Source organism: Chryseobacterium sp. SN22 (assembly GCF_008329705.1).
Taxonomy (GTDB): domain Bacteria; phylum Bacteroidota; class Bacteroidia; order Flavobacteriales; family Weeksellaceae; genus Chryseobacterium.
The window spans coordinates 57,672-173,014 of sequence record NZ_VTSX01000001.1 but is presented as its reverse complement, the minus strand read 5'-3'; the positions used below and the strand labels follow the sequence as shown (position 1 = coordinate 173,014).

At 41.8% G+C, this 115,343-nt stretch carries 110 protein-coding genes and 1 riboswitch (2 of these 111 cut by a window edge); of the genes, 53 read left to right on the top strand and 57 right to left on the bottom strand.

Annotation, left to right across the window (positions count from 1 at the left end; genetic code table 11):
• The 12 genes from FY557_RS00785 to gldG all read left to right on the top strand — a co-directional run.
• Window positions 1-309 carry the end of a copper homeostasis protein CutC gene (locus FY557_RS00785; protein ID WP_149245392.1) on the top strand. 354 nt of this gene lie to the left of the window's left edge, so only the last 309 of its 663 coding nucleotides appear in the window; its start codon lies off the left edge, out of view; the stop codon is at window positions 307-309.
• 506 nt (window positions 310-815) lie between these two features.
• Window positions 816-3,287, top strand: a complete 2,472-nt coding sequence (locus tag FY557_RS00780) for a beta-mannosidase (protein WP_149245391.1) — start codon at window positions 816-818, stop codon at window positions 3,285-3,287.
• Window positions 3,288-3,300: 13 nt separating this feature from the next.
• The gene (locus FY557_RS00775; protein ID WP_149245390.1) at window positions 3,301-3,915 is read left to right on the top strand and encodes a hypothetical protein; all 615 of its coding nucleotides are present in this window, start codon (window positions 3,301-3,303) and stop codon (window positions 3,913-3,915) included.
• Between the two features lie 44 nt (window positions 3,916-3,959).
• Window positions 3,960-4,868, top strand: coding sequence for an AEC family transporter (locus FY557_RS00770; protein WP_149245389.1), 909 nt, complete (start codon window positions 3,960-3,962; stop codon window positions 4,866-4,868).
• A gap of 445 nt (window positions 4,869-5,313) precedes the next feature.
• A complete protein-coding gene (priA, locus tag FY557_RS00765) occupies window positions 5,314-7,761 on the top strand; it encodes a primosomal protein N' (RefSeq protein ID WP_149245388.1) in 2,448 nt (815 codons plus the stop codon).
• A 161-nt stretch (window positions 7,762-7,922) separates the two neighbouring features.
• Window positions 7,923-9,395, top strand: a complete 1,473-nt coding sequence (dacB, locus tag FY557_RS00760; protein ID WP_149245387.1) for a D-alanyl-D-alanine carboxypeptidase/D-alanyl-D-alanine-endopeptidase — start codon at window positions 7,923-7,925, stop codon at window positions 9,393-9,395.
• A gap of 84 nt (window positions 9,396-9,479) precedes the next feature.
• On the top strand, window positions 9,480-11,402 hold the full coding sequence (locus tag FY557_RS00755; protein WP_149245386.1) for a M1 family aminopeptidase: 1,923 nt from the start codon (window positions 9,480-9,482) through the stop codon (window positions 11,400-11,402).
• A gap of 86 nt (window positions 11,403-11,488) precedes the next feature.
• The gene (gene kbl / locus FY557_RS00750; protein WP_149245385.1) at window positions 11,489-12,685 is read left to right on the top strand and encodes a glycine C-acetyltransferase; all 1,197 of its coding nucleotides are present in this window, start codon (window positions 11,489-11,491) and stop codon (window positions 12,683-12,685) included.
• A gap of 68 nt (window positions 12,686-12,753) precedes the next feature.
• On the top strand, window positions 12,754-13,191 hold the full coding sequence (locus tag FY557_RS00745; protein ID WP_149245384.1) for a hypothetical protein: 438 nt from the start codon (window positions 12,754-12,756) through the stop codon (window positions 13,189-13,191).
• Between the two features lie 216 nt (window positions 13,192-13,407).
• Window positions 13,408-13,968, top strand: a complete 561-nt coding sequence (locus tag FY557_RS00740; protein WP_149245383.1) for a CopD family protein — start codon at window positions 13,408-13,410, stop codon at window positions 13,966-13,968.
• A gap of 54 nt (window positions 13,969-14,022) precedes the next feature.
• The gene (locus FY557_RS00735; protein ID WP_149245382.1) at window positions 14,023-14,751 is read left to right on the top strand and encodes an ABC transporter permease subunit; all 729 of its coding nucleotides are present in this window, start codon (window positions 14,023-14,025) and stop codon (window positions 14,749-14,751) included.
• Window positions 14,752-14,755: 4 nt separating this feature from the next.
• Window positions 14,756-16,426 carry a gliding motility-associated ABC transporter substrate-binding protein GldG gene (gene gldG / locus FY557_RS00730; protein WP_149245381.1) on the top strand — a complete coding sequence of 557 codons (1,671 nt, stop codon included), beginning with the start codon at window positions 14,756-14,758 and terminating at the stop codon, window positions 16,424-16,426.
• Window positions 16,427-16,756: 330 nt separating this feature from the next.
• Here the strand turns inward: gldG and FY557_RS00725 are convergent, their stop codons facing one another.
• The 9 genes from FY557_RS00725 to FY557_RS00685 form a co-directional block, all read right to left on the bottom strand.
• Window positions 16,757-17,677, bottom strand: coding sequence for a helix-turn-helix domain-containing protein (locus FY557_RS00725; protein WP_149245380.1), 921 nt, complete (start codon window positions 17,675-17,677; stop codon window positions 16,757-16,759).
• A gap of 319 nt (window positions 17,678-17,996) precedes the next feature.
• Window positions 17,997-18,965: an NAD(P)H-quinone oxidoreductase gene (locus tag FY557_RS00720; protein ID WP_149245379.1), complete on the bottom strand. Its 969-nt coding sequence runs from the start codon at window positions 18,963-18,965 to the stop codon at window positions 17,997-17,999.
• A gap of 248 nt (window positions 18,966-19,213) precedes the next feature.
• Window positions 19,214-20,053 carry an SDR family NAD(P)-dependent oxidoreductase gene (locus tag FY557_RS00715; RefSeq protein ID WP_149245378.1) on the bottom strand — a complete coding sequence of 280 codons (840 nt, stop codon included), beginning with the start codon at window positions 20,051-20,053 and terminating at the stop codon, window positions 19,214-19,216.
• Between the two features lie 172 nt (window positions 20,054-20,225).
• Complete coding sequence (locus FY557_RS00710) at window positions 20,226-20,528, bottom strand: hypothetical protein (protein ID WP_149245377.1); 303 nt, start codon at window positions 20,526-20,528, stop codon at window positions 20,226-20,228.
• 377 nt (window positions 20,529-20,905) lie between these two features.
• On the bottom strand, window positions 20,906-21,643 hold the full coding sequence (locus tag FY557_RS00705) for an SDR family NAD(P)-dependent oxidoreductase (protein ID WP_149245376.1): 738 nt from the start codon (window positions 21,641-21,643) through the stop codon (window positions 20,906-20,908).
• A gap of 207 nt (window positions 21,644-21,850) precedes the next feature.
• Window positions 21,851-22,423: a Crp/Fnr family transcriptional regulator gene (locus FY557_RS00700; protein ID WP_149245375.1), complete on the bottom strand. Its 573-nt coding sequence runs from the start codon at window positions 22,421-22,423 to the stop codon at window positions 21,851-21,853.
• Between the two features lie 233 nt (window positions 22,424-22,656).
• Entirely contained in the window at window positions 22,657-24,150 is a 1,494-nt protein-coding gene (locus tag FY557_RS00695) for a hypothetical protein (RefSeq protein WP_228451658.1), read from the bottom strand.
• Window positions 24,151-24,477: 327 nt separating this feature from the next.
• The gene (locus tag FY557_RS00690; protein ID WP_149245374.1) at window positions 24,478-25,299 is read right to left on the bottom strand and encodes a DUF2314 domain-containing protein; all 822 of its coding nucleotides are present in this window, start codon (window positions 25,297-25,299) and stop codon (window positions 24,478-24,480) included.
• 121 nt (window positions 25,300-25,420) lie between these two features.
• Entirely contained in the window at window positions 25,421-25,849 is a 429-nt protein-coding gene (locus FY557_RS00685) for a DUF4268 domain-containing protein (RefSeq protein ID WP_149245373.1), read from the bottom strand.
• A gap of 416 nt (window positions 25,850-26,265) precedes the next feature.
• Here FY557_RS00685 and FY557_RS00680 point away from each other — a divergent pair, with 416 nt between their 5' ends.
• The 6 genes from FY557_RS00680 (at window position 26,266) to FY557_RS00655 (ending at window position 31,074) form a co-directional block, all read left to right on the top strand.
• Window positions 26,266-26,673, top strand: coding sequence for an RrF2 family transcriptional regulator (locus FY557_RS00680; RefSeq protein WP_149245372.1), 408 nt, complete (start codon window positions 26,266-26,268; stop codon window positions 26,671-26,673).
• A gap of 88 nt (window positions 26,674-26,761) precedes the next feature.
• Window positions 26,762-27,454, top strand: coding sequence for a phosphoadenylyl-sulfate reductase (locus tag FY557_RS00675; RefSeq protein ID WP_149245371.1), 693 nt, complete (start codon window positions 26,762-26,764; stop codon window positions 27,452-27,454).
• A 29-nt stretch (window positions 27,455-27,483) separates the two neighbouring features.
• The gene (gene cysD, locus FY557_RS00670) at window positions 27,484-28,392 is read left to right on the top strand and encodes a sulfate adenylyltransferase subunit CysD (protein WP_149245370.1); all 909 of its coding nucleotides are present in this window, start codon (window positions 27,484-27,486) and stop codon (window positions 28,390-28,392) included.
• Window positions 28,393-28,554: 162 nt separating this feature from the next.
• A complete protein-coding gene (locus tag FY557_RS00665) occupies window positions 28,555-29,796 on the top strand; it encodes a sulfate adenylyltransferase subunit 1 (RefSeq protein WP_149245369.1) in 1,242 nt (413 codons plus the stop codon).
• Window positions 29,797-29,806: 10 nt separating this feature from the next.
• Complete coding sequence (locus tag FY557_RS00660; RefSeq protein ID WP_149245368.1) at window positions 29,807-30,691, top strand: sulfite exporter TauE/SafE family protein; 885 nt, start codon at window positions 29,807-29,809, stop codon at window positions 30,689-30,691.
• Between the two features lie 92 nt (window positions 30,692-30,783).
• Window positions 30,784-31,074, top strand: a complete 291-nt coding sequence (locus FY557_RS00655) for a putative quinol monooxygenase (RefSeq protein ID WP_146943837.1) — start codon at window positions 30,784-30,786, stop codon at window positions 31,072-31,074.
• A 118-nt stretch (window positions 31,075-31,192) separates the two neighbouring features.
• On the opposite strand, the gene FY557_RS00650 is transcribed toward FY557_RS00655, so the two are convergent.
• Window positions 31,193-32,503, bottom strand: a complete 1,311-nt coding sequence (locus FY557_RS00650; RefSeq protein WP_149245367.1) for a T9SS type A sorting domain-containing protein — start codon at window positions 32,501-32,503, stop codon at window positions 31,193-31,195.
• Between the two features lie 262 nt (window positions 32,504-32,765).
• A complete protein-coding gene (locus FY557_RS00645; protein WP_149245366.1) occupies window positions 32,766-33,593 on the bottom strand; it encodes a T9SS type A sorting domain-containing protein in 828 nt (275 codons plus the stop codon).
• A gap of 96 nt (window positions 33,594-33,689) precedes the next feature.
• Between FY557_RS00645 and FY557_RS00640 the strand changes: the two genes are divergently transcribed.
• The 9 genes from FY557_RS00640 to FY557_RS00600 all read left to right on the top strand — a co-directional run bounded on the left by FY557_RS00640 (window position 33,690) and on the right by FY557_RS00600 (window position 43,654).
• A complete protein-coding gene (locus tag FY557_RS00640; protein ID WP_149245365.1) occupies window positions 33,690-35,825 on the top strand; it encodes a TonB-dependent receptor plug domain-containing protein in 2,136 nt (711 codons plus the stop codon).
• A gap of 10 nt (window positions 35,826-35,835) precedes the next feature.
• Window positions 35,836-36,924, top strand: coding sequence for an HmuY family protein (locus FY557_RS00635; RefSeq protein ID WP_228451657.1), 1,089 nt, complete (start codon window positions 35,836-35,838; stop codon window positions 36,922-36,924).
• A gap of 24 nt (window positions 36,925-36,948) precedes the next feature.
• Window positions 36,949-37,827: a hemin ABC transporter substrate-binding protein gene (locus FY557_RS00630; protein WP_149245363.1), complete on the top strand. Its 879-nt coding sequence runs from the start codon at window positions 36,949-36,951 to the stop codon at window positions 37,825-37,827.
• Entirely contained in the window at window positions 37,811-38,854 is a 1,044-nt protein-coding gene (locus FY557_RS00625; protein WP_149245362.1) for a FecCD family ABC transporter permease, read from the top strand. The genes FY557_RS00630 and FY557_RS00625 overlap by 17 nt, the downstream gene beginning before the upstream one ends.
• Window positions 38,851-39,621, top strand: a complete 771-nt coding sequence (locus FY557_RS00620) for a heme ABC transporter ATP-binding protein (RefSeq protein ID WP_149245361.1) — start codon at window positions 38,851-38,853, stop codon at window positions 39,619-39,621. The genes FY557_RS00625 and FY557_RS00620 overlap by 4 nt, the downstream gene beginning before the upstream one ends.
• Complete coding sequence (locus tag FY557_RS00615) at window positions 39,621-40,271, top strand: class I SAM-dependent methyltransferase (protein WP_149245360.1); 651 nt, start codon at window positions 39,621-39,623, stop codon at window positions 40,269-40,271. The genes FY557_RS00620 and FY557_RS00615 overlap by 1 nt, the downstream gene beginning before the upstream one ends.
• Before the next feature lie 4 nt (window positions 40,272-40,275).
• Window positions 40,276-41,304 carry a hemin-degrading factor gene (locus FY557_RS00610; RefSeq protein WP_149245359.1) on the top strand — a complete coding sequence of 343 codons (1,029 nt, stop codon included), beginning with the start codon at window positions 40,276-40,278 and terminating at the stop codon, window positions 41,302-41,304.
• Between the two features lie 317 nt (window positions 41,305-41,621).
• Window positions 41,622-42,494 carry a ChaN family lipoprotein gene (locus FY557_RS00605; protein ID WP_149245358.1) on the top strand — a complete coding sequence of 291 codons (873 nt, stop codon included), beginning with the start codon at window positions 41,622-41,624 and terminating at the stop codon, window positions 42,492-42,494.
• A gap of 539 nt (window positions 42,495-43,033) precedes the next feature.
• Complete coding sequence (locus FY557_RS00600; protein WP_149245357.1) at window positions 43,034-43,654, top strand: peptide deformylase; 621 nt, start codon at window positions 43,034-43,036, stop codon at window positions 43,652-43,654.
• Window positions 43,655-43,705: 51 nt separating this feature from the next.
• Here FY557_RS00600 and FY557_RS00595 read toward each other — a convergent pair whose 3' ends face one another.
• The 17 genes from FY557_RS00595 to FY557_RS00520 all read right to left on the bottom strand — a co-directional run bounded on the left by FY557_RS00595 (window position 43,706) and on the right by FY557_RS00520 (window position 57,790).
• On the bottom strand, window positions 43,706-44,191 hold the full coding sequence (locus tag FY557_RS00595) for a hypothetical protein (RefSeq protein WP_149245356.1): 486 nt from the start codon (window positions 44,189-44,191) through the stop codon (window positions 43,706-43,708).
• 147 nt (window positions 44,192-44,338) lie between these two features.
• The gene (locus tag FY557_RS00590) at window positions 44,339-45,460 is read right to left on the bottom strand and encodes a lactonase family protein (RefSeq protein ID WP_228451656.1); all 1,122 of its coding nucleotides are present in this window, start codon (window positions 45,458-45,460) and stop codon (window positions 44,339-44,341) included.
• Between the two features lie 164 nt (window positions 45,461-45,624).
• The gene (locus FY557_RS00585) at window positions 45,625-46,047 is read right to left on the bottom strand and encodes an organic hydroperoxide resistance protein (RefSeq protein WP_149245354.1); all 423 of its coding nucleotides are present in this window, start codon (window positions 46,045-46,047) and stop codon (window positions 45,625-45,627) included.
• The gene (locus FY557_RS00580; RefSeq protein WP_149245353.1) at window positions 46,048-46,482 is read right to left on the bottom strand and encodes a MarR family winged helix-turn-helix transcriptional regulator; all 435 of its coding nucleotides are present in this window, start codon (window positions 46,480-46,482) and stop codon (window positions 46,048-46,050) included.
• A 27-nt stretch (window positions 46,483-46,509) separates the two neighbouring features.
• Complete coding sequence (locus FY557_RS00575) at window positions 46,510-47,142, bottom strand: NAD(P)H-dependent oxidoreductase (RefSeq protein WP_149245352.1); 633 nt, start codon at window positions 47,140-47,142, stop codon at window positions 46,510-46,512.
• Window positions 47,143-47,467: 325 nt separating this feature from the next.
• Window positions 47,468-48,421, bottom strand: coding sequence for a protein-glutamine glutaminase (locus FY557_RS00570; protein ID WP_149245351.1), 954 nt, complete (start codon window positions 48,419-48,421; stop codon window positions 47,468-47,470).
• A 228-nt stretch (window positions 48,422-48,649) separates the two neighbouring features.
• Complete coding sequence (locus FY557_RS20260; RefSeq protein ID WP_228451655.1) at window positions 48,650-48,808, bottom strand: hypothetical protein; 159 nt, start codon at window positions 48,806-48,808, stop codon at window positions 48,650-48,652.
• A gap of 38 nt (window positions 48,809-48,846) precedes the next feature.
• The gene (locus FY557_RS00565; protein ID WP_228451654.1) at window positions 48,847-49,680 is read right to left on the bottom strand and encodes a serine hydrolase domain-containing protein; all 834 of its coding nucleotides are present in this window, start codon (window positions 49,678-49,680) and stop codon (window positions 48,847-48,849) included.
• A 161-nt stretch (window positions 49,681-49,841) separates the two neighbouring features.
• The gene (gene lipB / locus FY557_RS00560) at window positions 49,842-50,576 is read right to left on the bottom strand and encodes a lipoyl(octanoyl) transferase LipB (protein ID WP_149245444.1); all 735 of its coding nucleotides are present in this window, start codon (window positions 50,574-50,576) and stop codon (window positions 49,842-49,844) included.
• Window positions 50,577-50,598: 22 nt separating this feature from the next.
• Entirely contained in the window at window positions 50,599-51,387 is a 789-nt protein-coding gene (gene trpA, locus FY557_RS00555) for a tryptophan synthase subunit alpha (protein WP_149245350.1), read from the bottom strand.
• 41 nt (window positions 51,388-51,428) lie between these two features.
• Window positions 51,429-52,634 carry a tryptophan synthase subunit beta gene (trpB, locus tag FY557_RS00550; RefSeq protein ID WP_149245349.1) on the bottom strand — a complete coding sequence of 402 codons (1,206 nt, stop codon included), beginning with the start codon at window positions 52,632-52,634 and terminating at the stop codon, window positions 51,429-51,431.
• On the bottom strand, window positions 52,624-53,187 hold the full coding sequence (locus FY557_RS00545) for a hypothetical protein (RefSeq protein ID WP_149245348.1): 564 nt from the start codon (window positions 53,185-53,187) through the stop codon (window positions 52,624-52,626). Before FY557_RS00545 ends, trpB begins: the two co-directional genes overlap by 11 nt.
• Window positions 53,188-53,269: 82 nt before the next feature.
• Window positions 53,270-53,914 (bottom strand): phosphoribosylanthranilate isomerase, encoded by a 645-nt coding sequence (locus FY557_RS00540; RefSeq protein ID WP_149245443.1) that lies wholly within the window; start codon window positions 53,912-53,914, stop codon window positions 53,270-53,272.
• Between the two features lie 21 nt (window positions 53,915-53,935).
• On the bottom strand, window positions 53,936-54,715 hold the full coding sequence (gene trpC, locus FY557_RS00535; protein WP_149245347.1) for an indole-3-glycerol phosphate synthase TrpC: 780 nt from the start codon (window positions 54,713-54,715) through the stop codon (window positions 53,936-53,938).
• Window positions 54,716-54,725: 10 nt separating this feature from the next.
• Window positions 54,726-55,715, bottom strand: a complete 990-nt coding sequence (gene trpD / locus FY557_RS00530) for an anthranilate phosphoribosyltransferase (protein ID WP_149245346.1) — start codon at window positions 55,713-55,715, stop codon at window positions 54,726-54,728.
• Between the two features lie 10 nt (window positions 55,716-55,725).
• Window positions 55,726-56,355 (bottom strand): anthranilate synthase component II, encoded by a 630-nt coding sequence (locus FY557_RS00525; protein ID WP_149245345.1) that lies wholly within the window; start codon window positions 56,353-56,355, stop codon window positions 55,726-55,728.
• 10 nt (window positions 56,356-56,365) lie between these two features.
• Window positions 56,366-57,790, bottom strand: coding sequence for an anthranilate synthase component I family protein (locus FY557_RS00520; protein ID WP_149245344.1), 1,425 nt, complete (start codon window positions 57,788-57,790; stop codon window positions 56,366-56,368).
• Window positions 57,791-58,801: 1,011 nt separating this feature from the next.
• Between FY557_RS00520 and FY557_RS00510 the strand changes: the two genes are divergently transcribed.
• From FY557_RS00510 to FY557_RS00485, 6 genes are all read left to right on the top strand, one after another.
• Window positions 58,802-59,029, top strand: a complete 228-nt coding sequence (locus FY557_RS00510; RefSeq protein ID WP_149245343.1) for a hypothetical protein — start codon at window positions 58,802-58,804, stop codon at window positions 59,027-59,029.
• A gap of 11 nt (window positions 59,030-59,040) precedes the next feature.
• The gene (locus FY557_RS00505) at window positions 59,041-59,412 is read left to right on the top strand and encodes a c-type cytochrome (RefSeq protein ID WP_149245342.1); all 372 of its coding nucleotides are present in this window, start codon (window positions 59,041-59,043) and stop codon (window positions 59,410-59,412) included.
• Between the two features lie 3 nt (window positions 59,413-59,415).
• On the top strand, window positions 59,416-60,348 hold the full coding sequence (rlmF, locus tag FY557_RS00500) for a 23S rRNA (adenine(1618)-N(6))-methyltransferase RlmF (protein ID WP_149245341.1): 933 nt from the start codon (window positions 59,416-59,418) through the stop codon (window positions 60,346-60,348).
• A gap of 407 nt (window positions 60,349-60,755) precedes the next feature.
• Entirely contained in the window at window positions 60,756-62,456 is a 1,701-nt protein-coding gene (gene lysS / locus FY557_RS00495; RefSeq protein ID WP_149245340.1) for a lysine--tRNA ligase, read from the top strand.
• A gap of 108 nt (window positions 62,457-62,564) precedes the next feature.
• Window positions 62,565-63,983, top strand: a complete 1,419-nt coding sequence (locus FY557_RS00490) for a T9SS type A sorting domain-containing protein (RefSeq protein WP_149245339.1) — start codon at window positions 62,565-62,567, stop codon at window positions 63,981-63,983.
• 317 nt (window positions 63,984-64,300) lie between these two features.
• Entirely contained in the window at window positions 64,301-65,119 is an 819-nt protein-coding gene (locus FY557_RS00485; protein WP_149245338.1) for an OmpA family protein, read from the top strand.
• 352 nt (window positions 65,120-65,471) lie between these two features.
• Here the strand turns inward: FY557_RS00485 and FY557_RS00480 are convergent, their stop codons facing one another.
• Both FY557_RS00480 and FY557_RS00475 read right to left on the bottom strand, forming a co-directional pair.
• On the bottom strand, window positions 65,472-66,518 hold the full coding sequence (locus FY557_RS00480; protein ID WP_149245337.1) for a cytochrome d ubiquinol oxidase subunit II: 1,047 nt from the start codon (window positions 66,516-66,518) through the stop codon (window positions 65,472-65,474).
• On the bottom strand, window positions 66,515-67,858 hold the full coding sequence (locus tag FY557_RS00475; RefSeq protein ID WP_149245336.1) for a cytochrome ubiquinol oxidase subunit I: 1,344 nt from the start codon (window positions 67,856-67,858) through the stop codon (window positions 66,515-66,517). The genes FY557_RS00480 and FY557_RS00475 overlap by 4 nt, the downstream gene beginning before the upstream one ends.
• 230 nt (window positions 67,859-68,088) lie before the next feature.
• On the opposite strand from FY557_RS00475, the gene gyrB reads away from it, so the two are divergent.
• The 5 genes from gyrB to FY557_RS00450 all read left to right on the top strand — a co-directional run bounded on the left by gyrB (window position 68,089) and on the right by FY557_RS00450 (window position 75,787).
• Window positions 68,089-70,023, top strand: coding sequence for a DNA topoisomerase (ATP-hydrolyzing) subunit B (gene gyrB / locus FY557_RS00470; RefSeq protein ID WP_149245335.1), 1,935 nt, complete (start codon window positions 68,089-68,091; stop codon window positions 70,021-70,023).
• A gap of 133 nt (window positions 70,024-70,156) precedes the next feature.
• A complete protein-coding gene (locus FY557_RS00465; protein WP_149245334.1) occupies window positions 70,157-72,049 on the top strand; it encodes a DUF3857 domain-containing protein in 1,893 nt (630 codons plus the stop codon).
• Window position 72,050: 1 nt separating this feature from the next.
• Window positions 72,051-73,985 carry a transglutaminase-like domain-containing protein gene (locus FY557_RS00460; RefSeq protein ID WP_149245333.1) on the top strand — a complete coding sequence of 645 codons (1,935 nt, stop codon included), beginning with the start codon at window positions 72,051-72,053 and terminating at the stop codon, window positions 73,983-73,985.
• A 78-nt stretch (window positions 73,986-74,063) separates the two neighbouring features.
• Window positions 74,064-74,891 (top strand): RsiV family protein, encoded by an 828-nt coding sequence (locus tag FY557_RS00455; protein WP_149245332.1) that lies wholly within the window; start codon window positions 74,064-74,066, stop codon window positions 74,889-74,891.
• A gap of 44 nt (window positions 74,892-74,935) precedes the next feature.
• Window positions 74,936-75,787, top strand: a complete 852-nt coding sequence (locus FY557_RS00450; RefSeq protein WP_149245331.1) for a diacylglycerol/lipid kinase family protein — start codon at window positions 74,936-74,938, stop codon at window positions 75,785-75,787.
• A gap of 2 nt (window positions 75,788-75,789) precedes the next feature.
• Here FY557_RS00450 and FY557_RS00445 read toward each other — a convergent pair whose 3' ends face one another.
• The 3 genes from FY557_RS00445 to ggt form a co-directional block, all read right to left on the bottom strand.
• Window positions 75,790-76,167: a VOC family protein gene (locus FY557_RS00445; RefSeq protein ID WP_149245330.1), complete on the bottom strand. Its 378-nt coding sequence runs from the start codon at window positions 76,165-76,167 to the stop codon at window positions 75,790-75,792.
• Window positions 76,168-76,259: 92 nt separating this feature from the next.
• The gene (locus FY557_RS00440) at window positions 76,260-77,540 is read right to left on the bottom strand and encodes a dicarboxylate/amino acid:cation symporter (protein ID WP_149245329.1); all 1,281 of its coding nucleotides are present in this window, start codon (window positions 77,538-77,540) and stop codon (window positions 76,260-76,262) included.
• 221 nt (window positions 77,541-77,761) lie between these two features.
• Window positions 77,762-79,447, bottom strand: a complete 1,686-nt coding sequence (gene ggt / locus FY557_RS00435; RefSeq protein ID WP_149245328.1) for a gamma-glutamyltransferase — start codon at window positions 79,445-79,447, stop codon at window positions 77,762-77,764.
• A 90-nt stretch (window positions 79,448-79,537) separates the two neighbouring features.
• On the opposite strand from ggt, the gene FY557_RS00430 reads away from it, so the two are divergent.
• Complete coding sequence (locus FY557_RS00430; RefSeq protein WP_149245327.1) at window positions 79,538-80,503, top strand: NAD-dependent epimerase/dehydratase family protein; 966 nt, start codon at window positions 79,538-79,540, stop codon at window positions 80,501-80,503.
• Window positions 80,504-80,587: 84 nt separating this feature from the next.
• Entirely contained in the window at window positions 80,588-81,340 is a 753-nt protein-coding gene (locus FY557_RS00425) for a polysaccharide deacetylase family protein (RefSeq protein ID WP_149245326.1), read from the top strand.
• Window positions 81,341-81,422: 82 nt separating this feature from the next.
• Here the strand turns inward: FY557_RS00425 and FY557_RS00420 are convergent, their stop codons facing one another.
• Together FY557_RS00420 and FY557_RS00415 are read right to left on the bottom strand one after the other, a co-directional pair.
• Window positions 81,423-82,628, bottom strand: a complete 1,206-nt coding sequence (locus FY557_RS00420; protein ID WP_149245325.1) for a metallophosphoesterase — start codon at window positions 82,626-82,628, stop codon at window positions 81,423-81,425.
• 69 nt (window positions 82,629-82,697) lie between these two features.
• Window positions 82,698-83,765, bottom strand: a complete 1,068-nt coding sequence (locus FY557_RS00415) for a 3-oxoacyl-ACP synthase III family protein (RefSeq protein ID WP_149245324.1) — start codon at window positions 83,763-83,765, stop codon at window positions 82,698-82,700.
• A 101-nt stretch (window positions 83,766-83,866) separates the two neighbouring features.
• On the opposite strand from FY557_RS00415, the gene FY557_RS00410 reads away from it, so the two are divergent.
• The 6 genes from FY557_RS00410 to rny all read left to right on the top strand — a co-directional run bounded on the left by FY557_RS00410 (window position 83,867) and on the right by rny (window position 88,485).
• The gene (locus tag FY557_RS00410) at window positions 83,867-84,436 is read left to right on the top strand and encodes a hypothetical protein (protein WP_149245323.1); all 570 of its coding nucleotides are present in this window, start codon (window positions 83,867-83,869) and stop codon (window positions 84,434-84,436) included.
• A 3-nt stretch (window positions 84,437-84,439) separates the two neighbouring features.
• Complete coding sequence (gene ubiE, locus FY557_RS00405) at window positions 84,440-85,171, top strand: bifunctional demethylmenaquinone methyltransferase/2-methoxy-6-polyprenyl-1,4-benzoquinol methylase UbiE (protein WP_149245322.1); 732 nt, start codon at window positions 84,440-84,442, stop codon at window positions 85,169-85,171.
• A gap of 4 nt (window positions 85,172-85,175) precedes the next feature.
• Window positions 85,176-85,958 (top strand): porin family protein, encoded by a 783-nt coding sequence (locus FY557_RS00400; RefSeq protein WP_149245321.1) that lies wholly within the window; start codon window positions 85,176-85,178, stop codon window positions 85,956-85,958.
• Window positions 85,959-86,097: 139 nt separating this feature from the next.
• Entirely contained in the window at window positions 86,098-86,400 is a 303-nt protein-coding gene (locus FY557_RS00395) for a V-type ATPase 116kDa subunit family protein (protein WP_149245320.1), read from the top strand.
• On the top strand, window positions 86,400-86,687 hold the full coding sequence (locus FY557_RS00390) for a cell division protein ZapA (protein ID WP_149245319.1): 288 nt from the start codon (window positions 86,400-86,402) through the stop codon (window positions 86,685-86,687). Before FY557_RS00395 ends, FY557_RS00390 begins: the two co-directional genes overlap by 1 nt.
• A 226-nt stretch (window positions 86,688-86,913) precedes the next feature.
• The gene (rny, locus tag FY557_RS00385) at window positions 86,914-88,485 is read left to right on the top strand and encodes a ribonuclease Y (protein ID WP_149245318.1); all 1,572 of its coding nucleotides are present in this window, start codon (window positions 86,914-86,916) and stop codon (window positions 88,483-88,485) included.
• Window positions 88,486-88,955: 470 nt separating this feature from the next.
• Here rny and FY557_RS00380 read toward each other — a convergent pair whose 3' ends face one another.
• The 6 genes from FY557_RS00380 to FY557_RS00355 are packed head-to-tail and all read right to left on the bottom strand — an operon-like array spanning window position 88,956 to window position 92,774.
• The gene (locus tag FY557_RS00380; protein ID WP_149245317.1) at window positions 88,956-89,780 is read right to left on the bottom strand and encodes a GLPGLI family protein; all 825 of its coding nucleotides are present in this window, start codon (window positions 89,778-89,780) and stop codon (window positions 88,956-88,958) included.
• Window positions 89,758-90,849, bottom strand: coding sequence for a grasp-with-spasm system SPASM domain peptide maturase (gene gwsS / locus FY557_RS00375; RefSeq protein ID WP_149245316.1), 1,092 nt, complete (start codon window positions 90,847-90,849; stop codon window positions 89,758-89,760). Before gwsS ends, FY557_RS00380 begins: the two co-directional genes overlap by 23 nt.
• Window positions 90,850-90,863: 14 nt before the next feature.
• Window positions 90,864-91,052 carry a hypothetical protein gene (locus tag FY557_RS00370; RefSeq protein WP_149245315.1) on the bottom strand — a complete coding sequence of 63 codons (189 nt, stop codon included), beginning with the start codon at window positions 91,050-91,052 and terminating at the stop codon, window positions 90,864-90,866.
• Window positions 91,045-92,043, bottom strand: coding sequence for a grasp-with-spasm system ATP-grasp peptide maturase (gwsG, locus tag FY557_RS00365; protein WP_149245314.1), 999 nt, complete (start codon window positions 92,041-92,043; stop codon window positions 91,045-91,047). The genes FY557_RS00370 and gwsG overlap by 8 nt, the downstream gene beginning before the upstream one ends.
• Entirely contained in the window at window positions 92,040-92,579 is a 540-nt protein-coding gene (locus tag FY557_RS00360) for a hypothetical protein (RefSeq protein ID WP_149245313.1), read from the bottom strand. The genes gwsG and FY557_RS00360 overlap by 4 nt, the downstream gene beginning before the upstream one ends.
• 3 nt (window positions 92,580-92,582) lie before the next feature.
• Window positions 92,583-92,774, bottom strand: coding sequence for a hypothetical protein (locus FY557_RS00355; RefSeq protein WP_149245312.1), 192 nt, complete (start codon window positions 92,772-92,774; stop codon window positions 92,583-92,585).
• A gap of 484 nt (window positions 92,775-93,258) precedes the next feature.
• Here FY557_RS00355 and FY557_RS00350 point away from each other — a divergent pair, with 484 nt between their 5' ends.
• Window positions 93,259-94,500: an MFS transporter gene (locus FY557_RS00350; RefSeq protein WP_149245311.1), complete on the top strand. Its 1,242-nt coding sequence runs from the start codon at window positions 93,259-93,261 to the stop codon at window positions 94,498-94,500.
• Between the two features lie 164 nt (window positions 94,501-94,664).
• Window positions 94,665-94,853, top strand: coding sequence for a hypothetical protein (locus FY557_RS00345; protein ID WP_149245310.1), 189 nt, complete (start codon window positions 94,665-94,667; stop codon window positions 94,851-94,853).
• 401 nt (window positions 94,854-95,254) lie between these two features.
• On the opposite strand, the gene FY557_RS00340 is transcribed toward FY557_RS00345, so the two are convergent.
• The 4 genes from FY557_RS00340 to FY557_RS00325 all read right to left on the bottom strand — a co-directional run bounded on the left by FY557_RS00340 (window position 95,255) and on the right by FY557_RS00325 (window position 98,880).
• Window positions 95,255-96,559 (bottom strand): voltage-gated chloride channel family protein, encoded by a 1,305-nt coding sequence (locus FY557_RS00340; RefSeq protein ID WP_149245309.1) that lies wholly within the window; start codon window positions 96,557-96,559, stop codon window positions 95,255-95,257.
• 31 nt (window positions 96,560-96,590) lie between these two features.
• Window positions 96,591-96,663: riboswitch (Fluoride riboswitch) on the bottom strand.
• A 19-nt stretch (window positions 96,664-96,682) separates the two neighbouring features.
• Complete coding sequence (locus FY557_RS00335) at window positions 96,683-97,519, bottom strand: GLPGLI family protein (protein WP_149245308.1); 837 nt, start codon at window positions 97,517-97,519, stop codon at window positions 96,683-96,685.
• A 22-nt stretch (window positions 97,520-97,541) separates the two neighbouring features.
• On the bottom strand, window positions 97,542-98,411 hold the full coding sequence (locus FY557_RS00330) for a sugar phosphate isomerase/epimerase family protein (protein ID WP_149245307.1): 870 nt from the start codon (window positions 98,409-98,411) through the stop codon (window positions 97,542-97,544).
• A gap of 1 nt (window position 98,412) precedes the next feature.
• On the bottom strand, window positions 98,413-98,880 hold the full coding sequence (locus FY557_RS00325; protein ID WP_149245306.1) for an acyl-CoA thioesterase: 468 nt from the start codon (window positions 98,878-98,880) through the stop codon (window positions 98,413-98,415).
• Between the two features lie 98 nt (window positions 98,881-98,978).
• Between FY557_RS00325 and FY557_RS00320 the strand changes: the two genes are divergently transcribed.
• Window positions 98,979-99,341, top strand: coding sequence for an arsenate reductase family protein (locus tag FY557_RS00320; protein ID WP_149245305.1), 363 nt, complete (start codon window positions 98,979-98,981; stop codon window positions 99,339-99,341).
• A 584-nt stretch (window positions 99,342-99,925) separates the two neighbouring features.
• On the opposite strand, the gene FY557_RS00315 is transcribed toward FY557_RS00320, so the two are convergent.
• The 5 genes from FY557_RS00315 to FY557_RS19985 form a co-directional block, all read right to left on the bottom strand.
• Window positions 99,926-100,294, bottom strand: a complete 369-nt coding sequence (locus tag FY557_RS00315; RefSeq protein ID WP_149245304.1) for a DUF3060 domain-containing protein — start codon at window positions 100,292-100,294, stop codon at window positions 99,926-99,928.
• Between the two features lie 108 nt (window positions 100,295-100,402).
• Complete coding sequence (gcvT, locus tag FY557_RS00310) at window positions 100,403-101,479, bottom strand: glycine cleavage system aminomethyltransferase GcvT (RefSeq protein ID WP_149245303.1); 1,077 nt, start codon at window positions 101,477-101,479, stop codon at window positions 100,403-100,405.
• A gap of 14 nt (window positions 101,480-101,493) precedes the next feature.
• Window positions 101,494-101,970 (bottom strand): hypothetical protein, encoded by a 477-nt coding sequence (locus tag FY557_RS00305; protein WP_149245302.1) that lies wholly within the window; start codon window positions 101,968-101,970, stop codon window positions 101,494-101,496.
• Window positions 101,967-102,485, bottom strand: coding sequence for an isopentenyl-diphosphate Delta-isomerase (idi, locus tag FY557_RS00300; RefSeq protein WP_149245301.1), 519 nt, complete (start codon window positions 102,483-102,485; stop codon window positions 101,967-101,969). Before idi ends, FY557_RS00305 begins: the two co-directional genes overlap by 4 nt.
• 232 nt (window positions 102,486-102,717) lie before the next feature.
• Window positions 102,718-102,882: a hypothetical protein gene (locus FY557_RS19985; RefSeq protein WP_185151618.1), complete on the bottom strand. Its 165-nt coding sequence runs from the start codon at window positions 102,880-102,882 to the stop codon at window positions 102,718-102,720.
• A 616-nt stretch (window positions 102,883-103,498) separates the two neighbouring features.
• On the opposite strand from FY557_RS19985, the gene FY557_RS00295 reads away from it, so the two are divergent.
• A complete protein-coding gene (locus FY557_RS00295; RefSeq protein ID WP_146941924.1) occupies window positions 103,499-103,909 on the top strand; it encodes a phosphoheptose isomerase in 411 nt (136 codons plus the stop codon).
• A gap of 88 nt (window positions 103,910-103,997) precedes the next feature.
• Window positions 103,998-104,957 carry a D-2-hydroxyacid dehydrogenase gene (locus FY557_RS00290; RefSeq protein ID WP_149245300.1) on the top strand — a complete coding sequence of 320 codons (960 nt, stop codon included), beginning with the start codon at window positions 103,998-104,000 and terminating at the stop codon, window positions 104,955-104,957.
• 265 nt (window positions 104,958-105,222) lie between these two features.
• Here FY557_RS00290 and mscL read toward each other — a convergent pair whose 3' ends face one another.
• Window positions 105,223-105,612: a large conductance mechanosensitive channel protein MscL gene (gene mscL, locus FY557_RS00285; protein ID WP_149245299.1), complete on the bottom strand. Its 390-nt coding sequence runs from the start codon at window positions 105,610-105,612 to the stop codon at window positions 105,223-105,225.
• A 186-nt stretch (window positions 105,613-105,798) separates the two neighbouring features.
• On the opposite strand from mscL, the gene FY557_RS00280 reads away from it, so the two are divergent.
• A complete protein-coding gene (locus tag FY557_RS00280; RefSeq protein WP_149245298.1) occupies window positions 105,799-107,313 on the top strand; it encodes an NAD(P)H-hydrate dehydratase in 1,515 nt (504 codons plus the stop codon).
• Window positions 107,314-107,443: 130 nt separating this feature from the next.
• Here FY557_RS00280 and lgt read toward each other — a convergent pair whose 3' ends face one another.
• Complete coding sequence (lgt, locus tag FY557_RS00275) at window positions 107,444-108,310, bottom strand: prolipoprotein diacylglyceryl transferase (RefSeq protein ID WP_228451663.1); 867 nt, start codon at window positions 108,308-108,310, stop codon at window positions 107,444-107,446.
• A 436-nt stretch (window positions 108,311-108,746) separates the two neighbouring features.
• Complete coding sequence (gene yidD / locus FY557_RS00270) at window positions 108,747-108,989, bottom strand: membrane protein insertion efficiency factor YidD (protein ID WP_149245297.1); 243 nt, start codon at window positions 108,987-108,989, stop codon at window positions 108,747-108,749.
• Window positions 108,990-109,177: 188 nt separating this feature from the next.
• Here yidD and FY557_RS00265 point away from each other — a divergent pair, with 188 nt between their 5' ends.
• Entirely contained in the window at window positions 109,178-110,455 is a 1,278-nt protein-coding gene (locus tag FY557_RS00265) for a replication-associated recombination protein A (RefSeq protein WP_149245296.1), read from the top strand.
• A gap of 45 nt (window positions 110,456-110,500) precedes the next feature.
• On the opposite strand, the gene FY557_RS00260 is transcribed toward FY557_RS00265, so the two are convergent.
• The 4 genes from FY557_RS00260 to pheA all read right to left on the bottom strand — a co-directional run.
• Complete coding sequence (locus FY557_RS00260; RefSeq protein ID WP_149245295.1) at window positions 110,501-110,938, bottom strand: hypothetical protein; 438 nt, start codon at window positions 110,936-110,938, stop codon at window positions 110,501-110,503.
• A gap of 118 nt (window positions 110,939-111,056) precedes the next feature.
• Entirely contained in the window at window positions 111,057-113,285 is a 2,229-nt protein-coding gene (locus FY557_RS00255) for a DUF2339 domain-containing protein (RefSeq protein ID WP_228451653.1), read from the bottom strand.
• A gap of 133 nt (window positions 113,286-113,418) precedes the next feature.
• On the bottom strand, window positions 113,419-114,162 hold the full coding sequence (locus FY557_RS00250; RefSeq protein ID WP_149245294.1) for a hypothetical protein: 744 nt from the start codon (window positions 114,160-114,162) through the stop codon (window positions 113,419-113,421).
• Window positions 114,163-114,501: 339 nt separating this feature from the next.
• Window positions 114,502-115,343, bottom strand: the 3' portion of a protein-coding gene (gene pheA / locus FY557_RS00245; RefSeq protein ID WP_149245293.1) for a prephenate dehydratase. 7 nt of this gene lie beyond the right edge of the window; 842 of the gene's 849 nt are visible here — the last part of the coding sequence; its start codon lies off the right edge, out of view; its stop codon occupies window positions 114,502-114,504.

Sequence of the window (115,343 nt, the reverse complement as noted above, 5' to 3'; positions counted from 1 at the left end):
ACTTTCCACCGGGCTTTCGACCGGGCCAAAGACCTTGGACAGTCATTGGAAAAGGTCATCGGCTGCGGATTCACCACCATCCTTACTTCCGGTCAGAAACCCAATGTCTCCGAAGGCAGAGAAAACCTGGAAAAGCTGGTGGAACTGTCCGCCGGGAGAATTGAAATCCTGGTCGGCGGTGGCCTGCGCTCAACGAATATTGAAGAAATCAGGGAATTTACCAAAGCAGAGTATTTCCATTCGTCTGCTATTACGGATGGCAGTGCTTTTGCCAGTGCAGAAGAAGTTGTGGCTTTGAAAACTAAGTGAACTTAAATTTATCTGATTAACGGTTTACAAAAGCTTTTTAACACATGAGCCACATAAAATTAGAGTTTTCCTGCTTTGAAAGTATTTTAAAACACAGAAGAAAAGTCAAAAGATTTTTTTGCATTATGCTTAACTGCTGTTCGGTGGCTGAGCGCTCGAAACTATGTTTTTAACCATAAGATCATGAAAAATGTTTACAGCCAATCATCAATAGATGTGTGATTTTAAAGACTTCTCTGGTATTTCTGTTTTCAAAAATTTATCTTTATTCCTAATGTATTAAAAAAGCTTTGTGATAAATATTTCTCACATAATGCGTGGCTTCGGCTCCGCTCAGCCACCGGCACCATAACATTATTGAAATCTTTGATTTTCTTCTTTAATGCTCTAAAATATGCGTAAAAATTTATCTTTACATCTTATGTTTCTCATGTATTAACAGCTTTTGTGATTAAGAAATCCACATAAGCCCTGCAACTTATAATAGAGTCATTAAAAAAATTATAATGAACAAAATTTTACTTTTTTCTTCCTTTTTTATTCAGTTTTTGGTAAATGCCCAGATCAAAGAACGTTCTCTGTCTTCTCAGGATTGGCAGTTTAAAAATACAAAAGACAGTAAGTGGCTTTCGGCTAAAGTTCCGGGGACGGTTCATCTGGACCTGATGAACAATAACGTCATTCCCGATCCATACAAAGACGAAAACGAAAAAAAAGCACAGTGGGTGGAAAATGAAGACTGGGATTATCAGACTCAGTTTATCGTTTCTGATGCAGAGCTAAAGAACCAGCATATTGATCTGGTATTTGACGGACTGGATACTTTCGCTGAAATTTATCTGAACGGAAAACTGCTGAAAAAAACGGACAATATGTTCAGAACATGGGCCATTCCGGCCAAGTCCTATTTAAAGCAGGGTGAAAATAGGCTTCAGGTGAAATTCAGATCTGCTGTAAGGGTTGGAAAAGAATTGGCCCAAAAAATTCCTTTTACCCTACCGGAATCGCCGAGAAGTTTTGTGAGGAAGGCACAATATCAATTCGGGTGGGACTGGGGCCCGAGGTTAGTGACGGCGGGAATCTGGAAAGACGTCAGCCTCAGGTTCTGGAATGAGGCTCAACTTGAAACCGTAAAGATCGAACAGGTAAGACTCACACCACAGAAAGCAGATCTGTCCGTTCATGCAGAAATCTTTGCACAGAATGCCGGAAAATATACCCTTTCCATCAATAATCAGATTCAGGATATTGCTTTAAAATCCGGGATCAACATCATTTCATTGCCGTATCAGATCCGGAACCCAAAATTCTGGCAGCCGAATGGGTGGGGACAACCAACACTGTATGACATTAAAATCACCCTACAGAAAGATTCAAAGATCATCACTGAAAAAAAAGAGCGGATCGGACTGAGAATAATAGAATTAATTCAGGAAAAAGATGCCAAAGGAAAATCGTTTTACTTTAAAGTAAACGGCCAGCCGATGTTTGCCAAAGGAACGAACTGGATTCCAGGGGACAGCTTTTCTCCCCGCATGACCAAAGAAAGATATCAGAAGCTGATCAGAGACTGTAAAGAGGCCCATATGAACATGATCCGCGTATGGGGCGGCGGCATTTACGAAGACGATGAATTTTACAAGGCCTGTGACGAAAACGGGATTTTGGTCTGGCAGGATTTTATGTTTGCCGGAAGCTTTTATCCGGCTGATGAAAATTTCCGGGAAAATCTGGAAGCGGAAGTGAAAGACCAGATCGAAAGGCTTCAGAACCATCCTTCGCTGGCTATATGGTGCGGAAACAATGAGATCAATGAAGCCATCGTCAATTGGGGCTACCAAAAGCAATTAAGCTATTCAAAAGAGGATTCGGTACAGGTCTGGAAAGATTACAAAACCATCTTTCATGAGGTAATCCCTGACGCCATCAAAAAATACGCAACGGCCGATAAACAAATTTACTGGCCGAGTTCTCCGTCCATCGGCTGGGGACACAAAGAAAGCCTGACGGAAGGCGATTCCCATTACTGGGGCGTCTGGTGGGGCGAACAGCCGTTTGAAATTTTTAATGAAAAGGTACCGCGTTTTGCTTCGGAATATGGCTTCCAGGGAATGCCGACGCTGGAAACCACAAAATCAATGTTCTCAGGAAAACCGGATTTAAGCTTACAGAACGGAACCATCAAAGCCCACGAAAAGCATTCGAGAGGCTGGGAAATCATCAACAACTATATGAAACGCGATTATGTAGTGCCGGAAGATTTTGTGAAATACAACTACATTTCCCAGTTGCTTCAGGCACGCGGCATGCAGATTGCCATTGAAGCCCACCGCCGCGCCAGGCCTTACAACATGGGAACCCTGTACTGGCAGCTCAACGATTGCTGGCCGGTCGTTTCGTGGTCGTCCATTGATTATCTGGGCAACTGGAAAGCCCTGCATTACCAGGTGAAAAGAAGTTTTGAAGAGGTTGCCATCTTAGTGGAGGAAAAAGAAAAAGCGTATGATATTTACCTGTTAAATGACGCATTAACTGACTTCGATGGAGGTTTACAGGTAGAACTTTTAAGTTTTGAGGGACAGCCATTATGGGTTTTGGATGCTGCCGATCACTTACCTGCCAATTCATCGGGTAAGCATCTGACAATAGAAAAATCTGAATTTGCTGAATTTGATTTATCCCGTTCGGTTTTAAGGCTTGCTTTTAACGGGTCTGCCGGAAAAGCGGAAAAACTGTTTTATTTCAGCCGTCCGAAAGACCTCAAACTTTCCAGGCCGGCCATTCAGATCAAAAAGATCTCCACTACCGAAATCGAAATCTCCACCGATGTCCTGGCAAGAGATGTTTATCTCATCGGAAATACCCACTTCAGCGATAACTTCTTCGATTTGCTTCCGAATACATCCAAAAGGATTATCCTATCAGAACCTTTGGAAAGAATTGAGGTAATGAGCCTTTGGGATACGATGAATGAATAATATGGATTCGTATATGAAAATAATAAAGAAAATCTCCGATTTCGTGTTTTTTATATTCTTCTTGATATTCATACCAAAAGCTATTATAACATGGACCGATTTTAAAATAAAAACCGAACTGCCAATTAATGATTTTGCCGGATTCGTTGTTGATAGCCATGAGAATATCTATATAGGTGATGATTTCTATTCGATTATTCAAAAATACGACAGAGCAGGAAACTTTATAGAATCTTTCAGGGTAAAAGATACATCGGGAAAACCGTTTCACCTGGGCATTGATACCCGCAATAACATCATCGTAACAAGGCAGACGGGTAGGAAAGTTACGGTATATCCTTCTTCCGAACGAAAAGAAAGTTTTAGTTTCTACGATGACGGGACAGCGAAAATAAAGAAAGTCAATACATTTTTTATTACCCGCAACCACGAAAAATATGGAAATCTGGGTACCCGCTTTCCTGCAATCTGGAAATTATCCGGCACAAAGGAAAAAATCGTCGAGCAGAGCTTTTTCCTCCGGTTGCTCAGTTTTCCGTCAATGATATTGGTTGTTTTAACAGCGGTTATTTTGAAATTCATGGTATTTATCGCAGAAAAATGGAGGAAACTTCGCTCCAAAATTTAAAGAAATAGAATTTTCAGCCGTACCTTTGCCGCAGATTCTGAAGTATGGTCAATTTTGTTCTGATTGCAGTATGCATCATCGCGGGAATGGTGTTCAAGGCAACAAAATCCATCCACCCCGATGCACATAAAGGCATCAACACCTGGATCCTCTATCTGGCGCTTCCTGCCGTTTCGTTCAAATACCTTCCGAAAGTGCAGTGGACGGCTGAAATGCTCTTTCCCATCGTCGCTACCTTCCTCATCTCGGTCTTCTGTTTTTTCTTTATGAAGTTTTACAGCCGTTACAAAGGCTACTCCGGGCGTTCTCAAAGTACGCTGGAACTCATCAGTGGGTACAGCAATACTTCGTTTATCGGCTTCCCGCTGGTGGCCGCATTTTACGGTGAAAACCTTTTAAGCATTGCCGTGATCTGTGACCAGACCATGTTTCTGGCCCTTTCGACACTGGGCATCATCGCTGCTGTAAAAGGAGGAGGCCGATCCGGAGAAGTAAGTACAAAGTTTATCCTGAAAAGGCTCATTACCTTTCCGCCGCTCATCGGTTGCATTGCGGCCCTGGTTCTGTCAAGGTTTATCGATTTCTCATCGGCAGAACCTTTTTTTGACAAGCTTGCGGCAACCGTAAGCCCGCTGGCTCTATTTTCTGTAGGGCTTCAGCTGAAATTCAACGGCTGGAAAAAATTCATTCCCCAGATGTCTGTTTCCATGTTCTACAAGCTGATTCTGGCTCCGACATTGGTTTTAGGCCTTGCTTTAATTGCCGGCATCAAAGGCAATGTGGCAAAAATCACCGTATTTGAAGCCGCAATGCCGACGGTTCTTACCGCAAGCATCATCGCAGAACCATTCAGATTGAATACAAAACTCACCAATTTAACAATAGGTTTCAGCATCATCGCCGGCCTTTTCACCTCTGCCATCTGGTACCGATTGACGGAATTCTTCTTTTAATCCAAAATAACCCTAACCTTCAAACTTGCAAACTCTCTAACTCTCAAACCTTCTGCTTGTAAGGAGCTTAATCCGGCTATCCACTGTATCTTTTTTGTTTTTCAGTATTTTAGGACCATAATGGATATAGCCAGCAAAAAAACAAAAAAGGATGCCGTTCCTATCCGGGCTAGGACAGTCTGCCTCAGCTTCATATTTACGCAGAATTTAACAGAAACAAACTTACCGGTTCTGCTCCATTTGCTGAGTAAAATCGAAGATTCGGCGCAGTTAAACGCCTTTGCGAACGAAAAATGGGCATATCAATATCAAATGAATTCTTTACAAACCCGCGTTTAAAAATAAATCAGTCTTCCCCGGAAAAATAGAAAATACTCCCATTTACCTCCCTTAAAAATTGCACTTCTCTCAGGAAAATTTTAATTTTACATTTTAAATATTTCCCTTGAATTACGCCCAGATTATTTTACCGTTGAACCTGAAAGGATCTTTTACCTATAAAGTTCCTGAAGAATTAATAGCCGGAATCCAGATCGGAATGCGGGTTTTGGTTCCGTTCGGCGGAAAGAAAATTTATACGGGAATTGTGTTTGAGCTTCACGACAATGCGCCCGAAACGTTTATTGCAAAAGAAGTCATCAGTCTGCTGGATGATCAGCCGATCGTTCCTGAAGAGCAGATCCGGTTCTGGAACTGGCTGTCCGAGTACTACCTGTGCGGGCTGGGTGAGATCTACCGTTTTGCATTCCCTTCTTCCCTGAAGCTGGAAAGCGAAACCTACCTGAAGCTGAAACCGAACGTTACCGTCGATTTTGAAAACCTGGATGTCAACGAAATGTACCTTATTCAGGCTTTGGAAGTCCGCCAGCTCATCAACCTTACCGATATCGAAGCGTTTATTCCGAAAAAAGACATCATCAAAACCGTTAATTCATTAATTGATCTGCAATACATTGAAATCGACGAAAAGATTGCGGAAAAATACAAGGCGAAAGAAGTTGCCTACGTAAAGATCAAGGATAGCGTCCTGCAGAATCAGAACCTGACGGAGATTCTTTTGAAGCTGAACAAAGCCAAAAAGCAGAAAGACCTTTTCCTCCACATCCTGGAAAAGCAGACCGAAAACCCGGATTCTCACCTCAAAAAAGCAGACCTTTTCGAAGACGGATATTTCGGAAGTTCGCATTTTAGAGCTTTAACCAATAAAAATCTGGTGGAGGAATATTATATGCAGAAAGACCGGCTGGAAAGCTATGAAGGTGAAATAGAGGAACTTGAAGAACTTTCCGAAGCCCAGGAATCGGCAAGAACAGAAATTGATGAAGCCTTTGAAGAAGGGAAAAACGTTCTGCTTCATGGAGTTACTTCATCGGGAAAGACACATCTGTATTTAGAGAAAATCGAAGAATGCATTAACGAAGGGAAAAATGTCCTGTTCCTGCTTCCTGAAATATCCCTGACCAAACAAATCACCCAGCGGCTGGAAAAGAAATACGGCCGTCAGCTCGGTTTTTACCACCAGAAACTTACCGATTTTGAAAGGGTGGAAGTGTGGCGCCGAATCCGGCAGAACGACATCAGGATCCTTATCGGAACCCGGAATTCCCTGTTTCTGCCGTTCAAAAATTTAGGCCTGATTGTCGTGGATGAAGAACATGATTCTGCCTACAGGCCAAGGGAAGTTTCCCCTTATTTCAATGCGAAAGATGCGGCTTTGGTGCTGGGGAATTTTTACCGTGCAAATGTGATTTTAGGTTCGGCAACGCCTTCTGTCGAGAGCTATTACAACGCCCGCAAAGATAAAATGAAATATATTTCCCTGGAAGAACGCTTCGGCAAGGTCAGTCTCCCGGAATACGAAATCATCAATTTCAAAGAAGCCCAGGATTCCAAAAAAGTATCCGGAAATTTTTCGCTGCACCTGATCGATGAGATAAAAAAGGTACTGGAAGAACGGAATCAGACCATTGTGCTTCACAACCGCCGGGGTTATGCCAATGTGGTGGAATGCGAGACATGCGGATATGTGAATTACTGCTCCAACTGTGATGTGGTGATGACTTATCATAAGGCAGCCAATGAAATGAAATGCCATTATTGCGGCCAGCGGGCTTCCAAACCGAAAACCTGCCCGAAATGCCACTCCGAAAACCTTAATGAAAGAGGAGTAGGCGTGGAACAAATCCATGAAGAGGTTTCCAAGCTGTTTCCGGACAATGAAGTGGACCGCATGGACGTGGATTCGATGCGGAAAAAATTTGCCTACGAAAAGCTGTACGAAAAAATCGAAGCCCGGGAAACGGATATTCTGGTCGGAACCCAGATGATTTCCAAAGGCCTCGATTTCGATCATATTGAGCTGGTGGCCATTCCCAAAGCGGATTCTTTATTATACGTACAGGATTTCCGGGCGGAAGAAAGAGCCTATCAGCTGATTACCCAGGTTTCCGGAAGAGCGGGAAGGGTTTCCGGAAAAGGTAAAATCCTGATCCAGACCTTCAATCCCGAACATTCTGTTTTTCAGCTGATCAAAATGCACAATCCCGCCAGGATTTACAAATATATCCTGACGGAACGCCAGAAGTTCCATTATCCGCCTTTTACAAAGCTAATCATGATCGAACTGAAGCACCGGCGCGAAGACAAAGCCAACCGCGCTTCCCAGTTTTTGGGTTCCGTCCTCAGGAAATACCTGCCGGAAGACTGTATTTTGGGTCCGGAAAAAGCCCAGATTGCCAGGCTGAATAACCTCTACCAGTTTCAGATTATGCTCAAACTTCCGAAAGGCAAAAAGTATGAGGAATATAAAAAACTTGTGCTGGCCAGCATCAAAGAATTTGAGGAAATCCCTGCCTATCAAAGCATTAAAAAGGACATTTTTGTGGACTTTTAACAGTTTTTAACAAAATTTATAGACTTTTTATAATAGTCTACTGAACTGCCATACAACAATATTTTCTACATTTGGCCGTTGATTATATGTTTGGAGTTTAACTTTCAATTTAACCCATTGCCTGTTATCCGATCCAAAATGTAACAAAAATTGAAAGATAGATGGTAAATTTCAGAAAATATATTTCAGGTGTTGCGGTGTTGGCCTCAGGGTTCTTCCTGTCACAGTCTACCGTTTCTACCGTTCTTTATTCTCAGGCTTACGAAAATCAGAAGAGCAGCTTAAACTTACCTTCCCCCATCACTTCCATGGTGGAGAAAACGATTTTGTCGGCCAAAGAACTTGTAGACATTAATGTAAACACAATGATGGCCGATCCGGTGTTGAAAAATGCAACCTGGGGATTCGTTGTGTACGACCCGAAAACGAAGAAGGTGATTTCTTCGTATAATGAAAATACACCGCTGGTTCCGGCTTCTACAACCAAACTGCTGACAACGGAAACCGCCATGAGCATGCTGGGAGAAAACTACCGTTGGAATACCCAACTGGAATATTCTGGAAGTGTAGACGAAAACGGCGTACTGAACGGAAATCTGTACATTGTAGGCAGCGGCGACCCCTCGTTGGGAACCAATAAAGGCGGAGCCTGGGCATACCGGGATATCGTAACGGATTTCAAGGAGGGACTTTCCCGTGAAGGAATCAGGAAAGTAAATGGTGATATTATTATCCAGACAGCGCTTTTCAAAGGCAATATTTCCAGGCTTCCGGAAAATGTTGTTTGGTTGGAAAACAACAATTACTACTTACCGGCAGGAACCACACGCGAAATCAACCCGGCCAATGAAAAACTGATCGTAAAAAAAGCAGCCGGCCTTTCCGCGGAGAAAAAATTCTTCTACGTTTCTCCGTACAACAACCAGATGGTATATGCCGACAAATACGAAGGTAATGGAGTTTTAACCACCAAATTGCCTGATGCGCCGGCTTACCTGGCCAATACCTTCAGAACAACGCTGGTGAAAAGCGGGATTCCCGTTACCGGAAAAGTAATTCCTAAAATGACGGATGCCAATCCTGAAGCCAGAAAAATGGTTTCGGTATACAAATCGCCTACCTTAGCAGATATTATTTATTATACCAACCAGCACAGCGACAACGGACTGGCTGAGGCTTTACTGAAAACAGTAGGTTTCCAGAGTCTGGGAGACCAGACCACCGAGTCCGGCAGAAAAGTGGTAACGGAGCATCTTAAAAATGACGGCTTTGATATGATGGGCCTTAATTATATCGACGGAAGCGGACTTTCCAGAAGCAATAATGTAACTCCGATTGCACAGGCCAAATTCCTGACTTCTCTAATGGATGAAAAATTTTATAAAACGTATCTGAATTCATTGCCGGTAGGAGGGCAGTCCGGAACTTTGAAAAGAATGTTCAACGGTCTTGGAAACGGACAGGTTTTTGCCAAAACGGGAACTCTGAATAAAGTGAAAACCCTGGCCGGATATATGAAAACAAACACCGGGAAAACACTCGTTTTCTCCCTGATGGTAAACAATTATGCAGGGTCGGTGGATATGGTGAAGAAAAGAATGGAAAAAATTCTGGAGCCTGCACTGGATTTGTAGATCAATCAAAACTTAATTAATATAAAAGCCTTTTAATCAATGATTGAAAGGTTTTTTTATATCTTTGATACAATTAATTAAAGAATGAGAAAAATTTACTTTTTGGTGCTGAGCGTTTTCGTTTTACAGCAGTTTTATGCTCAGAATGAAAATATTGAACGGAAAGCCATGATGGCGAAAGAGATAAAATCTTTTGCACACAAAATGGCTGCAGGGAATACCAACCCGAATACACTGAATTACGACCTTCAGTATCAAAGGCTCGATCTCACCATAAATCCGGCAGTCTATAATGTTTCAGGTTCGGTGACTTCCCATTTCAAACCGAATCAGAGCATAAGCAATATCTATTTTGACCTTGACAATCAGCTGACGGTTTCGCAGGTTCAGTACCACGGGAATACATTGGCTTTCCAGCAGCTTCCTACCAAAGAAGTAAAAATTGATTTCCAGTCGGCACTGGCGGCCAATGTCCTGGATTCCCTTACCATCACTTATTCCGGAGCGCCTCCCACAGCTAACAATGCTTTCTTTAACGGAACCCAGGGCGGAACCGCCGTACTTTCCACTTTAAGCGAGCCCTACGGAGCGCAGGACTGGTTCCCGACCAAACAGAGCTTAAATGATAAAATCGAAAGAATAGACGTTAAAATAACGACGCCTTCCCAATACAGCGTGGCATCAAACGGAAAGCTGATGTCGGAAACGGCTTTAGGAAACGGGCAAAAACGTACATTCTGGCGTACCCAATATCCTACAGCCGCCTATCTGATTGCCTTTTCCGTAACCAACTTTGTGAAATTAACGGATACCATGGGGAATCCTCCTTTTCCGTTTATCAATTATGTCTTTCCGTCCACTTCCACGAATGCGACCAACATGAGCAACATCGAGTGGACGAAAACGGTGATGAACACTTTTGAAACCTATTTCGGGCCTTATCCTTTCAGAAACGAAAAGTACGGGCACATGGAATTCCAGCCGAGTGCCGGAATGGAACATCAGACCATGTCTTCCATGGGCGGATGGAACAGGGGACTGATCGCACATGAGCTGGCCCACCAATGGTTCGGAGATAAAGTAACCTGCGGGGCATGGAACGACATCTGGCTGAATGAAGGTTTTGCCACTTACGGGGAACACCTGGCTAATGAAAAACTGCTGATGTCCAATACCGAGTTTTTAAGTTATTTATTAAATCAGAAAAACTTTATTACCAGTTCCACAGGCGGAAGCGTGTATGTAGAAGATGCCAATTTAGCCAATGTAGGGGTGATCTTTAGTGGTAGATTGTCTTATTCCAAAGGAGGCTATGTTTTGAGGATGATCAAATGGATTTTAGGGGATACCGCATTTTATCAGGCGGTTCAGGAATATCATTCAAGACCGGCACTGGCTTACAATTATGTAAAAACCCAGGATTTCAATGCTTCGCTACTAACGTCTACCGGAAAGGATTTTACCGAATTCTTCAACGACTGGATCTACGGCCAGGGTTATCCGACGTATGACATCCGCTGGAAGCAGGTTGGAAACACCGTGACATTCAGGGCAGCCCAGACGCAAAGCAGCAATACGGTAAGCTTCTTCGAAATGCCTTTGCCGGTAAAAGTGAACGGTACCGGAGGACAGGTGGCTTATTTTGCTTTAAACAATACCTTTAACAACCAGTATTTTACACAAACGGTAAATTTCCCGGTGGCCAGCGTGGAATTTAACTATGAATATCAGATCTTGGAAAAGAATTCTACCGTAACACAGGACAATACATTGTCTGTTTCACAAGCGGTTAAAGATCAGTTCGCCTTATATCCGAATCCTGCAAAAAATGAGCTTAATCTGAAAGGAATCAATCAGCCGACGGATTTCACGATTTATTTTATTGACGGGAAGCTGGTGCGAAAAGGAACTTATCAGCCTGAAAAGCCGGTTAATATTTCGGAATTGGTTCCGGGGACCTATATTTTCAGGATTAATGATAAGAACGTTAAGTTTTTAAAGAAATAAATCTTCAGAATGGAAATAACAGAGCCGTTTCATAAGTGCGAAACGGCTTTTTTTATTAAATTAGCACATCATAAAAATTACTAGAAATGATCTCTGAAAAGTATCTTGAAAATTTACGGAACGAACTACAGAATATTGAAAATGACGGGCTTTACAAAAAAGAACGGATCATCACTTCTCAGCAGAGTGCGGAAATCGAAGCCAACGGAAAGAAGCTTCTGAACTTCTGTGCCAACAATTATCTGGGATTATCCAACAACCCGGAAGTAATGAAAGCTTCTCAGGATATGATCGAATCCCACGGCTACGGAATGTCTTCGGTGCGTTTTATCTGCGGAACCCAGGATATCCACAAGCAGCTGGAACAGAAAATCGCCGATTTTTTAGGTCTTGAGGATACGATTCTGTATGCTGCCTGTTTTGATGCAAACGGCGGGGTTTTCGAACCTTTGTTTACGGAAGCAGATGCCATCATTTCGGATGAGCTGAACCATGCATCAATTATCGATGGGGTTCGTCTTTGTAAAGCGGCAAGATACCGTTACAAAAACAACAACATGGAGGATCTGGAAGCACAATTAATCGCCGCTTCCGAAAAAAATCACCGTTTTAAAATTATCGTAACAGACGGCGTGTTCTCAATGGACGGAATTGTAGCCGACCTTAAAGGTGTTTGTGACCTGGCCGATAAATACGATGCTCTGGTGATGGTCGACGATTCCCATGCTACCGGATTTATCGGAAAGACGGGCCGCGGGACCCATGAAGCCAATGAAGTAATGGGAAGGGTGGATATCATTACCTCGACCTTAGGAAAAGCTTTGGGCGGTGCGCTTGGCGGATTTACTTCCGGTAAAAAAGAGATTATCGATATGCTGAGGCAGCGTTCCAGACCATACCTGTTTTCCAATTCCCTGGCTCCCGGAATCGTAGGAGCGGCACTGAAAGTACTGGATATGATTTCCGAAGATACTTCCCTCCGCGATAAAGTAATGGAAAATGCCGAATATTTCAGAACGGAAATGAAAGCCAAAGGCTTTGATATTCCGGACGGTGATGCTGCGATTGTTCCGGTAATGCTTTACGATGCGCCTTTAGCCCAGAAAATGGCGGAGAAGCTGATGGATGAAGGAATTTACGTGATCGGGTTCTTCTATCCTGTGGTGCCGAAAGGAAAAGCAAGAATCAGGGTTCAGCTTTCTGCAGCCCATACAAGGGAACATCTGGATAAAGCCATTGCCGCTTTTGAGAAAGTGGGAAAAGAACTGAATGTGATTTCTTAAAAATAAGTAACTCTACATTTGTAGAATAAAAACAGGGTTTCCTATATTTGCGGAAATCCTTTTTTTTTATGAATAAACTTTATATCACTGTTTTAATGATAATGTCTCTTACTTCCTGTAAGACAAAACTTAATCAATATGTTCAGGACGAACGGAAAGTTAACAGGCGGAATGGAAAGTGGGTGGAAGAGTATTCGGCGGACGAAGGGGCGCTCGTAGCTACCGGAAGATATAGGAATGGGGAAAAAGTAAGAACCTGGAAGACTTCTTTTAATGGAAGGAAATATCAGAAGGATGTGATCAGGAAAGAGGTAACCAAAACCAAAAAGTATTTTCCCAATGGCAACATCATGGAAAAAGGCCAGTCCAGGCTGGAAATTTCAGACCGTGAGCGGCACTGGTTTTATTTCGGTCCGTGGAAATATTATGGTGAAAACGGAAAGCTGCTCTACGTAAAAGTATACCGGCAGGGCCAGAAAACGGACAGTATCTCAATGGTACAGTAGTAAATTTACCCTGGATTATTTATGGTTTTCCGGTATCATAAAAGCCATCTTGCTCACCGGCTAATAATTATAAATAACACAACGAAGTTTTTTCCTTCCGGATATTCTGCATTATGTTTTTAAGTTGATATTGGTTACCCTTATTTTACCGTCATTTTTTCGTATTAACCCTTCTTTTTTTGTGAAATAACTTATCTTTGCAAACAAATTTTTAAGATGCTTTATACCATCATCAAAGCGCTTCATATTATATTCATGGTCAGTTATTTTGCAGGGATTTTTTATCTGGTAAGAATCTTTGTGTATTATAAAGACACTGATGCATTTACAGAAGATAAAAAGAGGATCTTGAGGGAGCAGTACATCTTCATGGCCCGCCGGCTGTGGAATATCATTACGGTTCCGGCAGGAGTGATCATGGCGGTTTGCGGTTTGGTCATGGTTTTTCTGAATACCGGGCTGATGAAGACCCCCTGGTTTCATCTGAAGCTTACATTCCTTGTCGGATTGGCTATCTACCATTACTGGTGCTGGAAAAAAGTATTGAAATTAAAAGAATTAAACGGCAGTACCCTTGAAACCGCCAACATTAAACTGCGGCAGGCCAATGAAATCGCAACTTTCATTTTATTCCTGGTCGTTTTCACAGTGATCCTGAAATCGCAGGTTATTGAATACTGGTGGCAATTAATTGCCGGATTTTTCGTTCTGGTATTTTTAATCATGATGACCGTAAAGCTGGTGAATAAAAACAAGAAAAGTAATAAACAACAGTGAATGGTGAACCGTCGATGATGAATGTTCATCTTTTCTAAACCCCTGATAAAAACTATGATTGCAATTTTAAAAAAGGAACTTTGGAGCTACTTCGGGAACTGGAGCGCGTGGATCATCATCGCAGCTTTCAGTCTGATCGCGACGCTGTTTCTGTTTTTTTTCGAAAACGATTCCAATATTTTTGAGATCGGGATGGCCTCCTTACAGAGCTATTTCGTTTTGGTTCCGTGGTTGCTGATGTTCATCATTCCGGCGCTTTCCATGAAGACCTTTGCGGAAGAGCAGCAGACCGGAACCCTGAACTGGCTGTTTTCCCAGCCTTTGAAAGTTTCGGATCTCGTATTCGGAAAGTTCCTTTCGGTATGGATCGTCGGGATTCTCTGCCTGATTCCTTCGCTGATTTACTTATACACCGTTTACGTATTAGGTGTTCCGGAAGGGAACATCGATCTTGGCATGACGTTCGGAAGCTACGTAGGATTAATGATTCTTATCGCGGCATTTTCCGGAGTGGGAATTCTGGCTTCTTCGCTTTCCCAGAATCAGATCATGGCTTACCTGCTGGGTGTTTTTATGTGCTTTATCCTGTATTTCGGAATCGAGCAGCTGGCAAGTTACAAACTGTTGGGCAGTGCCGATTTTATTTTACAGAGCATAGGCTTTTACCAGCACTTCTTAGGATTTACGAGAGGGCTTATCGATTTTAAGGATGTCGCTTATTTCGTTTTCATCATTGGAGTTGCCTTGGTATTGTCCAATCATTTTATCAATAAAAAAAAGTAGAATTATGAAGAAGATATCATTTAAGTCTCCGTTAGGAATTTTACTTTTTGTAGTCCTGCCTTTGGTAGTTATTCTTGCCATTTCCGGTATCAGGCTGGATCTGACCAAAGAAAAAAGATACACGCTTTCTGACAACACCGTTAAAGTATTGGAATCGGTCAATAAGCCTTTGGTGGTGGATGTTTACCTGGAAGGGGATTTCCCGGCAAGCTTTAAGCAGCTGCAGGGGGAAACAAAGTTTATGCTGGAAGAATTCAGGAAAATCAACCCGAAGATCGATTTTAAATTCATTGATCCGATCAAAACCAAAATGTCGAAAGATACCCTGATGGCAATGGGCATGCAGCCTTCCATGCTTCCGGATATCAAAGACGGAAAGGTTTCCCAGATCATGCTTTTCCCGTATGCCGTAGTAAAATACGACAATAAAGGAGTTTCCATTCCATTAGTGGTTCAGCAGACAGGGATCGATGCTGATCAGCAGCTGACGAAATCCATTGAGAACCTGGAATACAACCTGGTTTCCAATATTAAAAACATTGCCGCTAACAAAAGAAAGAAAATCGGGATCCTGGTTAACCAGGATGAACTGAACCCGAGGGAATTCCAGGGATTTATGCAGCTGGCTACCGAAAGTTACGATGCCGGCCCGGTTATTCCTAAAAACCAGACCGAGCTGACGTTTGCGGATATTCCTACCTTAAAACAGATGAACGCGCTGGTCATTGCAAAACCGAGAAAAGCTTTTACCGACGGCGAAAAGGTCATCCTGGACCAGTACATCATGAACGGCGGAAAAACCCTCTGGATGATCGATGCCGTAAATGCCGAAATGGATACGCTGATGCGCTCCCAAAAAGTGATGCCTTTCCCGGTTGACATCAACATGACCGACTTTTTCTTCAATTACGGCGTCAGGATCAATCCGGCTCTGGTGAAAGATGTAAAAAAGTTTGCTTTGCTGAGGCTGGTGACCGGGGAAGTAAGTGGAAACCCGCAGTACACGAGCCTTCCATGGCCGTATTTCCCGCTGGGAATTGCGGAAAAGGACAATCCTATTACCAAAAACATCAACCCGGTAAAGTTTGAATTCCCGACGTCCATCGATACTTTGGGCGGAAGAAAGAATATCAGAACCCGTGTCCTTTTTGAATCCAGCGAACGGACCTTGCTGAAACAGGTGCCGAATTATGTAGACCTGAAAGAAATCTCCAGCGTCGACAGTCTCGGACAGATGGAAAAACCGAGCACCCCGAAAATTTATGCGGTATCCCTGGAAGGAAAGTTCAGCTCGGCGTATGCTTCAAGAATTGAAAGGAAATCATATCCCGGTTTTAAAACCAGCAGTCCTGAAAATAAAATGATCATCATCGCCGACGGAGATGTGGGCCGGAACAAGGTCCTGAAGGGCGAACCGCTTCCTTTAGGGGTCGATCTGCTGACCAACGAACAGTTCGGAAACGAGCAGTTCCTGAGAAATGCCTTAGACTACCTTCTGGACGACAGCAACCTGATGGAACTCAGAAACCGCAACATCGAAGAACGGCTTCTGGACCGTCAACGGATTACCGAAGAGAAAACAAACTGGCAATGGTTCAACCTGCTGCTGCCGTTAGCCATCATCGGAATCCTGGGAGGATTGTTTTTCTGGGTGAGGAAGAAGAAGTTTGAATAAATTATATTGAAAAGAGAAGCTTTTGCTTCTCTTTTTTATTTTTAAACTAGATTTTCCAAATTTTCTTTAGCCCTAAATCCTCCGTTTTTTAAATCATCTTCGGATCGTTCAATGCTGTTAACTAATGTTTCAGCATTAAAAGGAGTGGGCTCAGAATGATCTTTTTTCTCCAATCCGGATAAAATATACTCTTCAATTTCTCCAAAGAGATGCTCATCCTGTCATTGAGCAAGATAAGTGATTAACTTTGATTTTCTTGTCTGAAGATCCATAACTGAAGTATTTAAATCAAAATGAAAATTAATTTTAAATAATATAAACCGGATTATCTTAATTAAATGCTCTCCTAAACTCCCCCGGCGACTGCTTCACCTTCTGCTTAAACAACTTACTGAACGACTGCGGATGCTCAAACCCCAGTTCGTAGGCAATTTCGCTGACGGACAGGGTGGTGGTGCTCAGGCGTTCCTTGGCGTAATCGATCAGCTTGTTCTGGATATGCTGCTGTGTATTGTATTGGGTATGAATGCGCAGTAAAGTGCTAAGGTAATTGGGCGAAATGCTCAGCTGTTCGGCAATGGTGCTTACGGAAGGAATCCCGTTTTCCATAAGGCTCCCGTTTTCAAAATAACCGGTAAGCACTTCCTCAAACTTGTCGAGCAGCTCATGGCTGGACTTTTTCCGGGTAAGGAATTGGCGTTCATAGAAGCGTTCGGAATAGATCAGGAATAATTCCAGCTGGGCGACAATCAGTTCCTGGGTAAATTTATCGATGTTGTTCTGGTATTCCTTTTCAATGTTTTTAAATAATCCGACAATAATATTCTCTTCTTTCTCCGACAGGAACAGGGCTTCGTTGATCCGGTAGCTGAAAAATTCATAGGATTTCATCTTTTTGATGAGGAAAGTCCCCCAGAGAAAATCGGGATGGATCAGCAACAGATAGCCGCTGGGTTTTACTTCCACGTCGGGCTTCATCTCAATCCGCAGAAATTGCAGCGGGGAAACAAAACAGAGCACGCCGGAATCGAAATCGTATTCCTGCTGACCGTAATTGAACCGCGCATTCACATTCCTTTTCAGTCCGATCGAATAATAATTCTGAATCCATTTCATTTCGTCATCATTCACCGGATACTGAACCTTGCTGTAGTCGATCAGGCTGATCAGCGGATGTTCAGGTTTCGGCAGGCCGCAGAACGTATGGAAATCAGAAATGGAATTAAAACGGAAGGTTTCTGTTTGTTTCATGATACTAAATTATTAATTTAAAATAAACGCAGCCCAGGAAGCTGAACTTTAACCACAAAATTCACAAAAGCTTTTAGCATATAAGCTATTAGATTTAGATGCCCTCTTTCCATCCGGTGGTTAAGCTTCTCAAAACCCGGTGGCTGAGCGGAGTTAAAACCATACCGTCACCGGTACGGATCTGTGGTTTTATATCTCACAAAAGACATATAAGATTTTAGTTTGAAGCCTTATGTGTATTTTTAGATCACATACTGTTGACACCAGAAACTCCCGGCATCCAGCTTTTCTCATCCAGCCTATTACCTGGTTTTCACGATTATCTTACCAGAATAATTTTACCGGTATGAGTCCCGTTTTCCAGTAATCTGTGTGCTTCAGAAGCTTCGGAAAAAGGAAACGTCCGGAAGATCACAGGCTTGAATTGTTTGGATTCGATCAACGGCCAGACGTATTTCTGAACTTCTTTTGCCAGTTGTTTTTTGAATTCGTATTCTCTGCTCCGGAGTGTGCTTCCTGTGATCGTTAAACGTTTTGTCATCACTTTCTTTATATCGAGACGGGTAGGGCTTCCGTCCACTGCATTGATATGGACAAGTCTTCCGTTCGTTTTTAAAATATTTATATTTTTGGCTAAATATTCACCGCCAATCATATCCAGAATCACATCCACCCCTTCATTTTGCAGTTCTTCTTCAAAATTCTGAGTTTTATAATTAATGAATGAATCTGCTCCAAGGTTGAGGCAGGTTTTACCTTTTTCTTCGGAGCCGACGGTAACAATTACTTTCGAGCCTAAAGCACGGGCGATCTGAATTCCGGTAATACCGATGCCGCTGTTTCCGCCGTGAAGCAGAAGCGTTTCTCCGGGCTGAAGATTTGCCCTCTGAAAAATATTAGACCAGACGGTAAATACGGTTTCGGGTAAACTTGCCGCTTCTGCAAAACTAAGCCCTTCTGGAACCGGGAGGCACTGACCTTCACGAACACTGACCAATTCCGCATAACCGCCGCCCTCTAAAAGAGCGCAGACTTTATCACCGGTTTTAAAATCAGTTACATCCGGTCCGCATTTGACCACCGTTCCGGCGACTTCCAAACCTAAAATATCGTTGGAAACACCAGGCGGAGCCGGATAATTTCCTTCACGCTGAAAAATATCCAGACGGTTAAGTCCTGCTGCTTTTACTTCTATCAGTACCTGATCTCCTGATATTTCAGGCGTTGGATATTCTTGTAATGCTAAAACCTCCGGTCCTCCGGGTTTTGTAATCACTAATGCTTTCATTTTTTTTACGAAGTTTCATTTTAAACTTTTTTCCAGGTCAGTTTGAATGGCCGATCGGTCCAGTCTTCCTGCCGGAAATTACTTCGTTTAGACTTCATAATTTGTGCCGATACCTGTTGGAAGTATAAATAATGGAGAAGCGGTCTGAATTAAAGTAAACAAAGTATTCCCTTTTGTCTTTATTTAAAAATAATTCAGACCGCTTCAACTTTCAGGTGACAGGTCCTGAATTTTTGTTTTGATAAAAATTAAATCGCCGTCGATTCCGTTAGGCTTTTCCAGTTCTCTGCATCTTTTGTAAGTGCTTCAATCTTGTTGTTGAGGAACTCATGGGTTTCAATTCCCAGCAGAAAATGAACCGGTGGCTGCTGGGCCCTGCTAAGCTCGACCAGGGCTTCGGCCGCCTTTACCGGATCATTCGGTTGGCTTCCGTTGATGTCGTTGAGGTGGGCCTGTTCTGAATTTCTGGCCGATTCATAGGCTTCGATGGTGTGGGCCGGCGTTTTCGCTGATTCCTTACTTAAAAAATCCGTGCGGAAATAGCCGGGGTAAACAACCGTTGCATGAATCCCGAAAGCTTTGGCTTCTTCTGCCAGGGCTTCCGTGAATCCGGCCACGGCAAATTTGGTGGAACAGTAAATGCCCCAGCCCGGAAAATTCCCGGCATAACCGCCAATGGAGGAGATGTTGAAAATGTTTCCTGATTTTTGTTCCCTCAGATAAGGCATCGCGTTGCGGATTACATTCAGGCTTCCGAAAACATTCACATCAAAGTTTGCTCTTGCTTCCTCGTCCGTCAGTTCCTCAAGCGTTCCGATTTGGCCATATCCTGCATTGTTTACGATCACGTCAACATTTCCAAAATGTTCAACGGTTCTGGAAACAGCCCATTTTACGTTGTCATTTTCGGCAATATTCATTTCCAGCGGAAGAAAATTTTCCGAAGCTTTCCCGAAAGAAGCAACCAGCGATTCGGCGGTGCGGCTGGTGGCCGCTACCCGGAATCCTTCCAATAATAATTTTTTCACCAGTTCAAATCCCAATCCTTTGGAGGCTCCTGTAACGAACCATACTTTTTTTGTTTCCATTTCTAAATATTTGTTTTAATTGATGGTACAAAGATGGGAAGTTAGCTGACGAAAAAAGTAACCGGATCCGCGAAGGATGTATCCGGATCGTGAGTGGGTCTTAATTATTAGATAAAATAAATTTAAAAATAAAATAGACTGTTCAGAGAAGCCATTTTTACGTACAGTTTCTCTAAAATACTCCGGTAATCGTGCCGTGTCCTATCGGTTTGTCACCCTCGAAAAAATCGAAATCCATTCCTTCATACAGGCTTCCGGTCAGCTTTTCCGGATGAAGCAGGGTGATTTCCGCCGTAATGCTGTCGCCTGGAAATACCAGGTCTTCGCCGTCGAACTTCTGGATGCCGGTAAAAAGATTTTCATCGAACGGAAACTTGATGATAGGCCGGTAGCCTGAGGAAACCGGAGCGGTCAGCCCTCCTGCTTCGGTAGAATCGTAAGTCAGCAGAGCGGTAAAATGGGGTTTTGTTTTCATAGAATGGATTTTCAGTAAATTCAGCGCAACATTTGTGCCTGTTTCGGGTATTATTTACAGGAAACTTTTTCAAGCATTTCATTATAGACTGCTTTTGAGGCATCTTTATAAATCAGATGGCCATCATTTTAAGGATCAATCAGTTCTCCTGTTTTAATGTACAGTTTGTTGTTTTCGATTTTCATCATTTCTGTTTCTGTCTCCTGGTTGCCTTCTATGCTGTAATCGTATAAGAGCTAGCATGATGAAAAGGAAGGCTGGCAGGAAAGAAACTTTTTTCATAAAATCCGATTTTGATCAGATCAAATATGCTGAATTGTCTTTAAATAAAAAAGAGAAACCCGAAAGTTTCTCCTGAATTGTAATTTGCGGTCCGGTTACCACGGGCTGATTCCGGTTTCGTCTTCAATATCGTTGCTGAAAAATTGTCCGGTCGGTCCGTTTTCACCGGTTAGGGTATGCTTAATGATAAATGATGCGGCACTTTCTGTGGAACCCGGTCCGCTGTGATGGTTGAAATCCGTGGCCGTATAGCCGGGATCAATGACATTGACTTTAAAAGGAAGTTCCTTTAGTTCATAAGCCAGTACAATAGTATATGCATTTAAAGCAGATTTTGAAGGGCCATAGGCTGCACTTTTCACGTGGTAATATTTCCATTCCGGATCGCTGTGCAATGTGAGCGAACCTAATCCGGAGGTAATATTGCTGATTCTCGGACGGTCCGATTTTTTAAGCAGTTCGAGAAAAATCTGCGTAACAGTGATAATCCCGAAGAAGTTGGTTTCGAAAACTTCCCGGATGTTTTCAACGGCTGTTGCTTCTGCTGTCTGCGGCTGTATCCCTAAGATCCCGGCATTGTTGATCAGGATATCCAGTTTCCCCTGTTCTTTATCAATAATTTCCTTTGCTTTTAAAACAGATTCCGGGCTGGTCACATCAATTTCAATGGCTCTGATGTTTTTAAATCCTTTTCCGGTAAGGTCTTTCACCACCGCTTCACCTTTGGCAAGGTCGCGGCTGCCTAAATAAATGAATAACCCTTTTTCGGAAAGCTGTTTGGCCGTTTCCAGTCCGATGCTTCTGTTGGCTCCTGTAATAAGTACGGTTTGCATATTGTTTTTTATTTTAATGAATTACTGAAGCAAAATTCCGCCAATTTACCGGACCTGCATTTGCCATTTGACAAAAAGAGGGTAGATGCTGGATGCCGTGGCAGTTTAAGATTCTGTTTTAGCTTTATTATTTAGCATTTTCCTGTAACAGATATTAAAGTCAAAACTGGTGAGGCATTAAATTTCCTGCACCCAGCACCCAGTCTTTCACAACTTCACATTCTTCCTGATCCTGCTCAGCGACGACTGGGTTACTCCAAGATAGGACGCCACATAGGAAAGCGGAATCCGGTTGACGGCAGAAGGATAGATCTCCATGAATTTCAGGTAACGTGTGGTGGCATCTTCCGAAACAAGCGGGCTTCGCCGCTCTACCTTCTGTATCAGGGCCCTGGAAATAATTTTATGTACAATGGCATCAAAGCCTACGATCGTCTGCAACAGTTCCAGCCAGTCTTTCCTTTCAAAAACAATAAGCTTACAATCGGTTACCGCCTGCACATAAGCACTCGAGCAGATCTGGTTATCGAAACTTTCTAAATCTACGACCAGGCTGTTTTCATCGATAAAATATTTGGTGATCTCTTCGCTTTTATTGTTGTAATAGCAAACCCTGAGAATGCCTTCGGTGATAAATCCTACCTGCCTGGCTATTTTACCTGCTTCAGAAAAATATTCTTCTTTAGGAATGGTGATTTCCCGGGCCTTTGCCGTAATAAAATCCATCTGTTGCGGGTTGAGGTTCCCGAATGTCAGGATAAAATCAAATAATGCTTTCATAAAGGCAATTTAGGTAAACTTTAGCGTTCACCATTTGTCATTTGGCAAATTTTCTCAGACTCTGTCATTAAATGCTTTTAAATAAAAACGGTAAAGCCATCATAAGACGGCTTTACCGGATATCAATTAATTCCTGAAAATCAATAGATTTGATAAAATGTTTTAGGTAGGGTAATTTTACAGAGCTGTAGTCTTGATAAAAAAACTTCCAGCTTACAATAATCTGATTTGTATTATTTAATCGTAATACTCATATTGGGAACCACAATATCACCGGTAGATCCGGTATACCGCTGAGCGAATATTTCTATGTAATCATTTGTATTCAGCTCGGTCGTTCCATTAATAGGAAGTACAACGATATCGTTGGTGGCGGATCCCCGGCCGTAAACTTTATATTGCGTAAGGGCCGTACCGTTTTTAGCAATATAAATGATATATGTTCCTGCTGCCGGTACCTGGAAGGAAACTGATCCCGATACCTGGAAAATCCTTTTCTTCTTACCCAGGTATCTTAACCGGTTCGGGACGCCGTCTGTTGAAAACCTGAATAAATTGGATGAAGTAGAAACGGAAGTGGCCGTTCCTATTTTTACGATATTACTGGGATTTGAAGTGTTGAAAGTTACTCCGATTCCGCTGCCTACAGCATAATCTACCGTAAAATCTCCTACGGCATTGGCGTCCGATTCCGTAGGTATTCCGGCAGCCCTCACATTCCAGCTGTTATTGAAATTGTAGCCGGCATAGGTTCCGGTGGTATAAGGCCTTACATAGCCTGCCGTATTGGTTCCTGTAAAGACTACCGATTCCAGCACCGCATCACCGGTAATCGTAAGCCCCGAAGCAGAAACATCAAATCCTATGGCTGTACCGTTCACCTGGCTGAATCCGCCCTGTTTCTCCACAAGGGTAAAAGTACCGGTCAGCCGTTCATAAGTCCCGCTGTTGTTCCCGAACCAACCCATATTGCTGAGCAGCAGCTGCGTAATATTGTTGTAGGTAATCCCGTTTGTATTCCCTGAAAACTGGATGATGCTTGCGAAAACAAGACCGAATCCCGAAATGGTACCTACATTTCCGGATTCTCTGATAATACAATCCCTGACAACCAAATTCTGGGCAGGCGTAGCATTAAGATTGAAAACCGTACCTCCGGGAGCCGTAAGCGTCAAGCTTCTGATACTGCCTCCGGTAGCTCCATCGAAAATGTTGCCGGAAGTCCGGGATATAATATCGTTTTCAGAGTCCAGCCCGGAAATATAGGCATTGTTGATATCGATCGGCAGATCAAAATTAACCTGGCCGTTAATTTCATACAGGGTATTGGAATTCATAACGTATTTGGTCCCGTTTCCGGCAGAACGTTCAGCCGCCAATACCGTCGAGAGCACATCCGTCGATTTGATACGCTTAAAATTCAGTCTCCCGGATACACTGCTGGCAATGGAGGACCATGAAGCAGGATTGCTTGTGTAATAATAGAACAGTTTTGCAGTCGTATCGTACACCATAAGTCCGTCTGCAGGAGATACAATGGCATTCCGTTGCGTGGTGGTCATTCTTGGTGCCAGCATTCCCCGCGTCGTAGAGTTCAGATCCAGAACAGAGCTTGCGTCAGGAGTAGTTGTACCTATGCCCACTTGCGCCTTGCCCGTCAGAAATATCAGTAAAAGAACCAGAGATAAAGAAATCCTGGAATTCTTGGGAGTATAAAAATTCATCATAAAAGGTAATTAAATAATTTAAGCATTAAGATCTTACTGCTGCAGATAAATCGGAATTTAATCCTAATAATCAGAGCAATACCTGATTCTCGGTCAAAAATAATAATTCTCTGTATTATGATTTATGATTATAATCACAAAAATTGAGAACAGGAAATGAATTGATAGTTTGCGATGAATAAACCTTATCAACAAAAGTTTTCTCAGATAAAAATAAAATAGTTATTAAAGATTTGCCCAGTATGCAATATAGCAAAAGCCGAAAAACTTCTATCGTCAGATTTCCGTTTTTCAGCCTTTTTCCGTTCAACATCTATCGGCCGCCAATTAATCTTCCAGAACCGGAATGAGATGTTCCCAGTTCAGTTGCCTGGCAAAATCAAGAGCTGTTTTTCCTGAGTTCGTTTTTAAACTTTTATCGGCTCCTGCTTTCAGGATCACTTCCACAGAGCTTAGGTTTCCGGCAATGGTTTCGGTGTGGAGGAGGGTATAGCCGTTACGGTCCTGACCTGTAATTTCAGCAGGATTTTCATTGATAAATTTTACAAGTTCGTCCTTCATGTTTCTGCTCATCGGGTGTTCGACAAGGTTTTCAGGATGTTCTTTCTGTTCGTAAACAATTTCAATATCATTAAAATCTCCGAAATCCATCTGCCATGCCTCATCATGGGCACGTCTTTCGGCAGGGGACATATCCGAACGCATTTTCTGGATGGTAAACCCTCCGTAAGCTTTAGGAAGCGGCGATTTTGAAGAAGATGAAAATAATTTTGAAAGCCCGGTCGCTTTTTTTGCCCTTTGAGGCATGGCGAAAAGCCAGTCACTGATTTCGTTCAGGGGAATTTCCACATAATCTCCGACCGCAACATTGGTCAGCGTATTCGGATTGTTGATAAGGTATCCTTTAATAAAATCACCGTCGAAATTGATATTGTTGATCCACATATGTTCAACAGCAGGAGTGTCGGAAGACGGATCCTCCTGGGAGAAAGCCACTTTCACACAGGAAACCGACAGTCCGGGAATAATCCTCCGGTATTCCCAGGATTGCTCCCGCCAGAAATATTTGAACGTTTCCTGCGCTTTTCTGTACGCTTCAAGCATTTTCGGGTCTGTACCGTCTGCGAAAAAGATGGGATTGTTTTCCATTGTACTTAATAGGTTTGTGATTTAATTTTGGTAAATATAGATAAGCTTTGCCGAAAATATGAGTAAGAATTCCTTACCTTTACTGTATTATTGAAATAGATCATTGATCTTTTGGTCAGGCTCAAACATCCTTTATAAAATCTTCGTATTCATAATAGAACCTTTCGAAGCCGTCCATTTTTTCTACAAAAAATTCAAAGACTTCCTGCCAGGTATTTTTATTGAAGATAGAAACCTGGTGCTTTTCCACCCAGATTCTGGCCATTACTTTTCCGTTTTCAAGGGTATAATATTCGTCTTTGTGGAAATCCCCGATAAAATCTTTCAGGGTGTCCTCCAGAGACCAGATCTTTTCGTAATAGGCATTCCGGAAAATTTCGTCCTTCATTTCGATATCCAGGGAAACTTCCGCTTTTTTATTGTCTGCGTAAAATTTAAACGACATGTCCTTGATCTTGGTATCGTACAAAATCCATTTCCTCGGGAAAGACTTTCCGAAAGCCGTCCAAAACTCCTTTTTTAACTGCTGTGCTTCCTGTTTGCTGAACATAATACAAAGGTAGGGAAAAAGTGGGAAGAGCCAGGTTGAAGGAGCCAAGTAAAATGCATTTTAAACCATTAAGAGATATGAAGGTTTAAAGTTGATTAGAAAAATCAAAGATTTTATTCAGCACTCCGTTTAAAGCAGAGCTCATCTTAATGTTCCTAATACCTTATCAGATCTTAATAGTTTTCAATTCGGGAAGAACAAGGTAAAATGCAGTTTAAACCATTAAAAGATATGAATGTTTTAAGGTTTATTTAGAAATCAAAGATTTTTATTCAGCACTACGCTTAAAGCGAGGCTCATCTTAATTTTCCTAAATATCTTATTCCATCTTAATGGTTTTTCTCATCTGTTTTTTTGCCTTTTTCCCTGGCTCTTTTTCCCTGACTCTTAATTATTTTTTTCTTATTTTTGTGGTAATGCTTTCTAAAAAATCCCAATATGCTTTTAAGGCACTGTCATACCTGGTAGAGAAAAGGAATGACGGCCCGGTTCTTATTTCCGAAATTGCAGACCGTAAGAAGATTCCTTTAAAGTTTTTGGAAAATATCCTGCTTGAACTTAAAAAAGCGGACATCCTCGACAGTAAAAAAGGGAAGGGCGGCGGATATTTTTTCAAGGAAAACCCTGAAAACGTAAAGCTTGCCAAAATTATCCGTCTGGTAAACGGCCCGATTGCGCTTCTGCCGTGCGTCAGCCTGAATTTTTACGAAAAATGTGATGACTGCAGCGAAGACCACTGTGGTCTCCATGACGTACTGATCGAAGTACGGGATGCCTCGCTGAATATTCTTGAGCAAAGAACTTTAATGGATCTGGTGAATTAACCGGATCTTTTTTTTGCAATAATTAGTCTACTCATTTGGTAGGATAGTTATTTTGTCGGATATTTGTTATACTTCAAATGGATAAATTATGATTTCACAAGAAGAGGCAGATATTCTGAAAAGGCTTTCAGCAGAGGAAGGATTAAAATTGCTCTCGTCAAAATTTCCGCAGGGAGCCGTTTTCTCTACATCGCTTGGTCAGGAAGATCAGGTAATTACCGACATCATTTTCAGAAACCAACTCCCGATCAAAGTATTTACCCTGGATACGGGAAGGCTTTTTCCGGAACACTACGAATTACTGGCTCAAAACAATGCCCGGTACAAAAGAAAAACGGAAGTCTATTTCCCGGAAAGTTCCGATGTGGAACAATACGTAAATGAAAAAGGGATCAATGCCTTTTACCATTCCGTTGAAAACCGTAAGGAGTGCTGCTTTATCAGAAAGGTTAAACCTTTAAATCGGGCCCTTGAACACGCTGAAGTCTGGATTACGGGATTACGGGCTGAACAGTCGGAAAACCGTGAACATATGCAGGTAATCGAATGGGATGAAGAAAGGCGGCTCTACAAATACAATCCGCTGATGCATTGGAGCTACCCGCAGGTGCTGGATTACCTGGCCGAATACAAAGTCCAGGAATTGTCATTGCACCAAAAAGGATTCATCAGTGTCGGTTGCCAGCCCTGTAGCCGGGCGATTGCAGAAGGAGAAAATCCCCGTGCCGGACGCTGGTGGTGGGAAAGCTCACAAAAAGAATGCGGCCTGCATACCCACTAATTCTAATTCAAAAAAAATTAAACGAAGAAATGAACACCTATCAACCAGATTATCTGGAACAGCTGGAAGCCGAAAGTATTTACATCATGCGTGAAGTGGCGGCTCAGTTTGAAAAACCGGCCCTGCTTTTCAGCGGCGGAAAAGATTCCATCACTTTGGTCCATCTAGCCATAAAAGCATTTGCCCCGATGAAAATTCCCTTTCCGCTGGTCCATGTCGATACCGGGCACAACTTTCCGGAAGCCCTTCGGTTCAGGGACGAGCTGGCTGAAAGTATCGGTGCTGAACTGATTGTAAGAAAAGTGGAAGATACCATTAAAGCTAAAAGTTTAGCCGAGCCGAAAGGGAAATTCGCTTCCCGGAACTGGCTTCAGACCCACACCCTGCTGGATACGATCGAGGAATTTCAGTTTGATGCCTGTATCGGCGGAGCCAGGAGGGATGAAGAGAAGGCCAGGGCAAAAGAACGGTTTTTTTCGGTACGCGATGAATTCGGACAATGGGATCCGAAACTGCAGCGCCCTGAATTGTGGAACATTTACAACGGAAGGATCAGCAAAGGGGAGAATGTTAGGGTTTTCCCGATTTCGAACTGGACCGAGCTTGATGTGTGGAATTATATCAAAAGGGAAAATATTGCATTACCGCCGATTTATTTTGCCCACGACCGCGACGTCATCGAGCATGAAGGGCAGTGGATCGCAGTCTCGGATTTCATCAGGATCGATGAAAGTGATACGGTTGTCAATAAAAAAGTCCGCTACCGGACCGTAGGCGATATGACCTGTACCGCTGCCGTAGAGAGCCATGCCGAAACACTGGATGAGGTTGTTACCGAAATTACAGCCTCAAGAATCTCAGAACGCGGTGAAACCCGGATTGACGACAGAGTAACGGAAGCAGCGATGGAAGACCGGAAAAAAGGAGGCTATTTTTGATTAGTAATGAGCAATAAGTAATAGGTAATATCAGATACTTATTGAATCATATGAAATTCATTCAGATAGATTAAAAAATTTAAACTAAAAAATTAATGAGAAATTGATATGAGTGATATTAAAAATTACTCATTATCCATTACCCATTACCCATAAATAAACATGGATATATTAAGATTCATCACTGCCGGAAGTGTGGACGACGGGAAAAGTACCCTGATCGGAAGACTTCTGTACGACAGCAAAAATATACTGATCGACCAGCTCGAGGCGCTGGAAAAACAATCGAAAAATAAAAATGAAAACGGAATCGATCTTGCCATTTTGACGGACGGGTTGAGAGCTGAAAGGGAGCAGGGTATTACGATTGACGTAGCCTATCGTTATTTCTCAACTCCGAAAAGGAAATTTATTATTGCCGATGCGCCAGGGCACATCCAGTATACAAGAAATATGATTACGGGTGCTTCCAATTCCCAGCTGATCGTCATTCTCGTTGATGCCAGACAGGGGGTAATCGAACAGACAAGAAGGCATTCGATTATTGCTTCCCTTCTGAAAATAAAAAATGTGGTGGTAGCGATCAATAAAATGGATTTGGTGGATTATTCCGAGGATATTTTTAACGACATCAAAGCCCAATATGAGCGGGTGGCCACGAAGCTGGAGCTGGAAAATGTAAATTATTTCCCGATTTCCGCTTTTCACGGGGACAATATTGTCGGAAAATCGGAAAATCTGCCTTGGTATGAAGGTCCTGCGCTGCTGGATTTTCTTGAAACCGTCGAAATCAGTTCATCCCAAAATTTTGACAGCCCGAGATTCCAGGTGCAGTATGTGATCCGTCCGCAGACCGATGAGCTTCATGATTACCGGGGGTACGCCGGAGAAGTGATTTCAGGAGTTTATAAAAAAGGGGATGAAATTACTGTTCTGCCCCAAGAGATTCAGACCCGGATCTCAAAAATTGAAACCGGTGGAAAAGAGGTAGAAGCTGTTTATGCCCATCAGCCTGCCGTACTGCATACGGAAGACGATATCGACATCAGCCGCGGTGATTTTCTGGTAAAAACAGAAAGTCTTCCAAAAGTGGAAAGTGAAGTTGAAGCCGTGGTATGCTGGCTGGACAAAAAAAAACTGCAGGAAGGCAATAAATATTTCATTCAGCATAAAAGCAGGGTCGTAAGAGCCATTGTTAAAGAAATCGATTATAAAATCGATGTCAATACCCTGGAGAAAATCCCCGTTTCAGAAAGCATAAAACTGAACGAAGTCGTAAAAATACGGCTGAAGACGGCTTCGCCTTTGGTGTATGACCGTTTTGAAGACAGCAATGCAACAGGAAACGCCATTCTGATTGACGAGACAAGCAACTCCACTGTAGGAGCAATAATGATTTTATAAATTGAATCGGATGGTCATCTCAAGAAAAGTGCAGCTCAGGCTCAACGTTTTTTTCATTACGGTTGCGGCAGTGGCCCTCATTGTTTTTTCCATGTACGAAATGGGCTATTTCAATGAACTGTTAAACGTTCTGGCTAAGGACAATTACATTTTTTACTGGATGCTCCTGGTGGGGTTTCTGGCGGAAATTGTAGCCGGCTCTATGGGAATGGGTTACGGCGTTATCTGTACGACAACCCTTCTATTTCTGGGAATTCCGCCGCACGCGGTAAGTGCCAGCATCCATTCGGCAGAAAGCTTTACCACGGCCGCAGGAAGCATCAGTCATATCAAACTGAAAAACGTAAGCAAAAACCTGGTGAAAAGATTAGCTGTTCCTGCCGTTATTGGTGCGGTTATCGGTGCTGTTTCACTTACTTATCTCGGAGAGTATTATTCCAAAGTCACGAAAAGCATCATCTCTTTTTATACGCTTTATCTCGGCATCCGGATTTTATTGAATGCTTTTAAGGGAAAACAGGATAAAAAACTTAAAAAGAAAACCCATTTAACCAAGCTCGGGCTCATCGGCGGATTTATTGATTCTTTTGCCGGCGGCGGCTGGGGACCTTTGGTTACAGGAACCTTGATAAAAAATTCTTTTACCCCGAGATTTGCCGTAGGAAGTTCTACGGTGGCTAAATTTATTCTGACCTTAACGGCTGCCATTACTTTTATTTTTACACTCGGCATCCAGCACTGGAATATTATTCTGGGACTGCTGATCGGCGGTATTGTCACGGCCCCCTTTTCAGCCATGCTTACAGCGAAACTTCCGGTAAAAAGCATGTTTACAGTCATAGGGACTCTGGTCATCGTTATGAGCTGCATTACCATTTACAAATCAGTTTTTTAGCGGCTAATGCTGTTATATATTGAAAATAAATCCGTGAAATATCTTTTCAGGCTTTAAAATATTCTACATTTACACCGCTAAAAAAATTAACAATGAATATACATGTAGTTGCGCTTTTTAAATTTAATGAAAATTACCTTATGGAAGCGGTGGAACTTTTTCAGACGCTGGTGCGGGAAACCAGAAAGGAAGAAGGATGTCTTCAGTACGACCTCATCGAGGATAAAGACAACAAAGGAACTTTTTTCATGGTGGAATTATGGGAAAGCGAGGAGCATCTGAACCGTCACAACGGGCAGGATCACCTGCTGGATTTCAGAAGAAACGTTTCAAAAATGCTGGAAAGCTCAACAATGGTGCACAAAGGATTTAAAACGTTATAATTCCGGTCATTATGTAAAAAACTAAAAGGCTGTTCACCTGGATGAGCAGCCTTTTATTAGAAAAAATAGAAAGTATTATTTAAATGAATAGTCAATGGTCAATTAAAACCATCGTTGACTATTTGATGATCAGCTTTTTCGTTTCGGTGCTTCCGCCGAAGGAGATTTTCACCAGGTAGTTTCCGGAAGACAGGTGGGAAAGATTCAGGTCCTGCTTGTAGAAACCGGTTTGGTTCGTCAGTTCAGCCGAATACACTTTTTTGCCCGACAGGTCATAAACTTCTACCTGGCCTCTGGTGTTTACCTTTTCTTTAATATCAAACAAAACCGTCACTTGTTTGTCTGCCGTTGTCGGATTCGGGTAAATTCCGAAAGTTGCTTTTTTGGCAGCGATGTCGGTGGTTCCTAAAGTTGAAGTAATGTTTTTGTATTTGAAATACATATTTCCGGTGGAAGATCCGTCATTGGAAGTAAAATACATCCGGTAATATTCCGAGCCCTGCTTCACATAATAGACGATATCGGAATAAGGTGCGCCCATGGCCGGTTTCCAGGAATGCCCGACGGCCGTTATATTATTTGAGAAGGCGGTTGAGGCAGGCAGGGTAGAGGTGGAGGTGGTCTGGGTTTCAGGCTGTACTTTGGCTACGGTAATGTTCGTATTCTGGATAACGCCCGCCATTCGGTATTTCATGGTAGCGGGTTGTCCCGTGTTGGGATCGGTGTACGGATAATCGGTCCAGTATCTTGTGAACATCAAGTCCCAGCCTGATTTTGAAGGCTCAAGACCCGGCACCTTATCTCCGGTTGCGAAGGAGAAATAATTGAAGTAAGCATCATCACTTCCGTTGGCAATGGTTTTGGAAGTGGTGGCATCCCAGGAAGAATTGGCTGCATTCCATTTGGCATATTTAAAAGTATAACCGCCGAAATAATCATCGATCATAAACTTATAATACGTGTTGGTGGAAGCATATTTCAGGATAAAGATCACTTTGCCTTCAACATGGTGGTTTCCCGGGTTGTATTCTCCCCAGCCGTAGGTTGCCGTTCCCTGTTCGAAAGCACCTTTCTGAATTGTTGTTGTATTGTCAAGATTATACAACGGCGATCCGTAGGAAGCGACACTGTTTGTGGTAATGCTGTTCCAGTCGTTCGGGTTGCTGGAGGCCTGATACACTTCAATATTCTGGGCATCATTGATCCTGGTTCCGAAATTCATGCTTGCGTTCCTGTAAAAAGCGATATCCCAGGTATTCGCAGGCTGGGACACCATCGTATTGGCACTCAGGTCAAAAAATACCCGGTTCTGGTAGCTTGCGCCCATGGACATATTTACCGTCGTATATCCGTTCGCATCAACTTGAGCCGGCGTGGTTTGCTGTACTCCCAAAGCCAGCATGGCCGTAAAAAATAATTTTGTCTTCATAATATGGTTCTTTTTATTCTACAAAACTAAATATTTATTTTTAATTATTCTAAATAAAAATATGATTTTTGTCGTGTTTTAAAATTTATTTTATTTAAAATATTTATTAAAATTCTGTTTTAAAGATTGTTAAATTTATTTATTGAATATTTTAATTCTTATTTTATTTAAAAGTTAATTAATGAAATTTAAATTTTAATAAGCTAAAAACTGATCTATGAAAGCATAAATCAGTTTAATTATAAAAACGGTCTGATAAATCTTATTTCTTAACGAATTTTGATTTCACTGCTGCACCTTCCGCGGTTTCGATAAGAAGGTAGTAAACACCTGTCTGAAGGGTGCTGATGTCAAAAGATCTTCCGGATAATGTTCCGGCAGCAACCTTCCGGCCGCCAGCTGAATAAACCTGGATATTCTTAGGGTTTTTCTTGGCGATAAATTCCAGTGCAGTATTATCGGCATTCACTGCAAACCTGATCTCGTCTTTTGGTTTTGCCTGGTCGGAAGTACTCAATATAGATGAATTATTATATTTTACGTTATCAACGGCTAGTGCAGAATGTGAAGATCCCGGAAATGTGGCTAAAGGATTTCTGAACCTGAATACAATATACTGTTTTGTTGATGCAGGCACGGTAATAGGGGAAACTGTGGTTTCAGCAGCTGTTTCTGTAAATGTAAATGATTGCAATAATTGATACGATGCAGGTACACCACTTCCTGCTATAAGATTAGACGGATCATCAATTAGTCCGACCTCAAGTGTGGATCCGCCCGTAGGAGTAACGGTAAAAGTTATTTTTTTTGAACCGTCAGGAGCTATAATCTGTGGTGAAACAAGAAATACGTCTGTACTCAATGAGCCTGCTGCATAAAACTGAGCATATTGGTTATTGGTTGTCGTATTTTTATCAACATAAATATTGTGGTTAACGGTTGTTTTTTTTATCCAGCCATTAACAAGGTTATTGTAGTTTACGGGAGATGATACAATCGCACTCTCAAAATTTTCATCAATCATAGCTACCTGTGCATGTACTGCCGCAGCCGTAAACATTAAACTTCCTAAAAGTAGTCTTAATTTCATACTGTTATTTTTATTTAGAATTATTCTACAAAAATATGTATTTATTTTTAACTATTCTAAATAAAGCATTATATTTGTCGAAAATTTTTTGAGTTTATGAAGAAGAAAGTGCTTTCCATTCTCTCTTTGTCCACTGTTTTATGGATGAGTGCACAGGAAAATGATTCTGTAAAACAGAAGCAGATCGAAGAGGTGGTGGTTACCGGCCAGTACACCCAGCAATCCATCAACAAGTCTATTTATAAAGTGGAGGTCATTGATGCATTGCAGATTAAAAATATGGCGGTAACCAATGTTGCGGAAGTACTTAATCAGAATCTCAATATTTTAATAGAACCCAGCAAAGGCTCCGGGAATTCCAATGCCAGCATTATGGGATTGAGCGGTAAATATACCAAAATCCTCATCGATAACATTCCGGTAGTAAGTGACGAAGGAATGGGGAATATCGTAGACCTTACCAAAATTAATGTGAATAATGTTGAAAGAATAGAAGTCGTAAAAGGTTCCATGGGGGTTGAATACGGAAACAATGCGGTCGCCGGTGTCATCAATATCATTACCAAAAAAACGTATGCCAAAAAATTTACAGCCCTGGCTTCTTTGCAAGAAGAAACGGTAAGAAATGACTACGATTGGTTTAAAAAAGGAAACGGCCGGCATATCCAGTCGTTGAATCTCGGATACAGGATCAACAACAACTGGTCTGTTTCCGCCGATATCAATCATAATGATTTCCAGGGATACAGAGGAGTCCTTAACGGTTATAAATATTTCAGCGAAAGCAACGACGGACAGCGGGGCTACGACTGGCAACCGAAAGATCAGCTGACCACGAACGGGACCATCCGTTACAGCAAAAACAACACGAGCTTTTTCTACAAGCTTAATTTTCTTACCGAAAAAATAAACTATTATAATCCCATCGTTAATGAGCTTTATCTCGGAGGAGGCAACAGGACGTATACGGCAAATGATAAAGATTACCATACCAACCGGTGGATCCATCAGTTTAACATCCAGAGCAAAATGGGAAGGATCAATTATGTAGGAGACTTCTCTTATCAGAGCCAGGAAAGAAAATCGCAGCAATATACCTATGACATTCCCAACCGGAAAGAACTTTCGAGAGATGCTGAAATTACATTTTACAAATCGGATGTACTCTACTCGAGGGGAATGTTCAGTAATTTCCTCGACAGCGAAAAAGTGAATTTCCAGATCGGGTATGAACTGGACAGAACTAAAGGCTTTGCCGATGCCACCACCTTTGAAAGCAATAACAACGGCAGGAGCATCGAACGTTCGGTCTTCAATTACGCCAATTTCCTTTCGGCAGAATGGAACATCAACAGCTGGCTTTCATTCCGTCCCGGGGTAAGGCTGGCTTTAAGCGATAAATTCAATTCCCAATACAATTATTCCGGAACCTTACGGTTTAAAACTTCGGAAAGTTCGGATATCCGTACGGTCTTCGGATCTGCAAACCGGTTCCCGACGTATGATGAACTGTATACTTATGTTGTCGACAACAACCACGACATCAGGGGAAATGAAAACCTGAAGCCTGAGACCGGATACTCGGCTGCCGCATTCTGGGATTATGCACTAACCAATACCAGCAGCTGGAAATTCAATTTCAGCCTTTCGGGAATGTATTTGGATGTACAGAACAGAATTGAAGATGTGATCATCAACAACAGTCCGTTACAGATTACCTACCTGAACGTAGATAATTACAAATCCTTATTATTCGGAGGCGGAGTAAATCTCAGAAAAGGAGCTTTGTCATTGAATGCCGGTGTTTCGGTGATGGGAATTTCCCAGGCTTTAAGCACTGGAAAACTCACCTCGCCTGATGACTACAATTATTACGCGGAGGCCAACCTGGCGGCCAACTACACCTTACCGTCTGCCGGGACGCTGTTTGCCCTTTATTATAAATACACCGGAATACAGCGGAGATACACCCATGTCGGGGACAGAAATGCACCTACCGATCCCGGACAGTATATTCTGGGTGAAATCGGAGATTTCAATATGCTGAATTTTACGGTGAGCCAGCCCTTCTTTAAAAACCATTTTGAAATAAGTGCAGGAATAAAAAATATTTTCGACGTAACCAGCGTGAGAAATACCATCCAATCCGGTGACAGCCATAATGCAGCTGCAGGTCAGCAGAATCTCTTCTACGGCAGAAGCTATTTTGCCCGCTTAAATTATAATTTTTAAATCCATAAAAATGAAAAAAATACTATTTTGCTTACTTGTAGGAGCTTCCTTTATTTCCCAATCGTGTATTAATGATAACGAAGACCCTGTGGCAATAGCGCCTTCCGATGGGGCAAGAGTGGATCCTAATGTGGGCGGTGCAACACAGCCGAACCAGGTTTGGTTCGATCTGGGGACCAATTCGCAGATGCTTACCAAGAGGACGGATTGGGATCTTGCTTTTTATTCGGGAAGCGCGTTTAAAGTAGTATTAAACTCATCCATTATGATGGCTGCGGGCAAAATCCCGAATGCTACGAATATTGATGCCGTTACCGAAGCGAGTGTTGCCTCTTTACAGCCGCAGGTTCAGGTTGCCAATTTCAATCCTTCCAATGTAACCTATATTGATGATGTAAAAGGAAATTTCCCTTCAGGATATACCGCTATCGAGGAAATTAAATCAAATGATTCCGAAAACGCTGTTTATCTTATTAATATGGGAAAAGAAATTTTCACAGGTTCTGTTCCTGTAGGTTCTGTGGCAACCGGCGGAGACAGCAGAGGCTGGATGAAAGTCCAGATTACCCGAACCGCAACCGGTGGCTACAAAGTGAAATATGCACCACTGGCTTCTTCTTCCCATGAAGAACTGGTTATTAATAAAAACACGGCTTATAATTACAGTTTCGTCAGTTTAAAAAACAAAAAAGAGGTGGTCATTCAGCCTGAAAAGAAAAAATGGGACCTTTGCTTCACCGTATTTACCAATACCATTACCGGAGCGGGAAGCTATATTTTTGCGGATTTTGTAACGATCAACAATGTAGGCGGGGCAGGGGCTTATGAAGTGGTGGTTCCGGCACCGGCATCAGGAGTGGAAGCCTATAGCAACTTTAAAACATCCGATATCGATCCGTCCAAATTCATATATAACGATCAACGGGTGATCGGATCCAACTGGAGAAACCCGGTGGGTGCAAACGGCCTGGAAGTATATGGCGACCGTTTCTATATCGTCAGGGATGCCGAAGGCTATTATTTTAAATTAAGATTTACCAGGATTACAAATACCTCAGGAGAAAGAGGTTTCCCTCAGTTCGAATACAAACCCCTATAGTAAAAATCAAATAATAAGTAGATTATGAAAAAATTCATTCTTGCCGCTTCTGTGTTGGTTGCCGTTTACTCATGTAAAAAAGAGGAGAGTGCCAAAACAGGAAATGCTACGGAAGTAAACGCGGAAACCCCGAAATCCAACAATAAGATCGTTACGCTGAATGGCGGAATCACGGAAATCATAGCGGCTTTAGGCCATGAAAAAGAAATCGTAGGAACCGATGTGACCAGCACTTATCCGGCATCGTTGAAAAGCACGGCTGTTGATTTGGGCCATGTGCGGTCCATGACCATTGAGCCGATTATGGCAGTTTCCCCGACCCTGATTTTAGCTTCCGATAAAGACATCAATCCGGCATTGATGGGAAAAATCAAATCGTCCGGAATAAAAACCGAGGTTTTCAAACAGGAATTTACGGTTGACGGAACCAAAAAACTAATCGCTGATGTAGCCAAAACCATCGGAAGCAGCGATTACCAGAAACTGAACGATAAAATCGATGCCGATCTGAAACAGATCCGGCCGATTGCCAAGAAGCCGAAAGTCCTTTTCATCTATGCCAGAGGAAACATGCTGATGGTGGCCGGAAAAAATACACCGATGGCTTCTTTAATTGAAATTGCCGGCGGAGAAAATGCCGTAAATGATTTCGAAGATTTCAAACCGTTAACCCCGGAAGCGGTGGTAAAAGCGAACCCAGATGTGTTATTCTTTTTTACCAGCGGACTGCAGGGCGCAGGAGGAAACGAAGGGGCTCTGAAAATGCCGGGTGTTTCCCAAACCAATGCCGGGAAAAACAAAAAGATCATCGCCATGGACGGAGGCCTGGTTTCAGGTTTCGGGCCGAGACTAGGAGAAGCTGCTGTAGGATTAAACAAACTGTTAATTGAGAACACCAAGTAAATTATACGTTTACGTCAGCATAAGTGCCATACTGCTTGCTTTAATAGCAGTATGGTCTCTTAATACCGGAGTTTACGATTTCGGAGGGAAATCTGCCTTTGAAATTTTAGGTAAAATGATAACAGAGGATCCGGGTTTAGCTTTAAGCGACCGGTATGTCGTGTGGGACGTAAGGGCTTCAAGAATTGTAATGGCGATCCTGATCGGAAGCATGCTGGCTGTTTCAGGGACAAGCCTACAGGGATTGTTTAAAAATCCTCTGGCCACGGGAGATCTAATAGGACTGACCTCGGGAGCAACGCTGCTTGCCGCCATTACCATCGTTTTAGGAGGACACTTCAAGCAGTATCTTCCTGAAGCGGTACAGTTTTCACTGGTAGGCATCGCCGCTTTCATCGGTTCTTTTTTATCCATGCTGCTGGTCTACAGGATTTCAACCAGCGGAGGAAAAACCAATGTGGTCATGATGCTGCTGAGCGGGGTGGCCATTACGGCTATAGGCTTTTCCGTTACCGGCTTCCTGATCTATATTTCAAAGGACGATCAGCTGAGGGATTTAACGTTCTGGAACCTGGGAAGCCTTGCGGCAGCCACCTGGACAAAGAATATTATTTTAGCCGTTGTTTTAATCGTTTCCTACCTCATCCTGCTGCCGAAGGGCAAAGCGTTGAATGCCATGATGCTGGGGGAAAAAGATGCGCAGCATCTGGGAATTAATGTGGAAAGGTTAAAGAAACAGATTATCCTTCTAACGGCACTGATGATCGGAAGCTGCGTGGCATTTTCCGGGACGATCGGATTTGTGGGCCTTATTGTGCCTTACATTTTACGGCTGCTGTTTAAATCCGATTATGCTTTCATTCTGCCGTTATCGGGGATTTGCGGAAGTATTTTATTGCTGACCGCCGATACATTCAGCAGAAGCATTGTGGAACCTTCGGAACTGCCGATTGGGATTCTCACCGCTCTGATGGGAGGTCCGATCTTTATTGCGATTCTGGTTAAATTCAAAAAATCACTGTTATGATCAGGGCCCATCAGATTACTTATAAACATAAAGATTTCCACATTCTGGATGCGGTGGATGTTCATCTGGAATACGGTGAATTTCTGGCAATTGTGGGGCCGAACGGAGCCGGAAAATCCAGTCTGCTGAGTATGCTGGCGAATGAAGTAAAATGCAAACAGCAGATTTTATTTAAAGATAGGTCTATCAGTGACTGGCCTGTGCAGGAATTGTCCAGGCATAAGGCTAAATTTTCCCAGCACAACAGCAATGATATCCCGCTTGATGTGAAAGATGTGGTGATGATGGGACGGTATCCGTATTTTGATGCCCAGCCCCAGAAGGAAGATCTGGAAGCCATGAACAACATGATGTATGAAACCGATGTTTTCCATTTAAAAGACCGGGAATACAATACATTATCGGGTGGAGAGAAACAAAGGGTGCATCTTTCAAGGGTAATGGCCCAGCTTCAGAATGAGATTGTCCACAAGCTCCTTTTCCTGGACGAACCTTTGAATAACCTGGATGTGAAGCATCAGTATAAAGCATTGGAGACCATTAAGAATTTTACCCGAAAGACCAACTCTGCAGTCGTTGTGCTTCATGATCTGAATCTCGCGGCGCAGTACGCTGATAAAATATTATTAATGAAATCGGGAAGAGCAGCTGCCTATGGAACACCGGAAGAAGTTTTTACGGCTGAAAATATCAGCAATGCTTATAATTTCCCGTGCACGATCTGCGAGCATCCGATAACCCATAACCCTATGATCATTTTTGGATAATGGACCAGGAAAAACTAAAAATATTAGCACAGAACCTCGCAAATCCCGAGGGTGAAAAAGGCATCGAGATCGGCGAGATGATGAACGCTACCAATATCGGAATGACGCTTGAAAGCATCCAGGCACTCCTGATCGAAGACAACGAGCATATTCTTGAGATCGGTCACGGAAACGCAGGCCATGTGAAGAGCATCCTGAACAGGGCGCGAAACATCAGGTACACGGGAATCGATATTTCCGAAACCATGCATCGGGAAGCCATGAAACTGAATGAAGCCTTTAAAGACCAGGCGGATTTTGTATTGTACGAAGGTGAAAAACTTCCTTTCGGAGATAAAACGTTTGATAAAATATTTACCGTAAATACTGTCTATTTCTGGAAGCAGCCGGTAGATTATTTAAATGAAATATATAGGGTCCTGAAAAAAACAGGAACGTTTGTCCTGACGTTCGGGCAAAGGGATTTCATGGAGAAGCTGCCGTTCACCCGATTCGGTTTTACCCTGTACAATACCGATGAAATGGAGGAAACGGTTTCTAAAAGCTATTTCAGCAGAATGGCAGTTTCCGAAAGGGAAGAAGAAGTAAAAAGCAAAACAGGAGATGAAACCATAACAAGAAATTACACGATTTTAACCATAAAAAAATAAAATAATGAGCACATTAGTACACGATCTGAAAGAAAAATGGGAAGCTCTGAAAGCGGAAAATCCGCACGTAAGAATAAGAAACGCAGCGGCGGAACTTGGCGTAAGCGAAGCGGAATTGCTGGCAACCGGTGTTGGAGAAGGCGTAACCGTGCTGAAACCGGAATTTCAGAATATTTTAACGGAAGCTGAGCAGTTGGGAAAAGTAATGGCGCTTACCCGTAACGAAGAATGCGTTCACGAAAGAAAAGGAACTTATCTGAACGGTGATTTCAGCAGTCCGCACGCCCAGCTTTTTGTAGGGGAAGATATTGATTTAAGGATTTTCCTGAACCACTGGAAATTTGCTTTTGCCGTGGCAGAAGGGGACCGGAAGAGTCTTCAGTTCTTCGGAAAAGACGGATTAGCGCTTCATAAAATTTACCTTACCAAAGACAGTAACGAAGCCGCATTTGATGCGTTGGTTGAAAAATTCAGGGCTGATGAACAGGGTACGTCTTTTGAATCTGAAGCGGTGGCTCCTAAAGCTGAAGAAAAACCGGATGCCGAAATCGACGTGAAGGGTTTCCAAAACGCATGGACGTCGTTGAAAGATACCCACGATTTCTTTATGATGACCCGGAAATTCGGGGTAAGCAGAACCCAGGCCCTGAGGCTGGCTCCGGAAGGCTTTACCCAAAAGATCGACAGCTCGAAAGTGGTAAACGTACTGGAAGACGCTTCGGAAAAAGAGCTTCCGATCATGATCTTTGTAGGGAACAGGGGGATTATCCAGATCCACACCGGAAATGTAAAGAAAACCTTATGGCACCAGCAGTGGTTCAACGTAATGGATCCTGATTTCAATCTTCATCTTGACGTTACAAAAATAGCAGAAGCCTGGATTGTAAAAAAGCCGACGGAAGACGGCGAAGTGACGGCGATTGAGGTATTCAACAAAGAAGGGGACTTTATCGTTCAGTTCTTCGGGAAAAGAAAACCGGGAATTCCTGAGCTGCAGGAATGGAAAGACCTTGTAGCAGGGCTGGAAAAATAAATAGTTAGATTGTTTTTAAGGCCGTCCTGTTCTTTGCAGGGCGGCTTTTTCTTCAGCTTAAACACAAATGTCACAAATAGTTTCACAAATGACACGGCTGATGTTTGTCTGAAATTAAGTTTGACCCTTATGCCTGCTTAATTGTTTTTTATATTCACGCAGATGTGGCAGATTCCGCAGATTTATTTGCTTGATAAATGTAAATATATTATTAAGTTAAATTTAAACAGGTTTTAAAAATTCAGAAGTTATCTTTAAAATTATATTGTGATCTTTGTGATTCTTATTGTTGTCATTTGCATTAAAAATTATTCAGTATGAAAAATATTCTTATCTCTATATTGTTGGTTGCTTTCTGTTCGCTTTACGCACAGGATTTTAAATCCTATCAGTTTTATGATAAAAAGGGGAATAAAGTGCAAACGGAAGAACTGGTGAATGAACTGGCCGGTTATGACATCGTACTCTTCGGCGAAAACCACAACAATTCCATCAACCACTGGCTGCAGCTGAAAGTGACCGAAGCTTTGTATCAGAAAAAAAAGGGGCAGCTGATCTTAGGCGCGGAAATGTTTGAACGAGACAATCAGCCCCAATTAAATAAATACTTAAGCGGAACCTTCGATGCCAAAACCTTAAAGGATTCGGCAAGGCTCTGGAACAATTTTGCTACTGATTACCAGCCGCTGGTTGATTTTGCGAAAGATAAAAAATTACCGTTTATCGCCACCAATGTTCCCAGAAGATATGCTTCCCAAATATCAAAAGAAGGGCTGGAATCTCTGAACAGTCTGCCCGCGAAAGATAAAGCATACATTGCCCAACTGCCCATTAAGGTAACTTTGGAAACGCCTGGTTATCCCGAAATGAAAAAAATGATGGGCGACCATGCGGAAGAAATGAAAGTGATGAATTTTATTTCGGCCCAGGCGATCAAGGATGCGACCATGGCAGAATCGATCCTGAAAAGTCTTCAGTCCGGAAAAACGTTTATCCATTATAACGGCAATTACCACAGCAAGGAATTCGGCGGTATCTACTGGTATCTCAAAAAGAAAAATCCGAACCTGAAAATGACGGTGATCTCCGTCTTTGAATCCGAATATCCCGAACTGAAAGTGCCGGAAAAAGACTATATCCCGACAGATTTTAACCTGTTGATCCCGACGGATATGACGAAAACTTATTAAGAGCCAGGGGAAAAGTAAAAGGAGCCAGGTTTTTTAAGTGGGAAGATTATTTTCTAATTTAACATGAATTCGATGATGTTTATTGTTTTCAGTTATTAAAATAAAAAACACAGGAAATGGTCTGGAATTTTAATTAGAGTTTTTCTTTAAGGAGTGCAGACACTTTAGACTGTTATCGATATGGTGATCGAATAAACTTCCTGCCTCCAGCTTCTTTTCTTCAAGCCTTTAAACTCAGTCTTTACTTCGAGTTCACATTAATTTAGCTTCTGCGAATCTTTTCGGGCTGCTCTCTAATACTATGTTTGGATCCCTGCGGGATGAAAAACGGAGTATTTTTGGCTGCGAATAGTATGATTGATTTTTAATAAAGATCATCGATGAATTTTTCCACACTTTTGTCATTCCGGTAGGAATCTCAACCCGAATCTTTCCGTATTGCTTTTCAGTATTACATTTACACAGGGCATCTGAAAAATCGTGTCTTGTTTGTCAAAACTTAAAAAACATCATCTACCTTTGCCCTACATTCCATTAATATGAGAAAACTTTCTTTGCTATTGATCTTTTTTATCGGCTTCATCAATGCGCAGAAGCTTACTGCTGATGAAATTTCCCTGATTAATAAAGGGGATATCCGGACGGCTTTGCCGATTTACCAGACGACCGATGAACATCAGCACAATACTTTGCTCGGGCTTTCCTCGGAAATCGATCCGCTGGATAAAAACACAGCGGTTTTGGTGAGTAGGATGAAGGAATCTTTGCGGTCCACGGACGGTGGAGTAGGCATTGCCGCACCGCAGGTCGGGATCAACCGGAAAGTGATCTGGGTCCAACGTTTCGACAAACCGGGAGAACCGCTGGAATATTTTATCAATCCCTTGATTACCTGGGAATCCGAAATCCAGAACCTCGGTCCGGAAGGCGACCTTTCCATTCCCGATTTCCGGGACCAGTTTTACCGCAGTCTGGTTATTCAATTGGAATATGTTGATCTCAAAGGACAGAAATATTCGGAAATTGTCGAAGGATTTACTGCCGTCATCTTCCAGCATGAAATCGACCACCTTTCCGGTATTCTGATTATCAATAAAAAGGAGAGGGGATCCAATGATCACTATCAGAAGGTGGATGCTTTTAAGAAAGTGATGTTGTGATTTGATGTTCAATAGGTTAACGTAAATTCAATTTCTTTAACCTTATTTGGATCATTTACTGAACCATGCTGTCAGCCTGCCTAAAAGAGATTTTTTATACTTGTTTTTTAATCTGAATTTTTCTCCCTCTTTATGGCCGTAAGGAAGAGTAGGGCTTTTGACCCCAAATGGAGATACAATATCATAATGGTTATAATAACAGTCTTCGCTTTTATCAGAAAAACGTCCTGCACACAGAAGCTCGATGACGGTTGTATGCCTGTGAACACATTCTACGGAAATGTCGATCCAAACCGGTATTTTGCCTTTCCGGTACAGAAGCTCTGCAACATCCGTATCCTTTATCATTTCAAGTCTGCGGTCATGATCTTCAGGGTAAATATCAAATCCTTTAAGTTGAGGATCATCATAGGAAACGTTGAGCGAAACGCAATAGATAAAACGTTCGGGAAGATCATCAGCAACATAATTTTTTGCAAATTTGTAACACTCTGTTGTTGATTCCCGTAAAAGATCCAGAAACTCAGTTTTAGTCATGAGGATAATTATTTATTTTAATGATTATTTATGTTTTTTATAACATGCAGTGATGGGCAGCTATAACGGGAACCGGTTTATCCGGACATGATCCGGGATAATAATGTACATCTTCATATTAAACGTTTAGAAGGAATAAAGACAGGATTAATATTTCCTGATCTCCACGCACGAAACACTTTTAATCTTAATCTTTCTGCCCACTTTTTTCAGCAGTCCTGTGTCCGGGTTTCTTCTGAATACGACAACCGTACCGGTTCCGGCGTTGGTGGCAATTAAAAATTTGCCTTCCGGATCCAGATTGAAAACCCGCGGATGTTTTCCTTTGGTGGATTGGTAACCGACCGTTTTTAAAGTTCCGTCATCACGAATTGAAAAAATGGCAATGTTGTTTTCGTTCCCACGGTTGGAGGCATACAGGAATCTGCCGTCCGGCGAAACGTGTACATCCGAACTTTCAAAATCTTCCCTGTACTTTTCAGAATGGGTATCGATGCGTTGGAGGTAGTCCAGCTTTCCGTTATCATACGAATAAACACTTACCGCTCCGCCCATCTCTTCAATGCAGTAGGCAAATTTTCCGTTGGGATGAAAGGTGAAATGTCTTGGTCCGCTTCCGGGAACCGTTGCCGTAAAGGGAATTGTTGCAGGTTGTAACGGCTGCTCCTCCTCACTTTTAAACCGGTACGTCCTGATCTTATCCGCTCCCAGATCCGGTAAAAAAATGTAATTGAGATCAGGAGAAAAAACGGTGGAATGGATATGGGCCCGTGCCTGCCTGTTTGGGTCTATGCTTCCTTCCGTAAACTGAAAATTCTGGACATACGGTTGAATCTGCCCGTTTTCAGAAACAGGATATACCGAAATGCTGCCTTCCGTGTAATTTCCGTTCACCAGCCATTTTCCGTTTTGATGAACGGTGAGATAAACGGGATTTTCTCCCCCGCTTTTCTGTTTGCTGATCAGCGTGAGCGACTTTCTTTCAGGATCAAAAGCAAAGCTGCTGACACTTCCTCCGTTTTTCGTCTTGCTTTCCGTGCAGGCAAAAACGTATTTTCCATTGGGAGAAACCGTAAGGAAAGAAGGATTGAGGATTCCTTTAATTGAAGTAACTTTTGAAAGTTTTCCGCTGAGGGCATCCAGTTCGTAGACATACAGGCCTTCCGTATCTTTATCCCGGTTAAAAGAACCGAAGAAAGCATAGGTGTGCTGGGCATGGATTTTAAAAAGGCAGGAGAAAATAATGATTAAAGAAAGGATATTTTTCAAGGATATGATTTAATGCATTGAAACTTTTGAGTGGCAAACATACGGATAATTTTTAACGAATTATCGGATCTTTGAATTATAGAAACCACATCCGCTATATATATTTATCAAATAAAAAAATCTGCTTCCGGAAAGCAGATTTCATACTATATAAGAAGTAAATCTTAATTGTTCGTTACCAAAAGCTTCACTTCGATATTGTTGCGGGTGGCGTTAGAGTACGGGCAGATCTCATGGGCTTTTTCCGTTAAAGACTGAGCCTCTTCCTGAGAAACGCCGGGAATGTTGACATCCAGCTGAACCGCCAGTCCGAAGCCTCCGTTTTCAAGTTGCCCGATGCTTACTTCCGCAGTTACGGTAGTTTCTCCGGTTTGCGTTTTAGACAGGGAAATTACTCTGTTTAAAGCACTGTCGAAACAGGCAGCGTATCCGGCTGCAAAAAGCATTTCGGGATTGGTGAATTCGTCATTGGCTCCTCCTAACGCTTTAGGCATTTTTACTTCAAGATCAAGGATTCCGTTTTCGCTTTTTACGTGGCCGTTTCTTCCCCCGGTTGCCGTAACTTTTGTGGTGTATAAGGTTTTCATTTATTTTTCTATTTTATTTAATATTTTCTGAACACTTTCTTTAAGGTGGATCCAGTCTTCGGGAGCAGCATCAATTTTCTGCAGAAGCTTCCCGGGGATTTCACAGGCTTTCAGTTGCAGGGCTTTCCCGGATTCCGTAATGAATACTTCAACCACCCGTTCGTCCTCTTTTTTCCGTTTCCGGGAAATAAATCCTTTTGCTTCCAGTCTTTTCAGCAGGGGCGTGAGGGTACCGCTGTCCAGATAGAGCTTTTCGCCGATACTGTTTACCGGAAGGCCGTCATGTTCCCAAAGGATCATCATCACAAGGTATTGCGGATACGTAATGTCGAGCTCATCCAGAAACGGACGGTAAAGCCCCGTAATCTCTTTGGCAATCACGTACAACGGAAAGCAGAGCTGATTATCGAGTTTTAAGCATTCGGGATTTTCCATAACTTCTGAAACTGAAAGTTGAATTTTTTACATTTTAATGATAAATTCCTCCATAGGAATTCTCACTTTTTTCATGTGGGAAAGCCAGTCGTTTTTCTCGTCCCGGTATCCGATGTACAGTAAACTGACGCTTTTCAATCCCAGATTTCTTAATCCTAAGATCTCATCTACCACTGCATTGCTGAAACCTTCTGCCGGAGTAGTATCAATTTTCAGTTCGGCAGCCTGTGCCATCGCCAATCCAAGGGCAATATAGGTTTGTCTGGCCGTATGGGCAAAATGCTCTTCAGGCGTCTGGGCTCCGTAAAGCTCCTTTATTTTGTCGGTGTAGCTGGAAAAACGGCCTCTCGGCAGATTTCTTACATCGGTATGATGATCATACACCTTGTCGATTTTTTCGTCGGAATAGCTGTCCCAGGCGGCAAAAACCAATACATGGGAAGAATCCCTCATTACTTCCGGATTCAACGCGCCCTGAACCATTTTTTCTTTTAATTCCTGATTTTCTACTACGATAACACGGAAAGGCTGCAGTCCGGATGAAGTAGGGGCAAGCCTTGCCGACTCCAGAATTTTATTCAAATCTTCCTCCGATACTTTTTTGGCCGGATCATAAGCTTTTACCGCATGTCTCCAGTTTAAATCTTCTATTAATGACATTTTGTTAAATTTTTATTAAATTCTATACTGCAAAGATATTGCCAAATTGAATTGTGTGCAATTTAATTTCGTCATATTTATCTAAATGAATTATTTCCTTAGTCTATTGACCATACATTAATTCCGACTTCGAATTTCCCAAGATGCTCCGAATCTTATGTGATATTTATAATAAAAGAATGATTATACTACGTTAGATCGTGTGAACCGGAATTACCGCAATAGCAGATAATTGTTATGATTAAAACAATAATATTAATAAAGATTTTCATAGTTATGATAAATTAAAAGCTCCTGCAAAATGCAGGAGCTATATGGCTTTCGGTTAAAATCCACAACTTGCTACACTTGGTGCAGGGCTGGGGGAACAGCCGGAAAGAGAAGCGAAAGTGGTCAGTACACAATTGGTATTTACATAATTGTTATCGTAAAGTAAAGAGCCGGACGGACTTCTGTAGTAGACAGTTCCGGCGGTGTTCGCATAAGAAGAGGCCGATGCAGACCCGCAGCTGGTATTCACACAGGCATTTCTCCAGGCCGTATCCGTTACCGGTCCGCTGGTGAACAGGGAAGGATCGATGATTCTTTTCTCAACCGTTCCCGAAGAATTTCTAAAGCTTACCAATATCGCCACATGGTATCCCCATGATACGCAGCAGGTGCCGGTGGAAGCCCGCAGGTTTCCGTAAACAAACTGTTTTTCGCAGTCATATCCTGCATTAAGGAGAATCTGTCTCATCTTGTGAGCCCGGGCATAGCATCCGTCAACTGCATATCTGAAGGTTATGCAGGGAGAAGATGCGGTGGATGTTCCGCAGGACTGGTTCTTAATTTGGGTGAAAAGGCTGTTTAGCGTAGCCTGGTTCGGAATCACACTTACGGCTTTCTGGGTTTCCGTACGTGTTTCTTTCGTAAGCAGCGATTTAAAATAACGGATATCTTCTTCCGTCGGTGGGTCTACTCTTACAATTTCATTAGTATTGGCTCTCAGAAAAACATGGATCGGCGTTTCATTTTTCACAGCTTCCCCAATCATGGAAATGTAGGCTGCATTTTCTCTGCTGTCCTGGATTTCAAAATTCTGGGCGGTGATGATAAAATTCACCCGGTATTTACCGTTTTCTTTTTCCATGGTTACCGGGACGGTTCTTCCGAAGTTTTGGGTATTTTCGTTGAATTCCTTTGCAAGCGCAGGATCCTGGCCGGCATTTGAATCTGCACAGGCATTAAAGGACGCAATGGTCACAAATGCCATCATGGATAACAGAAGCTGTTTCATAGTTTTATTTTGTTTGGTTAATATTTAGCAAACTTGTTGTTTAGTTCACTGTTTTGTGATATTAAATGTAATAAAAAAATAAATGCAAAAAATATTTTTATTAAAAAAATAAGCGGATACTTAATATTTATCGGAATACAGGTAAATTACTGTCATTTAAAAAGATAACAAGAGATGTAGAAGCCGGAAAATTTTATGGGACGCCGGTTTTTAAAAGGTGCGAACAAATTATTCTTTCACCAGATTGCTGCTTAAAATGATGTTTTTGATTTCTTTTTCAAAGTAATAATACAGATCACTGTTTTCATTCATCTGGTTTTCCAGAATAATAAGGCTTACTTTACTTTTAGGAAAGTAAACATTGAGCGAAGTAAAACCGTCACCCAAACCCGTATGCCCGAAATATGGAATTTCCTGATCGTTTACTATTCTGATATTATAACCATAGCCTGCTTTTTCTTTTCCGAAACATCATGCTGGGACATTGCTGACGGAGTGGTCATGAACCGGTACATTTCAGGAGTCAGGATTTTTCCTTCGTGAAGGGCATCATTCCATATTGAAAGGCCTTTTGCGGTCGTGACGATGCCGTCTGCCGGCAGGTTCTCGTCCGTAATAAAAGATTCTTCAACCGTGCTGAAAATATTACGGTCGGCCCTATGTCCGGTTACCCGTTTTCTTTGCTCTTCTTTCAGGTAGCAAAAAGTATCATTCATGCCCAATTTCCGGAATAGATTTTCTGCCGCAGATTTATAAGACTGTCCCGATACTTTTTCGATGATTTTTCCTAAAAGAATATTGGAAAGATTGCCGTATTTAAAATCCGATCCGGGTTTAAATGCCAGAGGTTTATTAAGATCCGTAATTCCATGGGTATGGTTCAGCAGCTGATGGACGGTAACGGAATCTGCCCACGGTTCGGTAAGGTCATCCAGGTACCTGCTGATAGGAGCCTGAAGATCGACTTTTCCTTTTTCTGCTTCCTGCAACAGCAGAACGGCTGTGATCTGTTTGGTGTTCGACATGATTTCGAACCGGTCATCCATTTGCAGCGAAACCGGATCGTAGATATCCCTGATCCCGTAAGCCCTTGAGTATTGTACTTTCCCTTTTTTGGTAATCAGGATAACGCCGTTGAAATTTCTGGGATTTTTGATATGGATCAGGCTGTCGATCTCAAAAATATATTGGTCCTGTGCAAGGGAGCTGGTGAAGGATAAAAAGAAGAGAAGGCAGATGCATTTGAAAGTCCGTGTCATTAAGTTTCTTTATTTAAACCGTCAAAAATAAAATTAATAATTCAATACTGTCCTAAAAATACTGAACACGGTAAAAATTATCCCGTCATACAGATGACGGGATAAAAGTATGGATGAAATCAGAGAGGTTTAAAAAACACCTGATGTTGTTGCTGTTATTGTTACAAGCTATTGAATTGCAGTTCCGCTTCAAAAACTTCTTCAAAATGCTTCCGGATCTTTGCTTTGATCTCTTCCATTTCCTCAGGGGTCAGTTCCCGCTCCAGTTCCCTTTTCAGAGAAGTTACCTGCTTGTCTTTGATCCCGCACGGAATAATATATTCGAAATACCGCATATCGGTGTTTACATTCAAGGCGAAACCGTGCAGGGTTACCCAGCGGGAAGCTTTTACGCCCATCGCACAGATCTTCCGGGCGTATGGTTTTCCGACATCCAGCCAGACGCCCGTTTCACCCGGCGAACGTTCACCATTCAGACCATATTCGGCGATGGTACGGATGATCACTTCCTCCAGGTTCCGCATGTATTTGTGGATATCGGTAAAGAAATTTTCAAGGTCCAGGATCGGATAACCGACAATCTGTCCGTAGCCGTGATAGGTAATATCGCCACCGCGGTTGACTTTTACAAAAGTGGCATCGATTTCCTTCAGCTTATCGATTCCGGCAAGCATATTTTCTTCGTGGCCGCTTTTCCCCAGCGTATACACATGAGGGTGTTCCACCAGTAAAAAATGGTTGGGTGTTGCCAGATGCTGCTCGGCAGGAAGATCCCGGTTTCTGATTTTAAGATCGATGATGTTCTTCATCAGCGATTCCTGGTAATCCCAGGCCGACTGGTAATCGCGGGTTCCCAAATCTTCAAATGCGACGGTTTTATTCTGAATGGTATTCATATCCTTTTTTGACTGTACAAATTTAGTGATTTTTACCGTTAATGGAACGGATGAAATCAGCGGCTTTGTTGTTCCAGTCTTCATGCTGTAAAAGAATGTTGACAAATGCGGTTCCGATAATTCCGCCGTCCGCTTTTTCAGTGACATTTTCAAAATCTTCCCTGGATTTGATCCCAAAACCGATCATTACCGGATTTTTCAGCGGGAGTGCCGCCAGTCTTGAAAGGTAGTCTTCATTTTTCAGAACCGTATTTTTATTTCCTGTGGTGGACGAAGAGCTGACGGCATACAGAAATCCGGAGCTTAAAGAATCCAGGTATGAAATCCGTTCATCCGAAGTCTCCGGAGTGACCAAAAAGGTGAAGTTCAGCTGGTATTGTTTTAAAACATCACGGTATTTTTTTTCAAATTCGATCGGCGGTAAATCGGGAATAATCAGTCCTGAAACCCCGCTTTCCGAACATTCCCGGCAGAAATTCTCGAAACCGAAGCTTAGAACAGGATTGATATATCCCATTAAAATTACAGGAATTCGGATCTCGTCTTTAACGGATTTCAGTTGGGCAAACAGCTTTTCAATGGTCATCCCGTTTCGCAGTGCCTGTTCATGGGCCTGCTGAATGACCGGTCCGTCCGCCACCGGATCCGAATACGGCATCCCGATTTCCATCATGTCGGCTCCCGAATCCTGGATCAGTCTTATAATTTCGGCAGTATTTTCCAGTTGGGGAATTCCTGCGGTGAAGTAGATGTTTAGTTTTTTTTGAGGCTGGAAGCCGGAAGCTGGGTGCTGGATGTTATTATCGTTCATAAAGTTAGTTTAAATTTAAATTGATTTATTTTTATAATGCGTTAAGCTTCCATCTTCCCGCTTCCCTCATCCAGCCTTTTCAAATACGTCTCCATATCCTTATCACCGCGGCCGCTCAGGCAGATGACCACAATATCGTTTTCGTTAAATTCTTTTTTATCTAAAACAGCCAGAGCATGGGCACTTTCCAGAGCCGGAATGATGCCTTCCAGCTTGGTGAGTTCAAAGGCCGACTGTAATGCTTCCTTATCCGTAATGCTGAAAAATTCCGCACGTTTTTCCATGAACAGATTGGCGTGGAAAGGTCCGATCCCGGGATAATCCAGTCCTGCGGAAATGGAATGGGGCTCGATTACCTGTCCGTCAGCGGTCTGCATTACCAGGCTTTTGCTGCCATGTAAAACCCCTAACGTTCCCAGGAAAGTTGTAGCTGCCGACTTCCCGGAATCCACGCCGAAACCTCCGGCTTCGGCAGCGATGATTTTGACGTCTTCCTCGTTCACGAAATGGTAGAAGGTTCCCGCAGCGTTGCTTCCGCCTCCCACACAGGCGATTACATAATCCGGGTTTTCACGGCCGGCCTGTTCCAGAAGCTGTTCCTTGATTTCCTTTGAAATGATGCTCTGGAATCTTGCCACCAGATCCGGGAAAGGATGCGGACCAACCACACTTCCGATCACATAATGCGTGGTTACGGGATTGTTGATCCAGTCGCGTAAGGCTTCATTCACCGCATCTTTCAGGGTTTTGGAACCTGAAGTGGCGGGAACGACTTTGGCTCCCAGCATTTTCATCCGCGCTACATTCGGCGCCTGCCGCTGAATATCCACTTCTCCCATGTAGACAATACATTCCAGTCCCAGCAGCGCGCAGGCTGTTGCGGTGGCTACGCCATGCTGCCCGGCACCGGTCTCTGCAATGATCCTGTTTTTGCCAAGCCGCCTGGCCAGTAAAACCTGTCCCAAAGCATTATTGATCTTATGGGCTCCGGTATGGTTGAGGTCCTCCCGTTTCAGGTATATTTTGGTGTTATACTTCTGACTTAAATTCCTGGAAAAATACAGAGGTGTGGCGCGGCCCACATAATTTTTCAGCAGCTCCTGGTATTCCCTCTGAAAATCTTCCGATTCAATAATGCCGATATAGCTTTTCTGCAATTCTTCTACATTCGGATACAGCATTTCTGGGATAAATGCCCCGCCGAATTCTCCGTAATATCCGTTTTCATCCGGGTTTTTATAATTCATTTTGTAATTTTTTTATTAATAAAAGGGTATAATCAAATTGTTGCTTTCCGATCCGTTGATGGTTATATAATAATTGCACTTTGGCCGTAAGGTCGATAAGCAGTATAATATCCGGTTTGGAATTATACGTATTAATTGCTATTTCAAGATTGTCAATCAAATAATATGAATCAAATTTTTCATATTGGCAGAAAATTCTGCAGTACACTGTTCCGAAATCATACTTCACACTTTCCTTGACATGATTGTCGAGCAGCTTGTCAGCGATCACCACCATATGATAACTGTCCCACAGGTTAATGGTTTCAAAGAAATAACTGATGTCTTCCGGAGTGAAGTCTTTAATGATTCCGATAAAATTACCCAGCAAACCTTCCGGGTACCAATACTCTATGTTGACATCGTTTTTTGAGACAAAATCATGCAGCAATTGTATTTTTTCATTTTTAAATTTGCGGGGAAATAAAATCCGGTACACTTTTCTTTCTATGCCGTTAAAATAAGGTTTTCTGAATTTTAAAAGCTTCAGCTTCCTTGAATAATGTTTTTTCATTGTTGTTTTTGTGTTTTAAAATAATTGGTTAAATCAGATTTATCCGATTCTATTGTAAGCTGTCCCCTCAGAACTTTTTTATCTAGATTTTATTTTTAAAATTTCTTATTTTGTCTATTTCTTTAATACCCGGTTCAATTTCAAATTTAGAATTGATATCCAGAGCAAAGGGCTTTTGACGCAGCATTCCTACGCAGCCAATATTTTTTTCCGAAATCCCGCCGCTTAAAAAGTAGGGTAGAGGAATTTCGATGTTGTTCAGCAGATTCCAGTCGAATGTTTTGCCGGTTCCGCCGAATGCTTTGGAATCGGTGTCAAAGAGCAGGTAATTGACCATTGACCCATTATTGTCGATTATTTTCTGTAATTCATCCGGGTCCTGATTACCTATTCTGATGGCTTTAATAATTCCGGTTTTGGGACTGATTAATTTTCTTAGTTCAACAATAAAATATTCATCCTCATCGCCGTGCAGCTGAATAAAATCCAGTTTTGCCTTATTTGCTGTTTCTGCAAGTTTTTCCAGGCTTTCGTTCACAAAGATCCCGACTTTTGCCTGATGGCCGATCGTTGAAATTTCTTCCAAAGTCAGATGATTCAGTGCATAACGGGGCGATTTTTCGTAGAAAATGAAACCAAGGAAATCAGTTTCCATCAAAATCAGTTCCTGAATCTGTTCAATCCGAGTCAATCCGCAAACTTTAAGTTTCACTTGCTGGCTTTCCATCATTGTTGTATTGATAAACCGTTATATTGTTACATTTGAAACAAATTCAGAGAATTTATTTCCCGGATTTTCGTCTTTCATAAAATATTCACCCATTAAAAATCCGTCGAAGCCTGTTTCTTTTAAGTATTTAAAATCTTCCTCGCTGTAAATACCGCTTTCGGCTACGGATAGAATTCCTTCGGGCAGCCTGTTTTTAAGATCAACGGAATGCTGGAGGTCCACTTTGAAATCTTTCAGGTTCCTGTTGTTGATGCCGGCAAAATCAATATCCGGGTTAATATGTTTTAATTCTTCCTCCGAGTGGATTTCAAGCAACACTTCCAATCCAAGTTCATGGGAAAGTGCCGTGAACTCCTGAACCTGCTGAGGGGAAAGGCAGGCTGCGATCAGCAAAACGACATCGGCGCCAATGGATTTCGCTTCGTAAAACTGGTATTCGTCCACCATAAAATCCTTTCTCAGAACAGGAATCCGGATATGGTTCCTGATGCTTAAGATATCATCGGAACTTCCGCCGAAAAAATCCCGGTCCGTCAGAACCGAAACTGCGCTGGCTCCGGAATGTTCATAAGCAGAAACCACTTCCAGCGGTGAAGCTTTGTCGTTGATGATCCCTTTAGACGGAGATTGTCTTTTAAATTCAGCAATGATTCCGCTTTTCGTTTTTAACGTTTCTTTTAAAGAAAGCCCTTTCCTTCCGAAAAATTCCGAATCTTTAAGCTGCTGAACGGAAATTTGTGATTTCGAGAACGCCAGTTCTTCTTGCTTTCTTTGGACGATTTTATCTAAAATATTCATGCCTTTTCATTTATTCATTCAACAATATTTTCAGGCTCTGCATGGCCTTTCCGCCATACAGGCTCTCTTTCGCCATGGAAAGGCAGTCTTCATAGCTTCCGAATTTACCGGTGTAAAATAAGGCAACCGCTGCATTAGCAATTACCACGGAATTCTGTTCGTCTGTTCCTTTTCCTTCAAGGATATTTCTGAACATCTCTGCCGTTTCCTCCGGTGTCGCGCCGGCCTGAATGCTTTCCGGAGTGACGGCTGTAAAACCTAAATCCTCTGTCGTGTACACCGCTTCCCCTTTTTTACTGATGATCTTGCTGTCACCCGTTAAACTGATTTCATCATAACCATCCATTCCATGGACCAGGGTAAACTGGCGGCTGTCTTTTTGTAGGAGATATTGGTAGATCCGTGCGATTTCAAGGTTATAAACACCGATCACCGAAAACTGCGGCTTCACAGGATTCACCAGCGGGCCGAGAAGATTGAAAAAAGTTCTCAGTCCCAATGATTTTCTTAGCGCTCCGACGGATTGCAGGGCCGGATGAAAATAAGGGGCATGCAAAAAGCAGATGTTAGCTTTATCCAGTTCTTCCTGAAGCTGTTGCGAATTGTTTTTAAATTCATAACCCAATGCTTCCAGTACGTTGGATGATCCCGTGATGGTGGAAGCACCATAATTTCCGTGTTTTGTTACTTTCTGTCCCGCACCCGCCACTACAAAGCTAGCGAGGGTAGAGATATTGATCGTATTCTTGCCGTCGCCGCCGGTTCCTACAATATCGATGGCGTCTTCTGCATCAATATTTACGGGAACGGCCATCTGCAGGAGGGCATCGCGGAAACCTTCCAGTTCCGGCAGGGTAATATTCCGCATTAGAAAAACGGTAACAAAGGCCGTTACTTCCGTAGGGTTGAATTTATTTTGAGCAATTTCAATCATGATCGCCTTCGCCTGCGATTTGGAAAGCGTATGATGGTTGAAAAGGTATTGAAGAATTTCTTTCATAAATGTTTTTTTAAGCTAACAGAAAATTTCGGATAATTACTTCCCCTTCCGGTGTCAGGATGCTTTCAGGATGAAACTGCACCCCGTGTACATCATAAGTTTTATGTTGCAGAGCCATGATCATACCGTCTTTATCTACGGCGGTAATTTCCAGTTCTCCGGGTAAATCCTCGCGGTTTACCACCCAGCTGTGGTACCTTCCGACTTCAATCCCGCTGGAAAGGTTACTGAAAATTTTCGTATCATCCTTTACCACCTCTGCCGGTGTTGCAACCCCATGATAAATTTCGGTAAGATTGATCAGGCTTCCGCCGAAAGCTTCCGCAATCGCCTGTTGGCCGAGACATACGCCCAGGATACTTTTGGTAGGCGCATAGACTCTGATCACGTCCAGCAAAATTCCCGCTTCTTCGGGAATTCCCGGGCCGGGAGAAAGCACGATTTTATCATATTGATCGATTTCAGCCAGAGGAATCTGGTCATTTTTTACCACATCCACTTTGGTATCCAGAATTCTTTCGATCATCTGAACGAGGTTATACGTAAAACTGTCGTAATTATCGAATACCAGGACCTTAAGTGATGATTGCTGATCGATGGTTGACGGTTGGTGGTTGGTGGTTAGTTCGGTATGTGTCATTTTCTTTTTACTATTTTTCTACCAGTTTTTCTGCTTTTTCCACTGCTTTTTTCAGTGCATTCAGCTTATTGTTTACTTCCTGGAGTTCGCTTTCGGGGTTGGATTTCGCTACCAATCCGGCACCGGCCTGGTAATACAGGGTGTTGTTTTTGCTTAAAAAAGTACGGATCATAATGGCCTGGTTGCATTCGCCGTCTAAACCGATCATTCCGATACATCCGCCGTAATAGCCACGGGAATCTTTTTCATATTTGTCGATTAACTGTAAAGCTTTATGTTTCGGGGCTCCGCTTAAAGTTCCCTGAGGGAAAGTGGTTGCCACCATTTCGAAAGGATTGGTCTGTTCCGCCAGATCGGCCGTTACTTCGCTGACCATGTGGATGACGTGGGAAAAAAGCTGGATTTCCTTTAATTTCGTTACCGTAACATTTTTCCCGAGTTTTCCCAGATCGTTTCTGGCCAGATCCACCAGCATCGTGTGTTCTGCATTCTCCTTCTCATCATTTTTCAGGGCTTCGATAGACTGAAGATCGGTTTCAAGATGCCCGGTTCTTTTAAAAGTCCCGGCAATCGGATGAATGATGGCTTTATTATTTTTGATGATCAGCTGACTTTCCGGACTGGATCCGAAGAGTTTATAACTTCCGTAATCGAAGAAGAAAAGGTAAGGCGAAGGGTTGATGTTCCTTAAAGCCCGGTATACATTGAATTCATCCCCCTTGAATTTCTGTTCAAACCTCCTGCTCAAAACCAACTGGAAGACATCGCCCCGCATACAGTGCTTCTGTGCCGTCTGTACCAGATCGATATATTCTTCATCGGTGATATTTGATGTTTCCCCGCCGTTTTTTTCAAAAGGGTAAATAACGGAATTATGGTTTTTAATCAAGCTTTCCAATACGTAAAGCTCTGGTTTTGCGCCTTCCATCTGGTTTTCGATGATGTGCATTTCATCACTGTAATGGTTGATGGCGATTACATACTGATACAGCCTATACCTTAAAATAGGGATTTCCACCTCAGGGCTCTGGGATTTGAAATTCAGGTTCTCAAAAAACTGTACCGCTTCAAAACTGGTGTATCCGAACAGGCTCTGTGCCGTTTTTTCAATCGGATCACTTGTGCTTTCACATTCGAATACATGAGCGAATTCCTGTAGGATTTCAGTAATCTTCTGTCCGCCAATGGATTGTTTCACCGGCTCCTGGCCAGGCAGTTTCACCTCAAAATCCGTTAAAGTTTTAATCTCGATTCCCGCGATGGCATTAATGGCGATAAATGAAAAGTTATTGTCGATATTTTTGGAATCGGAACTTTCCAGCAGGATGGTATCCCTGAACTGATCACGAATCTGAAGGTAAATGGTCATCGGGGTCCGGAGATCACCCAGGGTTTTTCTTGAAACGGTTTTTACTTTTATTTTTTTACTGAACATCTGCAGTTTATTTTAATGGGGATTAAATAAAAAAGACTTCAACGGTATCCGTCAAAGTCTCTTTGTATATTGTTTTATTATTGATGCGTTAAGATGAATTAACAGCACGACAACAGCCTCAGACCCGACGAAGAGTTTGAAAGCCACCACCAAATATTATTGCTGTCACTAAACATGGTACAAATGTATATATTTTTTTAATATGAAAAACAAAATGATTAAAATAAATCTCATAGCTTATAACAAATCCTGTTCCTTTTCGATTTTAATCTGAAAAATTATTTGCTTTCCAATTGTCTGAGCTTTGGGGAATATTCAGTATCATCGTATTCTTTCAGATCCTTTTGGAGAGCAGAACGGTATTCCCGGATGAATTCCGGATTTTGAGGATCGGCTTCGTATTGTATTCTTACTTTTTCAACAGCATTTTTCCTTCATCAGACCGGTTGTAAAGAGTCATGATGTTTGCCTCGCCGTGAATGAATTTTACAGGGAAGAACTTTTCTTTCTGCGGAATCCTGATTGCATTTCCAATAGGATAGATGGCTGCCTTGGTGGTTGAAAATAAAGAGGTAATATAACTGCCCTCTTATCTCTTTATAATGTCTTCATAATCATGAGTATATTGTTCGTTGAGGGTAGGTGGGTCTATGGATCAGAGGTAATAATGGCCATACTTTCTGTGCCGTATTTATTTAAAACCAGGCGTCCAGGAACCGTTCTCCGATTACATTTCCGATAAACAGAATAAAGGCATGATCAGGAGTCCCATTTTTTATTTGGAACTGATATTATTCCAATAGCATAAACGAACACACCATCGTAAGGAAACCGTAATGGCTTGTAAGAAAGAGAATTTTTGAAATGAAAACCATGCTTTAATTTTAAAATGAATCTTAAATATAATCGTACCTGAATTTAATCTTCCGTAAAATATCTTTAAAATGCATATTTATCATGAGTTTGAACGTTTATTTTTTATATTTTTGTCTAAATTTTATAGGAAAAATAATGAAAAAAGTATTAGCAATTGCATTTATCGGAGGTTTACTAGCGGCAAGCTGCTCAAAGAAACCAAATCATGACTTACAGGACAGCAACACCATGTTGCCTGAACCGGATGCCCCTACAGTAGTGGATTCCACAGCCAGAAAAACGGAAAACTCCCAGGTAAATGCAGCAGAATCTTTGCCGGCTAACCAGACAAAACCAGATACGGCTACGGCTGCCAAAAAATAAGTACGGGAATCATGAAAAATCTGTTTTTAGCAGGATGTATGACCATGCTGATGTTTTCCTGTTCTAAAAAAGAAACCCCTTCTGCTGATTCCGGGTCAGAAATGGCATCGGCCCCGGATCCCGGCAAAAGCAACCTTTCCGGAGATCAGATTATTGAGACACTGGACTGTTCCGGATGCCATGCGGTGAACGAAAAGATGATAGGGCCTTCGTATCAGCAGATTGCAGATAAATATTCTGAAAAAGATACGGAGCTGCTGGCTTCCAAGATCATTGAAGGCGGCAGCGGAGTCTGGGGCGGGGTACCGATGTCTCCTCACCCTCAGGTATCTAAAGAAGATGCCAAAAAAATGGTGCAGTATATTTTAAGCCTGAAAAAGTAGGGCATGGCTGAAAAGTCCAATCTGCATCCCAGGAATCTCCACCGGGATCCGTACGATTTCGGTCAGCTGATTTCCTGTGTACCGGAATTAAAACACTATGTTTTTGTGAACGCTTATCAAAGTGTAACGATCAATTTCAGCCTTCCTAAGGCGGTTAAGCTGCTGAATAAAGCTTTGTTGTTACACTTTTATAGGGTTCAGCACTGGGATATTCCCGATACCAACCTCTGTCCTCCGATTCCCGGCAGGGCAGATTATATTCATTACATTGCCGATCTGCTGGCGGAATCCTTCGGTGAAATTCCGGAAGGCCAAAAGATACATGGACTTGATATCGGGATGGGCGCCAATCTGGTTTATCCTTTAATTGCGCACCGGTCATACGGCTGGGCCATGCTCGGGACCGATATCAATGAAGACTCTTTACAGAATGCAGGTCGGATCTTGGATGGTAATCCGGATCTGTTACCGGTTATCCGCCTGAAGAAACAGCCGGAAGCAGATCATATCTTTAAAAATATCATTGAACCTGAAGAGCGTTTTGCATTTTCCATGTGCAATCCGCCATTCCATGATTCTGAAGTTTCGGCTTTAAAAGGAAACCTGAGAAAAACAAAAAATCTTACCCGATCAAAAGTCCGTAAACCTGTCCTGAATTTCGGCGGACAGCAGTCTGAACTTTGGTGTGAAGGCGGTGAACTGGCATTTATCACGAATATGATCCGGGAGAGTATGCTGTATCCTTCACAGGTGCTGTGGTTTACCTGCCTGGTTTCAAAAAAGGATCATCTTTTTAAACTTACTTCCCTTCTAAAGAAAGTAAAAGCGGTAGAATTCAAGGTAATAGAAATGGCGCAGGGCCAGAAAATAAGCCGGATGCTGGCATGGACATTTGTTCCGCAGCATAAGCAAAAAAACTGGCTGAATTTAAATTAAAAATAAACACCTTACAGATTGTAAGGTGCTTAGAGCATTGTGTTTCTAGAATCATACTGAAAAATCAGGCTTCTGCAGAAGATATTTTCCCAACATTAACCCGCCCGTATTAATTATTCCGAAAGATTAGACCTGTAATATTTAAATACGGGGAAACAAAGTCATCATTTTTTCATACTTTATTTATTTTTGATTCGTGGTGTACCCAAAGATAACAAATAAATTCTGTTTTTAATTCATTATAAAGTGAAATTTTTATTATAATTAAAAATATTTTATACAGTATGACATATAATTGATTATTTTCTTAAATAATATTGATTTTTGGTATATCATATTTGAACCAATTTTTTGAACTTAATTTTATAAATAATCACTAAATTTGTACGCTTTTAGAAAAATAAGAAATGCAATTATCAGAACAAGAAATCATTAGGAGAGAAAAGCTGAATAAGCTTGTTGAAATGGGAATTAATGCGTTCCCGGCGGATGAATATGTCATTACGGATACTACAGAATCTATAAAACAGGATTTCGCAGAAAGTAAACAGGTGAAGATTGCTGGAAGGCTGATGTCCAGAAGGATTCAGGGAAAAGCTTCTTTTGCTGAATTGCAGGATTCTACGGGTCGTATCCAGGTGTACTTTAACAGGGATGAAATCTGTACAGGCGAAGATAAAACATTGTACAATGAAGTCTATAAACACCTTTTGGATATAGGCGATATTATTGGGGTAGAAGGAGAGCTTTTTACCACGCAGGTAGGTGAAAAAACAGTTTTGGTAAAGAACTTTACGCTTCTTACCAAATCCCTAAGGCCTCTTCCTCAGCCGAGAACCGATGAAAGCGGAGTCGTTTACGATGCTTTCAACGATCCGGAAATGAGATACAGGCAGCGTTATGTGGATTTAACGGTAAATCCTCAGGTAAAGGAAGTTTTCGTAAAAAGAACGAAACTTTTCAATGCCATGAGGAATTTCTTCAACGATGCCGGTTATTTTGAAGTGGAAACGCCTATTTTACAGTCGATTCCCGGTGGAGCTGCCGCAAGGCCTTTTATTACGCATCATAATGCACTTGATATTCCGCTGTATTTAAGGATTGCCAACGAATTATATCTGAAGAGACTGATCGTAGGCGGATTCGACGGGGTGTATGAATTCTCCAAGAACTTCAGGAATGAAGGGATGGACCGTACCCATAACCCGGAATTTACCGCTATGGAAATCTATGTAGCTTACAAAGATTACAACTGGATGATGAATTTCACCGAGAAATTACTGGAATTCTGTGCCATTCAGGTAAACGGAACCACCAAAGCGACTTTCGGTGAATATGAGGTAGATTTCAAAGCCCCTTACGAAAGGGTTTCAATGACGGATGCGATTCTGAAATTCACAGGTTTCGATATTACCGGTAAAACAGAAAAGGAATTATTCGATTTTGCTAAATCAATCGGTATTGAAGTAAACGAAACAATGGGGAAAGGAAAATTAATCGATGAAATCTTCGGTGAAAAATGTGAAGGGAACTTCATCCAGCCGACTTTTATTACCGATTACCCGATCGAGATGTCACCTTTAACCAAAAAGCACCGAAGCAAAGAAGGCCTTACGGAGCGTTTCGAATTAATGGTGTGCGGAAAGGAAATTGCCAATGCCTATTCCGAGCTTAATGACCCGATCGATCAGAGAGAACGTTTTGAAGATCAGCTGAAGTTATCCGAGAAAGGGGATGACGAAGCAGGACAGTTTATTGACGAGGATTTCCTTAGAGCTCTGGAATATGGCATGCCGCCAACCTCAGGGTTGGGAATCGGTATGGACAGGCTGATTATGTTTCTTAGCAATAACGCCTCCATTCAGGAAGTGTTGTTTTTCCCACAGATGAAACCTGAAAAGACAGTTCCTCAAATCGAGCTTGGAGAAGATGAAAAAGTTATTTTAGAAATCTTAAATTCTCAGGCAGATGCGTTTTCACTTGCTGAAGTAAAGCAGAGAAGTCAGCTTTCCGGTAAAAAATGGGACAAGGCTTCTAAAAATTTAACGAAAGGAAACCTGATAAAAGTAGAAAAAACCGATGATAATATTTTGATGAGGCTGGTTTAGTAACTTTATGTACCACAGATATATAGAAGCAGGCAATTATTGCCTGCTTTTTCATTTTTGTGTGAAAAAAATCAGTAATTTTGATAAACACCTACAAAACAAAATATTATGAAAAAATCATTTATTACCGCGTTAGCGTTGGTAGCCTCATTGGCCAACGCTCAACTTAACCTTGTAGCCGATTCTAATTTCGGCACCAACAGCATTGTAACTTTGAATCCCGGCGTAAGCGGATTTCTATCTTACCATTTTGTGAATAACAAAATTATCGTTCAGAACTTTGATGTATCAACCTCCAATCTTACGGATTCCAGAATCACTATGCTCGGTACAGATGGCAATATCGACTCATCTTTTGGGACGGCGGGGTCGTTTGGTTGCCCGCTGGCGTATGGTACGGCAGGCGGCGAAGATTTCGTTCACAATTCCGGCGCTGCTGATGTGATGATGTTTTCGGGAAAAAAATTCCATTACAACGGAACTCTGGACCTTACTTACGGAATTGCCGGACAGACCGAAATCCTTGCTAACGAAATTTACCGGAAGGTCTTGCCAAATGGGAATCTGCTGATCAGAACGACCAACAGTATTTATCAGCTCAATCCGTCGGGACAGCTCGATTTGGCATTTGGTACCAATGGAACCATGGCCTGTAACAGCACTTTATCCAATTACACAAGTGCAATTTTCAGCAATCATGAAAAATTCGTAGCCTTTCATGCCGGTAATTCCATAATGGAATACGAATCTAACAATTCGTCGCTCCGCAAAATGAATTACACGACCGGGACTTATGACACCAGCTTTGGAGTTAACGGCAATGCGCAGTACAATACGGGGTCTTCATCCATAATCATTAAGTTTTGTATGATGAATGATAATTCACTCGTAAATTATCTGTTTGATGATCTTTCATTAGCAAAATTTCTCACAAAGACCTTGCCTACCGGTATGCTCGATACTTCATTCGGTTCTAACGGGAAAATAGATCTTCCCGGTAATCTTAACGGGAAAAATCTCTTATATGCCCAGGATTTTGCAGTGGTAAACAATCATGTTATTATACCGGTCTTAGACGACAGCTATCCCAGGAAATTATTTCTTATGAGTGTTAACAGTAATAATTTAAGTACGATTAACAGCCAAACGCTTTTGGATACGGGCATTACAACGCCGATGATCAATCCCGATGACAAAATTTTCATCTCAGTGAAAGATAATTATCTGTATTTGATGATTAACCCGAGTGTAATTAAAAGATATGTAATTTCAAATGCGGTTCTTACAGCAAAAGAAATTAATACGGATGTAGACGTCCGGTTTGTCAATCCGTTCAATAACGAGCTGAATTTGATAACCAATGAAGAAATAAAGTCTGTGCAAATTTTAGATAAAGGCGGAAGATTAATTATGGAAAGTAAATCCTCAAAAAATATCGATACTTCCAATCTCCAAAAAGACATTTATATTATTAAAATTACAACCCAAAAAGATAAAGTAATTTCTAAAAAAGGCATGAAGCGGTAAGCTTTTAACTTCAGCAGGTAAACCCCGGGTCTCATCCGGGGTTTTTTCATTTCAGAAATATTTTATTATGCTGTTGTGGCCTTTCGCCAGGTTAAAGTGTGAATGATCTATTGAAATTATTTTAGTATTAATAAATAATTTGAATTGGACCGTGAATTACGCATATACTGCCAATGCCTTATCAATACTGAAAAATATAATTCACCCGAACCAATGGAACCGTTAGCTTTTCAAGAGTATTTTCAGATAAATACAATGTATAAAACCTGATCATAAACTATTTCAGATCATTTACCGTTATTAAAAAAACAAATAAGATGAAAATTCTTATCATATTGATTTTCCTTTGTATAAACAGTAAAGCGCAGATGCTGACTTCTGTTTATTTTGATTATAACAGTGCTGAGCTTAGCATGGATTCAAAGAAAAAATTGGATAGTATAAGCCGGTTGAATAAAACTTTGCAATTCAGGATTTTTGGGAATTGTGACATTTCCGGGACTTCGGATTACAATAAGAAACTGTCGGAAAACCGGGCCCGTGCAGTCAGTGCCTATCTGCAAAAAAAAATCAGCCGTTATATCGAGGTGCAGAGTGTAACCGGTCTGGGAAAAGAAAAACAGATCAACGACAACAGCACTGAAGAGCTGCGCCGGAAAAACAGAAGGGTAGATGTATTTATTGATCGGGTAATGGCTCCTGGAGAAATCAGGGCCGGAAAGGCTTTTGCCAGTTTCTTCAGCAAAAAAATTTCTGAAATGAAAGTGAAAGACACCTTTTCCCTTCCGAATGTCAATTTTATCGGAGGCCGGCACTTCTGGCTTCCGAAAGGCAATAAAGTTCTGATCCGGCTGGCAGACATTTTAAAAAACAATCCGTCCTTGGAAGTAGAGCTGCAGGGCCATATCTGCTGCGACTATGATAATTTCGACGGAGAAGATCTTGATTTGAAAACCTTCAATCTGTCTTTCACAAGAGCAAATGCCATCAAAGAATTTCTGGAACTCCAGGGAATCCATCCTTCAAGGATCACAGCTTCCGGGCAGGGACATCTTAATCCTGTTGTTTATCCCGAACGTACGGAAGACGACTTCAGCAAAAACCGGAGAGTCGAAATTGTTCTGCTTAAAAAGTAAGGTAGAATCTGTAGAACCATTTATCTTAATTAACTTGGACTCAAAGTATAAATGAGGCTGATGGAGCTGGAGCTGGAATTTTTTATATTAAGACTACAGATTAAAGGTACTGAATAACAAGTGATTATTTTTGTGGTTTACAATCGTGACAATTCTCTATCTTTTAAAACCTGCAGTTTATTATTGACGAAGGCAAATTTTCAATTTCAATTAGGAATCCGGACGCGAATCTTTGCGTGCGCATTTCTGAGGCTATACTTGGATCATGCAAGGTGACAAAAATGTGAAAATCCCAAACAAAAAACCTCTGTAATTTAAACTACAGAGGTTTTTTGTTGACAAAATTATATTGTTACGGTTTAATCGGCGTTTCCGGTTTTGCCGTTTCCTTCAGTTGTCTCCGCTGCTTACTGAATGAAACCATCAGGTAAAACAGGAAAGGGAGAATGAAAACGGAACCCAGCATCAAAGCCCATCCCAGAGCTGTAATGGTCTTAGGGGCAGCCAGATGTTCCAGGAGTGAAAGATGCTGTCCGTTTCCGAACAGGATGATGTTGGGGTTGTGCTGATAAGTAGCTGCCACGAGGATCATAATCACCTGGAATCCGGCCAGTGCACGTACCGCCAGCAGTTTCCCGGTATGCATGGATCTTAGGATCAGGAACAGGCAAATGGTTGCAAAAGTGGTTGCCATAATACCCAGGGGTTTCGAAAAGACCCACATCACAAGAGGGATCCCGGAAATATAGGACGTCACAAAAACCAGTATTCCGGTAATGACGACAAAGACCATGGTTTGCTTGGACTTCCTGATCATCAGCTTCAATTCCATACGGTCGCAGGTTTCCCTTAAGGCAAAAATGGAAGCCAGATAGGCACAAATCGATATGGTAAACAATCCGACGGCTGCACCGAACCAGTTCAGCCAGCTGAAAATATAAAGGTCCAGGAAATTATCGGCATCAGGCTGGATGGAGCGTGAAATTGTCGCGGCGGCAATCAGTCCTAGGAAAAACGGGGTCAGCAGACTGGAAAAATAAAAAATCTGCGTGTATACCTTCTGCCATTCGTCTTTTACGGCATCGTAATGCCGGAAGGTAAAAGAAGTTCCCCGTGCAATAATTCCGATCAGCATCAGGACCAGCGGAATGTGAAGGTAGGTAGAAAGGGTAGTATAGATTTCAGGAAATCCGACAAATAAAATCACCACGGCAATAATCAGCCACATGTGGTTGGCTTCCCAAACCGGCGCAATGGATTCGTACATAATCACCTGGGTTTTGGGGCGGTTCTTTTTCCTGGTCATCAGCTCCACAATGCCCGCACCGAAATCGGCACCGCCCAGAATAACGTACAGGCAGATCGACAACCAGAGAAAACCTATTACGACGTAAATCATGATTCTTTGCTTTTAGGGTTAAACTGAGGATCAGTAGGATCATATAATTTCGGCACCATTTTGATCTGACGGCTAAGCAGGAAGGCCATCAGGACGGAAAGTGAAGCGAAAACGGCTGTAAAAAAATAAAAGGAATACTGTATGCCCGGCATCGGCGTTACAGCATCTACGGTACGCATGACTCCATAAATGATCCACGGTTGCCGTCCGACTTCAGTTACCGTCCATCCTGCTTCAAGGGCAATATATCCGAAAGGAGTGGCTATTATAAATGTTTTCAGCAGCCAGCCTGCGGTAAGCCATTTCCTCTTGAAGAAGGTTGCATACAGGTAGACTGACCCGATAATAATCATGATCACCCCAAAAAAGATCATGGTCTGAAAAGCGTAATGCACTACCGCCACTGGCGGCCATTCATCTCTGGGGAAATCTTTCAATCCTTTTACTTCACTGTTGAAATCGCTGCTGACCAGGAAGCTCAGGAGCTTCGGGATTTTGATGGCGTATTTTATTTCTTCTTTCTTTTCATCAGGAATCCCCCCAATCACAAAGGCTGCTCCTTTTTCCGTTTCAAAATGGGCCTCCATGGCTGCAAGTTTGATCGGCTGTCGTTTCGCTACCGATTTCGCTGCCGTGTCACCGGTTAAAGGTGCTCCGAAAGCACCGATCAGGGCAAACCCTGCCGCAATTTTAAAAGCTTTGGTGTGAAATTCAATATTCTTTTTTCTTAAAACCAGAAAAGCATGAACGCCAGCCACTGCAAACCCTGTTGCACAGAAGGCAGCTACTGTCATATGCAGTGCCTGTGAAAACCAGGCATCATTAAACATGGCTTTGATCGGATCGATGTTGACGTATTGTCCGTTGATGTAATCGAATCCTGCAGGAGAATTCATCCAGGCGTTGGCGGCCACCACAAGGATCCCTGAAGCGAGTCCGCTTAACCCAACCAGAAAACCGCAGAACCAGTGGAACCATTTGTTGAAACGGTCCCAGCCGTAAAGGAAAAAGCCAATGGCAATAGCTTCGATGAAAAATGCAGTTCCTTCGAGCGAAAAAGGCATTCCGAAAATCGGCCCGGCGTGTTTCATAAACTGCGGCCAGAGCAGTCCGAGTTCGAAAGAAAGCATTGTTCCGGAAACGGCTCCCGTGGCAAAAAGGATGGCTACCCCTTTGCTCCAGGCTTTCGTTAATCCTTTGTATACTTCATCTTTTGTTTTCAGATACTTCCAGTGGGCAAAAGCCATCAGGAAAGGCATGACCATGCCGACGCAGGAAAAAATGATATGAAATCCCAGCGACATCGCCATCTGGGCACGGGCTGCAAGAAAGTCGTCCATGAATTCAATTTTTGGGTAATTAAAGGTACGCATAAATTAGAAAAGCGCCGTATGATTTACAACAGCAATCGTTCGGGAAATAGGTTTTAACTTTGATATTTTTTAAATGGGATAAGCTCTTTTTTTCTCTGGAAAATCCTCTGTTTTTTGATACATTTTAACTTTCACAACTCGAAAAAAATCACGATATTTGTAGGTCTCTGCATACAGCAGAAATTTTTAATATTTATATGAGTCAGAAACAATATACAGCGAGTAGTATTCAGGCATTGGAAGGAATGGAACACGTACGTATGCGTCCTTCAATGTACATTGGTGATGTGGGAGTAAGAGGTCTCCATCATTTGGTTTATGAAGTAGTAGATAACTCTATAGACGAGGCATTGGCAGGATACTGCGACACCATCTTCGTCAGCATTAAGGAAGGAAACGGAGTCGAAGTTAGCGATAACGGTAGAGGGATCCCGGTAGACTTCCACGAAAAAGAACAAAAATCCGCCCTTGAAGTTGTAATGACCAAAATCGGGGCCGGAGGTAAATTCGATAAAGATTCCTATAAAGTTTCCGGAGGTCTTCACGGAGTTGGGGTGTCGTGTGTGAATGCACTATCCAACCAGATGGTCACTACAGTTTATAGGGACGGAAATATATATCAACAGATTTATTCCAAAGGAAAAGCACAGACCGAAGTTGAAGAAATCGGGCACAGTGACAACAGGGGAACCAAGCAGTTTTTTCAGCCGGATGATACCATTTTCACCGAGCTTGTTTACAACTATGATACTTTGGCAAGCCGTTTAAGAGAGCTTTCTTATTTAAATAAAGGCATTACGATTACCCTGACCGACGAAAGGGAAAAGCTGGAAGACGGATCTTTCCGTTCGGAAGTTTTCCATTCCGAAGGAGGATTAAAGGAATTCGTTGCGTATATCGACGGAAACCGTGAGTCCATCATGGAAAATGTTATTTTCATGGAAGGCGAAAGAGACGATATTCCGGTAGAAGTAGCGATGCGTTACAATACTTCATTTACGGAAAACCTTCATTCCTATGTCAACAACATCAACACCCATGAAGGAGGAACTCACCTGGCCGGTTTCAGACGTGCTTTAACGAGAACGCTTAAGAAATATGCCGATGATCTTGGGCTTCCTGCAAAAGAGAAAGTGGAGATTACCGGTGATGATTTCCGTGAGGGATTAACAGCTGTAGTTTCCGTAAAAGTAATGGAACCACAGTTTGAAGGGCAAACCAAAACGAAATTAGGAAACTCCGAAGTTTCCGGTGCAGTAGATAAAATCGTAGGGGAAATGCTGACCAACTTTCTGGAAGAAAATCCTAATGAGGCGAAAATCATCGTACAGAAAGTGGTATTGGCAGCGAAAGCCAGACAGGCGGCGAAAAAAGCCCGTGAAATGGTGCAGCGAAAATCTCCGATGGGAGGCTCCGGACTGCCGGGTAAACTTTCAGACTGTTCCTCAAAAGATCCTGCAGAATCTGAAATCTTCCTGGTAGAGGGGGATTCCGCAGGTGGAACGGCAAAACAGGGTCGTGACCGATTTTTCCAGGCCATCCTTCCGTTAAGAGGTAAAATCCTGAACGTTGAGAAATCCATGCTCCATAAAGTATACGACAACGAAGAGATCAAGAACATCTATACTGCTTTGGGCGTATCCGTAGGTACGGAGGAAGACAGCAAAGCATTGAATATGGCGAAATTAAGGTATCATAAGATTGTTATCATGACCGATGCCGATATCGACGGTTCTCACATTTCTACCCTGATTCTGACGTTCTTCTTCAGATACATGAAGGAACTTATTGAGAACGGGTATATCTATATCGCTCAGCCGCCTTTGTATTTATTGAAGCGGGGAAATAAAAAGCAGTATGCCTACAATGAAAAAGAGCGTGAAGAATTTACTCTGGAAATGTCCCCGGACGGAAAAGGAGTAGAAGTTCAGCGTTACAAAGGTCTTGGGGAAATGAACCCGGAACAGCTTTGGGAAACTACCCTGAACCCTGAACACAGAATCCTTAAGCAGGTAACCATTGATAATGCTGTAGAAGCGGATAATGTTTTCTCCATGCTGATGGGAGACGAGGTTCCGCCAAGAAGGGAGTTTATCGAAAAAAATGCCAAGTATGCTAAAATTGATGCTTAATTGCATTTAATATAAATAAAAAAGACTTCATCACTGAAGTCTTTTTTTATTTATGTATGAATTATCGGTAATACCAAAAAAAAATATTTCATCACTTAACAGATTTTGTTATTTTTGCGATATTTTAATAGCCATGATGAAAATCTTTTGTATCGGAGCCCTTTCAATAGCCTCTTTGTATCACGCACAGGCGTTTCCTGTTTCTGCCATTCCTGAAAATCTTAAAAAAAATGCGGATGCCGTTATCAGGAAAGATTTTACCACCATTCAGATCAACCGGATCGATGATGTCAGGTACCAGTTTTATACGGTAACGACTGTTCTTACCAAAGACGGTGATGATAATGCGCTGGTTTTCATTCCGTACGATAAAAGCAACAGCATTTCGGATGTAAAGGTCAATATCTATGATGAATCAGGTAAAAAAATCAAATCATTTTCGAAATCGGATTTCGGGGATTTTGCCAATAACAACCAGGGTACCTTTTATTCGGATAACCGGGTAATGGCATTGTCGTATACGCCGACCCAATATCCTTATACTGTTGAGTTTGCTTACCAGATGGGTGATCGAAATACGGTTTTTATGCCGGATTTTATTCCTTTCAGATCCAACAGTGTTTCTTTGGAAGAAGCGCAGATGAAGATCATCAATAAATCCGGAATTGAGCTTAAAACCAAAATCTATCCTTCCGCCTATAATTTTGCTTCAGTAATTGAAAGCGAAAACACAGGCGAAAAAATATATACCTATAAAAATATTCCGGCGATTGAAGACGCCTTTTTATCGCCACAGCCGGTAAAAATCCTTCCGAAAGTAAGCTTTGCCCTGACAAAGTTTAACCTTGAAGGCAAGCAGGGAAGCATCAACAGCTGGGGCGATTTCGGTTCCTGGTATTACAATAGCATCCTGCAGCCGGTTTCTTTATCGACTCCTGCCATCAAAGCGGAAGTTGCCGCATTGAACCTTCAGGGAACCACGGAAGAAAAAGTGAAAAAGCTGTATCAGTACATGCAGGCCAAAACGCGATATATTTTCGTGGCATTGGGAATCGGGGGATGGCAGCCGATGCTTCCGGATGAAGTGCAGAAAAAAGGATACGGCGACTGTAAAGGTTTAACCAATTATATGAAAACATTGCTGGATGAAGCGGGGATTCCATCGTATTATTCGGTAATCAATTCCAGCTCTTCGCCGGTTTCCTTTGATAAGGACTTTCCAAAAATGGGTGGAAATCACGTTATCCTGATGGTTCCTACAGAAAAGGGAAATATCTGGCTGGAAAACACTTCCCAGCAGATGGCATACAATCATTTAAGCTACAATACAACGGACCGCAATGTACTTTCTATCCGTAAAAACGGGATTGAACTGATTGATACTCCGGTATATTCAGCGGAGCAAAGCCGAGAAAAGCAGCTTCTGAAAATAAAGCTGAATGAAGACAACAGCATTTCCGGCGAAGGAAATTTTGCCTATACGGGAATCCAGTACGATAATAACCTGGTCTTATCCACTATGTCACCCAAGGAAAGAAATGAAGCGCTGAAGAGTCTTCTCAGCATCCTGCATTTTGAAAAAATTGAACTGAAGAATTTCCTGAATGATAAAGACAATGCCGTTGCCAAATTCGATCTCGATTTCAAAGCAAACAATTATTCCAAAAATGCAGGAAGCAGTATCATCTTCAGAGCGGTGCCGATTTATTCCGATAATGTATATAAAACGGATGAAAAAAGAGCGCTGCCATTCGAACTGAGGCAGTCTTTCGAAGATGAATACGAGATCAGCTTTGCCCTTCCTGAAAACTATAAGGTAGAGGAACTGCCTGAAAACGTTACTTTAAATTCCGAATTCGGAACCTATAAGCTCAGCTTTGTGAAAAACGGGGAAGAGCTGAAGGTAAGCCGGACGATCAGGATCAATAAAGGCCTGTACCCGAAAGAGAAGTACAATGACTACATCAGTTTCAGAAAAAAAACGATTAACATTGACAATTCAAAAATTTTAATTTCTAAAATTTAACATGAGAACATTATTTCTAATGGCTGCCTGCTCAATGAACTTTATGTTTATTGATGCACAAAAACATGCCTTTCTTGAACCTCCGAAGTTTAACGATGCGGATTTATCCCGGCAGAAATCGACGCTGGACGAAAATGCCCCCGCGGAAATTTTATACAAATCATTACATTTCAGTATTGATACCAACACCGGGAATCTGGTGAAACAGGCTTTTTACAGAGTTAAAATCTATGATAAGGATAAGGCAGAAGAATGGCTGAATCTTGAAATTCCTTTATTACAGAGAGGAAGCGACCAGGAAACCATTTCGAAAATAAAAGCGTTTACCTACAACCTTGAAAACGGGACTTCCGTTGCTACAAAAGTTGACAAAAGCTCAAAGTATAAAAGTAAGGAAAGCAAATATTTTTCAGTTACCAAATTTGCGTTCCCTAATGTGAAGAATGGTTCGGTTATCGAATACCAGTATGAAGTCAATTCGCCGTTTTTATTCGTCATCCCCGAGATTATGATCGAAACGGATACGCCTTCGTTATATACCGAATATGTACTGGACAGCCCTTCCAATATTTCCTACAGCGTAAATTATACGGGTTCCCTGAATCCGAAGTACCGCGAAGTGGAAGAAAGGACCATGTACGGAACGAACTACAGAACCTACCGCTTCGGATATGAAAACTTAAAAGGCTTTAAGACTGAAAAATTCGTAAGCAACGATGATAATTACCGGACAAAAATCAGTGCTGAGCTGCATTCCACCAATTTCAGGGAGCTGAAGCTCTATTCTTCTTCCTGGGAGCAGATTAAGGAAAGGCTGTATGAAAATGAAGATTTCGGCGCCGAACTGAAGAAAACCAAGCTGGCAAAGGAAAATATGCCGGCGGGGATTTCCGGTATTACCGATGAAATCGGTAAGGCTAACGCTATTTTTAATTATGTTAAAAATACCTTTACCTGGAACAAAGACCGGGGATTATATGTGGAAGACGGGATCAAAAAAATGATTGAAACCAAAACCGGAAATGCGGCGGAAATCAATCTTTTCCTGGTGATGCTGCTTCGTGAAGCGGGAATTAAGGCAGATCCGCTTACCATTTCTACGGTAAACCACGGGCTCATCAATATGGCGTCACCCAATGTAAACAACATGAATTTTGTGATTGCAGCCATCCAGACCAAAGACGGGTTTCATTTATATGACGCTACCTCAAAACAGTCTTCGATCGATCAGCTGCCGCCGAGAGACTGGAACCAGTATGGAATTCTGATTTCAAAAGATAAGGTGCAGCAGCTGTCTATGGTGAATGCGAAGACCAGTTTTACCTACCTTACGGCAGAAGCCAAAATCAATACCGACGGAAGCGTTTCGGGAACCTACTCGGATAAGGATACCGGGACCTACGCGATGTTTGCAAAGGAAAATTATGACGACAATGCCGATAAATATAAAAAGCAGTACAAAGAAAATTTTGCGATCGATTTTACGGATATCGATTCCAAAGTGATGGAAAATGGCGATTTTGAAAGCACGATGAAGTTTTCTTCCGATAATCTGATAGACCGCATCGGGAAGAAAATGATCATCAATCCGATGCTGTTTTTAAACAAAAATTCAAATGAATTCGACCAGAATGAAGAACGGAAGTACCTGATTGATTTCATTTCGCCCTTTACCCGAATAAAAAAGATCGTATTTGAAATCCCTGAAGGCTATGCCGTTGAGGAAATGCCGAAGAGCAAAAAGATCGTAACGGATGATAAGGAAATTGAATACAGTTATATGGTGGAGCAGAAAGGAAATAAAATTGAAGTGGTTTCCACGACGAAAATCCTGAGCCCGAATTATCCTAAAGAATACTATCCTGCCTTCAAGCAGATCTGGGGCGTGGCCTCCAAGCAGGAAAATCAGGTTATCAGCCTGGTAAAAAAATCCTAAAAACGGTAAATTCCAAAATATATAAAAAACCATTCAGTTTTTGAATGGTTTTTGCATATAAGAAGGAAAATAAGAATTATGAAAAATACGATCGCCGTGCTGGCCCTTTCTTCCTTACTGGCGGTTTCGGCCTGTAAAAAAACAGAAAATAACAATACTGTTACCGGTGTTACAGAAAATCCAAGTACGGAAAGGTTTACCGTAGATTCAGTGAAGATAAACGATTCTATAAAGCTGAATGATTCCCTTACCGTTAAATATTCCTCAAAAATGCTGGTTTTTCCAACCCTCAAGGATAAAAAATTACTGGACAGCATTTACTTTACCGGGAAAGGCATCAGCGATTTTTCTAAAAACGGCCTGCAGAATTACCTTCAGAAAAGTAAGAATGAATATTTCAACCAGATCAGAAAAGACTCCAGAGAATGGGGTTCCGATCTTACTTTTGCCCAGGAATGGTATTCCGATACCGGGATGAATGTAAAATCGAACACCAATGATTACCTGCATATCGAATACGTCTGGGGATCCTATGAAGGCGGTGCCCATGACAATTATGGCTTTTCGGAAAGGGTTTTCGACCTGAAAAACAATAAGAAAGTAGAACTGAAAGACATCACTTCGATGCCTGTAACCAATCTGGAAGCACTGCTGATGAAAAATATCAATAAAATCAACAGCGGAACCACCGATAATAAGGGACAAGTGAACAATTCCGAAATGCTGCTGGTGGATAAGATCCCGGCAACAGAAAATTTCTATTTTGATGAAAAAAACCTGTATTTCCACTATAGCCCGTACGAAATTGCCGCTTTTGCAGCAGGCGACATCACGATTCCCGTATCGTGGGCCGATCTGAAAGGAACGCTGAATTCTGAATTTGCGAAAAGAATGAAAATTAACTAATATTAATGCTTCCGGATCAGGAAGCATTTTTTATTTTTGCATCAATGGAAAAAGCAGCCTTCATCATCAATCCTTTTTCGGCAAAAAAAAATTACAAGCCGTTTCTTAATCAACTGAAATCGAAGGTGAAAGATCCTTTGTATTTTATTTCAGATTCTATTGCAGGAACCGATGAATTTATCCGGAACCATTTCGGAACGGTTGATCTGTTTGTGGCGATCGGAGGGGACGGAACCATTTCCACGGTAGCGAAAAACCTGATCGGTACCGAAAAGATTCTGGGTATTTTTCCGGCAGGTTCAGGAAACGGTTTTTCCAATGAAACGCAGTTCAGCAAAAACCTGGATGAGCTGTTGAAGAAAATCGATGCCGGAAAATCCAGAAAGATCGATACTTTCACAGTGAATGACCGGCTTTCCATCAATGTGTCCGGTACCGGCTTCGACGGTAAAGTGGTCAAAGAGTTTGAAAAAACCACCAGGGGTTTTAAAAATTATGTTAAGGTTTCGCTCCGGACCTTTTTAAGCTATAAGCCCATTAAACTGAAATTCTTTGATGAAGCATATAAGCAGTACGACGGGAAATATTTAATGGTGAATATTGCCAACACCCGACAGTTCGGCAACAACGCTTATATTGCACCGCACGCAAGCAAAAGTGACGGGCTGGTGGATATGGTGCTGGTGAAAAAGTTTCCGCTTACCTATTCTCCGCTTTTCGCTTTCAGGATGTTTACCAAAAAGCTGAAAGAAGACGATTACATCACCTATCTGCCTGTTTCGGAAATAGAATTTAAGGTCAATACCAAAAACTGGCACCTGGACGGGGAGTTCAATAAAATAAAGTCTCCCATTCATGTAAAAGTGCAGCCTGCGAGCCTGAATATCCTGATCTGAGATTATAGGGTCTGATGAAGGGCAATGCGGTTTCCTTCGCTGTCTTCAAATTCTGCGACTGCAAAACCATGTTTTTCATTAACGGTTTTAGGATAAAGGATTTTTCCTCTTTTCTCCAGAACTTTTTCTAATGTGAGATCAATATCTTGAGTCCTGAAATAAAGGATAATACCCTTTTGAGAGGGCTGGTAGACGTCGCCTTTAGCCAGTGCCCCGGAAATCCCGCTGCTGGTTTCTTCAAACGGGAACAGCAGCATTTCATAATCATCAATGATTTCTTTTTCAAACCTGAAGCCGAATACATGGCTGTAAAACTTCTGGGCCCTTTCCAGGTCTGTAACAGGAATTTCAAAGTAGACCACCGGATTGTTTTCCTTCATTATCTTACGGGTGTTTTGTGTACAGGACATAAGCAGGATACAAGTCACGTATAACAGCTTCCTGGTATATTGAATCATTTCAACAGTATTAATTAAACCTCCAGCTTTTCCTCTATCTTATGAGGATTATTAAGGCAATACTGCAGCTGCTCCTTATCCAGCTGCTTTTCCCAATTGGCGACCACAACCGTTGCTACGGAATTTCCGATGACGTTCGTTAAAGCGCGGCATTCACTCATAAATTTATCAATTCCAAGGATGAGGGTCATGCCTGCAATTGGAATTTCGGGAACGACGGCCAGGGTGGCAGCTAAGGTGACGAATCCTGCTCCGGTAACCCCGGCAGCTCCTTTGGAACTCAGCATGGCGACCAAAAGCAGCATGATCTGTTTTTCGATCGGCAGGTGAATATTTAAAGCCTGCGCAATGAACAGGGAAGCTAAAGTCATATAAATATTGGTGCCGTCAAGGTTAAAAGAATATCCGGTCGGGACTACCAGTCCGACGATGGCTCTCGAACAACCTGCCTTTTCCAGCTTTTCCATCATCCCCGGAAGAGCGGACTCCGAAGAGCTGGTTCCCAGTACCAGCAGCAATTCCTCCTTCAGATAATACATCAGCTTGAAGATGCTGAAACCGTTGTACCAGGCCACTGCGCCTAGTATCAAAACCACAAACAGAGCAGAGGTGACATAAAATGTACCAACCAGAAAGATGAGGTTTAAAACAGAATGGAGCCCGTATTTCCCGATGGTAAAAGCCATTGCTCCGAAGGCTCCGATCGGTGCCAGCTTCATCAGCATATGCACGATTTTAAATACCGGAGCGGAAAGGTCCTGCAGGAACTCCGTTACTTTACGGCTTTTTTCCTGAGCCAGCACCAAGGCAACACCCGTTAAAACAGCGACCAAAAGCACCTGGAGTATATTTTCCCCGACCAGCGGACTAAAAAGGGTTTCCGGGATAATATTCATGATGAAGCCTGTCAGGGTAGATTCATGAGCCTTCTGTTGGTATTGTGAAACGTCGCCAGAAAGGGTAGACGGATCGATGTTTAAACCCTGTCCCGGCTGCAGGATATTTCCAACGACTAATCCGATAATCAGCGCCAAAGTGGAAAAGGTAAGAAAATAGATCATGGCCTTTACAGCAATCCTGCCTACTTTCTTAAGATCCGTCATGTGGGCAATTCCCAAAGTAAGGGTAATGAAAATCACAGGGGCAATAATCATTTTGACCAGTTTGATGAACCCGTCGCCCAAAGGCTTCATCTTTTCGCCCAGTTCGGGATAAAATCTTCCGAGAAGAATACCCGCTACAATGGCCACAATTACCTGAAAATAGAGCTGCCCGTAAAATTTTTTTGCTTTCAATGAGTCTGAATTTAATCCTGAAAAATAAGAAAATTTACGGGACTAATGATAAAAGTCATGAAATATTTGAGTCTGTAAAAAGGTATGGTCTCAGCAAGAAGGGATTAAAATCACTCTGCCTGATACCTTGGGTGATCAAAAGTTCAAAAATTATTGATTTTACTCCGGAAGCTGAATTTAATTAAAATGACATAGCATTACTGAAGATAAATCAGTAGCAATCATTCCACGGCTACCGAATCATCACCGCGGCCGTCTGCTACGGCATGGATATTCCCGTTGTCATCCAGCAGAATCATTTCCGTTCTTCCAATCTGGTTCCACCTTTCGGTTTTGTAGCCCAGTTTTTCCAATTCCATAATCGTGCTTTCAGGGAAATTCTTCTCAAAAGCAACGGTTTCAGGAAGCCATTGGTGATGAAATTTTGGAGCGTTAACGGAGATATTTGCATTTAATCTAAAATCGATAACATCCACAACCGACTGGTACACGGAGGTCGGAATGGTTGTACCTCCCGGGGTTCCGACCACCATGTACGGTTTCCCGTTTTTGAGGACGATGGTAGGCGTCATGGATGACAGCATTCTCTTGTTCGGCTGAATGGAATTGGCTTCACCGCCTACCGCACCGAACATATTCGGAACACCGGGTTTAACCGAGAAATCATCCATTTCGTTATTCAGAAAAAATCCGGCGCCGGAAACCACTACTTTGCTACCGTATAAACCGTTTAGGGTAGTAGTAACTGCAGCAGCATTTCCTTCTTTGTCGATCACGGAAATGTGGGTCGTCTCCATAGATTCTTTGGGCTGAATAACTATTTTCCCTACTTCAGAGCTTGGGGTAGCTTTATCAAAGCTGAAGCTTTTCCACCGGTTTTTCAGGTACTCATCGGAAATCAGGTATAAAGTTTTATCCCGGATAAAATCCGGATCACCCATATATTCGGCCCGGTCGGCAAACGCTCTTCTTTCAGCTTCCACCATAATCTGTACTGCCTTTGTATCGTTCTGCTGGTATTTTTCCAGATTTTCGAAGCTTGCCATTTTCAGCATCTGGGCCAGCAGGATTCCGCCGCTGGAAGGCAAAGGCATCGAAACGATACGGCTTCCTTTATAGTCGAACTCCAGGGCTTTTCTTTCCGCTGCTTTATAGTTCTTCAGATCTTCCAGGGTAATAATGCCGTTTCCTCTTTTCATTTCCGCTACTAGGAGTTCCGCGGTTTTGCCCTGATAAAAACCTTTAAGGCCATCTTTCTGAATTAATTTCAGGGTTTCGGCCAGCTCTTTCTGTACCAGGATATCGCCTGCTTTCCAGGGAGCTGTTTTTATAAAGGCATTTGTAGACGAATTATACTTCTGAAAATGGGCTTTGTTAGAGTTTAGAAGAGCTGCTTCCTGTTGGGTAACGGCAAAGCCTTTTTCAGCAAGGTCAATGGCCGGCTGAATCAGCTGGCTCATCGGAAGCCTGCCGTATTTTGAGGTGGCAAAAAATCCGGACACGCTTCCGGGTATGCCGACAGCCAGTCTTCCGTTCTGTGAAAGATCCGTATCGGCTTTTCCGTTTTTATCGACATACATATCATGCGTTGCTTTCCGTGGAGCCGTTTCCCGGTAATCGATGGTGAATTTTTCACCGGTGTTTTTTACTCCAACCAAGAATCCGCCGCCGCCGATATTTCCGGCCTGCGGATAAACTACCGCCAACGCATATTGTGTGGCAACAACTGCGTCATAAGCGTTTCCTCCCGATTTCAGGATTTTTGCCCCGGCTTCACTGGCCAGCGGATGCGCAGAAACTACGACGCCTCTGTTCTTTACCTTCACTTCCTTTATAATGCTGATGTCGGTATATTGTGCTGATAATGTGGCAGAAAACAGAATAATTGAAAAGAAGATCTTTTGCATTTGCAGATTTTGTAACCTAAATTACAATTTTGTTTTAAGATAGGGCTTAAAATATCTATTTTTGTTTTTGATCAACTTAATATAATTAAAATGGAATCCCACACGGAAAGAATACTGATTACAGGTGCTTTAGGACAGATCGGCACCGAGCTTACCAACCGACTCGTTAAAATTTACGGAGCAGACAATGTTGTGGCTTCAGGGCTGGACCGATGGCAGAAGGGAATTACTGCTGCCGGCTATTACGAAAGAATGGATGTTACCAATACCCAGCTGGTAAGACAGATCGTAAAAGATTATGAGATTACAACAGTGTATCATTTGGCCTCATTATTGTCGGGTACTTCAGAAAAGCAGCCTGTTTTTGCCTGGAAACTGAATCTGGAACCCCTGCTTCATTTTTGCGAAATGGCTAAAGAAGGGCTGATCCGGAAGATCTTCTGGCCAAGCTCCATCGCAGTATTCGGAAAAGGAATTCCTAAGGAAAATGTAGGACAGGATGTGGTCCTTAATCCTACCACCGTTTACGGGATTTCTAAAATGGCAGGTGAGAAGTGGTGCGAATATTATTTTGACAAGCATGGGGTAGACGTAAGAAGCATCCGTTATCCGGGACTGATTTCATGGAAAACACCGGCTGGCGGAGGAACTACCGATTATGCCGTGGAAATTTTCTACGAAGCCATCGAAGAAGGAAAATATACAAGCTTTATTTCCGAAAACACCGGAATGCCGATGCTGTATATGGATGATGCCATTGATGCCACCTTACAGTTAATGGACGCCCCGAAAGAAAACCTGACGGTACGTTCATCGTATAATTTGGGTGGTATGTCCTTTACCCCAAAAGAATTGGCAGAAGAAATCAAGAAGGAGATTCCGGAATTCGAGATCGATTACAAGCCGGATTTCAGACAGGCCATCGCCGATTCGTGGCCGGCTTCCATTGATGATTCAGTTGCTAAAAAAGACTGGGGACTTACCTACAGTTTCGGGATTTCTGAAATGACAAAAGACATGATCAGCAATCTTAAAGTAAAATTAAGCAAAGGTTAAATTGTATTAAGTTTAACTTTAAATAAAATCTATTTTAACATCTGATACATAACTTGCTATCTAATTTATCTAAAATTTAATTTAATGGTATTATTTACTTTTAACGTTGAGAATATTGAAGCATGTACAAAGAAAAATGCTGATATTTCCGGTGAAGAAAGGACTCAGGTTACCACGGCCAATACCAAAGCTATTCTCAGGATTTTAGATATTCATGATGTAAAGGCAAGCTTTTTTATTGAAGTTTCCATTGCTGAAAAATTAGATAATCTTATAAAAGCAATTTCATCCAAAGGGCATGAAATTGCTTTTTACAATAAAAATTCCACGCTTCAGGAAATCGAAGAAGCAAAAAAACGGACCGAGGAATTACTGGAAAAACAGATTAAGGGAATCCGGCAGAAAGACCATAAGCTGCCACAGGAAGAACTGAAGATGCTGGGTTTTGGTTACATTTCTAATATCGATCATGCCGATATCCTTTTTCCTTTCAAACGCCTGAAACGCAATACGGAAATCGTTGAAGAGAACGGATTAAGCATTGTCCCGGAAAGCATTTCCCCATACAGTCAGCTGCCGTACAACGATTTTGTATTTCAGGTACTGCCGATGAAGTATTATAAGAATATGGTATTTGAAACCCTGAAGAAAGATGATTTCGTATTGATTTATCTTAATTCCTGGCAGTTTACCGACTTCAGCAAATACCGTTTTGACATTCCTCTGTACAGAAAGTGGAATTCAGGGAAGAAGATCGAAGACAAGCTCGATAAGCTTCTGTGCTGGATCGATGAGAACGAAATGGCTACTGCAAGAATGAAAGATTATATTTTTTAATTCAAAATTCAAATTCAGGATTTAAAGTTATACATAATGAGCAACCTTAAACCCCGAATCTTAAAATTTAAATCTGAATGTGTTACGCCAATTCAAACAGCGTGATTTCCGGCAGGACACCCACTCTTCCGGGATAGCCCAAAACACCGAAACCTCTGTTCACATACAGCATTTTGCCTTCGCTTTCATACAGATCTGCCCACTTCGGATATCTATACTGGACCGGTGACCACTTGATATTTTTCAGATCCAGGCCGAACTGCATGCCGTGTGTATGTCCGGAAAGCGTCAGATGTACATTTCCAGGATGTTTTTTTACGACGTAATCAAAATGGGTAGGGTCATGGCTCATCAGGATCTTTACTGCCGATTCGGGCACATCTTTCAGGGCATCGTCCAGTCTGCCGAATTGCGGGAAAGGTTTCAGTCCCCAGTTTTCAACCCCCAGAATATATATTTTCTCACCGTTTTTCTCAATAATCCGGTGTTCATTGCGAAGCATATCAAAGCCGGCCTGTCTTTCGTAATCGATCAGCGTGTCCAGGTTTTTCTTTTTGGCATCCAGGGAAGCCCAGGTTACATAATCTGCATAATCGTGGTTCCCTAAAACGGCAAATTTCCCGTCTTTCGCTTTGATCTTTGAAAACAGCGGGATAAAAGGCTTGAATTCATCCGCCACGTTATTTACCATGTCTCCGGTAAATAATACAAGATCGGGGTTCTGTTCGTTGATCAGGTGAATGGCATGTTCCAGTTTGCTTGGATCTGAAAAGCTTCCGCTGTGCACATCTGAAATCTGTATGATTTTATAACCTCTAAAACTTTTCGGAAGGTTAGCAAAATTGATTCTGACTCTTCTTACTTTATGCCGGTACTTCCCGAACGTAATTCCGTCGATGAAAAGCGCGGAAAGCACACCGCCCAGGCCTAATCCCAATAAGCTTAGGAATTTTCTTCTTTCAGGGAAAAAATTCTCAGAAGATCGCGTTAGTCCGATCAGGTAACTTCCGGTTCTGAAGATGTCATCAATCAGCAAAAACAGAACGATGAAAATTTTAGGAAGGATGAAGACCAGGAAGACGGAAATCATGATCTGCGCGCGCATCATGCTTCTTTCACCTTTATTGAAATGAGCCATTTCGTACGCGAAGAATCCGTAGATCGCTAAAGAAACGATTCCGTATCCGATTTTAATCCACGAATTATCGGTTAAAGTTCTTATAGCCTGGTAAATATAGACTTCCAATAACAGGAAGACGGCTGCAATAATTAAAAAATTTCTCTGCATAATCAGGTTTAAAAAAAGCACAAAGAATAATTTCCCTTGTGCTTTCTATTTTTTTATATTATATATTTTTTAAGGAAATCTGTAAACGATAGCATTGATGTTCATTCCGGCACCAACCGAAGTCATCACGATGTTACCTTTTTCTTTAAACGATTGACCCTCCATTTTTCCTTTAATAATTAGATCAAACATGGTAGGAATCGTTGCTACGGATGAATTTCCGAAATCCTGGATCGTCATCGGGGAAATGGCGTGGTCATAGTCTTTCACATTATACAGTTTGTGAAGTCTTTCGATCATCGCATAATCCATTTTGGCATTGGCCTGGTGGATCAGGACCTTGTTGATGTCTTCCAGAGAAAGACCGGCATCCTCAATGGTTTCTTTAATCGCTGCAGGAACGTTTTTCAGAGCGTACTCATAGATTTTTCTCCCCTGCATCCTTACAAACAGCCGGGTCTGGTCGGATTCTTTATTGATGGACGGTCCATTGGCCAGGTAATCCAGCTCGATTCCGTTATCACAGATGGTATTATGGGCAATGATCCCTACATTTTCTTCATCGGTTGCTTTTACGACTACCGCTCCCGCTCCGTCTGCAAAGATCATCCGGTTCCTGTCGTACGGGTCGGTTACCCGGCTTAAGGTTTCAGCACCGATTACCAGAACGGTTTTGGCTACTTTGGCTTTGATTAGGTTATCAGCAAGAATCATCGCTTCCACCCATCCCGGACATCCGAAAAGCATATCGTAGGTAACGCATTTCCTGTTTTTGATACCCAGTTTATTCTTTACCCTTGCGGCCATGGTCGGCATAAAGTCTGCATACCCGTTTACGGTAACTTCACCGAAATTACTCGCATAAATGATATAATCCAGTTCTTCCTGATCGATGCCGGCGTCTTCAATGGCTATTTTTGAAGCTTCGTAACCGATTTGTGAGTTGGAGAGGTCGTCTTCAATAAACCTTCTGTTCTCAATTTCCGTGATTTCTACAAATTTTGCAATGGTCTCTTCAGCAGGTTTGTCGATTTTTACCCCGTCTTCAGTATAAAACTCTGAATCTAAGAAAAAATCCCTCCCGATAATTCTGCTGGGAAGGTAAGATCCTGAACCAATGATGATCGTATTCGGCATTCGTTTAAATGATTTTTTAAAGATGCAAAGTTAATAATTAATATTAATAACGGAGAATTAAAAATATTATTAAATTTGCAGAAATTGTACTTTACAATCCTATGAAAAATAATCCGTCCTTAAAAGGCTTACTTATTGCAGTTGTGGCGTTTATCGTTGCCTTTGGGATCTACTTCCTTTTTTTGGCCAAAAAGAACTATTACGTAGTAGACAATCCTACACCCGATACATTTTACTATAAAATAAACAACGGATCCGAAGGGATTATTGCCGGCGGCCAGACGGTTCCCATAGATCTGGATAAAGGGAAAAACTCCATAAAAGTTTTCGACCGGAATAAAAAGCTTCTTTTTGATTCCGCTTTTGAAGTGAGTAAAGTCCGCGGGCTGATCAATATCGCCCATCAGGATTATTATATCAATGATCAGTATTACGGATACAACCTGAAGAAAGATTCCTTACTTTTGGCACTGGATAAAACCATTATCGACGGAAAACCGTATTACGGAGGCGCAAGACGTTTCAGCAAACTGTACACGGATGACTTCTACTACAATGTGGATGAGGATTACGATAAACTCATTAAAAATATCCAGCAGGTAGAATCCAGATCGAAGATCTTCAGAAAACAGGATTACCTCAATTATTATAAAGAATATTACAAGTTTTAAGTTTTGACAAAAGATATTACCAAAATTACACCCTACAATTCTGACGCTACCAAGAAGAGTCAGGTAGAGGATATGTTCGACAATATTGCACCGAAGTACGATGTTCTGAATCGTGTGCTCTCCCTGAAAATTGATGTTTTATGGAGAAACACATTGGTGAAGTGGATGAAAAAGGATCAGCCTCAGGAAGTGCTGGATGTGGCTACCGGAACAGGAGATCTGGCCATCGCCATTGAAAAGGGAACGGGCTCCAGAGTGATTGGTTTGGATTTATCGCAACAAATGTTAAATGTTGGCGTTATTAAAATAAAAAAACTTAATTTAGACGGCAAAATTTCCATGCAAAAAGGGGATGCAGAGAATTTACCTTATGAGGACAATAGATTCGATGCCGTATCCGTTGCATTTGGAGTAAGGAATTTTGAAAACCTTACCAAAGGTTTGGCAGAGTTGAGAAGAGTAGTTAAAGATAACAAGAGTGTTTACATCCTCGAGTTTTCAAAAGTTGAAGGGGTTATGGGGCCATTGTATATGTTTTATTTCAAAAACATTTTACCTGCCATCGGCAGACTGGTTTCCAAAGATAATAGGGCATATACATACCTTCCGGATTCTGTAAACGCTTTTCCTTTCGGGGAAAAGATGAGACAAATTCTTTTAGATACAGGATTTAAAAAAGTTGAATATAAAAAACTAAGTTTGGGTATAGCCACAATTTATAAAGCAACAAAGTAACCCTATGAATAAATTTTTATTAAGAGCACTGGTTTTAGCGTCAGTAAATGTTGCCGTTTTAGCGAACGCGCAATTCAGAACCCGTAACAGAATGGATAAGCTGGAAGATTTCGACGAGCAGAAATTCAGCTGGGGTTTTTATCTGAACGGTAACAGGCTGGACTACCGTATCGTGCTGAATCCGAGATATGGGATGAATAATAATCAGAATCTTGTTTCATCCAAGGAAAGTTACAGTTTCGGTGCCGGTCTTATCGCCAAGTGGAGACTGAACGATTATCTGGATGTCCGATTAGAACCGGGGTTACAATTCGGCCAGAGACAGTTGACTTTTAATACACAGTCCAACGACCAGTATGCGGCAGGTACTTTAACCAACGATCCTTTCATTCCGTTCCCTCTGCAGGAAAAGGACAGGGTAAGGGAAATTAAAAGTACCTTGGTGGATGTGCCGGTTTTACTGGAATTCCACGGGCAGAGATGGTATAATTCCAGACCGTATGTTGCGGCAGGGGTAAACTATATTGTAAACCTGCAGTCCAACTCAAGCTCTACGGATGATAACCTTCAGCAGGTGTTCCGTTCCACCACGCACAATTTTGCATGGTCTGCCGAAATGGGGATCCAGTTTTACTTTAACAAGTTTAAGCTGACGCCGGCGGTAAGAGGTACCTTTATCATGAACAACGAAATCGTGGCGGATAATGCAACAACACCTCCGTACTGGACGTCTGCAATGTCTACCTTACAGACAAGAGCCATATTCTTCGTTCTGAAATTTGAATAAGAATAATCTTAAAATACATAAAGGAGATGCGATTTTGCGTCTCCTTTTTTGTTTTACGTCAAAATATAGACCGTTTTATTTTTGTTAGTATTAATATTTTGTTATTTTTGCTAATAGTTAGAATATACGAAAACCTGAAATGCTTCAAGATTTAGAAAACCATTTTTCAGAATTAGAGAAAAAGATTTTACAATTACAGAAAAGTTATAAAAATCTTACTGAAGAATTTTCCGAACTGAATGTTGAGCATGGAGAACTGAAGAAGAAATATGATGAGGAAAGAAGAAAAAATCAGGTATTAGCAGAAGAACAAAAAAACATAAAATTGTATTCGGCAATATCCGGAAATCCTGAACACAACAAGTTGATGAAAAACCACATCAACCGATTGGTAAAAGAAATAGATTTCTGTATTGCCCAGCTTCAAAACAGTGGATTATAATGGAAGTAAGAAGAATAACCATTAACATTGCCGGAAGGGTATATCCGCTGAATGTACCGGCAGCAGAAGAAGAGACGCTGCGTAAAGTCGGGAAGCAAATTGAAAATATGATTAAGGATTTTGAACAGAATTTCGATGTGAGAGACAAACAGGACGCTTTGGCCATGTGTGCCCTGAAACTGGGAACCAATGCCGAAGTGGTGTCTATGAACTACGATAAAACAATACAATCGACCAACGAAAGATTATCAAAAATCAATCAATCGTTGAATGAAACAGGGAAATAGATTTTTTTTCCCGGCCAACTGCCTACAATGATTCTAACACATTAAAGGTAAACTCAACGCTAAACAATTACCGAACAAATGTCCACTGAATGGCGCGCCGGTTCTCCGGATTACAGACAATGGAAATCAGTTCAAATCGTGTTGATTAGGAGTTTACTCTCAATCTTTGAATTGTTGTGGGCTTTTTTTATGCAAAATTGAGGACAATTAAAACTTATATATAGATATGACAATAACAGCCATAATAGTCGGCGTAATTTGCCTGGTCATCGGTGCAGTGGTAGGAATACTTTTTTCCAAAAGCTCACTGAATACCAAAGCAAAATTTATTATAGATGATGCAAAGAAAAATGCGGAAAACCTGGTAGAAAAAGCTACCGTACAGGCAGAATCCATAAAGAAAGAAAAAAACATCCAGGCGAAGGAAAAATTCCTGGAGCTGAAATCCCAGCATGATGCCGACATCCAGTCCCGCGAAAAGAAAATGCAGGAAGTGGAGAAAAGGATCAAGGATAAAGAGCACAAGCTGAACGACGAGCTCAGCAAAGCCGGAAAGCTTGAAAAAGACTTAGACAGGCAGATTGCCGATTATGCGAAAAAGGCAGAGATCCTGGAAAGAAAACAGCAGGAACTTGATGTGGCAACCGCAAAGAAAGTTGAAATTTTAGAAAAGATATCCAATTATTCTGCAGAAGAAGCTAAAGCCGAACTGGTAGAATCTTTGAAAGCAGAAGCTAAAACTAGAGCTCAGGCGCATGTTCAGAGCATCATGGAAGAAGCTCAGCTTAACGCAAAAAGCGAGGCGAGAAAAATCGTGATCCAGACCATCCAAAGGATCGGGACAGAACAGGCGATTGAAAACTCCGTATCGGTGTTCAACATCGAGTCTGATGAAGTGAAAGGTCGAATCATCGGTAGGGAAGGTAGAAACATCCGTGCTCTGGAAGCTGTTACCGGTGTAGAAATCATTGTTGATGATACTCCTGAAGCTATCCTTCTTTCATGTTTCGATCCGGTAAGAAGAGAAATCGCCAGATTGTCCCTTCACCGGTTGGTAACGGACGGAAGAATCCACCCTGCAAGAATCGAAGAAGTAGTAGAGAAAACAAGAAAGCAGATCGAAGAGGAGATCATCGAAGTAGGAAAAAGAACCATTATTGATCTTGGAATCCACGGATTACATCCGGAATTAATTAAGATCGTAGGCCGAATGAAATACCGTTCTTCTTACGGGCAGAACTTATTGCAGCACTCGAGGGAAGTAGCCAACATCGCTGCAACCATGGCAGCAGAATTGGGGCTTAACGTAAAATTAGCGAAAAGAGCAGGTCTTCTGCACGATATCGGTAAAGTTCCTGAGCAGGAATCCGAGCTTCCCCATGCTTTACTGGGAATGCAGTGGGCTGAAAAATACGGTGAAAACGCAGAGGTAATAAATGCCATCGGAGCACACCACGACGAAGTGGAAATGACTTCATTATTATCACCGATCATTCAGGTTGCCGATGCAATCTCCGGAGCAAGACCAGGTGCCAGAAGACAGGTACTTGAATCTTATATCCAGAGACTGAAAGACCTCGAATCTGCTGCATTAAGCTTTGACGGTGTATCTTCAGCATACGCAATCCAGGCGGGCAGAGAACTAAGAGTAATGGTAGAAAGCGGAAAAGTAAATGACGAAGTAGCTTCCCAGTTATCCTACGACATTTCCGAAAAGATCCAGAACGAGCTTACTTACCCCGGACAGGTAAAAGTAACCGTTATCCGGGAAACCAGAGCAGTGAACATTGCAAGATAAAATTATAATCAGAATATTGATAAAACCTTCCAAGAAATTGGAAGGTTTTTTGTTTTCGGGAACTGAAGCACACGTTAAATAGAAATGCAGTACTGCATCCGTTACCGGCTTTGTTCGGCGTTCATTCTCAATAGATGAACAATCTATTAAAAACGGTATAATATTAATAGAAATGGGCATTGTCATCCTGAGTCTGTCGAAGGAAGTCCAGTTATCCTATGATGTCCAATAATTAACTTTGGCCCTCATTATTTCAAGTTTCTTCGGGTAATGTCGATTTCAGCCATAATTATTATGTCGGACTTAATCCAAAGCTATTGATAATTAGATTAATGTTTTAAATATCAATAGATTAAATATATTAATTTCAAGATTAGAAGAATCATAGCGAAAAAAAGCATCCTATCGGAATGCTTTTCTTATTTTTAGTTGTTATTACACTATTCAATAGTTAAATCCATATCTATTTATTAACGATAATGAATCGCATTGTCCAGTTCTATCGGATTGTTATTCTTCTTAAGATACTGCTGTTGGGTTTTTGTCAGCTCTTTGTAATCCGGAACAAATCTTTTCCCGTTTTCGTCCTGCCAGACTGCTTTTATATTTCCTGATTTCATTTCCCGGTAAGGATCGTTGTAATAGTCCTGCTGGACTTTTACCCACTGCTTCCAGGTGACGTCCAAAGGTTTGGTAGAGAAATAAGAAATGCTGATTGTTTCATCTTTTTTAATTGCAGTCAGTGCAAACTGATAATTGTTTTTGGAATCCTTCATGGAGACGATCAGTCCGGGAAGCCCATCGAAGACATACGGGCCGTTCTGCAGAGCGACGTCCGTCGTAAACCAGGCTTCCCAGGTACGGCCGGAATAGGTAAGCACTGCTTTCTGGCAGGTATAATCGCCGATCTCTTTGGTGTCTTTGGTAATCTCCCATTTAAATAAGGGGCTCTTTTCTGAAATCCGGTAAAGATCCCTGAGCAGAACGGTAAACCGGTAAATCTTTTTCTGCTGCTGATCCCTGATGGTCATAAACTGATAATCGTATTTCTTTTGAGCCTTCGCTCCGGCTTGTTCCTTTGCCATCACCAGAGAATCGTTCAGGTACTGATCCCGGGAATAGAACTTGGATTCTTTCTCTTTGATCAGCAGGACCATATCTTTCGTCTGCATTTCTTCAGACAGGGAATCGGCCCGGTAATTCATCCGGTAGTCGATCTTATAGATCTGTGCATAGGCTGAATTGGAAAATAAGCCTGTAAAGAGCAGTATTTTAAATATATTTTTCCATTCCATAATATTGAATTGCTTTTTGTTTTAAGGGGTTAGTGCTCCATTCTGCCCATTCGCCGGTATAGGGATTGTAGCCACACTTTAGCGGCTTTGACAGGTCTAGACCTGTCGGATTGGTATGGGTGCGTTCGGTATACGCCCGGCAGTCGGTGCAGACATACCGGAATTCACAATCTTTACAACCTTTGATATCATCTTTAGTCACGTTCCAGTACCGCTTGAAATCCTGATGGTTCAGGCTTTCTGCTAAAGTGGTCTCTCCGATATTCCCAAAGCTTTGGGCCATGGAAGGGCAGTTTTTTATATTCCCGGAACTGTCGATCGAAAGTTTGCAGTTCAGGCAGGAGTTATAATGCATGGATTCTGAAATGATTTCAAGGTTTACCGAATCGATGTTTCCCTGTATGGTCCCGCAGTTTTTGGGTCCTGTAATGGACTTTTCTATGATAAGAATTTTACCGTCTTCTGCCGGAGCAGTTAATAATTCTTTGTTTAAAGTATAAACGGTAACCGCACTGACGATCGGGAGCTTTTCAATTTCTTTCAGGTCATCTGTTATCTTTTCCGGATTTGATGTTTCCGGGACGCTGATTTCAAGCTGAATGTCCCGTAACCTGTTTAAAGAATCATCATTTAAGTAAATAATGTACTCCTTAAGTTCCGGCAGCCTTGTTTCTGAAAAGCAGCGGAACATGATCGCTTCAACACCTAATGTTCCAATTTCCCTGTTTATTTTTGATAGGGAAGTGAAAGACGTTTCAGAATCGATATCGATGATCATATTGGTGATCTTGCCCGGACTATGCCATTTCATATCGATGGATGGAAAAGCATGAATCTCATCGGGTTCTATCTCGAAAATAAGGTCATTTTCCTGTAAGAACTTTTTATATTCCTCCAGTATTCCGGTATCATCAGGATAGAGTGCCTGCAAATCTGTAAAATCCATCACCTCGGTAATGATCTCGTATAATTCATTGGGAATGTACCAGTACCTGTTTTTGGTTATGTCAAACAGGATCGAGCGCGAATATCCTTTTACAGGAATAATGTCGGCATAGAGTTTATACATTATATTTTGTGAGGTCAAAATTTGGCTATTTTTTTATAAAATTTTTTACTTACATAAATTCCTGATCCGTTCTGCGCTGAAGATCTGATATTGCAATCCCGGTAATCCGGAAGCTTCTCATTCGGGCTGAAGAGCTGATCCAGGTCTCTGATAATATAAGATCCCTTGTTCTTTTCGATAATCTTTTTTAATTGGTCAGGCATATTGTTTCTGTTGTATTAAAAATTCCGCTACTTCCTTTTCCAGATAATAATTGCACGGCCGGGAAACCATCCCGAACTGGCCTACAGGATTTATTTCTAAGAAGACATATCTTCCCTTTATATCTTTGATCATATCGATGGAGCCGGAGGTTAGATGTACATCGGCCAGCAGGGCAGTCAGCTTTTCTTTTATATCCTGTGGCAGCTCATACGGTACGCAACGGTTCGGATTAAAAATATCGTAGTTCCGGAAATCCGTTTGGGTCCGGCTGTTTGCGGAAGAAAAAATCGCCATCGGGTAAAACGTACCATTCAGGTAGAATATTCTCAACTCAAATTTTTTATTGATATTTTCCTGAAACAGAGAGGGAGTGAACGCTTCGATCTCACATTTTTTAACCGGTTGGGTATGGGTGCCGTACATCCCTTTGAAGTCAGAGAAAGTAACACCTTCAAAAATCGGTTTGGTAATTAGGTCTTTATTCAGATCTAAAATTTTCTGTAGAGAATCCCGGCTGTTGGCAATATAGGTTTCAGGAACCGTTAAGCCCTGTTTTTTCGCCAGTCTCAAAACTTCAATCTTATCGATTTTAAGGGAATCTTTGTAGTAGTCGAACCATTTCCATTCCGGATAAAAATCGTAGAGAATTCTTAAAAACCGGTTCCGCTCGGCAGCATGGAACTTGGCAAACCTGATGACGTTTTCATCCACCTCATTTTCCTGCCTGACGATCTGCTCATACACCATATCGATAAATCTCCGGCACCACACGACCTTTATCTTTTTAAGATCGATTTTTCTGTGGTTAACCTTATCAAGAATTTCCAGTTCATGGTCATTTAAATTGAAAAAAAGATCGTAACAGGCAGGATCGGTGATCCGGTCGACATTCAACCTGACGAAAGAAACCCCGTAATGATTCAGCCAGTCGCATACACTGTTGGTGGTCAGTTCAAAATCAGCTTTTGAAATAATTAAAATCTCGCTCATAATTCCAGTCCTTCCATTTCCTGGGACATATGGTACTCATAAACCGCAGGCTCATCTTTGTAGAATCTTTTATATTCCCCGACAAACAGGTAATTCGTATCACCGGAAGAGAAATACCTTTTGTAGATTTTTTTCCTTCCTTTGCTGTCATTTTCGCTGAAGCTGGTGACTTTCCTGTTGTAGAGCTTCACTGTTACCGTATCGTTTTTCCGGAGAACGTTTTCCGGAATATCTTTTACGATAAACAGGCTGTAATACACAGCATTGCCTTTTTCCTTCTTAATCTGTCTCAGCCGGTCATAATAGGTGAAAACCAGCTCTCCGTATTTCCGGTAAAACATCCGTTGATGCAACTGCCTTCCGCCATAACTGTGAAATTTAACATCATGATCGTTACTGGTAAATAAATAACGGTACCTTTCATCCTCTCTATGCGAATCCGAGACGGTTGCATTATAACCCGAACATGAGGCCAGCATAACCAAAGAAACGAAAGCCAATAAAAATTGGCTTTCTGCTTTTTTAAGGATCGTCATACCTTATAAATCTGAACCGGAAGCCCAGTCTGAATCATCCGTTGATCCGTCATCATTAACCTGGCCTTTGTTATTCGTCATTACCATCGTAGTCATAGGTTCCAGGGATAGTTCTCTTCCTTTTCCTCCTTTTAGGGAAATCATATCATTGGCATTTAGCTTCTTGCCTTCTAAGGACTTCAGTTGTTTTTTCATTTTTTAAAGTTTTGTAATTAATACTCAGATCAAAGTTTAGACACATTAGATCGTCATTGGTGCTGTCTGCAGGCTTATTAATCCATTTTTCAGCTGCATTACGTACTACAGCATACTGAATGTTTAAATTTTTCGGCTCCTGGCTGATCATAAAAATTTAGAAAAGCCTGAACTTTAATTTATTATTCCATTAAATGATAAAATAACCGATAGGATATTTAAGTATCCAAAAACAATTAATCATTTAATTATTTACAATTTTAAATATATTTTTTGATTTAAAAAAGAGATTTTTACATTCTTTTGAAAATTTTAGGGCAGTGTAAACTTTATGGAAGAAAGAGGAGAAGAAAGTCACGAAATATTGATTTAAAAATTAAAAATATCAACGGATCATTGTTTTTCAGTTAAATTAATTTAATCGGGAATTAAAATACCGGAGGATTGAAATTAATTTTTATTTTTAGTTAAATTTTAAAATACCATGCAGGAACTTTCGCTGTCTTCGAAACTGAAGTACATTTTCTCAATTCCCGTTATCATTTCCGCTTTGGGCTACTTTGTAGATATTTATGACCTACTGCTGTTCGGCATTGTCAGGATTCCAAGCCTGAAAGCACTGGGCCTCAACCCGGATATTGACGGAACCTTTATCCTGAATGCCCAGATGGTCGGCCTGCTGATCGGAGGAATTTTCTGGGGTATTTTCGGAGATAAAAAGGGAAGACTCTCAGTTCTGTTCGGATCCATTCTCGTGTATTCCCTGGCCAATATTGCCTGCGGTTTTCTGCCTTATTTCCCGAAAGAATATTTGGTTTACCAATACGCCGGATTACGGTTCATTGCCGGGATCGGTCTTGCCGGCGAGCTTGGAGCCGGAATCACTTTGGTTTCCGAAAGTCTGCCGAAGAGCCTGAGGGCCATCGGAACCTCTGTAGTGGCGGGTTTCGGTCTGATGGGCGCTGTAGTGGCCCAACTTACCGTAGAGCTGGCCGGTGGATGGAATATTTCCTACATCATCGGCGGTATACTGGGCATTATGCTGCTGTTCCTGAGAATCAGCGTTTCCGAGTCCGGGATCTACAAAAATATCGAGCACCAATCGGTTTCCAAAGGAAATTTTATTTCGTTTTTCACCAACAAAAACCGCCTCATCCGATATCTGAAATGTATTTCCGTCGGGCTGCCCACCTGGTACTGCATCGGGATTTTGGCCGTACTGGCCAACCAGTTTGCACCGGAAATGGGCATTGCCAACCTCAATCCCGGAAAGGCGATCATGTGGGCCTATGTAGGAATTTCTGCGGGTGATCTCGCCAGCGGGTTTATTTCGCATCTTCTGAAATCCCGGAAAATGGCTATCTTTTATATGCTCGCCTTTACCATTGTCGGCGTCGCCATTATGCTGTTCGGAAATACGGATTCGGAGACGAAATACTACATGTTCTGCGTGTGGCTGGGTCTGGGAACGGGCTATTGGGCCATGTTTGTGACGCTGGCCGCCGAACAGTTCGGCACGAATATCAGGAATACGGCAACCACCACGGTTCCGAATATGGTGCGCGGACTGGTTCCGGTGATGATTTTTGCGTTTGATTTTTTCAAAAAAGATTTTTCGGTGGTTCTCAGTGCAGCGCTGGTAGGCGTGATCGTCTTCGGACTGGCGTTTTATTCTGCTCTTACCGTATCGGAAACCCATGATAAAGATCTCGAATTTGTAGAATAATTTAAGTGTTTAAGAAATAATTAATACATTTTCTGCGTTATCTCATTAATAAGTAGAACAACATAAACAAATTATCAAAATTCATATTAAATTATGCTGTGAATAATTAATATTTGTTTAACTTTGAAACATCACTAAATTGTTTAATCTCAAAGCCAATCACAATGCAAAATTTTTTAAAGAACGCAAAGAAATTAAAGAACGCAGATCTTAGAAACATTACAGGAGGAATCAGCGGAACACCGGATCTTTCAAAATGCGGATGCAGCTGTTCAGGATCTGTAACAGGACCGTTTTACTGCGCTCAGTACATCGCTTGTCCGCAGGTTTACACTTGTAACGATGCTGTATAAGAACTATTTCAATTAGAAATAAACATTTCCACATTTAATACGCAAAAGCCTTTCGGATCTTCCGGGAGGTTTTTGTCATTGTGCTTTATGAACACGAACCTCACGGAGGATTTTTATCATGATCTGTTTTAAGATCCGCAGCGCGCAGGTGCTTATAAAAGCTGCAGAATAAAAACACTAAAACAGATTTGCAATTCATTACGCACTGAAGAACTGTTGAAAAACCAAAAGCTCCAGAGGATCTGCGAATTAATAGGTATAAACAATTTAAGAAACATTCGATATTTAGACATTTGGTGACACTGACAAAAACGTCCAGCATCCTCTTCCAGCTACTAATCGGATGTCTGCTTTGAGTTAACATAACATTTGCCCATCATTTATTATCCATCATCCGTCAATCATACATCCTTAAAGCTCTTATCCGTCAGATGTTCAAACCTCTTATTTTTAGCTTCCCCGATTTTCTGTTTCGTGTAGATGCTGTTGTTTCCGGAAAACAGGTAGGAGACCACACAGGCAATGGCCACATAGACTCCGCATTCGGCCCCGAACAATTCAATGCCCATCAGGGTGCAGGCCAGCGGAGTGTTGGTTGCTCCTGCAAAAACGCCTACAAATCCCATACCTGCCAGTAAACCGTACGGAAGCGGAACAAATACTGATAAAGCACTCCCCAGGGTAGCTCCGATAAAGAAGAGCGGGGTCACTTCACCACCTTTAAACCCTGCCGAAAGGGTAACGATCGTAAAAATCATTTTTAAAGCGAAATCATGAAAGGGAAGGGGTTGGGTAAAAGATTCCAGGATGGTGGGAATTCCCAATCCGATGTAACGGGTTGTGTCTATTGCAGAAACAGCAGCAGCCACGAGAATCCCGCCAATGACCGGACGAAGCGGCGGATATTTTATTTTGGATTTAAAAAAGAGGCTGGTTTTATGAAGCAGTTTACTGAATACGGCTGCACAGATTCCGAAGACAATACCTGCCAGAATACTGTAGACAACCGGAAGAAATTCCGGTTTCGGAATAAAATCAATATGGTAATGCGTATGTTTTGCATTCCAGAGATTGGTAACGATATCGCCTAAAACCGCAGATGCAAAAGCAGGAAAAAGGGCATTGTAACGGATTCTTCCGATCAGGAAAACTTCCAGCCCGAAAACGGCTCCCGCCAGAGGCGTACCGAAAACCGAACCGAATCCCGCGGCCATTGCTGAAATGAGCAGGACCTTGCGATCGTCTTTATTAAGCCTGAAAGGTCTGGCCAGCTGATCGGCAATCGCTCCGGCCATTTGCAGTGCGGTTCCTTCGCGTCCTGCCGATCCGCCGAAAAAGTGGGTAACAATGGTTCCCAGATAAACGAAAGGCGCCATTTTCAGAGGAATGGTCTCTTTTGGCTCGTGGATATTTTCAAGAAGCAGGTTATTTCCCGCTTCTACCTCTTTACCGAGATAGTGGTATAAAGCCCCGACCAGAAATCCTGCAACCGGCAGAAAAGCAATAATCCACACATGGCTTTCCCGGAAATCCGTTGCCCACTGTAAAGACGTTAAAAATCCTGCACAAGCAGTTCCGACAAGAGCACCGATGATCGCGCTGATCAAAAGCCATTTGATAATATACGGAAGCGACGGGTATCTCCTGAAAAAAAACCGGATATAAAATTGAAAACTTGTGCTTAAAGTTCGCTGGATTTTAGACATGATTTTCCTGATCAAATTATGGTTGATAATCTATTAATCAGGCGTCATCAGCCCGTTAGAAACGAGGCGGTTGGGGAAGGAAGAACACCATTTCCTTTTGTAAGGCAAAGATAAAAATAATTTTTAATTTTTATAATGCATCGCCTTGTCAATTTCAACAGGATTATTGTACTTCTTGATGACCTTCTGCATGTTTTTGACCTGAGCATTCAGTTCATCAATGCTAGAAATTTCTTTTCCGTTGATATTGATGTTTAAACGGTTATCGTTATTTAAATTTGTTCTTTCAAATGAAAAAGGATCATTAAAAAATTCCGTTAAAAGCTTTTGCCTCTGTTTTTCATTAATAGAAATGGCTTTATTTCCAAAATTGGATTCTAGAAAGTCTTCCGTATGAAATGTTTCCGGCAGCTCCTGACTTTTAATAAGGTTATAAATGAAGTTTTTCTTTGTATCGTAAATTTCGAAAACCAGGCCCGGAAGCCCGGAAAATTTGAAAGGTCCTTCATTAAAGGGGATCTCCCTGCTGAACCACGCTACCCAATTTCTTCCTCCAAATGTTGCAGTTGCCTTTTGCAGCATATATTGCTGGACCTGTCTGGTTTCGCCGGAGATCTTCCAGTTTATTTTGTCGGTGGTTTTAAATGAATAATATTCAAATTTAATATTGATAAAATTTTCATTTTCAATGGTATTTGTTTTCCTTTTTACCACTTGCCCGGTCATGTCAATATGCCTGTTATCCCTATTTCCGAACTTTTTATTCAGGGAGTCGGCAACCAAAAGATCTCTTCCGTAAAATTTCACTTCTCTGGAATTGATATCCAGAATCATGTTGTATTTCTGATAATCTGCGTCGGTAGAATCCATTTTCCACTGAAGCTCATAGATAAACCGATGCGTCTGTGAATTCAGTGCGCTGATAATCAATATAAAAAAGAGTGTTGGAATTTTTTTCATGATTCATCTTTTTGATCGGATTTTATTTAAAATAAGGATGTTCAGAAATATATTTTTTACTTATTTTAATGCTTTCAAACATATCCTTATCACTCGAATCCTGCTCCAAAAACCAATACTGCAGACCTGCTTTTTCCCGGGCTTTAAAAATTCTTTCAAAACCGATGGTCCCGTTTCCGATTTCGGCAAAATCCTTTGAGCCGGCTTTCATGTCTTTCACGTGCCACAGCGGGAATCGTTTCGGATGCTTTTCAAAATAAACCAACGGATCGATTCCTGCTTTTGCCATCCAATACAGGTCGAGCTCCATTTTCACCAGTTCTGGGGAAGAATGTTTTAAAATGAAATCATAAATATTGTCCGATTCATCAAACTTTTCAAACTCAAAATCATGGTTGTGGTAAGCGAACTGGATTCCGGCTTTATGGGCTGCTTCCCCTGAGTGATTCAGCAGTTCGGGGAGCTTCCGGTAATTTTCCGCAGTTCTTTCTTCAGGAAAAAGATAGGAGCAGACCATATATTCCGCACCGATGAAGTGAAGGTCTTCCACGGATTGTTCCCAACTGTTTAGCAAAGTTCCCCGGTCTTTATGTAGAATTCCGGTGGTGTGATGGGAGCTGATGACTTTCAGTCCGGTATTTTTGAGGATCATCTGAAATTCATTCCGGGTTTTCCCGAAAAATGTTCCGTTGTAACCGTAGATTTCAAGTTGCGTAAAGCCTAAGCCCGCCAGTCGTTCCAGTGTTTTTTCCAAGTCTTCTGAAATCGCATCCCGGACGGTGTATAATTGAATGCCCAATGTCTCTGTCTTGCTTTTAAAATTAGAAATTCCACAGGAATACAATCCCAGGAATCCCAGTGAAGAAAGTCTGATAAAATCTTTTCGCTGCATGTTATAAAAAAGGTTTCATTTCATCTTCGATCTGCGTCCGGAGCTGCATCAGGCGGATCGCGTACTGTTCCTGCTGCTTTTCTTCTTCGGTTTCCGGGATCCATTTGGGAACGGGAAGCTTCTTGCCGTTTTCATCCACCGCTACAAAAACAATGATGCAGTGGGTTTTCTTATCGAATTTCGGCTGTTTCAGGTTTCTTGAAAATACATTGATGGAAATATGCATGCTCGAAGAACCCGTATAAATAACCTGTGCTTCCACTTTTACTACTTCCCCGATCTTGATCGGCTCATAAAAACGGATCCCGCCCACGTAGACGGTCACTGAATAATTTCCGCTCCAGGTTGTGGCGCAGGCATAACCCGCCTGGTCGATCCATTTCATGACACTTCCACCATGTACATTTCCTCCGTAATTCACATCCGAAGGTTCTGAAATAAACTGAAAGGTAACCGGTTTGTTTTCCATCCTTTTAAAATTTGAATAAAGGTATTTATAATTTTTAAAAGTTTGGATTAAATCTTACTTTTGAAAACCGAAATGTAAACAAACTACTGAAGAGAACTATGAAAAAAGTATTCTACCTGAAAACCTGCGACACCTGCCGGAAGATCCTTGCCCAATTCGACCTTACCGGCTGGGAGATCCGGGAAATCAAGAAAGAACCGGTTACCGAAGGCGAACTTGCCGAAATGTATGAGAAAACAAATTCTTACGAAGCGCTGTTCAGTAAAAAATCTACCCAGATCAAGCAGAGAGGACTGGAGGTAAAAACATTGACGGAAAATGATTTCAGAGATTTATTGCTTGATCATTATTCGTTTCTCAGACGTCCGGTTTTTATAACTGATGACCGGATTTTTATCGGAAATGATAAGAAAAATGTGGAGGAGCTGAAGGAATATATGAATAATAACCAGACCTCATAGCTTTCAGAAACCTATGAGGTTTTATGCAATGAAACACTGAATTTTTTAAGCTGGCTTACCGTAATTTTAAACGGATGTATTGTCATCGGTGCGGGACATGGTCTTGGCATCTTATTTATCTATGAAATTCTGGGCTTTAAATTTATCCGGGATGGGGATGTGAATCTATTAGGATCTTATGATGACAGATTAGTACCCGTCGCTCTTATTTCGTTCATCTGCCAGATATTACTTTTAATAAGTTTACGGGCTGAACCATGGAAATTGAAGAAAACGCTTATTACGGTTTTTTGTTCAATCCTTGTGCTGGTGTTTCTTTTTCTGGTGAGGGATTTTCCGGAGTCCGGGATCGATACATTTTCATTAATAGGAGGGATTCCGTTTTTCATATCAGCGGTTATCATATTAATAAGAGTGAATTTCGTAATGAAGGAACGACAAACCTAACGGGTTTTCAAAGCCCGTTAGGTTTTACTGTATGTAAGAAGTGCCTCCTGAAATCCATTTTGTAAAAAGTTCGTCATTACAACAAAAAGGCTCCGATTTCCTTAAATCCAAAGTCCTTTATTAAAATTGAAATATTGTTATTTTTTACGGACGCTGTTGCCTACGCCGGTAGAAGAGATGCTGGGCTTACCGTTCTTGTTGGGTGAATTGCTGTAGAAGATCTTATTATCGGTGCCTTCTACGGAGATCCGGGAAATTTTGTCAATATACACGGTGTTGCCGGACCCGGATACTTCAAGCCTTGTGAGATTCCCGTTAATGGTGATGACATTCTTCACGCCTGAGATAATTGCTGTTCCTCCATCTGAAGAATATGTTTTTGTCTGGCCGACGCCGTCTACGGTAATGGTACCGGCGCTCTGACTGTTGATGCCGGCCTGGGCGCTGGCGAAATGCATGCCGAACAAAAGAATGCCTAAAGCGGCTGTTTTTTTCAGAACTTTCATATTAAAAATTTTCAGAATTGGGGTACAAGAAAAATGCCACCTGATGGAATGGCATAAAAAAACCGTCCTGTAATGCTACAGAACGGCTATTGATATTTGATTTTCCGTTTATACGAAAGGGGCTTTCACCACTTTTGCCGGAATGTTTTTGTTTCTTACCTGGATGAAGATTTCAGAACCCAGCTTAAAGTGCGGCTTATCTACATAAGCAAGACCTAAACCGACTTTTTTCATTGGCGACTGGGTACCCGAAGTTACTTTTCCGATTACATTGCCTTCCGCATCCACCACAGGGTAGTCGTGTCTCGGAACGCCTTTGTCAGTCAGCTCAAAACCAACCAGTTTTCGGGTTACCCCTTCTTCTTTTTGCTTGGCAAAAGTTTCTTTGGAAACAAAATCCTTATCGAATTTCGTGATCCATCCCAAACCTGCTTCGATCGGGGAAGTGGTATCGTCGATATCGTTTCCGTACAGGCAGAATCCTTTTTCCAGACGCAGCGTATCTCTGGCAGCCAGCCCGCAAGGAATAATTCCTTCTTCTGCACCCGCTTCGATGATCGCATCCCAAAGTTTTACAGCATCTTCATTTCTGAAATAGATTTCGAAACCTCCGCTTCCGGTATAGCCGGTGTTGGAAATAATTACGTCGTTTACCCCAGCTACAGAACCTACGGTGAAGTTATAGTAAGGAATTTCCGAAAGATCGGTTTCCGTCAGTTTCTGAAGGATTTCCGTCGCTTTCGGACCCTGAACGGCTAATAAGGACATATTGTCTGAAGCGTTCGTCATTTTTGCTCCGAACGTATTGTATTTGGAAATATGGTTCCAGTCTTTATCGATGTTTGAAGCATTGACTACCACGAAGTATTTGTGATCCTCCATTTTGTAAACGATAAGGTCGTCCACGATCCCTCCGTTTTCATTCGGAAGACATGAGTATTGTGCTTTTCCGTTTTCAAGCGCATCCACATTGTTGGTGGTAACGTACTGCAGAAGTTCTTTGGAACCTGCTCCTTCGATGAAAAACTGCCCCATGTGGGAAACATCAAACAGGCCCGCTTTTTCTCTTACGGCAAAATGCTCTTCGGTAACTCCGGAATATTGTACAGGCATTTCAAATCCTGCAAAAGGTACGATTTTAGCGCCTAAGGATGCATGCTTGTCGTACAATGCTGTTTTCTTCATGTTTAATTTTTATTTTATTTCTTTATTGTAAAACTGTCGAAAGCTTCGTTGAAAAGCTTCATGTAATTTCCGTTCCAGTATTTCTGTCTGCAGTTGATGGTCACCAGAAACAGGTCTTTGTCTTTCTGAAGAACTTTGGTAATCCAGAAGAGTTTTTCTTTTTCATCAAAATACTCGTACCGGTATTCGGTGTAGCCTTTTTTTCCGCTTCTGGATTTGATTTTGCTTTCGTCGTCCGCAGATTTGTAGAGGGCCAAAATAAATTTTTTGGTTTCCGTTTTCGGGAGATTCAGGCCATGGTATTCTGAAATGGTAATGGCACCTACTTCGTTGCCTGGGAAGATATTGATGATGTTACTGTCATCCGTTACTTTCCATCCCTCCGGCAGAGTGACGGAATAGTTCTCCTGTTCATAGACTTTCGTAGGAACCGACTGGGAAAATACCAGCGATCCTGTAAAAAGCAACATGGCTGCAATTAATCTTTTCATCGGTTTGAAAAATGGTGTTTGTATTCTTCCAGGATGATCTTGAACCATTCCGTAAAATGTTCCGGCTGTCCGGCCATCTCCTGATCCAGGTCTTCCATGGAAACGTAGCGGACTTCCTCCACTTCGTCGGTATTTAACAGAAATTCGTCTTCAAAGATACCGGTAAAAACATGGTCGAGTTCATGTTCCCAAAGCCCGTTGCCGACGTCGGCTTTATAGATGAAAATGAATTTTTCCGTCAGTTCCGCATCAATGCCAAGTTCTTCTTTTAGCCTTCTTATCGCCCCTTCCAGATAGGTTTCCTCCATTCTGGGATGCGAACAGACAGCGTTGGTCCATTTCAGCGGGGAATGGTATTTGCCGGAAGCCCTTTTCTGAAGCAGCATTTCGCCTTTCCGGTTGAATAAAAAAACGGAAAAGGCACGGTGCAAAAGGCCGTTAACATGGGCCTGCTGCTTTTCCATAAGGCCAAGAACTTCATCTTCGGGATTCACTAAAACTACGAATTCTTCCATTTCTACAAATGTAAGTGTAATAAATGTATTTTGGAAATTTTTGGTAAAACATCATGGTTTTTGAATGGCAGGAGCTATATTGATTGGGCGAAGGCAGCGTTGCTGATCGATCTTACTCTGTTTCAATGAAAAGCTGTTTACCGGACAGTAAACAGCTTATTGTAAATGGTTAAATAAAAATTACTTCACATCTTTCCAGATATTGCGGTGAAGGGTTTCTATCGTATTTCCTTTAATGACGAATCGGTTCTTTGATATAGTCGATTTCTCCGTGGCTGTAAGTCATTAAATTATACTTCACTATTACCGTATCTCCTTTCTGTTCGAAAACCAGGGATTGAAAATCCGAAAAATTGGAAGAAGAATCCGGCATCTGGTAAAAATCCTGCTTAATCAACTATTCTGCTGCTGCATCTTTCTGAAACCACTTTTTCACCAGGTCTTTTTGAGCCTGCGAACCCTGTTTTCCGGGACCCGGAGCAGTTGTAAGTCCGCAATTGCCTTCTTCGCAGCTCGATTCTCCGAGTCCGCTGTATAAAGCAGCAATTGCTTTTAGGGGTTCTGGGAGTTTTGCAACATCATCCGCATTGATAATCCCGGGAGTATCTTTGGATCCGGTGATTAACGGTATATTTCTGTTTTTGGCTGTTCTTTGATTTCTTCAACCTGAGTTATTTTTCAGGCAGCGTAATCAATATAGTGTCAGAACTTTTCAAGACTGTTTCTTCCTTTTTATTGTTTTTGTTGCACGAAAAATAATAACAAATTACGATGGCTAGCGGATGAATTCTCATAGGTAATTCTATTTTTGGGTTTCACATAAATACCATATTAAACGGCTGCATAAGCTTTTTTATAATCGTGTAAAAAAAATGAGATAAAATTTTCAAAAGCAGAATGATTGCCGATATTATTTATGAAATAAATGTTTTTTAAGTGAAAATTTAATATAAAGCAAGATTAACAAGCCTTTTTACAGTAAAAACCCTAACTTTGTGATTCAAATTTTCACGATGGAATTAGAATACATAGATCACTTGAGTCCGATTCTGAAGGACGGCGTAAAAAATTATTTAATTGATATCGACGGGACCATTACCGAAGACGTTCCCAACGAAGAACCCGAAAGAATGGTGACCTGTGAGCCTTTTCCGGATGCCCTGGAAACCATCAACAAATGGTACGATGAAGGCCACCAGATCTGTTTCTTCACTTCAAGAACCGAAAACCTTAAGCAGATTACCATTGACTGGCTGGATAAGCACGGTTTTAAATACCACAGCGTATTATGCGGAAAACCGAGGGGAGGGAACTACCACTGGATCGACAACCATTTGGTAAGGGCTACCCGGTACAAAGGCAGATTCACCGATCTTGTGGAAAAGCAGGTAACGATTGAGGTATTCAAAGAAGAAGAGGAATAAAAAAATTACCGTAAGATTAAACGATTAAATATTGCGGAAGCACAATTAATCTTTAATTTTTTCAATTATTAAATCAATAAAAAGTTTTATGAAAGTTTTAGCAAACGACGGCTTGGATCAGTCCGGGATTGATGCGTTAACGGAGAAAGGTTTTGAAGTTATTACAACAAAAGTCCCGCAGGAGCAATTGGTGGATTATATTAACGAACACAAGATCCGTACGATTTTAGTGCGCAGCGCTACGCAGGTACGTAAAGACCTTATTGATAGCTGCCCTTCGATCGAGATCATCGGCAGAGGCGGAGTAGGAATGGATAATATTGATGTGGACTACGCCAGGGAAAAGGGAATTCATGTCATCAATACGCCTTCGGCTTCTTCCGAATCCGTAGCCGAGCTGGTTTTTGCCCACCTGTTTTCAGGAGCAAGATTTTTACAGGACTCCAACAGAAAAATGCCGGTGACAGGCGATACCGAATTTGCGGGTCTTAAGAAAGCTTATTCCGGAGGAATCGAACTGAAAGGAAAAACCATCGGAATTGTAGGAATGGGGCGGATCGGGCAGGAGGTTGCCAAGATTGCCTTAGGTCTTGGAATGCGGGTTATCGCTGCCGACAGCAACGTCGGAAGAGCAAGCATTAAGGTGAAATTTTATAATAACCAGTTCATCAATGTAGATATCGAAACGGAACCGCTTCAGGACGTGCTGAAACATTCGGACTTTATTACGCTTCACGTTCCGGCACAGAAAGACGGATACATGATCGGCAAAAATGAATTTGAAATCATGAAGGATGGCGTGGCGATCGTAAACTGCTCCAGAGGCGGAGTTATCGATGAAGCGGCCCTGATTGAAGCTTTGGATTCGGGGAAGGTGAAGTTTGCAGGACTTGACGTTTTTATCAACGAGCCGACACCTTCCAAAGAAATCCTTACCCATCCGAAAATATCCATGACCCCGCACACAGGGGCTGCTACCCTGGAAGCCCAGGACCGGATCGGGCTTTCGCTGGCAGAACAGATTTCCAGCATCTTACAGATTCAGTAACAAATTCAATATTGAAATAAATAACAAAGCACTTCAGATGAAGTGCTTTGTTATTTATACAGGTTAAACTAACTGAATCCAGATACCGCTCCGTCAAAAATTCAGAGTTTTTGACACCCTTCCGAGAGAGGGGGATTTTTATACCGCTTATTATCGGTTGATCACCAATGGATGTGCTTTCTTTATCATCCGGTGCCTAACTTTCTTATACAACATCAATATCTTTTGTGACTATTGTGGTTAATAAAAAGTATAGACGTATTATTTACAAGCCGTTTTTGCTTTTCAGCAGGTCACGGATTTCTGCCAGGAGTTTCTGATCCTCCGTAGGTCCTGCAGGAACCACCGGTACCGGCTCCGGTTTTCTTTTCAGTTTATTGATGGTTGTAATCAGAACAAACAGAACCAGGGCAACGATAAAAAAGCTGATTACTGAGGACAGGAAACTTCCGTATTTCACGCCGTTCCAGGAAAGTTCGGCAATGTTTTTTACATTGGCTTTCTCCAGAGCCGGATTTAACAGCAGAGGCGTAATAATATCATCCACAAATGATTTCACAATCGCACTGAATGCTGCTCCGATAATCACTCCAACGGCAAGGTCAAGGACATTTCCCTTGAAGGCAAATTCTTTAAATTCTTTTACAAATCCCATAACGTATTTTAGTTTATTATTATAGACAAACAGAGGAATAAGGTACAAAAAAAAATTAATCCTTTGATTCCGGCTATAAATTTTTGCGATTAATTATAAAAAAGTATTGCCATTCCTGTCATAGGGCAATTTTTTATTAGCATTAGTTTTCGTAAATTGCTGAGGAAACACTAATAGCATTCAAATATGAAAATCTTTACAGCAGAGCAAATTCAAAAGGGAGACCGGTACACGGTCGAACATGAACCTGTTCTTTCCATACAGCTCATGGAACGGGCCGCGGAAGCCTGCGTCCACTGGATCTCCGAAAATTGTAAAAACCATCGGAATTTTGCCATTTTCTGTGGCACCGGGAACAACGGCGGCGATGGCTTTGCTATTGCCAGGATGTTGTATCAGAAAGGGTTTGATATTGATGTTTTTACCAATTCAAAGGCTAAATTTTCTTCGGATGCCCAGAGCAACTTCAGGGAGTTGAAGGAAATTTCGGGGATTTCGGTAAGAGAATTTAAAGAAGCAGCAGATTACCGTTTCGACAGCAGGACCATCATTATTGATGCACTTTTCGGAACCGGACTGTCAAGACCGCTGGAAGGCGAATTTAAAGACCTGATCGAATTGTTAAATGGAACGGCCAACCTAAAGATTTCCATCGACCTTCCGTCCGGGCTTTTTGCCGATTCGGTCTCTCCTGAAGGTGCCTCTATCTTTAAAGCCGATTATACCTTAAGCTTTCAGCTTTGGAAAAAAACGTTCCTTCATCCTGAAACCGGAAAATATGCCGGAAAAGTAAAAATTTTAAATATTAATATCAGCGAAGATTACATTGAAGAAACGGAAACGGATAATTTTGTAATCAATGATAAAGCCGTTAAGAAGATCTTCAGGCCAAGGCAGGAATTTTCGCATAAAGGTACTTACGGGAAAGTGGTGATTGTCGGAGGAAGCTACGGCAAAATGGGAGCAGCGGTTTTATCAACAAAAGCAGCACTGAAAACCGGAGCCGGGCTTACCTTTACCCTTGCGCCGAAATGTGGCTATGAGATTTTACAGACCTCCAATCCGGAAGCCATGTTCATCGAAGGCGGAACAGAGTTTATTAATCATATTCAAACGGATAAGCAGGCTGTTTACGGAGCCGGGCCAGGCCTGGGAACCGATAAAGAAACTATAAAGGCCTTTATTACCTTTTTAAAAGAACATGAAAAGCCTTTGACTTTAGATGCCGATGCACTTAATATGATTTCACAGGATCCCGAAAATATACAGCTGATCCCGAAAGGATCAATCATTACGCCTCATCCCAAAGAATTTGAAAGGCTGTTCGGAGCTACGGGAAATTCTTTCGAACGGGTAGAGCTGGGAAAAGCCAAAGCCAAAGAACATCACCTGTATATTGTTTTAAAGGATCACCGCACGCAGGTGATAACCCCTGAAGGAAAAGTATTCTACAACGTTACAGGAAATTCAGGGCTGGCAAAAGGCGGAAGCGGGGATATTTTAACGGGCATCATCACCTCATTTTCCGCACAGAATTATACCCAGGAGGAAGCAGCCATTTTAGGGGTCTGGTTTCATGGCCGGGCCGCAGAATTTGCTTCGGAAAAATACTCTAAAGAATCAATGCTCCCAACCGATGTTATCCATGAATTCGGAAATGTCTTTACGGAATTGAACAGTCTGGTGGTAAAAGCATTGTAATGATTACTGGTAATTGCAAATATCAATAGGAATGGGCTGTAGCTCATTCTACTGATTGGTAACAGGGAATCAATAAAAAAAAGGCAAGTCTGTAATACAAACCTGCCTTTTTTATTTTGAATTTATTTCGTTACTCCGGTTTTTCGTTTTCTGCCTGGGTAATTCTGAATTTTTTAGAAACAATCATAATAATGACCCCGGCAATCATGAAAGGAATGGATAAGATCTGCCCGGTATTAAGTCCTCCGAACTGGATGAATTCGTCACCCTGAGGTTCTTTCAGGAACTCAACAAAGAACCTGATGGCCCAAAGTATAATGAAGAACAATCCGAACAGCCATCCCTGCTGGTATTTTTTGTTGGTTTTTCTGTACAGGATCCACAACAGTACAAAAAGACAGACGTAACCGAAAGCTTCAAAAAGCTGAGAAGGATACCGCGGAACCGTTACGCCATATTCACTGCTCTGCTGCGGGAAAAGCAGGGCAAAAGGGGAATTCGGATCAGCGGGCTTCCCGATAATTTCCGAGTTGAAGAAGTTTCCCAATCTTACAAATGCCCCGCCCAGGGAAACCACGATCCCCAAACGGTCGTACACCCAGAACGGATTCTTTTTAATGATTTTAAATGAATAATACAGTGTGGTCAGGATCAGTGCAATGGTTGCCCCATGGCTTGCCAATCCGGAAAATCCGGTGAATTTCAATCCGTTTTTAGTACTGATCGGCAAAAATACACTCCAGAAATCTTCCTTAAAAAGCTCCGGCTGGTAAAAAATTACGTGTCCCATTCTCGCTCCCAGAATCGTTCCGATCAGGGTCCATGTGAACAGCGGTTCCAGGTATTTCTGGTTGACGTTATCGATCTTGAAAATCCTGCTCATCAGCACATAGCCGAAACCGAAGGCAAAAATAAACATCAGGCTGTAAAAATGCAGGGTTACCGGCCCCAACTGGATGCCTTTCGAAGGATTCCAGATTTTGAAAGGCGTATCCAGGCTTACCTGGTCGGCATCCGAGATTGGCTTCGGGGTTTTAACGGCATATTTAAATGTTCCGATGTTTTCGCTGGTTGCCGGTGTATCGATCAGTTGAAAATTTTTATCCAAGAACTGGTAATGGACCATTTTATATTTGGCTAAAGTTGCCGTGCTGTAATTCACATAAGCCGGTTCGAAGTTGGATTCATTGAAGATAACCAATACATTTTCTTTAATCGGTTTATCTGCAAATTCGTTAAGATCCTGTACTTCCGTGGTAGAATAGATCTTAACGGGAACATTGGCGGAATTAATGTGTAAGGTGCCGTCGGACAGGCCGTCGGGATAATTCTGCGCAAAAAGACATTGAGTGATCAGCGCAAAAATGACGAGATACATTCTGAGAAAAATATTGCTCATTGCTATTTTTTTAATAGTTTGTTTTATTTAAATTTTACTTTTTCGGCGGCACCGGATCGTAGCCGCTTCCGCCCCACGGGTGGCATCTTGAAATTCTTTTTACACCCAGCCAGAATCCTTTGAAAATCCCGTGAACCTGCAAAGCCTTTACCATATAGTGGGAGCACGTCGGCTCATAACGGCAGTTTTTGGGAAGCAGCGGCGAAATAAACCATTGGTAAAACCTGATGAAGATTACCAGAGGAAAAGTGACTATTTTATTGAATGTAAGTTTCAAAACAATGCAAAAATAGGGTAAAAAATTGAAAATTAGTTTAAATTTGTTAGAACTTTCAGAGCAGCAGAGGGCTGTTCATCGGAGAAATTCCGGTGTTCGCAGATTCACTTATCCCAGGAGAAAAATCCGGGAAATTTTTATTGGTTTGAACGTTGCTCTTAACTTAATTATACTTAAATCTTAAAATATTGAATCAAAATATTCCATTAGCCGAAAAACTGAGACCTAAAACACTGGATGATGTTCTGGGGCAGGAGCATCTTACGGGTGAAAGAGGGACCATCAGGAAGATGATGCAGAATAATTCCCTGAATTCCCTGATCTTCTGGGGGCCGCCGGGTACAGGAAAAACCACGCTGGCTGAAATCATTTCTGAAAACTCGGGACGAAAGTTTTATAAGCTTTCGGCGGTTTCTTCCGGTGTGAAAGATGTTCGTGATGTAATCGAGGATGCAAAGAAGCAAAACCTTTTTTCGGGGAAATCTCCGATTCTGTTCATTGATGAAATTCACCGGTTCAACAAATCCCAGCAGGATTCCCTGCTTCACGCGGTAGAAAAAGGCTGGATCGTTCTGATCGGGGCCACCACGGAAAACCCGAGCTTTGAAGTGGTTTCAGCATTGCTTTCCAGAAGTCAGGTGTATGTTTTAAAGGCACTGACTTATGAAAAGCTGGAGGAACTGATTGATACCGCTTCTGAAAGATACAACCGGGATGAGAATACTTCTTTTAAAATCGTTGAGAAAGAAGCGTTCATCCAGTATTCGGGAGGTGATGCGCGGAAGCTGATCAATTCCATAGAGCTGGTGCTGAACCAGTTTAAGAACTCCGAAAAAAAGGAAATTAAAAATGAGGACGTGCTGGAAGTTTTGCAGGAGACTATGGCACTTTACGATAAGAACGGTGAGCAGCATTACGATATTATTTCGGCTTTCATCAAATCGATGCGGGGAAGCGACCCCAACGGTGCAGTGTACTGGCTCGCAAGAATGCTGGCCGGTGGCGAAGACATTAAATTTATTGCCAGAAGAATGCTGATCCTGGCATCGGAAGACATCGGGCTGGCCAATCCGAATGCGCTGGTTATCGCGAATAACTGTTTCCAGGCAGTCAATGTCATCGGAAATCCCGAGGCGCGGATTATTCTCAGCGAAACCGCTGTTTATCTGGCGGTTTCCCCGAAAAGTAATTCTACCTATATGGCGATTAATGAAGCATTGGCTTTGGTAAAGAAAACCGGGAACCTTCCGGTACCGCTGCATCTTAGAAATGCACCCACTAAGCTGATGAAAGACCTTGATTACGGAAAGGAATACAAATACGCCCATTCCTACGAAGGTAACTTTGTAGACCAGACCTTTTTACCGGAAGAAATTAAGGATGCCAAACTTTATGAACCAGGGAATAATGCGACCGAAAAGAAAATCAGTGAGGAACTGAAAAAGAAATGGAACGGTAAATATTAAAGGATACTCGGCTGAGTATCCTTTGCTTAAATATGACCGGAAAAATTATTTTTTAGTAGTTACGGACACCGTCTTGCTTCCTTTATTATCGATCACCTGAACGTTACTTAATAAGTTTCCGTAGATCAGCGTATCAGTATTGGCAAATTCATATCCGTCGATCAGGACCGGTGTATTTTTTGCCAGGTTGTATTGGGCATTAAGATCAGACAGAGGCAGTCTGTCCAAAGTACCGAATCCGGATTTCAGTTTGTATTCTACCAGTCCGTTTTCTGCAATCGCATTAAACTTTTTCAGATTTTGAGGGAGTTCTGCTGCAGATTTGAAGGTACGTGTACTCTGTACGTAGCTTTTAAGATTTGTACTGAACATATCTACCGTTCCTACGATATCGTTGGCCACTGCAAATCGTGTCGATGAGTTCTTCTGGGCAAACAGCGTTGCCGAAGACAGTAACAAAAAAGAGTAGAATAATTTTTTCATAATGGTTTAGGAATAAGTAACGATTAAAAACGTGATAAATATAGTTATTTTTTATAAAATGTAAATAAAATTTTATAAAAGGATAAGGATTAATTAAATGGGTTTAATTTTCTGTATTTTAAGAATTGGTATTTTCCTCTTTTTTTTCCACCATGTTTCTGATGATTTTCTTGACCCGTTGAAAAAGGAATGAACTCAGCAGCAAAATGATTCCCAGAATAATAAAGGCGATAATTCTTGATACATTATCCATTTTCCAGACATCATAAGCATAGAGCTTGAAGATCATAATTGCGATAAGTATAAAGCCTATTTTGTTATATTCTGCCGCTTCGCTTTTTAGTCCTTTGTAAAGGAACAGGCTTGCAAGGACTGCCCATATAATCGGAAGGTACAAAAGGCTGAAATGTCTGGTAAGAAAAGCGACTTCTGAAATGTTGCGGGCATTTGACAGGACATACAGGTTATACAATTCACCGCTCACCGCAACAATAAAGGCAAGCGAGGCCCACCAATGTGAAAGTTTTATCTTTAAAAACTGCGATTTCGGTAAAACGGATGCCAGTACAATGATAAACGGAATCCAATAGAGCAGGTAAGTAGTATAAAAAGCAAGGGATAATTTTCCCATTAAATAATGGGAAACGATTCCGGAACCGGAAATTAATGTATTGCCTATAATCAATGCACAAAATATATACACGAGGGCTATTTCCAGGATTTTGTTGATTTCGAGTTTTTTTCTGAATAAGAGAATGATGAAAATAAATAATATGCTGTACAAAATTGCGGTACTGAAGATGACGATCCATGGCTTTGCCGAGATATGATACAGGAGTTCCAGCAGAAGGGCTATATAAATAACGCCGTAGCTTACTACCGTAAAGAGGTTTTCGAAGAAACTGCTGGTTTCATCCGTACTGCCGGACCATTTTCTCAGCAGAATTAAGTTGGCGAATGTCGTAACTACTGTTACGGCACTGGTCAGAAAAACCGGGTTGAAGACCATGTGGAGATCCCTGGCATTAATATATTCGGTCCAGGTAACCAGCTGTGCGATGATCACTAACGGAAACAGAATATAAAAGCAAAGTTTAAAGATATTGAGACTGCTCTTTTTCCAGATGAAAAGCAGCAGGGTGGCCTCAATTGCCCATACACTTGTAATTAAATGTGTCTTAAACTGTAAGGCAACGGCAATAGTAAAAAGGCTCACCGTTATTCCTGCAAAAACGGAATAATTGATCCCGAATTTCCCGGAAACATATTCCCGGTAAAGTAAACTGAGGTTCAACAAAGCAAAAACAATGGGAAAAATGATAACCGGTTCGTACTGCAAAGTTTCAAAAATATAAACCGGGCCGATAATACCTGTAAAATTAATCAATACAAGCATCAGGATGTCATACGGAAGCAGAATGCTTTTCTTAAAATATTTCTGAAGGACAAAGAGGTAGAAAATGATATAGGTAATAATATAAAAATAGACATTAAGCATTTCCGTCTGTTCTATCGTCCAGTAGGCAAGGTAAATGGTTGTAAAGATAAAGGAGACCCAGCCTGCGCTTTTCCAGTTTTTCAGGAAAACAACAGCCAGCATTCCGGTATTTAAAACGGTAAGATAAGTAAACAGGAAAAGATAGTTGCTTTCCCCGGTGCTGATCATCAGAGGTGCAAGAAACCCTCCAAAAAGGGAAAAAAGATTCAGGATTTCACTTTTATAATAATTTGAAAGCAAAATACACACTAAGGTAATGCTGCAGGTGATCATAAAAGCAGCAGCTTGCGAAAAAAGCTCATATTCCCGGAAAGCAATGGTAATGGTAAAATACAGGACTGCAATTCCGCCTCCTGTAATGATGGATGCAAAAGCGGCATAATTTCTCCTCAGGATATGGCCGGTACCCATAATGATTGCTCCGGCAAGGAATCCGATGCCCACCCGCGGGGCTTCACCGATCCAGTTTTTGTCGATGGCATATTTTACAAAATAGCCGATTCCCAATACCAGGGTAAAAATTCCAATAATCGTAAGGACGTTCTGTTTTAAAAATTCAAATACCGGTGCAAGCCGGTCTTTTTTCTGTTCGTGCGGCAATGGATCCGTAATCGGTTCCGATACGGAAAGTGCCGGGATTGTATGGGCTTCGGTATTTTCCGGAGTGTTGGCAGCAGCTTCTGTCAGACTCCGGGACTGATGCAGGCCTTTTTCATTTATTCTCCGGTTCAGTTCGGCAATTTCCCGTTCCAGCCTCTTAAGCCTTTCATTGTAATTATTAAAAATACAAATGGCCAGTACGGCGATGATGATGATTGCATACGTCATTTCAAATCGTTGGGTGATCAAATATAATCAAATGTTTAGATCGGTGAAAAAAAATTAACCCATTACACGGAAGCATAATGAGTTAAAATTAAGATATAGTGATTAACACGGTTAGTAATTAGATGGTATAAGATTTGCTTTAATAGGGTGATTTTTAGTTAGATACTTTGTAAATATAGAAAGAACTCGTACTGGTTCCCAGAATGGTAGCATCCAGCAGGGTAGATCCTGTAAGTCCGAAAGAGATCTTATCACCCGCCTGCAAAGGATACAATGAGTTCACACTTCCTTCCGAAATCGTTAAATTAAGGACGACCAGGTTTGCTCCGCTGAAAGGTCTGCTGTCAATCACCGTAGATGTTGTGTTTCTGGTTCTTACGATCCCTACACCCGGAGAATTGGCTAGCAAAGTCGCCTGAAGCCCCGTTCCATAACGGAAAGAGAACCCGATGGCGTAAACGCCTGTACTCGGTACGGTATACGTATTGTCCGCATCAGAAAATACTGCCGTAGATCCTACCGTTCTTTCTGCATTAACGAAGTTTACCGACCTGAAACCGGTTGGGAAAACGGTGGCAGATACTAAAGTCACCCCTGCTGTTTTCCGGGCAGAATAAACGGATGCCGCTACGCCGGTAGTTCCTCCCTGGGTAGCCAGGTCTGCGATAAGCTGAGGATTGAGCCGCGATACTTCAAAATCACCGCCGGTGTTCTGGTTGACGGCCAGGATCTGATATCCTGTAGTACTTGCTGCTGTAGGAGCCTGTCTGATTTTTAAATTTCCGTTGATATCCAGGGTTGCCTGAGGGGTCGTAGTATTAATACCCACCGCACCGCTCTGGGCCGCAAAAGGAAGTGCCATTAAAGCTAAAATGGCACTGCAAATTTTAGTTTTCATGTTCATAAAAATTTAATTTTAGTTAGAGCTTTATTCTCAGATAGTTTTTCATAAAAACTTCATCAAATATTATGCAAAATACTATTTTAAATTAAATTTTTTCTAATTTTTTGTGTTTATAGATTAAAATATTGCTTATATATTGATTTTGTATTAAAATATTTATAATAAATATTTTTTATCAATAATTAGAGAAATATAAAAAGAAATATTCTTCTCAGGCCCTGGTTGTGGGCTGTTGATAACACTCAACAACAGTTTCAGATTCTATAGAAAAAATTGAATTATTTTAACCGAAAACTGAAAAAGAAGGGATTTGCATTATTGATAAAAAATTTGTCAGCTTTTTAACAGGAATTCTTTATAATTTCCCAGAAAGCCGGTGTCAGTACCTAAGACTGCCAGTTCTTCAAGGGCATTATAATGTAAAGCAGATTCCCACCTGCCCACGACATTGATAAAAAAGAAGTAATTTCCGAGTCCTGTTTTCAAAGTCCGGGATTCGATCTTGCTGAGGTTCATTTTACGCCAGGCAAAAACCGAAAGTACCTGGTGAAGCCCTCCGGCATAATCTTCAGGAAGGGTAATCAGCAGTCCGGATTTTTCTCCTAAGACTTCCAGGGCATCATTGGTATATTCTTCATGCTTTTTTGAGATGATAATAAATCTTGTATGGTTCTGTTCGATATCCTGGATGTTCCGGTGAATAATTTTTAAGCCGTACAAATCTGCCGCAAATTGGTTGGCCACTGCTGCCAGGTTTCGGTGCGGGTTTTCGGAAATGTGTTTGGCAGCCGCTGCCGTAGAGGAATACTCCTGTTTGGGAACTTCTTTAAACCGGGAATCCAGAAAATGAAAGCTTTGCGCCAGTGCCTGAGGATGGGAATAAATTTTCTCCAGATTTTCAGTATTACAATCAGGATGCACCATCAGATGGTGGGCGATCGGCATCACCGCTTCGGCTTCGATCCGGATGCCGGAAGTTTTATACAGGTAATCCAGAGTCATGGAAACTGTTCCTTCGATCGAATTTTCCAGCGGAACTACAGCTTGGTCTGCTTCACCAAGCTCAACGGCGTTGAAGCAATCTAAAATATTAGCCTGCGGCAAAAGTTCTCTGCCGGGGAAAAGCTGGCTGGCGGCCAGTTGGGTAAAACTGGCATAAGGACCTAAAAATGCAA

What these genes read in the sequence shown, in the direction of transcription:
- FY557_RS00780 (WP_149245391.1), top strand. Translation starts at nt 816, where the DNA reads ATGAACAAAATTTTACTTTTTTCTTCCTTTTTTATTCAGTTTTTGGTA.
- FY557_RS00775 (WP_149245390.1), top strand. Translation starts at nt 3,301, where the DNA reads ATGAAAATAATAAAGAAAATCTCCGATTTCGTGTTTTTTATATTCTTC.
- FY557_RS00770 (WP_149245389.1), top strand. Translation starts at nt 3,960, where the DNA reads ATGGTCAATTTTGTTCTGATTGCAGTATGCATCATCGCGGGAATGGTG.
- dacB (WP_149245387.1), top strand. Translation starts at nt 7,923, where the DNA reads ATGGTAAATTTCAGAAAATATATTTCAGGTGTTGCGGTGTTGGCCTCA.
- FY557_RS00755 (WP_149245386.1), top strand. Translation starts at nt 9,480, where the DNA reads ATGAGAAAAATTTACTTTTTGGTGCTGAGCGTTTTCGTTTTACAGCAG.
- kbl (WP_149245385.1), top strand. Translation starts at nt 11,489, where the DNA reads ATGATCTCTGAAAAGTATCTTGAAAATTTACGGAACGAACTACAGAAT.
- FY557_RS00745 (WP_149245384.1), top strand. Translation starts at nt 12,754, where the DNA reads ATGAATAAACTTTATATCACTGTTTTAATGATAATGTCTCTTACTTCC.
- FY557_RS00740 (WP_149245383.1), top strand. Translation starts at nt 13,408, where the DNA reads ATGCTTTATACCATCATCAAAGCGCTTCATATTATATTCATGGTCAGT.
- FY557_RS00735 (WP_149245382.1), top strand. Translation starts at nt 14,023, where the DNA reads ATGATTGCAATTTTAAAAAAGGAACTTTGGAGCTACTTCGGGAACTGG.
- gldG (WP_149245381.1), top strand. Translation starts at nt 14,756, where the DNA reads ATGAAGAAGATATCATTTAAGTCTCCGTTAGGAATTTTACTTTTTGTA.
- FY557_RS00725 (WP_149245380.1), bottom strand. Translation starts at nt 17,677, where the DNA reads ATGAAACAAACAGAAACCTTCCGTTTTAATTCCATTTCTGATTTCCAT.
- FY557_RS00720 (WP_149245379.1), bottom strand. Translation starts at nt 18,965, where the DNA reads ATGAAAGCATTAGTGATTACAAAACCCGGAGGACCGGAGGTTTTAGCA.
- FY557_RS00715 (WP_149245378.1), bottom strand. Translation starts at nt 20,053, where the DNA reads ATGGAAACAAAAAAAGTATGGTTCGTTACAGGAGCCTCCAAAGGATTG.
- FY557_RS00710 (WP_149245377.1), bottom strand. Translation starts at nt 20,528, where the DNA reads ATGAAAACAAAACCCCATTTTACCGCTCTGCTGACTTACGATTCTACC.
- FY557_RS00705 (WP_149245376.1), bottom strand. Translation starts at nt 21,643, where the DNA reads ATGCAAACCGTACTTATTACAGGAGCCAACAGAAGCATCGGACTGGAA.
- FY557_RS00700 (WP_149245375.1), bottom strand. Translation starts at nt 22,423, where the DNA reads ATGAAAGCATTATTTGATTTTATCCTGACATTCGGGAACCTCAACCCG.
- FY557_RS00695 (WP_228451658.1), bottom strand. Translation starts at nt 24,150, where the DNA reads ATGATGAATTTTTATACTCCCAAGAATTCCAGGATTTCTTTATCTCTG.
- FY557_RS00690 (WP_149245374.1), bottom strand. Translation starts at nt 25,299, where the DNA reads ATGGAAAACAATCCCATCTTTTTCGCAGACGGTACAGACCCGAAAATG.
- FY557_RS00685 (WP_149245373.1), bottom strand. Translation starts at nt 25,849, where the DNA reads ATGTTCAGCAAACAGGAAGCACAGCAGTTAAAAAAGGAGTTTTGGACG.
- FY557_RS00680 (WP_149245372.1), top strand. Translation starts at nt 26,266, where the DNA reads ATGCTTTCTAAAAAATCCCAATATGCTTTTAAGGCACTGTCATACCTG.
- FY557_RS00675 (WP_149245371.1), top strand. Translation starts at nt 26,762, where the DNA reads ATGATTTCACAAGAAGAGGCAGATATTCTGAAAAGGCTTTCAGCAGAG.
- cysD (WP_149245370.1), top strand. Translation starts at nt 27,484, where the DNA reads ATGAACACCTATCAACCAGATTATCTGGAACAGCTGGAAGCCGAAAGT.
- FY557_RS00665 (WP_149245369.1), top strand. Translation starts at nt 28,555, where the DNA reads ATGGATATATTAAGATTCATCACTGCCGGAAGTGTGGACGACGGGAAA.
- FY557_RS00660 (WP_149245368.1), top strand. Translation starts at nt 29,807, where the DNA reads ATGGTCATCTCAAGAAAAGTGCAGCTCAGGCTCAACGTTTTTTTCATT.
- FY557_RS00655 (WP_146943837.1), top strand. Translation starts at nt 30,784, where the DNA reads ATGAATATACATGTAGTTGCGCTTTTTAAATTTAATGAAAATTACCTT.
- FY557_RS00650 (WP_149245367.1), bottom strand. Translation starts at nt 32,503, where the DNA reads ATGAAGACAAAATTATTTTTTACGGCCATGCTGGCTTTGGGAGTACAG.
- FY557_RS00645 (WP_149245366.1), bottom strand. Translation starts at nt 33,593, where the DNA reads ATGAAATTAAGACTACTTTTAGGAAGTTTAATGTTTACGGCTGCGGCA.
- FY557_RS00640 (WP_149245365.1), top strand. Translation starts at nt 33,690, where the DNA reads ATGAAGAAGAAAGTGCTTTCCATTCTCTCTTTGTCCACTGTTTTATGG.
- FY557_RS00635 (WP_228451657.1), top strand. Translation starts at nt 35,836, where the DNA reads ATGAAAAAAATACTATTTTGCTTACTTGTAGGAGCTTCCTTTATTTCC.
- FY557_RS00630 (WP_149245363.1), top strand. Translation starts at nt 36,949, where the DNA reads ATGAAAAAATTCATTCTTGCCGCTTCTGTGTTGGTTGCCGTTTACTCA.
- FY557_RS00620 (WP_149245361.1), top strand. Translation starts at nt 38,851, where the DNA reads ATGATCAGGGCCCATCAGATTACTTATAAACATAAAGATTTCCACATT.
- FY557_RS00615 (WP_149245360.1), top strand. Translation starts at nt 39,621, where the DNA reads ATGGACCAGGAAAAACTAAAAATATTAGCACAGAACCTCGCAAATCCC.
- FY557_RS00610 (WP_149245359.1), top strand. Translation starts at nt 40,276, where the DNA reads ATGAGCACATTAGTACACGATCTGAAAGAAAAATGGGAAGCTCTGAAA.
- FY557_RS00605 (WP_149245358.1), top strand. Translation starts at nt 41,622, where the DNA reads ATGAAAAATATTCTTATCTCTATATTGTTGGTTGCTTTCTGTTCGCTT.
- FY557_RS00600 (WP_149245357.1), top strand. Translation starts at nt 43,034, where the DNA reads ATGAGAAAACTTTCTTTGCTATTGATCTTTTTTATCGGCTTCATCAAT.
- FY557_RS00595 (WP_149245356.1), bottom strand. Translation starts at nt 44,191, where the DNA reads ATGACTAAAACTGAGTTTCTGGATCTTTTACGGGAATCAACAACAGAG.
- FY557_RS00585 (WP_149245354.1), bottom strand. Translation starts at nt 46,047, where the DNA reads ATGAAAACCTTATACACCACAAAAGTTACGGCAACCGGGGGAAGAAAC.
- FY557_RS00580 (WP_149245353.1), bottom strand. Translation starts at nt 46,482, where the DNA reads ATGGAAAATCCCGAATGCTTAAAACTCGATAATCAGCTCTGCTTTCCG.
- FY557_RS00575 (WP_149245352.1), bottom strand. Translation starts at nt 47,142, where the DNA reads ATGTCATTAATAGAAGATTTAAACTGGAGACATGCGGTAAAAGCTTAT.
- FY557_RS00570 (WP_149245351.1), bottom strand. Translation starts at nt 48,421, where the DNA reads ATGAAACAGCTTCTGTTATCCATGATGGCATTTGTGACCATTGCGTCC.
- FY557_RS00565 (WP_228451654.1), bottom strand. Translation starts at nt 49,680, where the DNA reads ATGACACGGACTTTCAAATGCATCTGCCTTCTCTTCTTTTTATCCTTC.
- lipB (WP_149245444.1), bottom strand. Translation starts at nt 50,576, where the DNA reads ATGAATACCATTCAGAATAAAACCGTCGCATTTGAAGATTTGGGAACC.
- trpA (WP_149245350.1), bottom strand. Translation starts at nt 51,387, where the DNA reads ATGAACGATAATAACATCCAGCACCCAGCTTCCGGCTTCCAGCCTCAA.
- trpB (WP_149245349.1), bottom strand. Translation starts at nt 52,634, where the DNA reads ATGAATTATAAAAACCCGGATGAAAACGGATATTACGGAGAATTCGGC.
- FY557_RS00545 (WP_149245348.1), bottom strand. Translation starts at nt 53,187, where the DNA reads ATGAAAAAACATTATTCAAGGAAGCTGAAGCTTTTAAAATTCAGAAAA.
- FY557_RS00540 (WP_149245443.1), bottom strand. Translation starts at nt 53,914, where the DNA reads ATGGAAAGCCAGCAAGTGAAACTTAAAGTTTGCGGATTGACTCGGATT.
- trpC (WP_149245347.1), bottom strand. Translation starts at nt 54,715, where the DNA reads ATGAATATTTTAGATAAAATCGTCCAAAGAAAGCAAGAAGAACTGGCG.
- trpD (WP_149245346.1), bottom strand. Translation starts at nt 55,715, where the DNA reads ATGAAAGAAATTCTTCAATACCTTTTCAACCATCATACGCTTTCCAAA.
- FY557_RS00525 (WP_149245345.1), bottom strand. Translation starts at nt 56,355, where the DNA reads ATGACACATACCGAACTAACCACCAACCACCAACCGTCAACCATCGAT.
- FY557_RS00520 (WP_149245344.1), bottom strand. Translation starts at nt 57,790, where the DNA reads ATGTTCAGTAAAAAAATAAAAGTAAAAACCGTTTCAAGAAAAACCCTG.
- FY557_RS00510 (WP_149245343.1), top strand. Translation starts at nt 58,802, where the DNA reads ATGAAAAAAGTATTAGCAATTGCATTTATCGGAGGTTTACTAGCGGCA.
- FY557_RS00505 (WP_149245342.1), top strand. Translation starts at nt 59,041, where the DNA reads ATGAAAAATCTGTTTTTAGCAGGATGTATGACCATGCTGATGTTTTCC.
- rlmF (WP_149245341.1), top strand. Translation starts at nt 59,416, where the DNA reads ATGGCTGAAAAGTCCAATCTGCATCCCAGGAATCTCCACCGGGATCCG.
- lysS (WP_149245340.1), top strand. Translation starts at nt 60,756, where the DNA reads ATGCAATTATCAGAACAAGAAATCATTAGGAGAGAAAAGCTGAATAAG.
- FY557_RS00490 (WP_149245339.1), top strand. Translation starts at nt 62,565, where the DNA reads ATGAAAAAATCATTTATTACCGCGTTAGCGTTGGTAGCCTCATTGGCC.
- FY557_RS00485 (WP_149245338.1), top strand. Translation starts at nt 64,301, where the DNA reads ATGAAAATTCTTATCATATTGATTTTCCTTTGTATAAACAGTAAAGCG.
- FY557_RS00480 (WP_149245337.1), bottom strand. Translation starts at nt 66,518, where the DNA reads ATGATTTACGTCGTAATAGGTTTTCTCTGGTTGTCGATCTGCCTGTAC.
- FY557_RS00475 (WP_149245336.1), bottom strand. Translation starts at nt 67,858, where the DNA reads ATGGACGACTTTCTTGCAGCCCGTGCCCAGATGGCGATGTCGCTGGGA.
- gyrB (WP_149245335.1), top strand. Translation starts at nt 68,089, where the DNA reads ATGAGTCAGAAACAATATACAGCGAGTAGTATTCAGGCATTGGAAGGA.
- FY557_RS00465 (WP_149245334.1), top strand. Translation starts at nt 70,157, where the DNA reads ATGATGAAAATCTTTTGTATCGGAGCCCTTTCAATAGCCTCTTTGTAT.
- FY557_RS00460 (WP_149245333.1), top strand. Translation starts at nt 72,051, where the DNA reads ATGAGAACATTATTTCTAATGGCTGCCTGCTCAATGAACTTTATGTTT.
- FY557_RS00455 (WP_149245332.1), top strand. Translation starts at nt 74,064, where the DNA reads ATGAAAAATACGATCGCCGTGCTGGCCCTTTCTTCCTTACTGGCGGTT.
- FY557_RS00450 (WP_149245331.1), top strand. Translation starts at nt 74,936, where the DNA reads ATGGAAAAAGCAGCCTTCATCATCAATCCTTTTTCGGCAAAAAAAAAT.
- FY557_RS00445 (WP_149245330.1), bottom strand. Translation starts at nt 76,167, where the DNA reads ATGAAGGAAAACAATCCGGTGGTCTACTTTGAAATTCCTGTTACAGAC.
- ggt (WP_149245328.1), bottom strand. Translation starts at nt 79,447, where the DNA reads ATGCAAAAGATCTTCTTTTCAATTATTCTGTTTTCTGCCACATTATCA.
- FY557_RS00430 (WP_149245327.1), top strand. Translation starts at nt 79,538, where the DNA reads ATGGAATCCCACACGGAAAGAATACTGATTACAGGTGCTTTAGGACAG.
- FY557_RS00425 (WP_149245326.1), top strand. Translation starts at nt 80,588, where the DNA reads ATGGTATTATTTACTTTTAACGTTGAGAATATTGAAGCATGTACAAAG.
- FY557_RS00420 (WP_149245325.1), bottom strand. Translation starts at nt 82,628, where the DNA reads ATGCAGAGAAATTTTTTAATTATTGCAGCCGTCTTCCTGTTATTGGAA.
- FY557_RS00415 (WP_149245324.1), bottom strand. Translation starts at nt 83,765, where the DNA reads ATGCCGAATACGATCATCATTGGTTCAGGATCTTACCTTCCCAGCAGA.
- FY557_RS00410 (WP_149245323.1), top strand. Translation starts at nt 83,867, where the DNA reads ATGAAAAATAATCCGTCCTTAAAAGGCTTACTTATTGCAGTTGTGGCG.
- FY557_RS00400 (WP_149245321.1), top strand. Translation starts at nt 85,176, where the DNA reads ATGAATAAATTTTTATTAAGAGCACTGGTTTTAGCGTCAGTAAATGTT.
- FY557_RS00395 (WP_149245320.1), top strand. Translation starts at nt 86,098, where the DNA reads ATGCTTCAAGATTTAGAAAACCATTTTTCAGAATTAGAGAAAAAGATT.
- FY557_RS00390 (WP_149245319.1), top strand. Translation starts at nt 86,400, where the DNA reads ATGGAAGTAAGAAGAATAACCATTAACATTGCCGGAAGGGTATATCCG.
- rny (WP_149245318.1), top strand. Translation starts at nt 86,914, where the DNA reads ATGACAATAACAGCCATAATAGTCGGCGTAATTTGCCTGGTCATCGGT.
- FY557_RS00380 (WP_149245317.1), bottom strand. Translation starts at nt 89,780, where the DNA reads ATGGAATGGAAAAATATATTTAAAATACTGCTCTTTACAGGCTTATTT.
- gwsS (WP_149245316.1), bottom strand. Translation starts at nt 90,849, where the DNA reads ATGTATAAACTCTATGCCGACATTATTCCTGTAAAAGGATATTCGCGC.
- FY557_RS00370 (WP_149245315.1), bottom strand. Translation starts at nt 91,052, where the DNA reads ATGCCTGACCAATTAAAAAAGATTATCGAAAAGAACAAGGGATCTTAT.
- gwsG (WP_149245314.1), bottom strand. Translation starts at nt 92,043, where the DNA reads ATGAGCGAGATTTTAATTATTTCAAAAGCTGATTTTGAACTGACCACC.
- FY557_RS00360 (WP_149245313.1), bottom strand. Translation starts at nt 92,579, where the DNA reads ATGACGATCCTTAAAAAAGCAGAAAGCCAATTTTTATTGGCTTTCGTT.
- FY557_RS00355 (WP_149245312.1), bottom strand. Translation starts at nt 92,774, where the DNA reads ATGAAAAAACAACTGAAGTCCTTAGAAGGCAAGAAGCTAAATGCCAAT.
- FY557_RS00350 (WP_149245311.1), top strand. Translation starts at nt 93,259, where the DNA reads ATGCAGGAACTTTCGCTGTCTTCGAAACTGAAGTACATTTTCTCAATT.
- FY557_RS00345 (WP_149245310.1), top strand. Translation starts at nt 94,665, where the DNA reads ATGCAAAATTTTTTAAAGAACGCAAAGAAATTAAAGAACGCAGATCTT.
- FY557_RS00340 (WP_149245309.1), bottom strand. Translation starts at nt 96,559, where the DNA reads ATGTCTAAAATCCAGCGAACTTTAAGCACAAGTTTTCAATTTTATATC.
- FY557_RS00335 (WP_149245308.1), bottom strand. Translation starts at nt 97,519, where the DNA reads ATGAAAAAAATTCCAACACTCTTTTTTATATTGATTATCAGCGCACTG.
- FY557_RS00330 (WP_149245307.1), bottom strand. Translation starts at nt 98,411, where the DNA reads ATGCAGCGAAAAGATTTTATCAGACTTTCTTCACTGGGATTCCTGGGA.
- FY557_RS00325 (WP_149245306.1), bottom strand. Translation starts at nt 98,880, where the DNA reads ATGGAAAACAAACCGGTTACCTTTCAGTTTATTTCAGAACCTTCGGAT.
- FY557_RS00320 (WP_149245305.1), top strand. Translation starts at nt 98,979, where the DNA reads ATGAAAAAAGTATTCTACCTGAAAACCTGCGACACCTGCCGGAAGATC.
- FY557_RS00315 (WP_149245304.1), bottom strand. Translation starts at nt 100,294, where the DNA reads ATGAAAGTTCTGAAAAAAACAGCCGCTTTAGGCATTCTTTTGTTCGGC.
- gcvT (WP_149245303.1), bottom strand. Translation starts at nt 101,479, where the DNA reads ATGAAGAAAACAGCATTGTACGACAAGCATGCATCCTTAGGCGCTAAA.
- FY557_RS00305 (WP_149245302.1), bottom strand. Translation starts at nt 101,970, where the DNA reads ATGAAAAGATTAATTGCAGCCATGTTGCTTTTTACAGGATCGCTGGTA.
- idi (WP_149245301.1), bottom strand. Translation starts at nt 102,485, where the DNA reads ATGGAAGAATTCGTAGTTTTAGTGAATCCCGAAGATGAAGTTCTTGGC.
- FY557_RS00295 (WP_146941924.1), top strand. Translation starts at nt 103,499, where the DNA reads ATGGAATTAGAATACATAGATCACTTGAGTCCGATTCTGAAGGACGGC.
- FY557_RS00290 (WP_149245300.1), top strand. Translation starts at nt 103,998, where the DNA reads ATGAAAGTTTTAGCAAACGACGGCTTGGATCAGTCCGGGATTGATGCG.
- mscL (WP_149245299.1), bottom strand. Translation starts at nt 105,612, where the DNA reads ATGGGATTTGTAAAAGAATTTAAAGAATTTGCCTTCAAGGGAAATGTC.
- FY557_RS00280 (WP_149245298.1), top strand. Translation starts at nt 105,799, where the DNA reads ATGAAAATCTTTACAGCAGAGCAAATTCAAAAGGGAGACCGGTACACG.
- FY557_RS00260 (WP_149245295.1), bottom strand. Translation starts at nt 110,938, where the DNA reads ATGAAAAAATTATTCTACTCTTTTTTGTTACTGTCTTCGGCAACGCTG.
- FY557_RS00250 (WP_149245294.1), bottom strand. Translation starts at nt 114,162, where the DNA reads ATGAAAACTAAAATTTGCAGTGCCATTTTAGCTTTAATGGCACTTCCT.